At 44.3% G+C, this 95,794-nt stretch carries 87 protein-coding genes and 2 pseudogenes (1 of these 89 running past the window's edge); 34 read left to right on the top strand and 55 right to left on the bottom strand.

The window, feature by feature from the left end; genetic code table 11:
* Window positions 1-120: 120 nt before the first annotated feature.
* Window positions 121-2,463 carry an ATP-binding protein gene (locus FKN08_RS18060; protein WP_170892651.1) on the bottom strand — a complete coding sequence of 781 codons (2,343 nt, stop codon included), beginning with the start codon at window positions 2,461-2,463 and terminating at the stop codon, window positions 121-123.
* A gap of 284 nt (window positions 2,464-2,747) precedes the next feature.
* On the opposite strand from FKN08_RS18060, the gene FKN08_RS18055 reads away from it, so the two are divergent.
* Window positions 2,748-3,608 (top strand): WYL domain-containing protein, encoded by an 861-nt coding sequence (locus FKN08_RS18055; RefSeq protein ID WP_170892650.1) that lies wholly within the window; start codon window positions 2,748-2,750, stop codon window positions 3,606-3,608.
* 131 nt (window positions 3,609-3,739) lie between these two features.
* Here FKN08_RS18055 and FKN08_RS18050 read toward each other — a convergent pair whose 3' ends face one another.
* Window positions 3,740-4,927, bottom strand: a complete 1,188-nt coding sequence (locus FKN08_RS18050) for a phospholipase D family protein (protein ID WP_170892649.1) — start codon at window positions 4,925-4,927, stop codon at window positions 3,740-3,742.
* Window positions 4,928-5,528: 601 nt separating this feature from the next.
* On the bottom strand, window positions 5,529-5,930 hold the full coding sequence (locus tag FKN08_RS18045; protein ID WP_170892648.1) for a VOC family protein: 402 nt from the start codon (window positions 5,928-5,930) through the stop codon (window positions 5,529-5,531).
* Between the two features lie 241 nt (window positions 5,931-6,171).
* On the opposite strand from FKN08_RS18045, the gene FKN08_RS18040 reads away from it, so the two are divergent.
* Entirely contained in the window at window positions 6,172-6,633 is a 462-nt protein-coding gene (locus FKN08_RS18040; RefSeq protein ID WP_046876053.1) for a carboxymuconolactone decarboxylase family protein, read from the top strand.
* A 105-nt stretch (window positions 6,634-6,738) separates the two neighbouring features.
* Window positions 6,739-7,479, top strand: a complete 741-nt coding sequence (locus tag FKN08_RS18035; protein ID WP_170892647.1) for a helix-turn-helix domain-containing protein — start codon at window positions 6,739-6,741, stop codon at window positions 7,477-7,479.
* A gap of 119 nt (window positions 7,480-7,598) precedes the next feature.
* On the opposite strand, the gene FKN08_RS18030 is transcribed toward FKN08_RS18035, so the two are convergent.
* Together FKN08_RS18030 and FKN08_RS18025 are read right to left on the bottom strand one after the other, a co-directional pair.
* A complete protein-coding gene (locus FKN08_RS18030; protein WP_047008313.1) occupies window positions 7,599-8,093 on the bottom strand; it encodes a YcxB family protein in 495 nt (164 codons plus the stop codon).
* 240 nt (window positions 8,094-8,333) lie between these two features.
* Window positions 8,334-8,594: a DUF5062 family protein gene (locus FKN08_RS18025; RefSeq protein WP_005376453.1), complete on the bottom strand. Its 261-nt coding sequence runs from the start codon at window positions 8,592-8,594 to the stop codon at window positions 8,334-8,336.
* Window positions 8,595-8,789: 195 nt separating this feature from the next.
* Here FKN08_RS18025 and FKN08_RS18020 point away from each other — a divergent pair, with 195 nt between their 5' ends.
* The 3 genes from FKN08_RS18020 to FKN08_RS18010 all read left to right on the top strand — a co-directional run bounded on the left by FKN08_RS18020 (window position 8,790) and on the right by FKN08_RS18010 (window position 12,237).
* Window positions 8,790-9,404 (top strand): 3'-5' exonuclease, encoded by a 615-nt coding sequence (locus FKN08_RS18020; RefSeq protein WP_170892646.1) that lies wholly within the window; start codon window positions 8,790-8,792, stop codon window positions 9,402-9,404.
* Between the two features lie 175 nt (window positions 9,405-9,579).
* Window positions 9,580-11,340, top strand: a complete 1,761-nt coding sequence (locus FKN08_RS18015; protein ID WP_170892645.1) for an ABC transporter ATP-binding protein/permease — start codon at window positions 9,580-9,582, stop codon at window positions 11,338-11,340.
* A 504-nt stretch (window positions 11,341-11,844) separates the two neighbouring features.
* Window positions 11,845-12,237, top strand: coding sequence for a hypothetical protein (locus FKN08_RS18010; RefSeq protein ID WP_047008310.1), 393 nt, complete (start codon window positions 11,845-11,847; stop codon window positions 12,235-12,237).
* A gap of 41 nt (window positions 12,238-12,278) precedes the next feature.
* On the opposite strand, the gene FKN08_RS18005 is transcribed toward FKN08_RS18010, so the two are convergent.
* From FKN08_RS18005 to FKN08_RS17990, 4 genes are all read right to left on the bottom strand, one after another.
* On the bottom strand, window positions 12,279-13,283 hold the full coding sequence (locus tag FKN08_RS18005; protein ID WP_134645629.1) for a metal-dependent hydrolase: 1,005 nt from the start codon (window positions 13,281-13,283) through the stop codon (window positions 12,279-12,281).
* A gap of 333 nt (window positions 13,284-13,616) precedes the next feature.
* Window positions 13,617-14,075: a hypothetical protein gene (locus tag FKN08_RS18000; protein WP_005395188.1), complete on the bottom strand. Its 459-nt coding sequence runs from the start codon at window positions 14,073-14,075 to the stop codon at window positions 13,617-13,619.
* A gap of 94 nt (window positions 14,076-14,169) precedes the next feature.
* Window positions 14,170-15,198, bottom strand: coding sequence for a phospholipase A (locus FKN08_RS17995; RefSeq protein ID WP_006742284.1), 1,029 nt, complete (start codon window positions 15,196-15,198; stop codon window positions 14,170-14,172).
* 232 nt (window positions 15,199-15,430) lie between these two features.
* Window positions 15,431-15,934, bottom strand: coding sequence for a DUF2938 domain-containing protein (locus FKN08_RS17990; RefSeq protein ID WP_047008307.1), 504 nt, complete (start codon window positions 15,932-15,934; stop codon window positions 15,431-15,433).
* Window positions 15,935-16,018: 84 nt separating this feature from the next.
* On the opposite strand from FKN08_RS17990, the gene FKN08_RS17985 reads away from it, so the two are divergent.
* Window positions 16,019-16,426 carry a helix-turn-helix domain-containing protein gene (locus FKN08_RS17985; protein ID WP_170892644.1) on the top strand — a complete coding sequence of 136 codons (408 nt, stop codon included), beginning with the start codon at window positions 16,019-16,021 and terminating at the stop codon, window positions 16,424-16,426.
* Window positions 16,427-16,490: 64 nt separating this feature from the next.
* Here FKN08_RS17985 and def read toward each other — a convergent pair whose 3' ends face one another.
* From def to FKN08_RS17950, 7 genes and pseudogenes are all read right to left on the bottom strand, one after another.
* Window positions 16,491-16,997 carry a peptide deformylase gene (def, locus tag FKN08_RS17980; RefSeq protein ID WP_042520757.1) on the bottom strand — a complete coding sequence of 169 codons (507 nt, stop codon included), beginning with the start codon at window positions 16,995-16,997 and terminating at the stop codon, window positions 16,491-16,493.
* Between the two features lie 220 nt (window positions 16,998-17,217).
* Window positions 17,218-17,676: an ABZJ_00895 family protein gene (locus tag FKN08_RS17975; RefSeq protein ID WP_170892643.1), complete on the bottom strand. Its 459-nt coding sequence runs from the start codon at window positions 17,674-17,676 to the stop codon at window positions 17,218-17,220.
* Between the two features lie 31 nt (window positions 17,677-17,707).
* Window positions 17,708-18,037, bottom strand: a complete 330-nt coding sequence (locus tag FKN08_RS17970) for a YceK/YidQ family lipoprotein (protein WP_170892642.1) — start codon at window positions 18,035-18,037, stop codon at window positions 17,708-17,710.
* A 314-nt stretch (window positions 18,038-18,351) separates the two neighbouring features.
* Window positions 18,352-18,603, bottom strand: coding sequence for a DUF2999 family protein (locus tag FKN08_RS17965; RefSeq protein ID WP_005395194.1), 252 nt, complete (start codon window positions 18,601-18,603; stop codon window positions 18,352-18,354).
* Between the two features lie 100 nt (window positions 18,604-18,703).
* Window positions 18,704-20,149 carry an N-acylglucosamine 2-epimerase gene (locus FKN08_RS17960; protein ID WP_170892641.1) on the bottom strand — a complete coding sequence of 482 codons (1,446 nt, stop codon included), beginning with the start codon at window positions 20,147-20,149 and terminating at the stop codon, window positions 18,704-18,706.
* 113 nt (window positions 20,150-20,262) lie between these two features.
* Window positions 20,263-20,799 (bottom strand): annotated as a pseudogene (locus FKN08_RS17955) (AAA family ATPase).
* Between the two features lie 291 nt (window positions 20,800-21,090).
* Window positions 21,091-22,437: a magnesium transporter gene (locus FKN08_RS17950; RefSeq protein WP_170892640.1), complete on the bottom strand. Its 1,347-nt coding sequence runs from the start codon at window positions 22,435-22,437 to the stop codon at window positions 21,091-21,093.
* Window positions 22,438-22,649: 212 nt separating this feature from the next.
* Between FKN08_RS17950 and FKN08_RS17945 the strand changes: the two genes are divergently transcribed.
* Window positions 22,650-23,525 (top strand): universal stress protein, encoded by an 876-nt coding sequence (locus FKN08_RS17945; RefSeq protein ID WP_170892639.1) that lies wholly within the window; start codon window positions 22,650-22,652, stop codon window positions 23,523-23,525.
* 45 nt (window positions 23,526-23,570) lie between these two features.
* On the opposite strand, the gene FKN08_RS17940 is transcribed toward FKN08_RS17945, so the two are convergent.
* Window positions 23,571-23,960, bottom strand: a complete 390-nt coding sequence (locus FKN08_RS17940) for a MazG nucleotide pyrophosphohydrolase domain-containing protein (protein WP_046876041.1) — start codon at window positions 23,958-23,960, stop codon at window positions 23,571-23,573.
* Between the two features lie 26 nt (window positions 23,961-23,986).
* A complete protein-coding gene (locus tag FKN08_RS17935) occupies window positions 23,987-24,415 on the bottom strand; it encodes a PaaI family thioesterase (RefSeq protein WP_170892638.1) in 429 nt (142 codons plus the stop codon).
* A 211-nt stretch (window positions 24,416-24,626) separates the two neighbouring features.
* On the opposite strand from FKN08_RS17935, the gene gloA reads away from it, so the two are divergent.
* Window positions 24,627-25,013, top strand: a complete 387-nt coding sequence (gene gloA, locus FKN08_RS17930) for a lactoylglutathione lyase (RefSeq protein WP_145472886.1) — start codon at window positions 24,627-24,629, stop codon at window positions 25,011-25,013.
* Window positions 25,014-25,024: 11 nt separating this feature from the next.
* Window positions 25,025-26,125, top strand: a complete 1,101-nt coding sequence (locus FKN08_RS17925) for an alkene reductase (RefSeq protein ID WP_170892637.1) — start codon at window positions 25,025-25,027, stop codon at window positions 26,123-26,125.
* 119 nt (window positions 26,126-26,244) lie between these two features.
* Here the strand turns inward: FKN08_RS17925 and FKN08_RS17920 are convergent, their stop codons facing one another.
* Window positions 26,245-26,520, bottom strand: coding sequence for a nitrogenase-stabilizing/protective protein NifW (locus FKN08_RS17920; protein ID WP_170892636.1), 276 nt, complete (start codon window positions 26,518-26,520; stop codon window positions 26,245-26,247).
* Between the two features lie 241 nt (window positions 26,521-26,761).
* Here FKN08_RS17920 and FKN08_RS17915 point away from each other — a divergent pair, with 241 nt between their 5' ends.
* Window positions 26,762-28,612 (top strand): acyltransferase family protein, encoded by a 1,851-nt coding sequence (locus tag FKN08_RS17915; RefSeq protein WP_170892635.1) that lies wholly within the window; start codon window positions 26,762-26,764, stop codon window positions 28,610-28,612.
* A gap of 79 nt (window positions 28,613-28,691) precedes the next feature.
* Here FKN08_RS17915 and FKN08_RS17910 read toward each other — a convergent pair whose 3' ends face one another.
* From FKN08_RS17910 to FKN08_RS17895, 4 genes are all read right to left on the bottom strand, one after another.
* Window positions 28,692-29,162, bottom strand: a complete 471-nt coding sequence (locus FKN08_RS17910; protein WP_170892634.1) for an RES family NAD+ phosphorylase — start codon at window positions 29,160-29,162, stop codon at window positions 28,692-28,694.
* A 1-nt stretch (window position 29,163) separates the two neighbouring features.
* Window positions 29,164-29,616: an antitoxin Xre/MbcA/ParS toxin-binding domain-containing protein gene (locus FKN08_RS17905; protein WP_006742299.1), complete on the bottom strand. Its 453-nt coding sequence runs from the start codon at window positions 29,614-29,616 to the stop codon at window positions 29,164-29,166.
* Window positions 29,617-29,781: 165 nt separating this feature from the next.
* Complete coding sequence (gene katG, locus FKN08_RS17900; protein ID WP_170892633.1) at window positions 29,782-31,953, bottom strand: catalase/peroxidase HPI; 2,172 nt, start codon at window positions 31,951-31,953, stop codon at window positions 29,782-29,784.
* A gap of 185 nt (window positions 31,954-32,138) precedes the next feature.
* Complete coding sequence (locus FKN08_RS17895; protein WP_170892632.1) at window positions 32,139-33,680, bottom strand: glutamate synthase-related protein; 1,542 nt, start codon at window positions 33,678-33,680, stop codon at window positions 32,139-32,141.
* Between the two features lie 157 nt (window positions 33,681-33,837).
* Between FKN08_RS17895 and FKN08_RS17890 the strand changes: the two genes are divergently transcribed.
* Window positions 33,838-34,317, top strand: coding sequence for a YbaK/EbsC family protein (locus FKN08_RS17890; protein WP_006742302.1), 480 nt, complete (start codon window positions 33,838-33,840; stop codon window positions 34,315-34,317).
* Between the two features lie 76 nt (window positions 34,318-34,393).
* Here the strand turns inward: FKN08_RS17890 and FKN08_RS17885 are convergent, their stop codons facing one another.
* Both FKN08_RS17885 and FKN08_RS17880 read right to left on the bottom strand, forming a co-directional pair.
* Window positions 34,394-35,071 carry a response regulator gene (locus FKN08_RS17885; RefSeq protein WP_170892631.1) on the bottom strand — a complete coding sequence of 226 codons (678 nt, stop codon included), beginning with the start codon at window positions 35,069-35,071 and terminating at the stop codon, window positions 34,394-34,396.
* Window positions 35,068-36,642, bottom strand: coding sequence for a sensor histidine kinase (locus FKN08_RS17880; RefSeq protein WP_025630128.1), 1,575 nt, complete (start codon window positions 36,640-36,642; stop codon window positions 35,068-35,070). The genes FKN08_RS17885 and FKN08_RS17880 overlap by 4 nt, the downstream gene beginning before the upstream one ends.
* Before the next feature lie 273 nt (window positions 36,643-36,915).
* On the opposite strand from FKN08_RS17880, the gene FKN08_RS17875 reads away from it, so the two are divergent.
* Window positions 36,916-38,319 carry an anion permease gene (locus FKN08_RS17875; RefSeq protein WP_017447632.1) on the top strand — a complete coding sequence of 468 codons (1,404 nt, stop codon included), beginning with the start codon at window positions 36,916-36,918 and terminating at the stop codon, window positions 38,317-38,319.
* A 73-nt stretch (window positions 38,320-38,392) separates the two neighbouring features.
* Here FKN08_RS17875 and FKN08_RS17870 read toward each other — a convergent pair whose 3' ends face one another.
* From FKN08_RS17870 to FKN08_RS17860, 3 genes are all read right to left on the bottom strand, one after another.
* Window positions 38,393-39,805, bottom strand: coding sequence for a coniferyl aldehyde dehydrogenase (locus FKN08_RS17870; protein ID WP_170892630.1), 1,413 nt, complete (start codon window positions 39,803-39,805; stop codon window positions 38,393-38,395).
* Between the two features lie 125 nt (window positions 39,806-39,930).
* Window positions 39,931-40,503 carry a GNAT family protein gene (locus FKN08_RS17865; protein WP_170892653.1) on the bottom strand — a complete coding sequence of 191 codons (573 nt, stop codon included), beginning with the start codon at window positions 40,501-40,503 and terminating at the stop codon, window positions 39,931-39,933.
* Between the two features lie 114 nt (window positions 40,504-40,617).
* Entirely contained in the window at window positions 40,618-41,076 is a 459-nt protein-coding gene (locus FKN08_RS17860) for an NUDIX domain-containing protein (protein ID WP_170892629.1), read from the bottom strand.
* Between the two features lie 184 nt (window positions 41,077-41,260).
* Between FKN08_RS17860 and FKN08_RS17855 the strand changes: the two genes are divergently transcribed.
* Complete coding sequence (locus tag FKN08_RS17855; protein ID WP_005395238.1) at window positions 41,261-42,166, top strand: DMT family transporter; 906 nt, start codon at window positions 41,261-41,263, stop codon at window positions 42,164-42,166.
* An 82-nt stretch (window positions 42,167-42,248) separates the two neighbouring features.
* Here the strand turns inward: FKN08_RS17855 and FKN08_RS17850 are convergent, their stop codons facing one another.
* Both FKN08_RS17850 and FKN08_RS17845 read right to left on the bottom strand, forming a co-directional pair.
* Window positions 42,249-42,563 (bottom strand): multidrug efflux SMR transporter, encoded by a 315-nt coding sequence (locus FKN08_RS17850; protein WP_170892628.1) that lies wholly within the window; start codon window positions 42,561-42,563, stop codon window positions 42,249-42,251.
* 150 nt (window positions 42,564-42,713) lie between these two features.
* Window positions 42,714-44,819: a M4 family metallopeptidase gene (locus tag FKN08_RS17845; protein ID WP_170892627.1), complete on the bottom strand. Its 2,106-nt coding sequence runs from the start codon at window positions 44,817-44,819 to the stop codon at window positions 42,714-42,716.
* A 352-nt stretch (window positions 44,820-45,171) separates the two neighbouring features.
* Here FKN08_RS17845 and FKN08_RS17840 point away from each other — a divergent pair, with 352 nt between their 5' ends.
* The gene (locus FKN08_RS17840) at window positions 45,172-46,536 is read left to right on the top strand and encodes an endonuclease/exonuclease/phosphatase family protein (RefSeq protein ID WP_005395241.1); all 1,365 of its coding nucleotides are present in this window, start codon (window positions 45,172-45,174) and stop codon (window positions 46,534-46,536) included.
* Between the two features lie 292 nt (window positions 46,537-46,828).
* Here FKN08_RS17840 and FKN08_RS17835 read toward each other — a convergent pair whose 3' ends face one another.
* From FKN08_RS17835 to FKN08_RS17820, 4 genes are all read right to left on the bottom strand, one after another.
* Window positions 46,829-47,362 carry a DNA mismatch repair protein gene (locus tag FKN08_RS17835; protein WP_170892626.1) on the bottom strand — a complete coding sequence of 178 codons (534 nt, stop codon included), beginning with the start codon at window positions 47,360-47,362 and terminating at the stop codon, window positions 46,829-46,831.
* Window positions 47,356-47,742 carry an MAPEG family protein gene (locus tag FKN08_RS17830; protein ID WP_005395243.1) on the bottom strand — a complete coding sequence of 129 codons (387 nt, stop codon included), beginning with the start codon at window positions 47,740-47,742 and terminating at the stop codon, window positions 47,356-47,358. The genes FKN08_RS17835 and FKN08_RS17830 overlap by 7 nt, the downstream gene beginning before the upstream one ends.
* A gap of 197 nt (window positions 47,743-47,939) precedes the next feature.
* Window positions 47,940-48,845: an EamA family transporter RarD gene (gene rarD, locus FKN08_RS17825; protein WP_005395245.1), complete on the bottom strand. Its 906-nt coding sequence runs from the start codon at window positions 48,843-48,845 to the stop codon at window positions 47,940-47,942.
* A gap of 101 nt (window positions 48,846-48,946) precedes the next feature.
* On the bottom strand, window positions 48,947-49,669 hold the full coding sequence (locus FKN08_RS17820) for a sulfite exporter TauE/SafE family protein (RefSeq protein ID WP_170892625.1): 723 nt from the start codon (window positions 49,667-49,669) through the stop codon (window positions 48,947-48,949).
* Window positions 49,670-50,115: 446 nt separating this feature from the next.
* Here FKN08_RS17820 and FKN08_RS17815 point away from each other — a divergent pair, with 446 nt between their 5' ends.
* Entirely contained in the window at window positions 50,116-50,646 is a 531-nt protein-coding gene (locus FKN08_RS17815; protein ID WP_170892624.1) for a prepilin-type N-terminal cleavage/methylation domain-containing protein, read from the top strand.
* A gap of 48 nt (window positions 50,647-50,694) precedes the next feature.
* On the opposite strand, the gene FKN08_RS17810 is transcribed toward FKN08_RS17815, so the two are convergent.
* Window positions 50,695-51,675 carry a chemotaxis protein gene (locus tag FKN08_RS17810; RefSeq protein ID WP_161442905.1) on the bottom strand — a complete coding sequence of 327 codons (981 nt, stop codon included), beginning with the start codon at window positions 51,673-51,675 and terminating at the stop codon, window positions 50,695-50,697.
* A gap of 478 nt (window positions 51,676-52,153) precedes the next feature.
* Here FKN08_RS17810 and FKN08_RS17805 point away from each other — a divergent pair, with 478 nt between their 5' ends.
* The gene (locus FKN08_RS17805) at window positions 52,154-52,762 is read left to right on the top strand and encodes a response regulator transcription factor (protein ID WP_170892623.1); all 609 of its coding nucleotides are present in this window, start codon (window positions 52,154-52,156) and stop codon (window positions 52,760-52,762) included.
* Here FKN08_RS17805 and FKN08_RS17800 read toward each other — a convergent pair.
* From FKN08_RS17800 to FKN08_RS17790, 3 genes and pseudogenes are all read right to left on the bottom strand, one after another.
* The gene (locus tag FKN08_RS17800; protein WP_046876026.1) at window positions 52,759-53,646 is read right to left on the bottom strand and encodes a LysR family transcriptional regulator; all 888 of its coding nucleotides are present in this window, start codon (window positions 53,644-53,646) and stop codon (window positions 52,759-52,761) included. The genes FKN08_RS17805 and FKN08_RS17800 overlap by 4 nt on opposite strands.
* Window positions 53,647-53,782: 136 nt before the next feature.
* Window positions 53,783-54,487: pseudogene (locus tag FKN08_RS17795) on the bottom strand (GGDEF domain-containing protein); the annotation flags it as partial.
* Window positions 54,488-54,542: 55 nt separating this feature from the next.
* Window positions 54,543-55,463, bottom strand: coding sequence for an IS5 family transposase (locus FKN08_RS17790; protein ID WP_170892622.1), 921 nt, complete (start codon window positions 55,461-55,463; stop codon window positions 54,543-54,545).
* A gap of 253 nt (window positions 55,464-55,716) precedes the next feature.
* Between FKN08_RS17790 and ylqF the strand changes: the two genes are divergently transcribed.
* Window positions 55,717-56,661, top strand: a complete 945-nt coding sequence (gene ylqF, locus FKN08_RS17785) for a ribosome biogenesis GTPase YlqF (RefSeq protein WP_005376521.1) — start codon at window positions 55,717-55,719, stop codon at window positions 56,659-56,661.
* A gap of 339 nt (window positions 56,662-57,000) precedes the next feature.
* A complete protein-coding gene (cqsA, locus tag FKN08_RS17780; RefSeq protein ID WP_170892621.1) occupies window positions 57,001-58,182 on the top strand; it encodes an alpha-hydroxyketone-type quorum-sensing autoinducer synthase in 1,182 nt (393 codons plus the stop codon).
* Between the two features lie 104 nt (window positions 58,183-58,286).
* Here the strand turns inward: cqsA and FKN08_RS17775 are convergent, their stop codons facing one another.
* Entirely contained in the window at window positions 58,287-60,332 is a 2,046-nt protein-coding gene (locus FKN08_RS17775) for a hybrid sensor histidine kinase/response regulator (protein ID WP_074190596.1), read from the bottom strand.
* Window positions 60,333-60,699: 367 nt separating this feature from the next.
* On the opposite strand from FKN08_RS17775, the gene FKN08_RS17770 reads away from it, so the two are divergent.
* Entirely contained in the window at window positions 60,700-61,317 is a 618-nt protein-coding gene (locus FKN08_RS17770; RefSeq protein WP_170892620.1) for an HAD family phosphatase, read from the top strand.
* An 87-nt stretch (window positions 61,318-61,404) separates the two neighbouring features.
* Here FKN08_RS17770 and FKN08_RS17765 read toward each other — a convergent pair whose 3' ends face one another.
* Window positions 61,405-61,953, bottom strand: a complete 549-nt coding sequence (locus tag FKN08_RS17765; RefSeq protein WP_053808495.1) for a GNAT family N-acetyltransferase — start codon at window positions 61,951-61,953, stop codon at window positions 61,405-61,407.
* A 272-nt stretch (window positions 61,954-62,225) separates the two neighbouring features.
* On the opposite strand from FKN08_RS17765, the gene FKN08_RS17760 reads away from it, so the two are divergent.
* The 4 genes from FKN08_RS17760 to FKN08_RS17745 all read left to right on the top strand — a co-directional run bounded on the left by FKN08_RS17760 (window position 62,226) and on the right by FKN08_RS17745 (window position 67,779).
* On the top strand, window positions 62,226-63,350 hold the full coding sequence (locus tag FKN08_RS17760) for a fatty acid desaturase (RefSeq protein WP_005398197.1): 1,125 nt from the start codon (window positions 62,226-62,228) through the stop codon (window positions 63,348-63,350).
* A 355-nt stretch (window positions 63,351-63,705) separates the two neighbouring features.
* Window positions 63,706-65,073: an anaerobic C4-dicarboxylate transporter DcuC gene (dcuC, locus tag FKN08_RS17755; RefSeq protein WP_170892619.1), complete on the top strand. Its 1,368-nt coding sequence runs from the start codon at window positions 63,706-63,708 to the stop codon at window positions 65,071-65,073.
* Between the two features lie 226 nt (window positions 65,074-65,299).
* On the top strand, window positions 65,300-65,890 hold the full coding sequence (locus FKN08_RS17750; protein WP_170892618.1) for a LemA family protein: 591 nt from the start codon (window positions 65,300-65,302) through the stop codon (window positions 65,888-65,890).
* Window positions 65,890-67,779: a M48 family metallopeptidase gene (locus FKN08_RS17745; protein WP_170892617.1), complete on the top strand. Its 1,890-nt coding sequence runs from the start codon at window positions 65,890-65,892 to the stop codon at window positions 67,777-67,779. The genes FKN08_RS17750 and FKN08_RS17745 overlap by 1 nt, the downstream gene beginning before the upstream one ends.
* 68 nt (window positions 67,780-67,847) lie before the next feature.
* On the opposite strand, the gene FKN08_RS17740 is transcribed toward FKN08_RS17745, so the two are convergent.
* Complete coding sequence (locus tag FKN08_RS17740) at window positions 67,848-68,204, bottom strand: hypothetical protein (RefSeq protein ID WP_005398137.1); 357 nt, start codon at window positions 68,202-68,204, stop codon at window positions 67,848-67,850.
* Between the two features lie 576 nt (window positions 68,205-68,780).
* On the opposite strand from FKN08_RS17740, the gene FKN08_RS17735 reads away from it, so the two are divergent.
* The 4 genes from FKN08_RS17735 (at window position 68,781) to FKN08_RS17720 (ending at window position 72,857) form a co-directional block, all read left to right on the top strand.
* Window positions 68,781-70,013, top strand: coding sequence for an OFA family MFS transporter (locus FKN08_RS17735; protein WP_031780690.1), 1,233 nt, complete (start codon window positions 68,781-68,783; stop codon window positions 70,011-70,013).
* 67 nt (window positions 70,014-70,080) lie between these two features.
* Complete coding sequence (locus FKN08_RS17730; protein WP_170892616.1) at window positions 70,081-71,694, top strand: VRR-NUC domain-containing protein; 1,614 nt, start codon at window positions 70,081-70,083, stop codon at window positions 71,692-71,694.
* 164 nt (window positions 71,695-71,858) lie between these two features.
* Window positions 71,859-72,506, top strand: a complete 648-nt coding sequence (locus FKN08_RS17725) for an AcfA family outer membrane beta-barrel protein (protein WP_161443330.1) — start codon at window positions 71,859-71,861, stop codon at window positions 72,504-72,506.
* A 15-nt stretch (window positions 72,507-72,521) separates the two neighbouring features.
* The gene (locus FKN08_RS17720) at window positions 72,522-72,857 is read left to right on the top strand and encodes a NirD/YgiW/YdeI family stress tolerance protein (protein ID WP_170892615.1); all 336 of its coding nucleotides are present in this window, start codon (window positions 72,522-72,524) and stop codon (window positions 72,855-72,857) included.
* Window positions 72,858-72,934: 77 nt separating this feature from the next.
* On the opposite strand, the gene yegS is transcribed toward FKN08_RS17720, so the two are convergent.
* From yegS to FKN08_RS17665, 11 genes are all read right to left on the bottom strand, one after another.
* Entirely contained in the window at window positions 72,935-73,837 is a 903-nt protein-coding gene (yegS, locus tag FKN08_RS17715; RefSeq protein WP_006742800.1) for a lipid kinase YegS, read from the bottom strand.
* Window positions 73,838-73,845: 8 nt separating this feature from the next.
* Window positions 73,846-74,751: a LysR family transcriptional regulator gene (locus tag FKN08_RS17710; RefSeq protein ID WP_170892614.1), complete on the bottom strand. Its 906-nt coding sequence runs from the start codon at window positions 74,749-74,751 to the stop codon at window positions 73,846-73,848.
* 173 nt (window positions 74,752-74,924) lie between these two features.
* Entirely contained in the window at window positions 74,925-75,350 is a 426-nt protein-coding gene (locus FKN08_RS17705; RefSeq protein ID WP_170892613.1) for a bifunctional diaminohydroxyphosphoribosylaminopyrimidine deaminase/5-amino-6-(5-phosphoribosylamino)uracil reductase RibD, read from the bottom strand.
* A gap of 49 nt (window positions 75,351-75,399) precedes the next feature.
* Window positions 75,400-76,716 (bottom strand): BatD family protein, encoded by a 1,317-nt coding sequence (locus FKN08_RS17700; protein WP_170892612.1) that lies wholly within the window; start codon window positions 76,714-76,716, stop codon window positions 75,400-75,402.
* The gene (locus FKN08_RS17695; protein ID WP_170892611.1) at window positions 76,713-78,443 is read right to left on the bottom strand and encodes a VWA domain-containing protein; all 1,731 of its coding nucleotides are present in this window, start codon (window positions 78,441-78,443) and stop codon (window positions 76,713-76,715) included. The genes FKN08_RS17700 and FKN08_RS17695 overlap by 4 nt, the downstream gene beginning before the upstream one ends.
* On the bottom strand, window positions 78,436-79,506 hold the full coding sequence (locus tag FKN08_RS17690) for a VWA domain-containing protein (RefSeq protein ID WP_170892610.1): 1,071 nt from the start codon (window positions 79,504-79,506) through the stop codon (window positions 78,436-78,438). The genes FKN08_RS17695 and FKN08_RS17690 overlap by 8 nt, the downstream gene beginning before the upstream one ends.
* Entirely contained in the window at window positions 79,499-80,077 is a 579-nt protein-coding gene (locus FKN08_RS17685) for a DUF4381 domain-containing protein (RefSeq protein WP_170892609.1), read from the bottom strand. The genes FKN08_RS17690 and FKN08_RS17685 overlap by 8 nt, the downstream gene beginning before the upstream one ends.
* Window positions 80,078-81,040 carry a DUF58 domain-containing protein gene (locus tag FKN08_RS17680; protein WP_170892608.1) on the bottom strand — a complete coding sequence of 321 codons (963 nt, stop codon included), beginning with the start codon at window positions 81,038-81,040 and terminating at the stop codon, window positions 80,078-80,080.
* A gap of 12 nt (window positions 81,041-81,052) precedes the next feature.
* Complete coding sequence (locus FKN08_RS17675; RefSeq protein WP_170892607.1) at window positions 81,053-82,036, bottom strand: MoxR family ATPase; 984 nt, start codon at window positions 82,034-82,036, stop codon at window positions 81,053-81,055.
* Between the two features lie 85 nt (window positions 82,037-82,121).
* Complete coding sequence (locus FKN08_RS17670; RefSeq protein ID WP_170892606.1) at window positions 82,122-83,423, bottom strand: anaerobic sulfatase maturase; 1,302 nt, start codon at window positions 83,421-83,423, stop codon at window positions 82,122-82,124.
* Between the two features lie 104 nt (window positions 83,424-83,527).
* Window positions 83,528-85,054, bottom strand: a complete 1,527-nt coding sequence (locus tag FKN08_RS17665; protein ID WP_170892605.1) for an arylsulfatase — start codon at window positions 85,052-85,054, stop codon at window positions 83,528-83,530.
* Between the two features lie 140 nt (window positions 85,055-85,194).
* On the opposite strand from FKN08_RS17665, the gene FKN08_RS17660 reads away from it, so the two are divergent.
* Window positions 85,195-86,052, top strand: coding sequence for a LysR family transcriptional regulator (locus FKN08_RS17660; RefSeq protein ID WP_170892604.1), 858 nt, complete (start codon window positions 85,195-85,197; stop codon window positions 86,050-86,052).
* Between the two features lie 123 nt (window positions 86,053-86,175).
* Here FKN08_RS17660 and FKN08_RS17655 read toward each other — a convergent pair whose 3' ends face one another.
* The gene (locus FKN08_RS17655) at window positions 86,176-87,723 is read right to left on the bottom strand and encodes an arylsulfatase (RefSeq protein WP_046875994.1); all 1,548 of its coding nucleotides are present in this window, start codon (window positions 87,721-87,723) and stop codon (window positions 86,176-86,178) included.
* A 330-nt stretch (window positions 87,724-88,053) separates the two neighbouring features.
* Between FKN08_RS17655 and FKN08_RS17650 the strand changes: the two genes are divergently transcribed.
* The 3 genes from FKN08_RS17650 to FKN08_RS17640 all read left to right on the top strand — a co-directional run bounded on the left by FKN08_RS17650 (window position 88,054) and on the right by FKN08_RS17640 (window position 91,079).
* A complete protein-coding gene (locus FKN08_RS17650; protein WP_237310952.1) occupies window positions 88,054-88,425 on the top strand; it encodes a winged helix-turn-helix domain-containing protein in 372 nt (123 codons plus the stop codon).
* An 89-nt stretch (window positions 88,426-88,514) separates the two neighbouring features.
* Window positions 88,515-90,869, top strand: coding sequence for a fatty acid cis/trans isomerase (locus FKN08_RS17645; protein WP_170892603.1), 2,355 nt, complete (start codon window positions 88,515-88,517; stop codon window positions 90,867-90,869).
* 18 nt (window positions 90,870-90,887) lie between these two features.
* Window positions 90,888-91,079, top strand: coding sequence for a hypothetical protein (locus FKN08_RS17640; RefSeq protein ID WP_005376565.1), 192 nt, complete (start codon window positions 90,888-90,890; stop codon window positions 91,077-91,079).
* 49 nt (window positions 91,080-91,128) lie between these two features.
* Here FKN08_RS17640 and torS read toward each other — a convergent pair whose 3' ends face one another.
* On the bottom strand, window positions 91,129-94,092 hold the full coding sequence (gene torS, locus FKN08_RS17635; protein ID WP_170892602.1) for a TMAO reductase system sensor histidine kinase/response regulator TorS: 2,964 nt from the start codon (window positions 94,090-94,092) through the stop codon (window positions 91,129-91,131).
* Between the two features lie 43 nt (window positions 94,093-94,135).
* Between torS and torT the strand changes: the two genes are divergently transcribed.
* Together torT and FKN08_RS17625 are read left to right on the top strand one after the other, a co-directional pair.
* Window positions 94,136-95,185, top strand: coding sequence for a TMAO reductase system periplasmic protein TorT (torT, locus tag FKN08_RS17630; RefSeq protein WP_080955920.1), 1,050 nt, complete (start codon window positions 94,136-94,138; stop codon window positions 95,183-95,185).
* A 64-nt stretch (window positions 95,186-95,249) separates the two neighbouring features.
* The gene (locus FKN08_RS17625) at window positions 95,250-95,705 is read left to right on the top strand and encodes a methylglyoxal synthase (RefSeq protein ID WP_005376571.1); all 456 of its coding nucleotides are present in this window, start codon (window positions 95,250-95,252) and stop codon (window positions 95,703-95,705) included.
* 77 nt (window positions 95,706-95,782) lie between these two features.
* Here the strand turns inward: FKN08_RS17625 and helD are convergent, their stop codons facing one another.
* On the bottom strand, window positions 95,783-95,794 hold the end of the coding sequence (gene helD / locus FKN08_RS17620) for a DNA helicase IV (protein WP_047008263.1). The gene runs 2,058 nt beyond the window's last position; only the last 12 of its 2,070 coding nucleotides appear in the window; the start codon falls outside the window, past its right edge; it ends in the stop codon at window positions 95,783-95,785.

Genomic DNA, 95,794 nt, shown 5'->3' with positions numbered 1-95,794 from the left:
GCTGCTTCTAACTTAAATTCTGCGCTAAATAGTCGTCTTGTACGTTTTGTCATAGTGTCACCTGTTAACTTATGAGGTGATGATATCACCTCTAACTAAGTGACCAAATTCACTATGCCACTACACTACTCCTTTACTCATCAAGGCTTGGTTGAACGCTAACTTGTAGTCACTAACTCTGTCTGAAGTTATCTTTTCTTTATTTTTGATCAGCTCATCAATAGCACTTTTTTTCGCGTCCTCTTCTGACAAGCGATAATCGAAGTTAGCTTTCACCTGAACACGCTCTTGTTGATGGCGCTGTTCTTCGTTTTCAAGTTTTTCTTTCAGCTCAGACTTGATGGTAAAAAGTTCAGACTCTAGTACGCTTTTCTGTTTCTTAACTTCAGATGTACGACTTTCAGCATCACTTTCAAACTGGACTGTTTTTTGTTCTTTTAGGAGATTGAGCTTGCTCAGTTCTTCCTCAAAGACTTTTGTTCTTTGACTTTGAATTTTTATTTCTTTGTGAAGCTTATCTGTTTCTTGCTCATCACTTTTGGCCCTGCTCTTCGCTTTACCTTGCCGAACTTCTACTTCTGACTCCTTGATTTTTAGAGTCTTTAATCGCTCTGAAAGCTTCTCTTCACTCAGACAAAAATCAGGAAGTGCGATTGAATCAAGATCCAAATAAAGACCAAAAATCGACTCCGTAGCTTCTGGGTCGAAAAATGGTTTCAAGTTTTTCGCATTTAACAAACTAGGAGTGATTACTTTGCCTATATTGCCGCGCCAATCAGGCACTTTTTGATCTAGGTACTCGTTGAGCGATCCTTTTGCTGGCAATAATGCGCGACTAACAGAAACTATTTCATCTGAAATTTCTTTTAATTCGCTAGTACATGTGTGGTAAGTAGAAAGACTGTTCTCATGATTTTTCTCTGCCTGACGTAGTTGCTCATTCAAATGAATTACTGCATTGTGGGAAGCGTTAAGTTGTTCACGCTTACTCTCAAGATCACTTTCCAGACTACGTAATTCGCCTTTTTGTTCTGGTGTGAACTCTAAAGACTGCCCTTCTAGAATTGCAAGTCGGAATTGTTCTTGTCTTATCTTGTCAGACTGTTCATCGAACTCATTTTGCAACTTTTTCTTTTGAAGGTTGAGGTCACTCTGCATCGCCTCTAAACGGTCGTTTTTTTGCTCGAATATCTCTTCCTTAGTGTTAAGTATGTTATTGATCTCTTTTTGCTTACTGGAGCGGAAATTAGCACATTCGAGTTCCAATTTTTGTACCTGACTGTTAAACGTGCTTTCTTCGGTTTCTACATCTTCCAGTAAGTTGTCGTAATGTTTCCTTGCAGATTCTGCTTCCTTCAGCAAGTCACTCAAGCTATTGTAAAGCGTGATTTTTTCTAAAATATCATCCTCGTTCTCGTACTTGTCACGCTTATTGTAAATAGCATCAACTACTTTGGATTTCCTTTCAAACTCAGTCCGATGAATGCTTAACTCAGTATCAAGCTTTTGAAGTCTATCTTTCCTCTCACTGACTAGGGAGCCGTGCAACTCCTTCTGCGAACGAATTTTGTCAGACAACTGAGTGTCATTTAGTGCCAGTTGACGCAGATAAGAAGCGATTTGAGCTCGATAAGAGTTTAGTTGCTTAATGTACTCATCAAGGCTGTCTTTACTTGCAACTGCTTCATCGAACTTGCTCTTTTTAGTGTCTAGTTGAACAAACACATCTAGGCTATTTGCTAGGTTGATATACTCTTTCTTATATGGAACATCGTCCATCGATGTATTGTTTAAGAAACAGTCCACAATCATCGTCTTAAAACGACTCAACATTTTCTTATGGCGCATCATTGTCGCCGTCAAAATGTCGATATGATTCATGTTATGGCTCGCAGAACACAACGAGTACTCATGGGCGATTGCTACTAAGTTTTTACCCGCACTACGTCTTTGGGCCAAACGCTTTTTATTGTTTAGAATTACTGAACGGTAATCGACACTAGTTTCAATTTGCGAACTTACTGACATTAACTGAGACACAAGGTTTTTAAGCCATGTTCGAGTTTCACTTCCTTGCTTAATTAGCTCGTCGTACAAATGCTGAGAAAACAATTGTTCAGCGGTTCCTGTCAAAAACCTATAAGCGACACTGGAGCCATTTCGATACATTACAGAACACTTTCTCTCACCAAGCTTTTCATATTCGAACACGATGACAGATTTTGGGGTGGGCAAGTAGTAATCAACAAAGGAAACTTTATCCGCTTGTCTATCCACCAGCTTACTCGGATCCGCTCCATAGAACGCTGGAAGTAAGCTTAACAAAGTGGATTTACCAGCTCCGTTATCACCCGTATTGTTGCTATGCCCGATAGCCTTGACCTTAAATAGTTTCCCAGGGATAAATGAGTGGAAAAGTACGATCCCTAGTAGTTTAGAGCTTTTTGTTTCAGATTTATTCATTTCTTTCATCACAGTGCGGCAGAGATATTCTCAACCCCTCGGTTAGTGAATGATCTACAACAAACTTACTGACTCGGCTGCCACTAAGTAAGTCCATTATTTGTGCTTCCAACTTCCACCAGAGTTAAGAGGCTGCGTTTAATATAGAAATGCCTCAACACCCAAAAGAGCCAAGTGTGTCGCGTCTACTAGCGGTCAAAGAATCAACTAGTGTCATATTACACTGGAATCAAATGATTCGTTAGAGTAAATTAGTACAGTTCATTTTGATAAGGGTAATCATTGTGCGTTGTGTCGAATCTCCGCAAACCAAACGACTAAGGCTGATTGATTTCTATCTCTGCTTCTTTGGGAAAGTGAATCGCTCCGACCTTATTCAGCACGGTGATATTGCCGTTGCAACAGCAAGCCGCTCTTTTAATGCTTACAAAGAACGTTTTCCCAACAACACGGTTTTCAACGAAAGCCTGCGAGCATACATGAGGTCAGCATCGTTTAGCCCAGCTTTTGAGCATGACCCAGAAGCAGCTCTGAGGTTAATAGCATGGGGTCAGGAGCTTAACTCCATTCCAGTAACAACTTATGGTGTAAGCAGCTTTGCGACAGTGTTGGATTCACTATCTATTGATATCGTCTCTCAAGTCACAAGGTCGATTCTGAATAAACACTGTATTTCTGTCCTGTATAGTTCCTCAACTAGCACCGAGACTAGAACCCTGACGCCTCATTCTCTATTCAAAGGACTTGGGGCTTGGCACATCCGTGCTTGGGACAGCAAAAGACGTAAATTCCTGTGCTTTAGAGTCAGTCGAATTCTTAAGGCTCAGCAAACTGACAGCTCATACGACAAGACTATAAAGGACGATACTCTTTGGAACCGTGACGTTGTCCTAAGTGTTGCACCGCACTCTAAGCATGAAAATAGAAATGACCTAGCGATTGATCTAGGTATGGAGGGTCAATACGTGCGAAACATTACAACCAATGAAGCGTTAGCTGGTTACGTGCTCAATGACCTCCACGTAGACTGTACGCCTAATGTTTCGTTGCCGCCGCATGCCTTCAACTTACAGTTGATGAATAGACACGAGCTGGAGCATGTTGACTCTATTCGAGCTCTAGTACCTGGATTTATAGCCACATAGACTAGTTAGTTTGTGCAATAAAGAGTTTCTTGAAGCAGTTCTCAACGTAGTTATAGCTATTGGGGTTCACCCAATCCCATTATGGATACCGTTGAGAACTCACTTTGATTGAGAGCACTTACCTATTTACATTACTCTTCTTCATAAAAGATACAATCGAGCAATGCAACTCTACCTCTCCAAACTCGCTTTTCTAACTTTTTTATAGGTTTCTGGCTATCAAACCACACTGATTCGTGGATTCGGCTTATCAATTCATCCCAGTAGCGTTCATAGGTCATACCAGACACTTTAATACCAAAGTCAGCACACATTGCACGGTTGTTTTTGGAGTCAATGCAAACAAAGAAATCTGGACGTTTCATAGCAAGTAAACGGCTGGCAATACTGATGCCATCTCTACCATTCGGGAATGCTTTCTTAAATGTTTCAACATACTGATTGTATTGATATCTGCTAATTTCCCCACGAAGCGGGATATGCTCAAGAGCCTCTGAAATGTACTCATTGTTATTATTGATATTGCTGTGATAAACCCCTGCACCTTTCATGCTACCAAACCATCCCCAATGCTTATGAACATCATTGGGCAGCCCCGCGATTGTTTTACGAGCAGCCAGAGGCATAGATTTATAGTCATCGTATGTATTGAAATAACTTCTGATAGTTTCTAGAAGCTCCAATCGCGTCAAGATTGCGTGATTGACATCTTTCTGTACCTTTTTTAAGTAAGCAGGCCATTCCATTTTCATTACAACACTATTAAGTAACGGTTTAGATGCTTTCGTTTTTCCATAGCGATCCGCCAACTTATCTAGACGAGGCTTCTGTTTCTTATGATAAATTTTATATGTATTCACGTACTCTTCGTCAACAGACACCCCTGCTTCAAAGTACTTACTAAGTTGTGCTAAGAGTTCATCAAATGAAATATTGCCTTCGTCATCTTTGCAACTAACATGAACGTTGATCTCGTTGTTCGAGGTGAACGCTCCGTTAGTCATATTAGAGCTACCGATAATTGCTTCCCACTTGTGGCCAGTTCTGAACAGGTATACCTTGGGATGGAACACGCCACTGGCTTGAGTAACGAAGTGTACTTGCTTGCTACCTATAAACTCTTTCAAAACACGGGGATCAGTCTGGTAAAAATGTGTCCCAATTGTTGACGTACATATCTTAGCTTTGTTAGCTAAAAAGGTGTTGAATACTTTTGTCTCGGCCGATGCCCATGCTACCGCAATTGATACTTGTTCATGCTTACTAATCAAACTAATCAACGTCTTTTCAAGAGTTTTGTTATCACTAATAACCTTCATTTATTTCCCTACAATCAGCCATTTACAAAGTGATTATATCGTCAGCCAAGTCGAAACCATAACACTAACAGCATCATTGATACCAAATCTAGGAAATGACAAAGGTTGCATAGATTGAGAGCGTAATTGCAAAAACAGTGGAGCTAACGGCGGTTCGCAAAGTACGGTTCGGGTTTTACGAACTGAACAATCACTCTAAACGAGAGAATTCTATTGAAGCGAGAGTTTTCAACTTAGTTAACCAAACCTGATGGCTTCATTTGCCATTAAGCGGTGGAGTTTGCAACTTGGTTATTTTTGAGGAGTATTCCAGATCGTTGATTTAGATGGCAGGCAAGTTTCCATCTTAGTTATCTGTGATCAGGTAGCATCTAAATAGACAAAGGCGAACCGTTTGGTTCGCCTTTTTGTTTTTGGTGTGCCGCCCTAACACTTGTTGATACATCGAGAAGGAATGATGGCTAGTTATTGTTTGCGCAAAAGTGATTTAGAGATATTGTGACTTCTGAGAACCTTTGAATTAGAAAAATATCTCAGAACCTTAAAGGCTTGTTGGGAAACTCCTCATGAACGCTTTGTTATGCACATGCTATGTAGTTTCTCAGTTCAGTTGCAGTAAGTCCCATTTATTACCATAGAGATCTTGGAACACCACCACTGTTCCGTATTCTTCCACACGAGGCTCTTCATTAAATACAACACCATTTTTCTTCATCAACTCGTAGTCACGCCAAAAATCATTAGTTTTCAGGAACAGGAAAACACGACCACCTGTTTGATTTCCAACTGCTTGCGTTTGCTCCGGTGTACTCGCTTGAGCCAAAAGAAGGTTTGTACCATTGGAGTTTGGAGGGGAAATTTGAACCCAGCGCTTACCACCACCTAGGTTGGTATCCTCAACCAGGGTGAATTGAAGTTTTCGAGTATAAAACTCGATAGCATCGTCGTAATTTTCAACGACTAGAGCAATGTTTCCGATTTGCTGCTGAACAGTTTTGGACATGATGATTTCCGCTGTGTCAAAACGCTAATTGTACTCTATTTTGAGACTTTTCTAGAAAGCACGTAACGCCTTGCAAAAGTGTAAGGCACACAATACGAATGTTTACGCATAGCATCAAATAGACATCCTTTTTCGCTTTCTTCGTTCACTCCTTTATCTAACTTTATTGAGTGCATGTCGAAAATCTTCAATCTTTTGCTAAGAGCGTTTTTTATTATGTGAAAAACAGAGGAGAATGACCATGAAAAAACGACTCAACTATATTGAAGTAGCGCCAAAGGCAATAGAAATCCTATACGCTCAGGAAGCTTACTTCCATGAACAATTTAGCCAATCAGAAACCATGAACATGATCATATGGGAACTGGTAAAGTTACGCATATCGCAAATCAACCAATGTGCATTTTGTATCGACATGCATAGTAAAGATGCGCTTAAGTTAGGTGAAAAGCCAGAGCGCATATGGGGGCTTAGTGCGTGGAAAGATATGCCATTCTACAGCGATGCAGAACACGTTGCGCTAGGCTGGGCTGAATTACTAACTGCTGGCCTACCAGTAGATGATGATACCTATCAGCTGACCTTGAATACCTTCGGAGAAGAAGCTATGGTCAACCTAACAATTGCGATCAACGCGATCAATAGTTGGAACCGAATAGTTAAGGCATTTAAGCCAAAGGTTGGAGACTATAAACCTAGATAATTCTATCTGACAGTTTTTACTTATAAGTCACTGCTTATTCCTCAACTTAATATGATGAAAAGTACATGTGTATCACTTTCTCATTTTAAGTTGAGGTTAAATAGGATGATTTATTTGAACTTAGAATTTGATATTTTAAAACCTCAAAGGGCTTTAGCTGGCTATGTTCAAGCCATTTGGTCAGCATCCGTCAAACCTGATACGACGCAAACCGTACGTAAACAATTACTCAGTGATGCTGGTACAGGTGTGGTATTCATTTTACAAAATGAAGTACAAATGGATGGTGAACGGCAGGCGCCGGGGGTTGTCCTACTACCTGTGAGCATTCTTGCACATCAGGTCTGCCTACCGCCAGGCGCGGTGATGACTGGCGTACGCTTTCATCCTGCTGTTGGTTATCAACTATTTGGTAAACGCCTAGATCAGCTATTGCGGATTCAAGATGACCACCCTTTGGCTTCTTCTGCGCTAGCAACATTTGAGTCTCTGAAAACAGCGCGTTCGCCATATGCAAGGATTTCTGCGTTATATCGCTGGGTTCAAACACTGATTGAGGAATATGAACCACAGTACGTCCGCCACATCATTGACCAGCCTACAGGGACGCTCAGTCAGCGCCAGAGAGAGCGCAATTTTCAGAAATGGTTGGGGATTACTCCTAAACATTACCAACGTATTAAACGAGTGAAGCACACTTTAGAACTACTCCGAGCGCAACCCGATCTTACTTTATCGGAGTTGGCGCTGGAGCAAGGTTTTTCCGATCAAGCACACATGACTAGAGAGTGTAAGCAGATTGCGCGCATGACACCGAAGCAGTTTGTCCGAAAGAGAAATCTCTAAACCCTATTAGTTTTGTACATCAAACCCAGTTGATTCAGAATCAACCAAGCACTTGTTATGAAGTTCGATCATATATCACCTACTTTTCAGATCGCTCATTCCAGCTTGATGTGAATTTGTTAGCTCGCTTTTGATGCCGCGTGCTGTTCTACCATAAACGCGATCACTTCTTCGTTTAAGCAGGATTTGCTGATGTATTGGCGCTGTTTACCAAGATGAAGGATAAAGCCCAAATCAGTTTGTTCCAGTTGGTCGATTTCATTCCATGCGAGGCTGCGGTCAACTTTACCGCTTTTGTAGCGCACGCCATCTGCATTTACTTCAAACACTACTTTGCTGCCACGGCTTGAGCTGATGGTTTGACGCCACAGCCACCAAGTTCTTTTGAAGTAAACGCTACATGCTTCAATCACACTCAATACGATAAAGAACCAACCGACATAACCGTTTGGTAGCAGTTCAAACTCTAATAAAACCACACCAAAGATAAGAAACAGTATCCCTTTTAGGTACGCTTGTGGGAACTTAGTTGGCTGGCTAGTTTGATCATAACACTCAGCAAAGAAAGGTTTGTCGAGTATGTATTCTGTAGTGAATTCGAAATCTTTAGACATGTATGGTTACTTCAAGGCTTCTGTAAATGAGTAATCTTGGTTGCACTCTCGCAACGCCTGCATTGTAGCGCTTCTCGGGATTTATCTTTAGTCCTTTTGATTCTGTTTTGTAAATCAATGATACCGCCACGCAAAAAGACCTCGGTGCACTCGCCAAGATCAAACAAGGCGAACCATTTGGCTCGCCTTGTTAATTAATGGCCTGTGTTAAGTAATGACCTATGTGACTTCTTGAGTTTTCTACTTTAGAGGGTCGTTGTCTGGCAATGCACTGTGTATCCATACTGCCAGTCGGTGTTTGATGCTTGCGCCGTCTAGCTTACTTTCCGGTAGTGGCGTTATCTGTTTTGCATCGACCAAGAATAGGTAAATCGCTTTTACTCTCAGAGGTTGTGGTGACTGTGGAAGGTCAAAACCTTGTAGTTTCGCCATCTTCCCACCAATCTCTAGTGCCTTCTTGACCAGTTTGTCTTCATTGTGAAGCTTGGAGCTTTTTGACATTGATAAATCCTCTTCTTCGCTTCGGCTAAGAATACATGAAGTATCGCCAATAACGTATTATAAAACTCTCATATTGATTACGTAGCGTCGATTTTTTGGAATCTACATCGACAAAGATATACCATTGCGTTCGCCTTTCTTTTTCTGTCGCTTTCGATAATACTCTTGCGCAATATTACTCAGCTGGAAAATTTTATGCCTCAAGCAAACTCTGTGGTCGTACTCGACTTTGAAACCACAGGTCTCTCTCCTACTTTAGGTGATCGCGCAATAGAAATTGGTGCAGTAAAGTTAGTCGATGGCGAGGTTGTCGATAGTTTTCAGCAACTCATGAATCCCGGCTTCAGAGTGAGTTCTTTCATTGAGAACTACACCGGCATTACTAACAATATGTTGCGATCGGCACCAAGCTGCGAAGAGGTAATGGCGTCATTTAGTGAGTTCATTGCAGGCGAAAACCTTATCGCTCACAACGCGTCCTTCGATAAACGATTTTTAGATGCAGAGCTTGAACGAATCAACTGTAGTTATTCGGGTGAGTTTGCTTGCTCCTTACTGGTAGCAAGACGGCTCATTCAAGATGCCCCATCACACAAGCTAGGTGAACTTGTTCGCTATAAAAATATCGACAACGACGGTGTTTTCCACCGTGCACTAGCCGATGCGCAAATGACAGCCAAGCTTTGGCTCTTAATGGTCGAAGGGATAGAAAACTCAGGTATCGTTAAGCCAAGTTTTCAGTTGATGCAAACGGTTAGTAAAACAGCAAAAGGAAAAGTCGACCAGCTACTCGCCAAAAGCCGTGCTTAACACCCTCCCAACTAAAATCTGATTCTAGTCTCTTAGAAGTTTAAGCAAGTTTCGATATACACATACGATATTGAGCATCCCTGTGAACTTCCTACTCCGAAAACGGTAGTTCACTGGTCTCCCCTACAAAACTGGCTTACTATGCCAGGTACCTAAAACGCTTTGTGAGTCACTCATGAGCCGAAAAAATAACAAAAATCTCAGCATTCTTCTTAAACTCAACACCTTTATTGCACCTTATAAATGGCGGGTTGCGGCGGCTTTGGTTGCCCTTGTCGCGACGGCAAGTTTGACGTTATCCGTTGGCTATGGAGTACGTATTCTTATCGACCAAGGCTTTGCTCAGCAATCATTGCAAGAGCTTACCAATGCGATTCAGTTTATTGTCGGTGTCACATTGTGTATTGCCATTGGGACCTTCTTTCGCTTTTACCTTGTCTCTTCCGTAGGTGAGCGCGTCAGTGCGGATATTCGCCTTTCAGTGTTTAACCATGTGATTACGCTGCATCCGAGCTATTTTGAGACCAACAGTAGCGGCGATATTATGTCGCGCCTGACTACCGATACCACGTTGCTGCAAAGCATTATTGGTTCATCGTTCTCGATGGCGATGCGTAGCGCTTTGATGTGCTTTGGGGCCATCATAATGTTGTTTGCCACCAACGTTAAGCTCACGCTGATTGTGCTTGCTTCTGTGCCTTTGGTTTTGGTTCCGATTTTGTTTTATGGACGACGCGTGCGTGCGCTCTCTCGCCAAAGTCAAGACTCAATGGCCGATGTCGGCAGCTACGCAGGTGAAGCGATAGAACATATTAAAACCGTGCAAAGTTTTAGCTCAGAGCCGTACGAACGAGCGGCTTTCGCTGTCGAGGTGGAAAAAGCGTATGAAGTGGGCAGACAGAGAGTAAAACAACGCGCAATCCTGATATCAGGCGTTATTGTGATTGTGTTCAGCGCAATTGCAGGCATGCTTTGGGTTGGCGGCAGCGATGTAATTCACGGAAAGATGTCTGCGGGAGACCTAGCAGCGTTTGTGTTTTACGCCATTATGGTTGCCTCATCGACTGCAACCATTTCCGAAGTCATGGGTGAACTGCAAAGAGCCGCAGGTGCTACCGAGCGACTGATTGAGATTCTTCAAGTAGACAGCGATATTAAAGCGCCAAGCAACTATTTGCCTGTCCGTCCGGACATACCTGCTGAGGTTAACTTTAATTCGGTGAGTTTCAACTACCCTTCTCGCCCAAATCAACCAGCTATCAAAGAATTAAATCTAACTGCAGAACAAGGCAAAGTATTGGCGTTGGTTGGCCCTTCTGGTGCAGGTAAAACAACACTATTCGAATTGCTGCAACGCTTTTATGACCCACAACAGGGGCAAGTGTTGTTTGGTGGCGAAGATATTCGACAGTTCGACCCAAACGAGCTTCGACGTCAAATGGCGCTCGTACCACAACAGCCAGCGCTGTTTAGCCATGATGTGTTCCATAATATTCGCTACGGCAATCCTGAAGCAACGGATGAACAAGTTATCGAAGCCGCGAAAAAAGCCCATGCCCATGAGTTTATTGAGAAGCTTCCCGAAGGCTATCACAGCTTTTTAGGCGAGCGCGGCGTTAGGCTGTCGGGCGGACAAAAGCAGCGTATTGCGATAGCTCGCGCGATTCTAAAAGATCCAAAAATCTTACTGCTAGACGAAGCTACTAGCGCCCTTGATAGTGAAAGTGAACATCACATCCAGCAAGCACTTGAAGCTCTAATGAAAGGACGCACAACGCTGATCATTGCTCATCGTCTTTCGACCATCCAACATGCGGATAAAATTGCGGTGCTCGACAATGGTGAGTTAGTCGATGTTGGTAACCACCAATCATTAATGCAAAGCTGTGAGTTGTATCAGCGACTCGTGGCGTTACAATTTAAGCACTTAGAGTAACGCCTAGTTAAGCCCTCAAGAATAAGCAAAAACGGACCAAGTGATTTAATGCCAATAGCTTAACGATGTTTTTGTGTCATTCCAGCGAGCCTTGGCGAGACTAGGAATCTAATAGCAACGTGCTGAGGAGTGGTTAAAGAGACAATTTTGACCATAAAGAGCTAGGATAGAAGATCCTATATCGCGCACCTTCGCCGCTGTACAAGATAACGAAATACAAAAAGATGCCACTCGTAGTTAAACGAGCGGCATTAAACCAAGTGGTTCTCGTTTTAATACAGGAACTCAGGTAAGAATCCAGTAACCAGCGTACTCTCCCTTCAACTAGAAACACTCATCCCCAAGTACCATATAAAATCCAATCAACTTCATTTGTAACAAGTTAGGTTTCAAAAATAGGAAATTACCACTGTAAAAATTCACCGCGTTTTGTCTTGCTGCCTATGGTTACAATGTTCGTGAAATCAATGCCTTTAAACCAAGTTACAAGTAAGTGGCACCGAGATGAACAGTGAAGCGAAACAACTTTTTTATCATTTATGTCAGCAATACGATGCGCTTTCTCAAGAACTAGAGTCTCGCGCGTTTCCTGAGTTTTCCGAGACCATCACTCATCCGCTTGGACACTGCTTTGTCCGTTGCCCTGTTGGCAGTCAGCGCTTTTCCATTGTTGCAGTCAACTTTGCGCCCTCCGTTCGCGGGCAAGGTGTGCTTACTGCATTTATCGACTACATTAAAAGCCATCCATATCATTACCAAGGCGTTGAGGTCGCTATCATTGAAAACAAAAGCTTAGCAAAACGACTGTTGTCTCTTGGCTGGAAGTACAAGTCTCTGTTTGGCAAAGTTTTCTTCGCCAGCAAGCCTACCCTAGTGAAGGACTTTCAGTCAGCGTAATGGTTATTACGACACCGCATCGGTACCCAAAGTAAAAACCATCACTCAAAATCCGTAAGCATATTGAGAAAAGTTTGGCGGTCTTCCGTTGTACTACCTCGATGAGCAGTGTATTCGACGTGTTCATCCGCGCTGGCTTTTGGGGATAGATTGATGCCCCACAGCGCGTTAATTTGGTTTGGAACGATGGAGTAACGCACGTCAACAATTCGCATTTCGTTATTCGGGTCTTGCGCTACAAAACCATTTGAAAACCAACGGAAACGTTCGATGTCTTTCGCTTGCTGCGATTGCGGATCGAGCCATGGAAATTGAGTCTTCACATTGAGCTTTGGTGTGGATTCGCCTGGGTAGATTTTTATTGAACGCCCCACTCTTACCGCATCCACATAGTAGTTATCTTCCGTTTCATAAATCACTTTCCAGACCAAAAGATTCCCGAAGGTTGGTTTTGCTTTTAGCTGCAAAGCGCTGTGCTGTCTCTCTTGGACGATTTTCCACCCGGCCGCTTCTGCTCTATCTCGTTGAATAACCCCAAGAGTCAGATAAGCCAGAGACCATAGAAATGCGACACGCGCGTAGCTTCGATTTCGCTTCAGTGCGGCAAAGAAAAGCAGGATCAAAATCGGAAGTGAGAAAGCGGGATCGATAACAGAGATCGTATTCCAGGCATAGCGTGTGTTGCTTATCGGCCAAAAAAGCTGAGTCCCATAGCTGGTGCAAGCATCTAACAGCGCATGGGTGCTATAACCAAGGGCACAATAAAACCAACTCTGCCGGAAGCTTAGTCCTCGCTTTTTTGCTAACAACGGATACAACACTAAAGCACAGAGAAAGCTGCCAAAAGGGATAAACAACAATGAATGGGTAAAGTGTCGGTGATATTCCAAAAACAGCAATGGGTCAGTTGATGAACGGATAAGTACATCCAAATCCGGTGCCATCCCTGAAACCACGCCTAACACGCCAGCAGCCACAATGTGCCGCTTGTTACTTGCAGACTGTGGCAAAGCAGCGCCAAGTAAACCTTGCGTTAACGGGTCCATTATTTACGCCCGCAACGAAAATGTAGCCAAGATAGAAGGCATATACGCTTCAAAATAGGCTCAAATTTAAAAACCAGAACGTTCTCCGACATAAATTATCCGTATTTAAGTGGATTGGAAGACACACCTTAATGACGCATTAAAGTGTTCGAAAACAAACACTTTGATTTTAGTGTAAGAAGGAATCGCCCTATTCGCTAGTGAGAAGCGAACCTAAAGCGAGGCTTGTGGTGTACGTCAAAAGTACAAAACTGCGGATTTTACAGATGCAAAAATAAAACAAGGCGAACCGGATGGCTCGCCTTGTTTACTGAAGGATTAACGACAAAAACCTTAGTCTTGAGGGTTTTCTTTCGCGTTGATTTCAGCGTAAGTGTGCAGAAGTTCCGTCAATGTTTTTACCCAATCAAAAACATCCGAAGGTGTATTTTCGAGTAGCTTTTCCACTAGTGCACAGTGTGTTTCTAACGTGATCGCCTCTTCCAAATGGAATGAAATCGCATAGAAATGCCAAAGAACCAGTCGCGTCATTCGCTCGCTATTTTGCTTCGCATTGTCTGAGTCATCAAACGCTTGTTGAATTTCACTCAGTGCGATTGCTGTCATGCGTAACATGGCATCAAGACGTGCAGACAACATACGGTCTTCGCTATCCACTTCTTCTTGATCGAAAGTAAATAGCTCATTCATCACGTCTTCAGGCACCATTTTACTGATCATGCGAGCACTAAACTCTTCCAGTTCATGACGAGGCATGGTTACAAGACAATCGAAGGTGTAATCACGAAGCATAAAATCACTCTAGGTTGGAAATCAATTTCAGCCACGCATTCTAAATACTGAAATCTCAATTGCCAGCGTTTATTTCTAATGGGCTACCGAAAAACTACAGAACACCGTTGATCGCGATACCAACACCAATGCGCTGCTGATTATGATCATAGTCAATCAAGCTCTTACCATACCCCGTCGAGTACTGTGCGTATCCCTGAAGTTTGCCCCAGATCGGAAATGACACCCCTAATTCGGCAAAGCCTTTATGCGTTTGGAAGTTCTGGCGGCCTAAGAAGGTAAACTCATAACCATTCCATTTGTACGCACTCGATAGCTCAAAGTGCCCCATGTAATCTTCGATATCCGGGTTATCATCACCTTTAGGATCATTCGGAGATGTTTTTTCATCCTCAGGTATACGCCACCACGGTTGAAGAGAAACCGCAAAATTGTCTTTCGCAAAGGTTAAGTTGGCGTAAACACGATTCCAACTGCGCGATAACTCTTGTCTCTGCCCATTCGACTCATGCTCAATACCAAAACCTAACCAAGTCGAACCATCAAGTGGCTTCCAGTCTGTCGGAGTATAATAAAAAAGCTCAGGACGATAATTGGTTTCACGAAATGGACGCGATGCTGCTCCTGTATACACCTGCCAAAATGACTTGAGCGTCATACCAAAGAACAAACCATCCCCATCAAACAACAAATCGTCGTAGTTCATTGGCACTTTAAAACTAATTTGGAACTCCGCTTCTTCCTTACGCAGCTCATCCCCGTACTTAGTGTCCGCATAAGCACGCTTATTTACGCGATCACTGTAAGTGAACGGCAAGATGTAGTTAACACGATGCGCTACCAAACTAAATGGTTCAAAGGCGTTTTCTCGTTCTGACTCCAAACGCTTGTCGACCAAGCTTTCCTGAAGCTCCTCAGGTTCTTCAATTTCTGGATCTGCGGGCACTGTACTTGTTACTGCATCAAGCTCACACTGCGCGCGAATGCTCTTTATGGTTTCCTCACCTTTGCTTTGCTTGATTTTGTCTAGCAAACATAAATCATAAGCACTGGCTGTTTCTCCCATCGCAACTGGCGCTGCCAATAAGCTCAGTATTGATATCCCTGCCACTTTTGAAGCCATCTGAAACCCTTAATATTCTTTATATCAAACCAGATAATTTTAATTTTTCTTGGTAAACCGCTTGCCATTCTGGCGTTAAGGTAATGTTAAATGTTCGCCGACTTTACGTCTTGGATAAATACGACAGACCTCAAACATATCGGCCCACTATGAGCAACGCGCCAAAAACGTCCAAGAGTTGAGCATCATAAATAAAAACAAAAAAGACTCGTTTGCATGATGCTCATATTCCCTATGCAAAATACTGGCTCGCCACTTTGATTGCAAACCCGGCTATGAATAAACCCAAGCCGTAAGCCAAATGCGCCAATGTGCTAAGAAAACGGGCTTTCCAAGGTGTTGGGGTTTTACTGGCAGCAAAACCAAATCCTAGACAAGGTTGAATGACAAAAAATGGGAACACCAACGTGACCACACCAGTGGCTAAGCCGGGCACTAGACTAGGCTCTACCAACCAATGATGCCCAAAAGCAGCAATGTGAGCCAAAGCGAAAACAACACCAATGGCATAGTGCAAAAACCAACCGAGTGCTTTTTCTCCCGACATCGCGTCTGTTGCCATAATTGGCGCATGCATAAGCTTTCCTTTGGGCATATATAAAACCCAGCGCGCAACCAATGCATAGTTTAGTGAGGGAATACCAAACACTCTCCTTTGTAGCCAAGCCCATAAATCCATTATCAAAGTCGCACCAATCCCTATTAGCGCCGCTTGTAATCCTATTAAAAACAGCATTTTTCGCTCCTCAAGTTTTTGATTTGTTAAGGTCTTAGTTGCATGCTACAACTTAAAGCCAACTTGAAGTCAATGAGGAATAATATGGATATTGCAGAAGTGGTTAAAAAATCAGGATTGCCGACCTCAACGCTCAGATACTACGAACAGTTGGGGTTAATTCGCTCGATAGGAAGGAATGGATTGAGACGTCAATATACACCAGAGGTACTAAATAAACTCAACATCATTAGTTTGGGACGTATCGCTGGAATATCACTTAACGAAATGGCAGAAATGTTGAATCACTCAGAAGGTTCAAAGCCATACATTGATCGTGACTTACTGGCGAAAAAGGCGCTTGAAATTGATGAGCAAATAACACGTTTGAAAGCGGTGCGAGACAGCCTAAACCATGTTGCCACCTGCCCTCATGAGTCACATATGGACTGTTCTTCATTTCAGAGGCTTATGAAGGTCGTAAAGCGTTATGCCCCCAAAAAACCGAGATAAAGCACTCTACTTATTCTTGATTTAAAAGGAAGTAACTCGCGGTTGTGAGTTACTCCCTTTCATATTACTTAGCTTGCGATTTTACGTACTTCTTCACTTTTTTCATCGCCATTTTTTGCTTTAACGGTGAAAGGTAATCAATGAACAAGTTACCAGATAGGTGATCAATTTCGTGCTGCATCACAATCGCCAAGAACTCATCGCTCTCGATTGTAATCGGGTTGCCATCACGGTCTAGTGCAGAAACAACAACTGATGTGTAACGCTCTACATCGGCATAGTATTCGGGAACAGATAGGCACCCTTCTTGACCAAGCGCTTTGTTTTCTCCGCTCACAACTTCTGGGTTGACTAAGATTAAAGGATCATTGCGTTCGTCAGAGATATCGATGACAACAACCGCCTCTTTTCTGCCCACTTGGGTTGAAGCTAAACCGATGCCATTTCCCGTTGCATAAAGTGTTTCTAGCATATCGTCGATCAACGTTTGTATTGTCGATACGTCAGTGACTTTTTCTGCTTTTACTTTAAGCCTTGGGTCTGGAATGGAGAGAATTTCGAGGACTGCCATACTTACCTTTCGTTATCTGTAAATCGTAATTTCCGGCGAATTATACACACGTTTCGGCAGACATAAACATGTTGAGTTTTCGTGGAAAGACCGTTTCGTCTAAAACATTCGATTTTGCTTGAGACCAAAGAGGCAAAAAGAAAGAGAAAACAATAACGCCAGCACGATATGGCTGGCGTCTTTTTTACGTATCTATCTTTAAGCGTTCGTTATTTGTGAGTTACGCACTCTTTTGCGCTTTTAGCAAAACCTTAATCGCCATTTTTTCACCACTCTTGAAAATAAAGTACCCGAGACAAACGGTTATTAACGTTAATACAACGATAATAATACTGAACCAGCCTAGTTCCGCTATCAATTCAAATATAGAGATGCCCAAAAACATTAAGATGAGAGAAAACACCACTAAGCTCGATAAATTCCAAAGCAGCACTGAATACCATCTCGTTGTCGAAGGCATTATATTCCCTGTTTTATAGCCAAAATAATATCCTACACTCATCGCTGGTATTAACGTCCCAAGAAAGCCGACACCGTTCATTTCTATGCCAGAAATGTACTCAATAATAAATAGCAGTATGGCCAAACAAACTGATGCCAGACACAAAAGCGACGTTACAAAGAGCACCGAGGGAGCGTTGTTTTCTGTTGAGTAATTATTTTTCGATTCCACTTTCATTTCCTTCCATTTATTTCAATAAAATCAGACTTTAGATCATGCTGCCGCTTGGACAACCTAGAGAAACAACGCCGCCATAACTCGTTGTGGGTGTAGCTACCATGACTAAATCAACAGGAAGAAACACAACGTCCGTTGCTAACGACAAAGGAATGTAAATCAATGAAAGTGGATATAACGCGATGGAAGTAATATCAGATCTTAAATAGCAAGGTTGTCGTGCGACTGATAACGCTGTGCCTGAAAACGGCTTTCCGTATCCGCCACCAGCATGCGCATCTATAGACGAACACCCCACCATTAAAGATGCTGACACCACAAGAAATACAACTTGTAGCTTTTTAAATATATTTATTTTCATTTAACCCAGATTCCAACTAACTATTATTTTTTAAAACTAAACCCTCTCTCAAATTGTATATTCAATGAATTTACTCATATGGGCCTAGTGCAACCATGTTAATACGTTCTATGTATTAGAAACAATTCATTTATTTCCAATAGCACCCGTGAGTTCATGCGACGTGACTAGAATCGCACTTAATTTTTTATGCAAGCACCAAGTTAAGCTCAACCTATTCGCTTTCCCGTTGGAGTCGCGTACCTTTCATCTGATGTAAAAAAGCCGCCAGAACCATTTGGCTCTGGCGGATTTTGTTTTTATCGAAAACTCGATTACTGCTGTAGCTTAGCTTTGGCTTCTACTACTTTGGAGAAGTCTAGGCCCAGCTCTTCCACTGCTTCTTTAATCAGTACAGGGTTTTGCATTACCTGCGCCATTAACGCTTGAAGCTGATCTTGTGGCAGACCTAGTTGGCTGATAGTTGCCATTGCAGCCAGAGGGTTTTGAGTTAACGCCTGAAATAGCTCGTTGATTTGCTCGTCGCTAATATTGTTTTCTTTCAACATCGCAAGAATCGGGTTCATCAAATTACCTTTAAATACTATGTAAAACAGACTCGCAGTTTACCATTGGGTTTTGTTAGTTTGCACGCAGACTTTAACCACCACACCACCATCGACCAAGTTATGGTCGAATATTGGTGAACGTTGCGGTAGTGACTACATCACTTTGCGATGAAAGCGCTTTTATGTCCGCGTTAAAGTAATATGGATTAAGTGGTATTTTACTCTCGGCTGGTCGCGCGTAGTAAAGCTTGGCTGGCTGTTTTGCCATTTGTTGCGCGTACAAATATCCGACCAACGCATGTTCAAACTGGTGGTAACCATTTCCCCAATGGAACGCTTTGGTTGATTTAGGATTCAGACCAACACCTCCGTATTGATGATCCACCCACACGTCCATAAAGGTGGGTAACGTGTATTGCAACGTTTCTTTCATCGAACCATCGACAAGAGAAACCGTCATCGCCGCTTGATCGAGTTCTGCCCATTCCCAAGACGAGCTATAGTGTTTGTGCGGTCTTGATTGCCAAGCAGGAATGCTCTCTTGCGTCCATTGACTCTGCCATTCTAGCGAGAAGAGCGCTTTGACTTGCTCAAAGTTTTGCTGGTATTGCGCCTGTTTAAGCGTGTGTTTCATTCCTTTGAAACCAAACTCTGTCCAATTGGAATTCTCCAACAACTGACCAGTGAGATACGTCATCCAATACGCTTTGATGGTGTGTCCAAAATCATTGTGCTTCGCATCTGGCATCATTACCGCTTTGTGGTGTATCGCGCCATAAAAGCGCAGCTCTTTGTCGGAGTGGTAGTTATCCAGCATCACTTGCGTCAGCCACTCCAGATCTTGTTTCCACTTGGCTTGCGCGGCCTCTGGTAAAAGTGGCGCCGTTAACAACAGGTAGCCATTAATTTGGTCAAGTTGAGCGACTAACTCTTGCTGCTTCTCACTTTCTCCATCACCATCTTTCAAAACCCACACCAGACCGCGATCATCGCTTCGTCGGTATTGTTTAAATATAAACGCTTGTTGGTCGATAAGTGCTTCTTCAACCTTTGGATCTTGCGTCAAGTAGTAGTACATCGCCAAGCCCACCAAGGCGTAAGCTTGGTCTTGAGAAGTTCGCTGTTGCCACTCCATCCCCGGTTTTCCACTACGCGTAAAGCTCACGAAGCCACCGTTTTTCTCATCTCGTAGATGATCAATCAGGTAATAAGTCCCTTTCTTTGCCAGCTCTAATGCTTGTTTGTCACTCGTAAGATGAAAAAGCACGCCATAAGCGTAAGTTTGGCGCGATTTCATGCGTGTGTATTCGCGATCGAAGTGCGGGCTAATCCACCCTTTGTTTAATTCTTCACACGGCTTTTGTGGGTCGAGAATGACACCGTTATCACAACGAAATGTCGGAAAATTCCCCGCAGGTTGCCCATGCGCGCTTTCCATCATCCAATATGGGGCTAGGCCATTCGTCACATGGTTTAACCAATCATCCCCCGAAGGCAGCTCCACATCAGCAAAGCTGTTCATGCTCGTCGTTGCGAGCAATAAGGTAAGATATTTAAAAGACATAACACTCAATTAAGTTATTGAATTTTATCCAGTATAAATAACTCCCTTTACACATATTGTCGTCGTGGTCACAATCGCCTTACGCATTTGTTTGCATTATTCGTCTGTCTGCCTTATTCGATGACTGAGTCGAGAATAAACGCCACTCTGTCTTCGACTGACATTTTGGGCACTTCGATCAATTGATAACCAAACTTGCGGTATGCATCGACCATGTGTTGATACGTGGCGACCGCTTCAGAAAAATCCTGCTTTCGCTCTTCATCGTTGCTGAATATCGATGCCCAAGGTGGAAAAATGAACACTTGAGGATGATAACGAAGCGTCTGGCAATGCCTTATGAGCTCATGCTAGATTGGCAGTTGTTCCAACTTACTGTAGCCATATACGTCCACAATACTGCGATCAAAAAACACGTCCCCTTGGCGGACATTGAAAGCTCGGTAGTTGCTCACTTCTGCCTTCATCATTTCGTCTCGAAAGGCTTGTTTGTCATTCCAAGGTAATGCTGAACCGTGATTCGTAACCTGCCTTTGTATTACGTGACGACCTGTTTCTGGCGAGCAGATAAAGCCTTGTGTTTTTAGTTGTTCGATTACCGAGGTTTTTCCTGCACCGGGACCACCAGTGAATACGATGAGTTTATTCAAAATTGTTTCCTTATTTTTTTGTTTGAGTGAAGTGATGCGGGTACAGCCAAGATAATTGGCATGATCTGGCGTTTGAAATTGGCATTTGGCACGCCAGCGTTAAGCGAGATCGGCAGTGGAATGTTTTGGGATAGAAATGAGCAGTGAAAAAATATTGATGAAATGAAAGCTTAAACGGCGTGTTCAGCGTTTATGAAAAACGGAGGAATTTTGAGCGAACCAAGCTTGCCCAAAAAATTGGGTTGGAAAATGGAGAGATTGGTTCAGCGGGTTAGCGCGTCAATTGGCTTTCTATATCAAGAAAATGGCACCTAAGCCTAAGAATGCAAAGAAACCGACGACATCAGTAACGGTCGTCAATACTACCGAGCCAGCCACGGCGGGGTCAATGTTAAACTTCTTCAACGTGAATGGTATCAGCGTACCCGATGCCGCAGCCGCCAGACTATTGAGAAAAATTGCGCAGCAGATAATAAGCGCCAATGGCCAAGAGTCAAACACCATGTAGACGACACCCGCGATGACTAATCCCATGATCAAGCCATTAATGGTGGCGATTTTTAATTCCTTATTCACCAATAGCTTCAAGTTACTTTGGTGCAAATGGTTGAGTGCGATACCCCGAATGGCCACCGCTAAGGTTTGGCTACCTGCGATGCCGCCCATACTCGCCACAACGGGCATTAAGATCGCAAGCGCAACGACTTGCTCGACCACATTATCAAAAATACCAATGATGGCAGAGGCAACAAAGGCAGTCAGCAAATTAATCACCAACCAAAGTGCTCTTAGCCTTGTCGCCACAGTTAATGGTGTGAACAAATCTTCTTCGCTTCGTACGTTTTCTGCCACTACAGCTTGTAGGCTGAGTTCACGCAAGGTAATCGCGATGGTCGCCATCGACAAAACGCCCATAATTTTGCCACCAGCCATGATAGGAAACCAATGCGCGCCACCATCAATCGAGACCTGTTTACTGACGCTTTGAATCGTTTGGATATCTTCCAGAATTGGCGTGACTACGGTCAAATCTGTGAGTTTGGTATGGTTCTCATGCTGCAACAGGGTTTGAGGTTCTATCGTCCCAATAACGCCTCCGACATCACGCACGATGATCAATCGCACCGGGCTTTGTCCACGTTTTAACAACTCGGTTTTGATGCCTCCTACGCTGTTTTTAGGATTCGCGACCAAAAAATGCGGCTCGGCATATCTCCCCACTTTGTTATCTTCATACGACAGCGCTTGTTGAATGTGCGCGACCGACTCTTCACTTTGGTCGATAAGGTACTCATCCACAAACTCGGTCGGTAGAAAGTCTGCAAAGATGATCAGTTCCGAATCCGTGATGTACGCTAAGCGTTCATGTTGCAGCTCTTTGTTGAGTGATTGATGAATGTGCTTGGCGGTGTCGTATCGCAGCAAATTTAATACCGTCCAGTACTTCTCTGGCTGCACCGCTTCTATCACGCGTTTACGATAAGCAATGTTGACCGACTCCAAAATGTTCGCGATTTGCGCTTCCTGATAGTCTTTCAAAAAACTGAGGTCTTCGGTCGACTCTATCGCTTTAATGATCTCGGCAAGCAAATGAGGCACTTTGCGATTAATTTGTAATTGGCTGGAATCTATCATCATTGTCACCGATTTCCTTGGGCATCACGTTAATGTCAACACGATGTCTATTATCTAAAGGCATGAGATCCTGATGTTAAAATTCTAGGCAATGGCGCGCACAATTGCGGAATTTATATTTTGCTCGCAGAAACAGAACGTCTTTGCATAAGGGGATGGTATAAACTTTTAGTGTGCATTAGGCGCATTTGCCTCGTTTGATAATGGAGTAATCAATGGCACCAGTATTTTTTCTGACTCAGCAAGCCGCCTTACCAAGTCGTAAGGTGCTTCGTAAAGTGATTCAGTTTGCGACAGCGCTGGCTCAACCCATCGTGGTATTGGTGGAAGATCACCGCCGGAGTGAAGATCACGCATTCGCGCATTTCCTTAGTTTCAACTCTGACCATATAGAAAAGAGACAAGCTGAGTTTGAAGCTTGGACATCAAAATTCAAAGACTTCGTTATCGAACTTTGTGAAGAAGAGGAAGTTGAAACGCCAACACTCTCTTATGAGCATTTCAAAGGGAGTCATTGGATTGCTCAAGTCGCGAAACGGCTTGTCGACCACACAGATTTACTACTCGTGGGGCATTTTAACAAGCACGACATTCAAACCTTACTCACCGAGCTAGCAAATAACGATTGTGATTTATTACTATTAAGTGAGCGTTCATGGCCTTCTCACGCCAACATGCTTTGCGCGATAGATCCGCTTCATCGCGGAGATGCAAAGTCAGTCGTAGATAAAGCCATCGTATCGCGAGGCTCAAAGCTAGAAAAAACCTTGAGCGGAAAAATGACGTTAGTTTACTGCCGCTACGTTGCGCCTTATCTATCTCGCTATCGTGCAGAGATTTTGAGCAACCAAAAAGCAGGCATTACGGACTTTATTACTGCGCAAAAGTTAACACGAGTACCACTACTGCTGCCAGAAGGAAACCCTGAAACGGCGTTACCAAAAGCAGTTAAGCAATCACAAGCGGCAATTCTGATTATGGGCGCGTGTAAGCGAAGCATGTCATCCCAATTTTGGTCTGGCAGCACTGTAGACACGTTACTTGATCAACCGCCTTGTGACCTACTGTTGGTCAATAGCACGAAGGATTGATCAGACTTCCCCATTCCGCCGCATCTTAAATAATATCACGCGCAGTTATTGGCTCTTCATGGTCTCTAACTGCGCGGCTTCATGTTCTGCGTTCAAGGCTTGTTTCTGCTGCTGTTTTATCTCATCCCAACTGCGTCCCGACTCAATCGCAGATACACGCTGATCGTATTTGTTGCAGGCTCTTTCGAGTACTTTCTCAGGATCTATACCCTTTTCTCTTTCCAACGCTTTTAATACGTTAAGATAGTTCCACAACACATCGCCTAACTCGTCTTCCAAATGACAAAGGCGATCCTCACGAATCTCTTCGCGGACTTCATCAACTTCTTTGCCAATGGCCTCCAGATAAGTCTCTACGCCTTTAAACCAAGTGTTGGTTTGGTCATATTGAGATTTTCTCGTCGCAATTGCATACAGTTCATCAAATTTCTTCATTGCCTCTCCGTAGAACACGTTTTTATTTATGCCTTTTTAGGACGAATAAACTTCCCTTTTGCCGTCACTCTAGCTTCATTATTGACCAGTAATTGAGCCACCAGTTGATATATACCGCGGCGTTCACCTTCACAGTGTGCAGTAATCGTGACGTGCTCATCTAGCTCAATAGGTGCATGGTAGCGCACATCCAACTGCGCCGTAAGGGCTTGAATGTCTCTAAATAACAAACAGTGCGTCATTGCACCATCGAGCAGCGAGCTCGCAATGCCACCATGCAACAGGTCTGTGTAACCTTGATGACGAGGTAAAACATGAAACTCTCCGACAACAGAACCATCGGCTAGGCACTGGTAGTTCAAAGCCAAAGAGTTCGGATTCGCATCGATGGAAGAACAAACCGCACATTGATAATGAGATTCGTGAGTGTAATGAAAGTGGCTGTTTGTGGACATGATAAGTACTCGGCTTGTAAAAAGGAGTAATTAGCATATGCCAATTATTAAAAAGAAATGGCGAGTAATCTTTGTTTGCACGTTGTAGGGCCAACAACCTCATTGTCCATAACGTTAAATAATCATTTTTATAATTAACGATAATTTCCAGTTTATTTAGAGTAGCGATAAGGTTTGCACCGTGATTACGCAACGTTATGAAAGGCGACTTATGAAGTTTCTCCACACGATGATCCGTGTTGTTGACCTAGACAAATCTATCGAATTTTATACAAACGTTCTGGGAGTGAGCGTTTTGGAGCGTTTTGAAAACCAAGAATACCGTTACTCACTGGTGTTTGTTGGTAACCCTGATCAACCAGATGGCGCGACCATCGAGCTAACTTATAACTGGGATACCGACAGTTACGACTTAGGTAACGCATTCGGACACATGGCGTTTGGGTGTGAAGACATTTACGCAGCTTGCGAAAAAATCAAAGCGCTTGGTGGCAACGTCACTCGCGAACCCGGTCCAATGAAAGGTGGAGAAACGCACATCGCATTCATCAAAGATCCCGACGGCTACCCAATCGAACTGATTCAAACTGAACAATAACGAGGTTTCCTATGACAGACGCATTATTTCAACCGATTCAACTTGGCTCTCTCTCATTAAAAAACCGCATCGTTATGCCTCCGATGACGCGCTCTCGAGCCTCTCAACCGGGTAATGTTGCCAACGACATGATGGCGACCTACTACGCTCAACGAGCCGAAGCGGGATTAATCGTTGCTGAAGGCACGCAAATTTCACCAATGGGTCAAGGCTATGCGTGGACACCGGGTATTTATAGCTCAGAGCAAATTGCTGGCTGGAAAAAAGTAACTGATGCAGTGCATGAGAAAGGCGGCGTTATCTTCGCGCAATTATGGCACGTAGGTCGTGTGACTCATCCTGACAACATCGGCGGCGAGCAACCTATTTCTTCTTCTGCGCTTAAAGCAGAAAACGTGAAAGTATTTATCGACAATGGCACAGACGAACCTGGCTTTGTCGACGTGGTTGAGCCACGTGAAATGACCAAACAAGACATCAAGAATGTTATTGAAGAATACCGACAAGCCACATTAAACGCGATAGAAGCTGGGTTTGATGGTGTCGAACTTCACGCAGCAAATGGCTACTTGGTTAACCAGTTTATCGATTCTGAAGCGAACAACCGCACCGATGAATACGGCGGCTCAATTGAAAACCGTCTGCGTTTTCTTGGTGAAGTGGTCGAAGCAATGACGCAAGCCAGTGGCGCAGAGCGTGTTGGTGTTCGCCTTGCACCATTCACTTCGTTAAACGGCACCGTTGATAGCACACCTGTCGACACCTACACCGCTGCTGCTGCGCTGCTTGATAAACTCAATGTGGTTTATATTCACATTGCAGAAGTGGATTGGGACGACGCGCCAGACACTCCGCATGACTTTAAAGCCGCAGTTCGTGAGGCGTATAAAGGCACACTGATCTATGCCGGTCGTTACAACGCAGAAAAGGCGCAACACGCGATTGAAAGTGGCTTAGCCGACATGATCGGTTTTGGTCGTCCGTTTGTTGCAAACCCAGACTTACCAAGCCGCATCAAGCATGGCTATCCGCTGGCAGAACATGACCCTGCCACATTGTTCGGCGGCGATGAAAAAGGCTTAGTGGACTACCCTGCGTATCACTCGGGTTAATTCATCTGCGTAAAGCTGATTCGCAACTCGCGACAAGCCAGTAGCGAAACCAAAAGAACCTTGCTCTTCCCCCTGTGACGCCAAGATGCAGGGTTCTTTTTTAGGCAAGCCACCAAGGGTTAACGTCTTTGACAAGATGTACAACCTCGGCACGCAGAGCGCGTCGTTTTACTTAGTAAACTGCGTTGTACTTTACAGTAGGCATTTTTCAGTGCGCGGCGGCCTGAAAACCAATCATCCGGTTTAGTGAGGATTAAGTAGCCATTAAATCTCTTAACCAACTCGGTTCGGCTGTTTTCGATAAATCGGCTATCAAACTCGATTTCGAAGTAATCCAACGCTTCTTCGATACAAGTAAAGCTGGCAATTTTTTCCTGAATAGTATTCTCTGTCATCGTTTCTTTAGCGTTATCATTTTCAATGAAGTTTATGTGTCTCGCGCTTTACGTTCTTTGATTTAGCGCTTCTTAACATCACTCTTTCTGGGATTTCCATATTGAAATTCAATTTGGGAATTCGCTATTTCCCCCAGCCTTTTAATTTTGACAATCACCTTAAGAAACTGATTTAAAACAATATTATTTCTGGTTCATATTTTGCTCTACTTCGTTAAACGGAATGTTGGAGGGACACGATATGACTTATAGAGCGGAAGTAGACGGATTAAGGGCGATTGCTGTCACGTTGGTGATTTTGTTTCATTCAGGAGTTGAGCAATTCGCTGGTGGCTTTATTGGCGTTGACGTGTTTTTTGTTATCAGCGGCTATTTGATCACCACCATCGTGATTAACGATTTGGAAAACCAGAAGTTTAGCCTCGGTGATTTTTATGAGCGACGCATTCGCCGCATACTTCCCCTGCTACTGGTGGTGATTGCCGTTAGCTATTTGATGTCTTGGTGGCTATTTTTGCCACAAGCACACAAAGACGTTGGTCAGTTCGCAGTGTCTTCTATTCTTTCTTCATCCAACATTCTTCTGTATTTAAAAGGCCACAATTACTTCGGTTTAGAAGATCAAGCCAATCCGCTATTTCACACCTGGAGCTTGGGCGTTGAAGAACAATACTACATTGTCATTCCTTTGCTACTCATGCTACTCGCTCGTGGCAAAAACGCGTTTTACCTGACTTTTTTCATCGCGGTATTTGCGCTGAGTTTGATGACTATTGTCTATGCGAGCAACGATCCTGATTTCGCCTTCTACATGATCTTCTCTCGTGCTTGGGAACTGGCAACCGGTTCATTACTCGCATTAGTAATGAGAAAAGCTCAAGTTCGTTCCAACGATACGCTGGCAACCATTGGCATCGTTTTGATATTGGCCTCTGCACTTTTGTTTGAAAAATCGCAAGATGGCGCGGGTATCACTTTGCTGGTGCCGGTCATCGGTAGCGCGTTAGTGATTTTGTTTGCCTCTAAAGACAATGTCTGCGGTAAATTGCTGAGCCTCAAATGGGTCGTGTTCGTCGGCTTAATCAGCTACAGCTTGTACTTGTGGCATATTCCGCTATTTGTGTTTTACCGCTACATGCTGGACGCAACTCAAGACGTCAATATCCCGATTTACATTGCCGCTCTTTTTGTACTGTCTTACTTCACTTGGCGCTTTGTGGAAAAGCCGTTCCGCAGCCGAAAAGCCATGAGCATGCGCACTGTGTCTGCGGTTATTGTGTTGTTGACGCTGCCCTTGCTGATGTTCGGCGTTATTGGCCATCAAAATGGTGGTTTTCCAGAAAGAAGCGCGTTTTTCGAGGCCATGCGCGTTAACAACGGTTACGGTTTAGATTGCAACGGCAACACCGACGTTAACGATGTGTGCTCGTCTGCGCCGCAGCCCACCATCGCTGTGTTAGGTAATAGCCACAGCATGGTTTACGTAAAGCGTCTGTCCGAAGTAACACCAACTGGCGTGGTGCAACTTACTCAAGATTCCTGTGCGGTCGGTTATGTCGACATCATCAAAGATGCTGGCTCAATTTCTTGCCGACAGTTCTTCAAACAGGCAGTCGATACCATTTTGCGTACCCCTTCTATTCGTCGCGTCGTTATCTCTTCCAACTTCAATAAAGAGCTTTCACAAGCCGATTATGAGGCATCATTAACTGGATTGTTGAATGAACTGGAAGGGAAAGAAGTAGTCGTTTTCGGCCCAACGCCTTCTGCACCTTTTGCGGTAGGAGAATGCCTTTGGAAAGCGCGTTTGTTTGGCGAGACGGAAGAGTCGGCATGCGATTTTTCTCCCAAGCGACATCACCCTCAAAACGTGGCGAAGTTAGTGAACTACTTTGAGCAATTTGAGCACGTTGAGTTTGTCGACTTGACCGATGCCATTTGCAGAAATGGCGTATGTCGAATGAAAGTTGGTGCGAACAACGCGATGTATACGGATGACAGCCATTTATCTTACAAAGGTGCTGAGTTGGTGCTTGGGCACTACCACAATAGTGCAAATGAAGCGCAACAGTTCACTTACGACCGACAATAACCAAGAGAATAAACTTTTATGCTTCAGCGCTTATCTCAGGTAAGCGCTGAATATTTTAAAGCGGGAGAAAGCCGCGTGTTTATTTGAAAATACGTGGATCAAACGCGAAGTCGAGCTTTTCGGCTTTCTTAATGATGTCTTTCATTTTGGAATGATTTGGATTCACCACGTAGTTTTTATCACGAGGTGAAATCGTTGAAGGCACTTGCAGCGCGGCAAACTCAGGGTGAGGATCATTGAGAAACTGATCACCAATGTATTGCGTAGACTCGCTCGCCGGTATTGCTCGCCACGTCACTGGGAGATCTTCTTCATCTAAGGTGGCGATGAGGTATTCAGGCATTTCAATACGATATAAATCGTACAACTTGGTGATGGCAGGATCGTTGTTTACGTGAACAAACACTTCCAACGAGCAAAGGGATTCCGATTCAGAGAAGTAGAGGGCTTCGGTTCCTTTTGAATTCCATCGCCCTCCAAATAACTTTGCGCCAACGGGGCTAAATGGCGTGTCAGCAAATTTCTTTTGTGTGAGACGATAGAGCTTCATATTACGAGAATACCCCGTGCTCTAAACGGCCGATCAAATCTTTCACGATTTCAAAATCAACCGTAGTCGACACCATATCAAGTGGACGTTTTCCACCTAAGCCGTACACATTTTCTCTCATCCATTTTAACGCGCGTTCTTCGTCGTCAAACAACTCTGTTGCGAGTTTCAATAACATCGCTAATCGATAGATTGCATCACTCTCTTGAGTATTAAAACGCTCATCATTTTTAAGACGACGCTTAATTGTACTAACAGGAATCAGTGTCACATGTTGGAATTCACTTTGAGAAAGCTTTACTCGATCAACAATGTTCCGGTATACCTTGGGCTCAAAGCCTTTGTGAACCGCATCAATACGACCCGTTTCAGCATCTTCAATACCTAACATAAGCCAGAAATTGGCTTTATGAGATTGTTTCGGCTTAAAGCTTTTTAATGCTGCAGTTGCCATATCAAGCTCCTATGGTTCATATGGTCTAGTTATTATGGTTCAAATGAGCTCAACTTTCAATCAAAGTAAAAAGACAGGTAAAGAAAAAGGCGAGCTTTGCGCCCGCCTCTCTTACTTATTCATCAACTTTGTTTACGCATCTACCGATTTGCATCGTTTCACTTACTACAAGTCAAAACGGTCGGCGTTCATGACTTTCGTCCATGCAGCGATGAAGTCGTGGATGAATTTTTCCTGATTATCATCTTGCGCATACACTTCCGCGTACGAACGTAGAATCGAGTTTGAGCCAAAGACAAGATCCACACGGGTTGCCGTCCACTTCACAGCGTCGGTTTTACGATCACGGATTTCATATTGATTAGCACTCACTGGTTTCCACGTATATGCCATGTCAGTAAGGTTCACGAAGAAATCATTCGACAAAGTGCCTACTCGGTCAGTAAATACGCCCTCTTTTCCACCGCCGTAGTTACTGCCTAAAACGCGCATACCACCGATGAGTACCGTCATTTCTGGTGCTGTCAAACCCATAAGCTGCGATCGGTCGAGCAACAACTCTTCCGGCTTAACCGCGTAGTCTTTCTTCAACCAATTTCGGAAACCGTCAGCAACAGGCTCAAGAACTTCGAATGATTCAACATCCGTCATCTCTTGGGTGGCATCACCTCGGCCTGGCGCGAATGGTACGGAAACATCATGACCTGCGGCACGCGCAGCCAGTTCAATACCTACGTTACCAGCAAGCACGATAGCGTCCGCAACACTACAGCCCTCTTCTGCTGCTGTTTTTTCTAGCACAGCAAGAACACGACTTAGACGCTCTGGCTCGTTTCCTTGCCAATCTTTTTGCGGAGCCAAACGAATTCTCGCACCATTTGCGCCACCTCGGCGGTCAGAGCCACGGTAAGTACGCGCACTATCCCACGCCGTACTTACTAGCTCACTAATGGATAGGCCACTTGCTTCGATTTTTGTTTTCACTAAATCGACATCGTAGTCTGTCTTACCTACAGGCGTTGGGTCTTGCCAAATAAGATCTTCGCTTGGCACATCAGGTCCGAAATAACATGATTTTGGTCCTAGATCGCGGTGTGTCAACTTAAACCAGGCACGAGCAAAAACGTCATCAAAGTACGCTGGGTCATTTTGGAACTTTTCTGCAATCTTGCGATATTCAGGGTCCATTTTGAGCGCCATATCGGCGTCAGTCATGATTGGATTGTAGCGCTTAGAGCCGTCTTCAACATCGACAGGCTTGTCTTCTTCTTCAATGTCGATTGGCTCCCACTGCCATGCACCTGCTGGGCTCTTCTTCAGTTCCCAATCGTACTTAAATAGTAGGTGGAAGTATCCGTAGTCCCATTGTGTAGGGTGTGTCGTCCAAGCACCTTCAATGCCACTCGTTACCGTGTCACGGCCAATGCCACGTGTTTTGTGGTTAATCCAGCCAAGACCTTGTTCATGAACGTCTGCGGCTTCGGGCTCTGGACCTAGGTTTGCGGCATCACCATTACCATGACACTTACCGACCGTGTGACCACCCGCTGTGAGCGCGACAGTTTCTTCATCGTTCATTGCCATTCGCGCAAAGGTCATACGCATGTCATGTGCTGTTTTGAGGGGATCTGGGTTACCGTCCACCCCTTCTGGGTTGACGTAGATAAGCCCCATCATTACTGCGGCAAGTGGATTTTCTAAATCTCGCTCACCAGAGTAGCGGCTGTTATCAGCGTCACTTGTGGCTAACCATTCTTGCTCGGACCCCCAGTAAGTGTCTTTTTCTGGGTGCCAAATGTCTTCTCGCCCAAAGCCAAAACCAAAGGTCTTAAAGCCCATGGATTCATACGCCATGTTACCGGCAAGGACAATCAGATCGGCCCAACTTAATTTGTTGCCATATTTTTTCTTGATGGGCCATAAAAGGCGGCGAGCCTTATCGAGGTTTGCGTTATCTGGCCAAGAGTTGAGGGGAGCAAAACGCTGGTTGCCTGTCGCAGCGCCGCCACGTCCATCCGCGATACGATAACTACCCGCTGCGTGCCATGCCATTCGGATCATTAAACCGCCGTAATGTCCCCAGTCGGCAGGCCACCAGTCTTGGCTATCAGTCATTAAGTCTTTTAAGTCTTTTTTAAGTGCTTCGACATCTAGCTTTTTCAGTTCTTCTTTGTAATTAAAGTCCTGGCCAAATGGGTTGGTTTTGGAGTCGTGTTGATGCAGGATGTCTAAGTTTAAGGCATTCGGCCACCAATCCATCACCGACTTATCTGTAGATGTTTGCCCACCATGCATAACTGGACATTTACCTACCGAACCGCCGTTTGTGTTGCTCATATAATGCTCCTTCGTATCGTGGTTGTGGTAACCACTCTTTGTTATTCAATAAATCGAATATCCACCTCAAACAGCGTAGTTCATACACTGAATTTTTAGTTAACGCCAAGTCAAAATTTCCATATCTCGGCTAATAAATAATTGTTATCAAACATGTACCTATATGCAGAAAATATGGATAGAGATCAGTTTAAGTCCATACCTGAATACTTGATTCCAGACAGCCTCGCCATGTTGTGATCCCAAGTCGCTAAATCATGGCGACTAAATTCATTTAGAGCGTGGTGACCACATGCCCTTGCCATAACTTGCATGAGCTCGACCGAGGATTCGAAGAAATTTTTCAGTTGCTGAGATGATTTTTCGATATCGAGACGCTGCCTCAAATCGGCATTTTGCGTTGCGATCCCCGCAGGGCAATTATTGGTGTTACAAATCCGGGCCGCGACGCAACCGATCGATTGCATCGCACTGTTTGCTATCGCCACTCCGTCTGCCCCAAGTGCCAACGCTTTGACAAAATCCGTAGGAACTCGCAACCCACCAGTGATGATCAATGTGACGCGGTCACTTGCGCCTTTTTCATCTAAGTACTTACGCGCACGAGCTAACGCAGGAATGGTTGGCACGCTAATATGATCACGGAACATAGTTGGCGCCGCGCCCGTGCCACCACCGCGACCATCTAAGATGATGTAATCGGCACCCGCATCGAGCGCAAATTGTATGTCCTGCTCAATATGGTTGGCACTGAGTTTAAAGCCAATTGGAATGCCGCCAGTGATGCCACGGACTCTGTCAGCAAACTTTCTGAAATCGTGAGTAGTATGAAGATCTTTAAATGTTGGCGGTGAGATCGCTGGTTGTCCTTCGGGGAGACCTCTCACCTGAGAGATCTTACCCACATTTTTATTTGCAGGAAGATGACCACCCGTGCCTGTTTTGGCGCCCTGCCCACCTTTAAAATGAAAAGCCTGAACATTAAGAAGCTTAGATTCATCGTAGCCAAACTGAGCACTGGCAAGCTCATAGAAATACCGCGAATTTGCAGCTTGTTCTTCAGGTAACATCCCCCCTTCACCGGAGCAAATACCAGTCCCTGCCAACTCAGCACCTTTTGCTAGCGCAATTTTCGCCTCTTCCGAAAGTGCGCCAAAACTCATGTCCGATACCAATAAAGGGATAGCTAGTTTGAGCGGCTTACGTGCGTTTGGCCCCACAATCAACTCAGTTGATACGGGAACGTCTTCTAACAACGGTTGTGTCGCCATTTGCGCCACCATGATTTGTATAGCATCCCAATGTGGTAGCAAATGTCTAGGAACCCCCATTGCAGCCATCGGACCATGATGACCGAGTTTAGAGAGTCCTTCTCTCGCTAACTGGTGGATAAACTCTAGGGTTGGTTCTTCTTGAGTAGCGGACGCAGTCGGTTTGTCACTTTTCTCTCGTTTTTTCTCAGGGCCTTCTTTGCCGACTTGCTCAGCAGAAAAACGCTTATGTGTTCCATCACAAAATGGGGCATTAGAGGTGTGCTTGCACTGGCAGAGATACGCTTCTTCATCTTTTTCCGCAGTAAAGCTCATTGGCTTTAAGCCTGTTCCCGAATGCGACCCATCGCAATAAGGTTGATTTTTAGAACGTCCACATCGGCAAAAGTAATATTCTTGCCCTTCGGTTAGATTCACTTTAATCGGCTTATTATCGGCGATGATTGGCTTGCTCATGTTGCCCCCTGTTTATTATTGTTAACCACGCTTTCTCGCTGGCTTGCAATAAGCGTAGAACAGGAGCGGAAAGAGCGTCAGCGAAACCAGAGTAAAATACGCGATTGTCGCTTGCCTCACCTATACTCTTTATGGGTCTCATACACGTGGAGGCTATATGACGATTGCAACCCGATTAGATGAATATTTGACTGAGCATAACATTCACTTTCAAACCGTGAATCACAGCCACAGTCATAGCTCGCTACAAAGTGGTGTTGCCGCAGGTGTGCCTTTAATGAATATCGCAAAAGGCGTCATTCTTGAGGATCATGAAGGGCATCATATGATGGCGGTCTTACCTGCCAACAACAAAATCAGTTTGTCGAGATTAAACGATGAATTTAACGCTACTTTCCACTTGGTGAAAGAGCGTATGGTTTACCGACTCTTCACTGATTGTGAGCACGGCGCGATTCCACCGATTGGTAGTCCTTACCACATGTCGACCGTTTGTGATGAAAGATTAGCAAACTTGGAACATGTCTATCTTGAAGCCGGCGATCATGAAACTCTGATTAAGCTAGATAGAAAGGCATTTAAAGAGCTAATGAACGACTGCAAATACTTAAGATTCAGCAGTGAAGTTCTGCATTAAACTTCCCAAAATCTGTCGACATTTCGTGAAAAGGCTCTTTCAAAAAGAGCCTTTCTTTGTGCTTTATCTCAAATACTTAGCTTTCTGAGACTAACTTATTGCGATAAACCCGAGTCGGTCGCCCTACTTTCCCGTGTTCTAAAAAGGCCACCAACTCACCTTGTTCAATGGCTTTATCCAAATAACGACGAGCCGTGCTCTTACTGATGGTTAAGCTTTTCGACACACTCAATGCGGTGTGCTCAACATGCACGTGCGTAAACAGGTCCACTACCTGACGGAACATAAAAGGATCTAAGCCAGCCAAATCCGTTGGCGTGCCTTTTCCAAGATGGAACAAATCATCAAGCTGCGACTGTCGAAAACTCTCTTGGCTACGCATATGGTTTTTGACCTTTGCGAAACGGAGCAAGCTTTCGGTTAGTCTTGAGTAATCAACGGGCTTTACGAGGTAATCAAATGCGCCGAAACGATGAGCTTTTTGAACCGTAGATGCGTCATTGGCCGCCGTGACCAAAATGCATTCTGGTCTCTGGTCGCTCTCTAACCATTGATAAACCAGCTCGACACCTTGCCCGTCTGGCAAGTAGTTGTCGACGATGACCAAATCCGGCTTAGTATGCGTCACTAGCTGCTGGGCAATGTGAATACTGCCGGCAATACCGACGACTTGATATTGTTCCACTTGCTCGATGAAATGGTGATGAAGCTCTGCAATGTTGGGATCATCTTCCACTATGACTACTTTTATCATCCTAACTCCTTGGGAAAATAGATCGTAAACGCGGTTTCTTGCTCGTCACTGTCCAACTCCATATGCCCATTGCCTTGCTCAACGATGGAACGTACAAGGTACATGCCTACTCCATGATCGGCTTTGTTTTGCTTAGTGGTAAAGCCCAATTCGCACAACGCATCAAATTCACTCTCGATCAGCGGGCCATTGTTCGAAACCTGAATGGTGTACTCACAGGCCGATTCTGAAATACCGATGTGTACATGACCGTTCTCTTGTCCTTTCACCGCTTCCAAAGCGTTTTGAGCTAAATTGCCAATCAACCCACACAATTGTTCTTCTGACAAACGGCGAGACAGTGCGCTCAAATCACTTTGGCAGTCAATGCTCAGTGCCACACCCAGTTCGTTGGCTTTGCTCGCCTTTGCCAAAATCAAGGCTGACAAGGCCGGTCTGCTATTCAGCGCATGTAGCGAATCCAGTTGCGATTGACTGGCTTTCGCTTGCGACAAACAAACTGAAAGCGCTTTATCGTAAGCCCCCATTTGTAAGAGGCCCGAGATAGTCGAAAGTTTATTTTGATACTCGTGACGCGCAACGCGCATGTTCTCCATGTACTGCGTCACCTGACTGATTTTCTCCGAGAGTACGTGCATCTCATTTTGGTCACGCAAGCTAAACACTGCGCCATAAGGTTCACCTGTCGACGTACGAAGCGTAACTCGGTTCATCACCAAGTTTTTGCCATTCACGCGAATCAATCCATTAATGTAATCGTCACCTTTCAGCGAAAAACTTTCTGGGTTATCTATCCCATCGGTAAATACGTTGCCAAGCTCTTGATGATAGTTGAGCATAGCGCGAGCGGAATCATTAATAAGATACAAACTTCCCTCGGAGTTTATCGCGACCAATCCTTCATACGTCGCTTGCAACACGCCTTGATGCGTTTTTAATGCCTGTTTAAGCTGCCAAGGTTCTAACTCTTGCATTTGAGTTCGAACATAGCGAGAAAACTTCCAAGACAACCAAATACAAATAGCGACGGCAATGATTCCGAACGATATCAAAGGCAACAACCGTTCGCTTGTCCAGAGATCCAAAGTATCAATCAAATAGCCAACTTTGATCATACCAATCACATCGCCTTCATTGGAAAAAATGGGAGATATGTAACGAACCGATGGCCCTAAAGATCCCACGCCATAAGAAAGGTAGGACTCGCCGTTTTCCAGCGCTCTTTCAATGTCACCTCCCAATACAGGCAGACCAACGCGTTCAGCGACTGGATGTGCCAGCCGAATTCCTGCGCGATCACTCACGGTGATAAAGTCCGCATCACTCACCGCCTGAACCGCATTGATGATTTCTGACGTTTTGCTTGCGCTACCAGACCCAACAGCGGCAATAAGGCTGGACAATTGCGAGAGCTGCTGCGACTGAACTTGAGCACGCAGGCTGATTTGATGAGTGAGGATGTCGTCCAACTGATGAGCACTGTAACTCCACCAACTCAACATGCCCAATAGCATTACACCACTGAGCAATACAGCCAGTTGTTTAGTAAAAGAAAAGGAAGCAAACGGCACGACAGGATTCCAAGAAATGACTTGCCCTAAGCTTACCGCAATTCCTTATTCGACTTAGGGGCTCTCACCATGAATTTTGACGCGGATCTCAGTGGTAACTTTTATGACTTTTATTAATTTAATGCGTTTATTCTCAATTATTTTTCAAACAGATTTTGTCGTGACATGCAAATTGATAAAGAGCTCAAGTACGTCGTTGATGAAATTGATTTCTCTCAGTTTTTTGCCATTTCAAAACCCTATGATGAAGAAAAATAACTTGGAGATGGATGTATGAATAGTTCCCAAATGAAAATGCTCCTACTGGTCGCGATAGGCTGCATCTTATGGTTTATCCCAACCCCGGAAGGACTCACCGATCAAGCTTGGCAAATGATGGCGATTTTCGTCACCACCGTACTAAGCTTAATTCTCGCCCCACTTCCTCTTGGCGCGATGGCCTTGATGGGTTTGACGCTCGCGACACTGCTTGGCGTACTGCCAATCAAAACCGCACTTACTGGCTTCGCGCACCCAACGATTTGGATGATTGCAGCTGCGTTCTTTATCTCTCGCGGTTTTATTACCACCGGCTTTGGTCGACGCGTCGGATACTGGTTTATCTCTAAACTTGGTCACAACTCATTAGGCCTTGCTTACGGCTTAGTGTTGACTGATTTGCTGTTTGCACCTGCAACCCCAAGTACCACAGCGCGTTGTGGCGGTATTATTTCTCCGCTATTTCGCTCGGTTGCGAGTGCTTATGATTCCGACCCAGAAAAAGGCACTGAGAACCGAATCGGCGCATTTTTGGTGCAATGTATCTTCCAATGTAACGCGATTACATGTGCGATGTTCCTGACCTCAATGGCAGGTAACCCACTCGCCGCTAACTTCGCAAAAGAACAAGGCGTTGAAATCACATGGGCTGGCTGGGCAACCGCGGCGATCGTCCCTGGTTTGTTGTGTTTGTTCCTCATCCCACTCGTGATGTACATGGTGTTTCCACCAGAGCTCAAGAAGACGCCAGAAATGCGTGAAATTGCGCGTCAAAAGCTGGCTGAAATGGGTAAAATGACGCGTGACGAGCTGATGGTTTGTATCACTTTTATCGGTATGGTTTCACTTTGGGTATTGGGCCCAACATTAGGCATTCATGCAACGGTTACGGCTTTACTTGGGTTAGTTTTCTTGCTTCTCACTCACACCATCACATGGGACGCCGTTCTTGGCGAAAAAGAAGCTTGGCACACCATAACTTGGTTCGCTGTATTGGTAATGATGGCTGCACAACTTAACAAACTCGGATTCATCAGCTGGTTCAGCGAGTCTATGGCCGAGTCACTCTCCGGCTTTGGCTGGGTGACAACCATCGTCGTGCTTCTTTTGGTTTACTACTACAGCCACTATTTGATGGCGAGTGCAATGGCACACATCAGTGCGATGTACTCCGCGTTCTTGGCTATTGCGATCTCTGCTGGCGCGCCTCCAATGCTTGCTGCGATTGTTCTTGGTATTTTCAGCAACTTGTATATGTCGACCACGCATTACTCGTCTGGCCCAGCGCCAATCTTGTTTGGTGCAGGTTTCCACACTCTGCAAAACTGGTGGAAAATCGGGTTTATCTTCTCACTCATCGTCATTCCAATCTTTGTTTTTGTTGGCGGTGCGTGGTGGAAACTTCTCGGTCTTTGGTAATCCGCAATTTAGAACGCATAGAAACCAAAAAACCGCCCGTTTGGGCGGTTTTTTATCAATCAAATCATAATTATTATCGAACAAAGATCTTTTGGATCGCTTTTATCGCCATAGCCCTACGGCGCATTAATACGCTCGTTCTTGGCAACCATTTCGGTGTGTGAAGAATGGTTTTCGCATGGCTAAAAGTTCTGAATCCTTCCACTCCGTGATAATGACCAATGCCTGATTCACCAACGCCACCGAAAGGCGCATCTTCAGCGCCAACGTGTAATACCGTGTCGTTAATGCCGACGCCGCCACTGTGTGTGTTGCGTACAATATGTCTGATGGTCGATTTGTTGTCCGACATAACATACAGCGCAAGTGGTCGCTGGTGCTGATTAATGTAGTCAATCGCTTCATCTACCGCTTTGTAAGGCTTGATGGGTAGAAATGGCCCAAATATTTCCTCTTGCATGATGCGCATATCCGCTGACACGTTTGTGACCAAATGAGGATACAAAAGCCTTTCCTGTTGAGGTGACGCTTCAACAGTATGGATGCTTGCGCCCTGAGCTTTGGCATCCTCAAGTAGCGCAGTCAAACGATCATACTGTCGTCGATTGATAATATGGGTCAGCTTTTGATTCTTGTTGGATTTCAAATAGAGTTTTTCAAAACGTTTTAAGAACAGCGTGATGAACTCTTCGACGCGTTCTTGTGGTACAAACGCGTAATCAGGCGCGACACAAATCTGACCGGCATTGATGCATTTACCAAACAAAATCGCATCAACGGTTTTCTTCATGTCTGCATCTTCTGCAATGATCACCGGAGATTTTCCACCCAGTTCTAACGTCACTGGAGTCAGGTTTTCAGCCGCTGCTTTTGCCACAGCGCGACCAACATTTGTCGAGCCAGTAAACAAAAGATGATCGAATGGCAGTTGGCTGAATGATTGTGCAACGTCCGCTTCTCCTTCAAATACTTCGACATATTCAGACAACTCGCGACAAATATTGACGATGACTTTATTGGTTTTGGGCGTAAATTCGCTGAGCTTCATCATCACACGGTTACCTGCGGCCAAAGCAGTAACTAAAGGCGCAAGGCTCAAAATGACAGGAAAATTCCACGGCGAAATGATCCCGACCACGCCGAGTGGCTGATACTGAACAGTCACTTTCGACGGAGCAAGCAACAGACCGGATTCACGCTTACTTGGTTTGCACCACTTTTTTAGCTGCTTGATGGTGTAATTGATGTGCGAGACCGTCGGCAAAACGTCGGTCATGGCGGTATCAAATTCGGAACGATAGCCAAAATCCTCACTCAGCGCTTCCACCAATGCTTGTTTATTCGCTATCAGAGCTTGTTTTAGCAAGACAAGGCGCTGCTTACGCTCATCCAAACTAGGATAAGGTTCGGCGGCATACGCCGCTTTTAAGCGATCAAGGCTTTGTTGTAACAGGTTGTCCACTTCAACCTCTGCGATTGCGTTCATGATGCTTCTCCTAACCTAGTTTCAACCAATGACGCTCCAAATTAACACGAGCGCAACAATGTTACTATTGTAGCGCTCGCGAAATTAGAGTTCGAACTCTGATTAAAATATCAGTGGGTTTGGAGCTAAGTCAGACGCAACTCATAAATGCCGAGCCGTTGAGAGCGGTCAAGCGTCTCGAACTCGTGATCAATGTATTCTTTTAATGTAGCACCAGCACGCTCAGCAATATTGATGCTGGCAATGTTGTCTTCCATACAGTGGAATTGGATGAATTGCGCGTGCCCTTTCTGCTTCAAAAAAGGAATCAACACCGCGAGTACTTGGTCGATCACTCGGTGTCCTCGCCCATTGTTGGCAAGCCAATAGCCAATCTCAGTGACGCGTGTGTGCGAATCCACACCTTTAATGCCAATAACACCCGTAAACTGCCCATCAAAATAAATAGCGCACCAGTGGGCATCTAACGCTTTGCTGTTCACGCGCTGAGAGATGTAGTTCACCGCTTCTCTGCGGTTGGTCACAAAGTCCGTCCAAGGCAAATAGCCAGAGAGGCTGTTTCGATACGTGTTCACCACTTCCAGTAAAACGGTCGCGTGTTTGGTGGTAAGAGGCTCAATTGAGACCCTTTCTGAAACAGAAAAACTGGCCTGTATGCTATTTCCTTGATACGCCTTTTGGCACATGACCTCATCCATCCACATTATCCCTTTTTCAGTAAACACTACTCACAAATCCTACCGCCTCATTGCGTTGAGAACAAACTTCCATATTCGTTATGTCAAACGTGCTTAAAAGGATGGCTATCTCGTCTAGTCTGTTTGTTCAATTAACGTAAATGGCGTCAACGACTCCACATCCACGTAATGCCTCCACACATGTTCGTAAAGGTGGTGTTGATTTGCAAACGGGGCTAGTCGTTTTGCTTCTTCAAGCGTACACCAACAATACTCTGTGTGTTCTTCGTTAAGTACAACCGATTGGTTAGGTGGACAAAACATTACGAAGCATGGAATAACCATGATGCGGTTATTTTTTGCTTCGTAGAACTGTTCTAGAAAGTCTGCAGTATGTAACTCAACATCGTCAATTTGCGTCTCCTCTTTCAGTTCTCTGAGAATAGTTTGCCATCCGGTTTCACCGGCCTCTACCCCACCAGCAACATGGCACCAATAACCACCTTTAACACGTTTGAGCAACAGCATTCTATCGACGCCATCAATTTTAGAAATGACAACGCCAGAAGTATGCGTAGCTTGTACTGGGATCATGTATGCTCCTTAAATATCTAGATATTTCCTAGATGCGCTCCATGCGCGAATGAAAGATAGGGTTGCTTGAGAACCCATAGTCTACTGCTTATTCTCACTCTCGGCAGATGTGTTTGAATATCACGGATCATTTTGTGAGCTGAGTATGCTAAAGTGCGATCTGTCGCAACAAATGAGCAGTAAAATGTCTAATTCATTCAACACTCTGGTTCCCATTGGTGTGCGCTTTATGGTGCTCTCCGCATTCGGTTTCGCGCTAATGTCTGCCACAGTAAAGCATGTCAGTCTTCATGGTATTCCTGTATTTGAGATTGTTGCAGCGAGGGCACTCGTCTCACTTGTTATTAGCTATTTAGATGTTAAGCGAAAACGAATTTCTGTATGGGGCAATAATAAGCCATTACTGTTTGCGCGTGGCGCAGTGGGCACCATGGCATTGATGTGCGTATATTATTCGGTGACTACCTTACCTTTGGCAGAAGCGACCATATTCCAATACATTCACCCAGTATTTACTGCGCTCCTAGCCGTCTTTTTCTTGAAGGAACGCATTCAACCATCGACGTTCCTTTGTATTGCCTTGTGCTTACTCGGCATCTATATAATGGTAAGTCCAGAAACAGGACAAGAAGCAGAGCGCACTTTACCTATGTTTAGCGTAATGATTGCAATCTTGGGCGCATTTGGTAGCTCAATTGCTTATGTCATTGTTAGAAAACTTAGCCAAACTGAAGATAGTTCAGTGATCATTTTCTATTTCCCTCTGGTTGCTCTACCCGCTTCACTCTTACTGATTGGCGATGATTTTGTTATGCCCGACCTGTATCTGACTTTCATGTTGGTTTTGGTTGGTGTATTCACCCAAGTTGGGCAATTGGGATTAACCAAAGCAATGCAAACTCAGCAAGCGGGCAAAGCGTCTGCTTACTCGTATATTCAGATCGTATTTTCTGTGTTGTTAGGCATCATTTTCTTCGGCGAAATCCCGCTCATCTGGACGTACATCGGTGGTGCACTAATTGTAGCGGGCGCACTCATTAACGTATTTGGCCACCATTTGCGATTGCCATTCGTTAAGCGCAGCGCTTAACCCTTCAGCCCCAAAGCGAGACAACACTAAAACGTAAAAAGCCAGAGTCGACTCTGGCTTTCGTTTTATGTTTAACCTGACGTTAAGCGGATAATTTTAATCCAGCGATACCGGCAACAATAAGCAGTAAACTCAGCAATTTTATCAGCGTCGCGGGCTCGTTAAATATGTAGATACTGACGATTGCCGTTCCAATCGCTCCTATACCTACCCAAACGCCGTAAGCGATACCGAGTGGTAGCGTCCTTAATGCAATTCCAAGGAACCAAAAGCTCAACACCATAAACGTAACGGTAAAGCCAGATGCCGCCAATTTGGTAAAACCTTGTGAGTATTTTAGTCCGACAGCCCATGCCACTTCGCATAAGCCAGCAATGAAGAGAATTCCCCAAGCCATGTCATATTTCCCAACGAGATGGGGTCGTCCCCGAGAAAAGATAGAGCGGTGAGGTCGTCCTCACTTCTTTGTGACTCGCTATTATATACAGAAAATTGAACGTAAAAAAATAAGGCCCTGATATTTCAGGGCCTCTTTACATAAAAATCGCTAGGGCTTAGCGATGATGAATACGGTACCATCCGTCAACGTAAAGCTAACCTCACTGGTTTTCTTTCCGATACCGGATAAACTGCACTCGTTATCGTTATCACACGGCGTATTTGAAATAACATTCCACACGCCATTCATCAAGCCAGAACCAGTAATAATCGCCGTCCATGTTTTACCATTGTTGATTGATTGTGTAGTAACTTCATCAGATGGTGGTGGCGCTTCTTGTCCTACATAACTTGCTTCCACGTTCAAGTTACTGTAACTGCTATAAGCGTACACGCCAATGTGCCACGTTCCTTCATTCGGAGAAGTAATACTACATGCTTCATTACTGTTGCTACTGTATGAGCGACAATCGTAGCTGGTTAAACTTGGTTCACTTCCCAGCTTAACGTAAAGATCCGCATCGCCGTTTGCTCCCGATGTGGTAACAGTAAAGTCTGAACTGTTGGTAGGCACATCAATCATAAAACAATGCCACTCACCAGTAGATGAAGAGTCTATGTTGCTGGAAACACCATTGCTTAGGGCGATAGCCTCACACGTGCTAGATGGTGGCTCGACGACTCCGCCATCAACTGAAACACCGACCTGAGCAAAAGCGTCGGCGACATCATTCGCCGCCACGCTTAAGCTTTGGGCGGCCGCCAATACACCCGCAGCTGCAGAATCAAACGTTTCACTTGGCGTCCAGTAGTTCTGGTTAGCGTACGCAAAAACCTCGAACGCTTGTCGCGTTCCCCAATTGTACTCAACCGCCAATAGATAAAACGCTTTGTTAAACACACCACTTGAATAATGCACATCCATGCCACTCACATACTGAGACGCGTGATCAATTGAACGACCATCAAGGGGCGGATTATCCATATAGCGCAACGCCGCATTGGCAGCCTTTCTAATATCGTACCCAACTTTCCAATCGTTAGAACCACGTGAATAGAATTCAGCCGCCTCACCTGCCATATCTGAGAAAGCCTCATTGATTCCGCCAGATTGCTCTGAATAAATCAGATCAGAGTTTTGTTCTGTAAATCCATGGCTAACTTCGTGCGCTGAGACATCTAAACTCACTAAAGGATAGAAATAACTCGCACCGTCGCCAAAAGTCATACTCGAGCCATTCCAAAAGGCGTTTTCATAGCGTTTGCGGTAATGCACTCGCATTTGAAGCTGAAACGTTAAGGGAGCGGTATTTAGCCAATCTTTGTACATGTCGTATACCACTTTGCCAAAGTAATGCGCATCGTTTAACGGGCTGTACGCTCCATTAATTTCTTTAACACTATTGGTTGGACAAACGAACGTATGTGTATTGCCAGACGTCCTACCATTCAAGTTGATGGTTTTGACCACGCCAGGAATGTCCATCAAACACGTATCACCGGATTGCTGGGCTAATAGAGACTCAAAGTCCACACCATAATGATAACGACCAATTTTTTGGTTTCCTCCCGGACCATTCGCTTCTACGTGCGCTAACCCTTCATATTGCAGCAAAATGTTTCCTGTTTTAGCATCAACAAGAAAGGTGGGACGCGTAGGCTTACCACCATGCTCATTATCAGCAAAAAACTGGACAATATAAGCTAAGTGCGCCACGTCACTTTTATCGACATAAATACGCAAACCTTGGCGCTGATTATCTATTTGGTATCCGTTTTCACGGTACGGCTTTTGCGTTGAAGACATTACTTGAGAAAGCGACAATCTAGGCACCATATCATTGATATCTCGGGCAATATCCTTTACGAGAGTGCCGTTGATGTGCTTGATTTGGCCCTGTTTATCACGATGTACGACAATTTGCTTGCCCCAAATCGGGACGCCTTTAAACATCTGCTGATAACGACTATGCGTACCGCCGTTTTTACCTTTGTTGGTTTTCAGCTTTTGTACACGATTTCCATTTTGTAAACCTAACACACGATCTATATTTTGTGTGGCTGCAAGGTTGCGTTTTTCTAAAGCAACAACAAGACCATGGTTTTGCTCTAGCCGTTCGGACTGAGCGGCGGATAAAGATGTTGAAAAAAGAAGTGGTGAAGCAAGCATTGCCGTGACAAATAACCTGCTCTGGTAGTTTGATACTGAACCCATCGGTTAGCCCCCTATTTTGCATCAATAGCAAAGCCAAACTGACCAGTTCTTATTTGTTTGTTTCTCACCCGAAAGTGAAGTCAAACTTATCGTAATCATCCCGCTCATTGATTTTAGCACACACAATCATACAGCTTATGTTTTAGTGCCATTTCATCTATTAAAAGCGACACCGTTTTTTAACAATTTGCATATAACCTTTTGGTGTTGAAAGTGTTGCGTTTATTGCACAAATCACACAAAAACTAATTGAACATGTAAATATGAAAACGTTTGTGTGATTGATATCGCTTAAAACAATTACTGATGACTTTAATATTCAGCCGAATCAATTATAAGGTATGACGTACCCATGAAAACAATCAAAACCTCTATCGCTCTCCTTGTTGGCGCCGCTCTATTATCTGGATGTAATGACGACACTGAATACGTCAATGTTCAGCCTAAAGAAGTAAAAATAGCGACTTACAACCTCTCTTTTGACCGTGCAACTTTTGAAGCTTTAGTGAGTGAAATGCAAATTGAACCAGCGCAGCAAACTGTATTGGTTACTGCCTATTTAGACGGTTCTATCGCCGCTGAAGACAAAACCACTGCGGAAAAAGTCATTCAAATTCGGAACGTTGCTGCGATTATTCAGAAGAATCGTCCTGACGTTCTTATGATGGCGGAATACAACAACGACGGAACAGGCGAAAACAAAGCTGCCCTTGAAGGCTTCCAGAAGAACTACCTGTCTGTCGCGCAAAGCATCAATGGTGCAGGCGGTGAAGCGAACCTTGAACCTATCGAATATCCTTACGCGGAGTCTTACTCTACCAACACAGGTTTGCTAAGCGAGTTTGACCTCGACAACAATGGAACAGCAGGTCAAATGCCGGGCGATGCATGGGGCTTTGGCATGTACCACGGTCAATATGCCTTTGCCCTAATGTCTAAATACAAGATTGATACGGCAAATACGCGTACGTTCCAAGCGTTTAAATGGAAAGATATGGAAGGTGCGAAGATTCCAACCATTACTATCTGTGACGGCTCACAAAAGATTCCAGATGGCATGAAGTGTGGTGATGAGTGGTACTCTGCAGAAGAATGGGATCAAGTACGCCTATCTTCTAAAAACCACGTAGATGCACCAATTATCATTCCGACTCGCAATGGCGAGGAAGTTGTGCATCTACTGATGTCGCACCCTACTCCACCAGTATTCGACCCAGGTAAAAACAAAGCGCAAAACGCAGCCGAAGTAGAGTTCTGGCATCACTACATTCAAGGTAAAGACTATTTCTACGACGATGCAGGTAAGCAAGGTGGCTTAGCGAGCGGGGCTAAATTCGTAATGATGGGCGATCAAAACCTTGATCCAGTAGCCGGTGACGGTATTAGCTCTGTAATGCAAGAACTGCATAATGATCCATTGGTTAACCAAACCGTGATGAATGGCGAGCTTTATCCGACAAGCTTTGGTGCAGCCGAACACGCTGTTGACCGCAGCTCCACTCACCCATATCCGAATCGCATCACTTCGACGTTTGGCTTGGGTGTAGATTATGCCTTGCCTTCTGCAAACCTAAATGTGGTGGACTCTGGTGTATACTGGTCAGCTTCTTATGAAGAAGGTCGTAAGCTATTTAACGATGCGCGTATCGGCAAGTATGGTGATGGCAAAGATGTGTCTTCCGACCATCGCATGATCTGGATTAAAGCACAGTTCTAAACTGTGTCATTTAAATAAAAAAAAGCCAACCACAAGGATTCGTGATTGGCTGTATATATTTGTGAACAAAGTGGTTCACTAACAACGTCAGTTGGCTAGGTGACCCTCGGCTTAGAAAGGGTCACTCATACTAAAGCATGAGACGTGCCAACTTTGTAGTGCACAAAAACAGGTTGTTATTTAACCACTTTCATTAAAACTTCACCAATAGCCACTGTTTGCTCACGCAATGAATTGCAATTTGCAAATTATAATTAGCATTTCGCAATAAACCCTACCGTTAACTTTTGTTCTATGACTTCCTAGCCAAATCACGTGCGAGGATTAATGCGAGTCCGAATACTTGTAAGAAGAGCCCGATATTCTTGTACCAAGCGATCTTTTCATCTTGCTTTGCCATTACCTCATTGAGCTCTACATTCTCAATGTAATAGTCATCAATGCGATCTCTATACGAAGCTTGTGCTTGGTTTATCTTTGACATTAGCTGAGGGAGTTTATCTATTTGTATTTCATCCGATTCGTGATGAGTCCAAGAGGATAAGTGCCCTTCCAATATCTGTTCTATCTCCGAAGGTATCGCTGCGCTCTGACCTATGTGCAAGTGAAGCAGCAACGCCTCTCTTTTTCTTTCTAGAGTTTCAACGCTATTCCACGCGAGTTGGATGGAATACAAGTTTTCCGCCTTTTGCTCTGCGAGTTGCGAATACTGTTTGCCAAGCCTATCAAGGACCAAGCTAGTAAGAACGATCGCGCCAATATTCAGTACTAACCCAATCAGAACGAGTACCCATGGCGGCGGGATATAGCTACGAAGACTTACCATAACTTATCGTACGGAAGATAAATCATATTCAGCACAACCAGAGAAAGTATCACTAGAAATGTCACCTGCATGCCCCTAACACGCCTTTTTAAGTCCTCTTTCAATATACCTCGAGCATGGATAATTCGACCGATCACGAAAATAATGCCTGTGAGATGTATCCAGGTTGGGTAAGCACTATTGGATTCTAATAGTGCCATTAGAATCAGAGTAATGGGGATATATTCTGTCGCGTTACTCTGTGCACTACGAGCGATTTGGAGAGCCTCTACTCCTCCGTCAGCATAAGCAACCTGATTTAAGCGACGCTGCTTAATCACTTGAACGGCCAACCAAATAATCAGTATTGCAAGAATGCTAGCGTATAGAGCTGTGATCATATGTCGTCCTTTTTGATCCGGTTTTCATTATATAGCGTGTCACTTGGCTATAAATATAGCGGTATCCTAATGATAATGCGTCAATTAACCTCAAATTATGCTTATAAGAAAACGAGTAAGAGAATACTTTGTGGAACTAAAAACGCCCTCGAATAGAGGGCGTGAGAGTGAAATCGTGAATATTCAAGAATGGTGCACTATAAAGGATGATTGGCCAGCTTTTTACGCTTATGCCCTTTGACAATACTTTCAAAGATTGTAAATAACAGCCCCACCCAAATAAAGGCAAAGGTCACTGCTTTAACTTCATCAAACAGTTCACCGAAAAACATGACAGCCAAAACAAACTGCAAGCTTGGTTCAATGTATTGCATTAAACCAACTGTCGATAAGTTTGTTATACGTATCGCGATAGAATAAAAAATCAGTGGTAAAAGCGTGATCGGTGCGCTGCCAAAGTACAAAAGCAATGTTGTGATATCTACACCTGAAGCCAACTCACCCACTGTCCATTGTTTGTAAAACAAATACGCCACGGCAACTGGAGTCAATAACAGCGCCTCAACAAATAAGGTGGTGCTCCAGTCGTATGTTATCTTCTTCTTGTACAACCCATACAAAGCAAAGAACAACCCCATCGTTAGTGCGATAACAGGTAACTGGCCATAATGAATCACTTGATACATCACGCCAATTGTTGCTAGCACAATTGCGATGAGTTTGCCTTTTGAAAGCTTATCTCCAAGAATAAACACGCCTAGCGCCACTGACACTAACGGTCCAATAAAAAAGCCTAAGCTTGCATCAATGACTCGATGGTGAGTCAAAGCCCAAGTGAACGCACTCCATGAAATACACATCAAACTGCTCGCGACAAACGTGTACCACAAAGATTTTTTGTCACACCAGATTTCTTTCCAATTCGGTCCTCGACGGGTTATACCAAGCACAATTAAAAAACCGACCGGAACTGAGCCGATGATTCGCCATGCCAGCAACTCATCCATTGAAGCATTCGGTAAATAACGATAATAAATGGGTAGCAGCCCCCAAATTACAAAGGAGAATGCTGCCATAAAAGTGCCATAACGAGTGTTATTCATAAAACTATCGCTCATCTAAACGAATAAGTCAGCGCAAACAAATCGCGCTATGCATGATAAAAGGAACGCGATATCCCTGTGAATTTAAGATGCTGAGGGCATTATTGGTTCAACGCTTGTACTACTGCTGTAAACCCACTCACAAAACACAACATAAGTGCTCCAAACCGAATTTTTTCTTTTGGTAACGATTGGGTGGTTTTCATCGCGAGCCAATACCCAAGCGCTGCCGCAGGTAATAGCGGAATAGTAATCACCAAATGGTGTAATGTGAAGAAGCCAGCGGGAATTTGAACAACAAGCGAAATGATGGAACTGAAAACAAAAAATGTCGACAGGTTACCACGTAACTGGTTCGCTTCTTGATGTTGCAACAACAACGCCATCGGTGGGCCTCCAATCGCCGAACTGGTACCAAACAATCCAGAAAAGAATCCTGCTAATGTCATACGCGCTGGTGTGGGTTCAACCCGAAACGGTAAAACACTCACGACAACCGCGAATAACACCAAAAAACCAATCCAAAGTGTAAGAGCTTGAGTCGAGACAAAAAACAGTAGCAAGCCGCCCGCGACCGATCCGGGCACACGCCCAATCAATGCCATTTTTAAACCGCCGATTTCAACACTACTGCGGTGCTTCATCGCATTCATCAACGAAATAAATACCGCGACTAAACAGATTGGTGCAGGCACATACTCCGGCGCCCAAAGAATCAGTAAAGGTGCGGCAACAATTGCCAAGCCAAAGCCTATTGCGGTTTGTACATAAGAGCCAAGAAATATTAGCCCTATCGCAAGCAAGTTTATCGAATCGAATTCCATTTAGATTATTCTTATATTTGAAAGCCAAACACGAAACCAAAGCACATTCGCACGATGAATGCGTCGAGTGTGTTGTGATATGAATCTCGCGTAGCATTCATCAAAGTGAACAAAAAGACAATCCATTTGTGCGGTTTGCCGTCACTTCTTTTCGTCTTTCATTCAGCCGATGTACACGTATGCTTATATCTAGGCGAATTCATGCTCGACTGTTCATGCAGCATTTCTTCCACGGAATTAATGATTGCTCAAAAACGGCCGCATTAGATCTTTGACCCCTCCTCCCGCTCTATGTAGGCGTAGCCGACTCTCACTACGTCGGTATAGCACTTTATGACTCATCGCTTTATACTATTGATCATTTTGTCATTACCGTACTTATTTACACAACAACAAGTGTACGGTCAGTGTTACTTTTTCTACCTTTAACTTGCTGTGAAAATAATATGAGAAAACAAACTGGATTTACTCTAATAGAGTTAGTCGTAGTTATTGTCGTGCTCGGCATTCTTGCTGTCACTGCCGCACCACGCTTTTTAAACCTTCAAAGTGATGCGCGTGAAGCGCGTTTAGAAGGCATGAAGGGCGCAATTGCATCAGCGCTTGGTGTCGGTTATGGGAAAATGGCGATTGCAGGGTTGGAGAGCAAATCTTACGTTTCAAACTTCGTAGACAGTGCTTTAATGGCCGGTTTACCATTTGACGGTTGTAATATTGGTGGTTCAAAACGCTGTGTTTTCTTATATGGGTATCCTGATTCTGATAGCGAGTCGATGAAATTGCTTGTGCAAGGGCTGAACGAAGAAGGCTCAGATTGGAAAACATTTCATCACCCAGCGGGTTCAACAACACGAGAAATGGTCATTGCAGCAGTAGACGAAAAAAGAGCAAGCCTGACACAATGCGGGATTTTATATGGACCACCGCAGGCTCCAAACGAAAGTTACACCTTAAAAATTCTTCCATGCCCACAATAAAATAAGGCTGCCCATCGGCAGCCTTATTTTTAATCTTATCGGGTTTGTTTACGCAAAGTTAAATACGTATTTATCCATCATATTCACCATACGGCCAATCTCTGGCTTGGTAATCGTATCATTTGCGCCAAGAGACAGTGCTTTCGTTCGGTTATCCTCACTCATCAATGATGAGAACATAATGATCGGCATTTCATGAAACGCTTCAGTATCGCGTAGTCTCTTCACTAAGTGCATACCATCCATTCGAGGCATTTCTACGTCTGTAACCACCGCATCTAACAGCTCTTTAACTGGCAAGTTTTCTTCTTTCGCGACCTCGATTAAGCTCATTAATTTCTCATGAGCCTCACCACCGTCTTTACAAGTGATCACATTGTAACCTGAAGAAGCTAATGTATCTTGAATCAAAGAGCGAATAAATGCTGAGTCATCCACCACCATGATCGTTTTAGCATTACGCTTACCCACCATTCTCTGGTTTAGATCTACCGACTTATCCCCTTTCACATCGTATTTTTCCATACTCAGCTCTGGGTTAATATCCGCGATGATTTTTTCAAAGTCGAGAATCATGATCAGGTTGCCTTCTTTGCGGACAACTGCCACTACACAATCTTGTTCGCCCGCTTCCAAAAACTGACTTGGTGATTCCACATCATTCCAAGAGATACGATGAATACGTGAAATACTATCAATCAGAAAGCCATTGGTCATTTTGTTGAAATCAGTAACGATAACAAACTTACGCTCTAGGTCCTGGCGTGTTGGTACACCTAACCAACCAGCTAAATCAACTAAAGGCGTCAATACATCTCTGGACGAAAACACCCCGATCATGTGAGGTTGTGCGTTTGGATAATCGGTTGTCTCTGGTACGCGAATCACTTCTCGTACTTTCGCAACGTTGATGCCGTAATAACAAGTTTTTGTGCTGCCATCCGGCAATGTTTTTTCTAAATGAAACTCGATGATTTCAAGCTCATTGGTACCACTTTCTGTCAAAATGGTGCTGGTTACGTTACTCATAAAGCCAATTATCCAACCAAAATACGCATCAGAAAAAGTTTGATGCAAACGCCATGAGAAGCCATTCTCAGGCTAAAAATCCAAGCATCCTTTTTAGTCGTTACAACAAAGTTTGTAAACCACCAAAAGGACGGCCAACGCACATTTCCATATCAAACTGTGAAAAAATGTCTCATTTTTGAACAGGATAACATGAGTTAACTTAGTGCGACCTTACCTTCCCACTTTTAGCGGCCATTTCGATAAAAAGTTTAGGGTTAATATTGATGTTTTTCGTTGGCCTATCACTATTCCCACACATATGAAATCCCTCGTGTATTGGCGTATTCGACAGTATCTTATTCAATTGTGCTCAGTGAATTTCAATTATAGAAAATGTCATTTTCCTTTCCATCAGAAAGGTTTTTCCTACAATCCCTCTTAATACAATCATATTGCGTTGGGCGGTATGACAGTTCGGATAGTAGTGAGGCTCCATTTGAATAATGTTCTTATCATTGATGACCAACCACTTTACAGCGAAGCACTGACTTCTCTTGTTGAGAGCGTAATCAACACAGCCGAAGTCATTCAGTCGAAAGACAGCGCAGAAGTAATGGACTTAGTTCGAAATACAAAAATTGATTTTATTATTCTAGACGTTGTCCTTGGTGATCGAGATGGTATGCGTTTGGCGAAGAATATTTTAGCAACGGGCTATCAAGGTAAATTACTTTTCATTTCTTCACGCGACTATTCCAGCCTTTCTAAAGCGGCTTACGAGATGGGAGCTCATGGTTTCTTGAATAAAAACGAGACAAAAGAAGCGATTACTGACGCGATTGTGAGTGTCTCACGTGGGTACTCTATGTTTAAGTCTACTCACGCTCGTTCTAATGGTGATGTCACGCTATCCAATCGCGAAGCCATGGTGTTCCACTACTTAGCTCAGGGCTATTCAAATAAACGTATTTCAGAACAACTATCGCTCAGCGCTAAAACCATCAGCACTTACAAAACTCGTATTTTGAAAAAATACCATGCAAATTCATTGATTGAATTACTGCATACGATCCCAAGCGCTGAAAACATTCAATGCGATCGTTAGTTCTTCATATATTTTGCAATGGCATCGGTTAATATCTGGTGCATTGCGTCGTGACGATGGCTTTGCTTCATCTGAAGTACAACCTTTGGCCAGCCGTTGGGGTAATAAGATTCAGGAATACGAATAAAACGGTATCCTTCGATTGGCGCCTGATACTCCAGAAAAACCGTCGCCGCCTTTTTTTGTTTGAGCAGCTTTAGCACACTGCTCACGTTATCTAGCGCTGCAATTCGATTGATCACCATACCGTGATTCTCCATTGCTCGTTTTGCAAGCTGCTCTTTCTCTTTCCAACCGATAATTTCAAGCATAATAAATGGCAGTTTGGCAGCCTCTTCAAGAGTGGTGATCCCAAGCTCTTCCGGAACAACAACCACAGCAGGCGCGTAGCCAATAAATTTCTGATGGATAGATTTTGGCAATTCATCATTGAAGTAATGAAGCTGGGCATCCACTTTGCCTAAAAGGATTTCGTCCACCGTATATTCCGTGATGGTTGCGACAGTAATATGAGCTTTAGGAAACAGCGTCATTAAATCCATCGCCAACAAGTGTCCAAATGAGTACTGAGCCGTTTGGGGTAAACAGACCGTTATATCCTTACTGTATTTTTCTGGTTTGAATTCTGATCGAACTAAGCATGTTTCTAAGTTATCTAATGCATCTGCAATTTTGGGTAACTGACGCATCAGAAAGTTAGTGGGTTCTAAATGATGTGGGTGACGAATGAATAGTTCATCACCAAGTTGGATGCGTAAGCGAGCAAGATATTTACTGATCGACGCCTCACTCTTGCCCAAGGCTTTCGCTACGGGTTTAAGCTGACGATGCTTTTCTAACAGAACCAGTATTTTTAATAGGTTTAGATCAAGGTCTTTGTTCACGATACAGTACCAGTTGGGTCTTATGATAATCAGCAATCAAAGGAACATTATGCATTGCTCGACTAATATAAAAGACCAAGGGTACTGCTTGGTCAAATTTATCAAACAGTTATGTCATGGTTATGTATTGTTGTCCTCAAACACGCTGTTTTTTCATTTCATATAACTCTTCATCTGCTCTCACGATCACCTCTTGCAGCGTTTCATCCTCTTCGCGCACAGCAACACCAGTACTAACGCTGATCTCTATATCTAATGTATTTAAACGATTGTGTTTAACAACGCCACGGAGCTTTTTCGCTAACATGGAAGCTTTGCTCATGCTGCATCCGGGCAAAATTACAATAAACTCATCACCACCAGTCCTGACTAAGTAGTCACTGTTCCGAAAAACCTTTCTCATTGAGTCTACAATAATAACAATGACTTCATCGCCAACATGGTGTCCGTAACGATCATTAATCTTCTTGATACGATTTCCGTCAATCGCAATAATAGAGTATGGTTCAACCTCCATTCGATGTTTAAACCGCTCTTCTTTAAATACTCGCCGATTTAATAATCCGGTCAAGTCATCTTGCGTTACATCACTCAGAGCATTTTCTAATTGAATTTTGCTCTATTTAGATTCATTGGCTTTTCGATAATAGGCGAACGCTACGACAGAATAGATGACAAGAATAAAGCTGTAGTCCACCACTATTTTACTAAACGGATATTGGTAAATAACAAGATTATTATTGTCGGCAACATAGGATTGAGTGTAAGCAAAATGAGCTAAGGGGTAGCTCGGAAAGTAAATAATTATCTGCTTATTTCCGTTACTAATCTCTACGTCAACGGGGCTTTGTTGCGTAATTCGGACAGGAAACCAAACCGCCTGAATTGAGTGATTCCTATACAACATACTGAGTTTCAGGCATACCAAGCCCTGTAAGCTTGTTCAACGCTTTGATCATAGCGTAAGTCTCGCCAACCTGAGCGTTGTAACTTCTTAGGCTTAGTTTCCCACCTAACAACTGTTTTACCCGATACATTGCTGTCTCTGAGAGCGAGCGCTTATGATAACCATACCGCTTTTTCCACTTCTTGTTGGAGCCGTAGAGCTTCTGGCAGCCTACTGCTAAGTTGCGAGGATGTCCTCGTTCCCAGAAGGCAGCCCCTTCTCGTGGCGGAATGAGCGGAACAGCTCGCTTGATCCGTATGGCATCATGGCAATTCCTTGTGTCATAAGCACCATCGCCTGATATCTCAATGATTTTACGACGTGTCTGCTTAAGCAAGTTGGGAAGTACTTCGGCATCGGTTACGTTAGATAAGCTCAGCTCTGCTGCGACTATTTCGTGGGTGCTAGTATCTACTGCGATATGCAGCTTACGCCAAACCCTACGCTTCCCGTCAGTACCATGCTTCTTGACCTTCCATTCACCTTCGCCATAAACCTTGAGGCCAGTGGCATCAATGGCTAGGTGTTGTATCGCACCTCTGGTTTTAGTTTTAAATGAAACCTCAACTTCCTTAGCTCGACGGCTTATACAGGTGTAGTGGGGACAAACTAGCGGGATGTTAGCCAGCTTAAATACCGAGTCTAGAAATCCTTGCAGTGCTCTCAACGGCATAGAGAATATGCGTTTCACCATCAGTGCAGTAGTAATGGCTAAGTCGCTGAATTGGCGAGGTCTGCTGCGCTTGCCTTGTTTGTTTTGCTTCCACTCGGCTATCGCTTCCTCATCAATCCAAAAGGTCAGAGAACCACGGTTTATTAAGGCTTTGTTGTACTGCGTCCAGTTAGTTATTTTGTAACGAGGTTTAGGCATGAGGCTACGACGATTAATGGGTGTAGCCGATCAGATCGTAGCTTCTTGATTTAGTTCCATCGATTTAAGCAACAAAGCCTCATTCCGTGATAAACTAGCTCATTAACACGAAAAAAACGCTCAACTTTGCGGTACAGAGCCACAAAAGTAAGTACGGTTTTAACACACTCTGTCTAAAACTATGCTGCTCGAAGCTCAAATTACTACTCGTACGCCCGTTGGAGCAGTAAGAAAATTAAGGTATTAAATTCAAATGGTTAATAACTCAATCCAGTGGTTTCCTGGCCACATGCACAAAGCACGCAAAGAGATCGAAGAAGCAATCCCACAAGTGGATGTGATCATCGAAGTACTGGATGCTCGTATTCCTTTCAGTAGTGAAAACCCTTTGATTTCTCAAATCCGTGGTGACAAGCCGGTCGTTAAAGTCTTGAACAAGCGTGATTTGGCCGATCCTGAGTTAACTCAATTATGGATTGAGCACTTGGAGCAAGAGCAACACGTAAAAGCAATGGCAATCACGACGTCAGAACCGCAAGAAGTGCATCGAATCATGGAGCTTTGCCGTAAACTTGCCCCACACCGTGAAGAGATCGGTAAAAACATTCGTACCATGATCATGGGCATCCCAAACGTTGGGAAATCGACAATCATCAATACTCTAGCTGGTCGAACGATTGCGGTGACAGGTAACCAGCCAGCGGTAACACGTCGTCAACAGCGCATCAACCTGCAAAATGGCATCGTTTTATCCGATACACCAGGGATTCTGTGGCCAAAAGTGGAAAACCCACACAGTGGCTTCCGTTTAGCTGCTACTGGCGCTGTAAAAGATACTGCAATGGAATACGACGAGGTTGCGTTTTACACCATTGAGTACCTAGCAGCCCACTATGCGGACAAGCTTAAAGAACGTTACCAAATCGAAGAGCTTCCTGAATCAGATATCGAGATCATGGAAGAGATTGGTCGTCGCCGTGGCGCACTACGCGCAGGTGGACGTGTGGACTTGCACAAAGTATCAGAGATTTTGTTGCACGAACTTCGCCAAGGCACACTAGGCCAAATTACACTAGAGCGCCCAGAAATGATCACTCAAGAGCTGATTGAAGTCGAGATTGAAACCGCTCGTAAAGAAGAAGAAAAAGCGAAGCGTAAAGAAGAGCGCCGCAAGCGCTACCTACGTAATAAGCGATAAACTGATATTATTTTTTCCCAATCATATTTTAAGGCGCGATTTTCGCGCCTTTTTTGTTATCTAATGCGCCCATTTTTTCACTTTTCAAACTTTATATTCCTCATACAAAATCCAGACATGAAGCACGAAAAAATACCGCAAAATCGCCGTATAAACTTTAAGCACAAACTAGTTTAGACCCCGGGCCCCTATAGAGTTACAGCCACCATCCAACCCTCAAATGTCGAGTTTGCAAGGGTCTGCAAACTTATGCAACCTGGTTAGTGACACTCTCCCCAAAATCCGCAATATGAATAAGTGTCAGCGCTGGCGTTTTTCCATATGAAGAAGAGATTTATTATGAGTGAAACTATACAAAGCAAACCACTTCCTCCCTTTATTGAGGAACGCCTAGATTTTCATATTCAAGATCTAATTGAACCGAACGAGAACAAGAAACACCTTGTTCTTGGTAAACGTCCACCATGTAATGCCATTGTTATGCAAAGCAATGATTACCTTGCACTGTCTCATAACAAGGAGATTCAAAACGCGCATCGTGATGCGATTTCCCAGCACGATGACAACGTCGTGATGTCCGCGATTTTCTTACAAGATGATGAATCGAAACCTGCATTTGAAACGCAGCTAGCCAGTTTCGTTGGTATGCCTAGTTGTCTACTTTCTCAATCTGGTTGGGCTGCGAATGTCGGTTTATTGCAGACTATTTGTGCACCGAACATACCTGTGTATATCGACTTCTTTGCGCATATGTCTTTATGGGAAGGTGCACGTATCGCAGGAGCACAAATTCATCCGTTCATGCATAACAACACCAACCACTTACGAAAACAGGTTTCACGCCATGGTTCGGGAATTATTGTTGTGGATTCGGTTTACAGCACTATCGGAAACATTGCTCCTCTACGTGATATCTACGAAATAGCACAAGAGTTTGACTGCGGCTTAGTTGTGGATGAATCGCACTCGTTAGGTACGCACGGTCCGCAAGGCGCTGGGCTACTGCAAGAGCTGGATTTGACTCATATGGTGGATTTTGTAACCGTAAGTCTTGCAAAGACATTTGCTTATCGTGCTGGCGCAATTTTAGGTGCAGAAAAGCTGGCGAAGACGCTTCCATTTGTCGCGTATCCTGCCATTTTCAGCTCCACCGTGTTACCGCAAGAAATTATTCGGTTAGAAAAAACACTGGACGTCATAAAAAAAGCCGATGACAAGCGGGAGATTTTGTTTAAAAGAGCGAAGTCTCTAGCCGTTGGTTTAAAGCGTATTGGGTTTACTATTCGCAGTGAGTCGCAAATTATCGCGCTAGAATGTGGCAACGAAAGAAACACTGAGCGAGTTCGCGACTTTCTAGAAGAAAGGAATGTCTTTGGTGCAGTTTTCTGTCGCCCTGCAACAGGAAGAAACAAGAACATCATTCGTTTTTCTGTCAATGCGGACATGACTGCCGCCGAAGTCGATCACGTTCTTTCCGCCTGCCAAGAAGCGTTTGTTCATCCCGATCTAGAGTTTGTATAAGCTAGTGTGTAGGTAAAAATAAAGAGTTCAGCAGTTTTGCTGAGCTCTTTATTCGTATTCGTCGTTATGAGCAACTCGTCTCAAGATAACACAGTTTCGAGTGATTAAATCCAGTTTGCGATTTTGTCGAATAAGCGATTTTTATCCGCTGGTTTTACGATAAAGTCAGACATGCCAGAAGAGCCTATTTTGTCCAGCGTAACAGGTGAGCTATCCCCAGTATGCGCAATAATAGGTACCGACGCATAGTTTTTATCCGAGCTTCGAATTCGCCTTGAAGCTTCTACACCATCCATGATGGGCATCTCGATATCCATAAGAATGAGGTCAACGTTCTCTTGCTCTAATGTATCCAGTGCTTGCTGCCCGTCTTCTTTCTGAATCACTTCAAAGCCCTGCTTTTCGAGTAACATCGCGGTAAATTTTCGCAAAGATTCGTTATCATCCACGACCATAATTGTCCGCTTATTTGACGTATCCAAAGCCACTGAGGCCGTTGGTGTCGACACATAGCTTGAATCATACAAGAGACGGTCAATGGTTGGCTTAGTATTCAATAACCAGGCTTGAGTCTCGACCCAAATAGGCTCATATGCCGCTTTGCATGCTCTCTGTGTCGGGTGATGCTCAAAAAGATAAACGATACGAGCTTCCGTGAAGGACAAAAGAGATTCTAATCTATCTAATTGGTTTGCTCTTGCATCCAAGCTCTCAAGGTCGATAAAAATCAGGTCGAATTCGAACTCATACTCTTTCTTTTTGAGCACTTGATTAACATCTAAGATCGTTGATTCAAAACCCATAAAACGGCTAATGTCCGTCACTTTCGACACAAGAATATCTTGATTAGTCACCGTTAGGATGGTTTTGAGTTTGGTCAAATCGTTTTTAATTTCAGTCACGATATCAGATGTGATCGGCGGGAAAGTTAACGTGAACTGAGACCACTCACCTAGCTGAGACTGGCATTCAATGTTACCTCCAAAAGAGCGCATCACTTTTTTACAAAATGGCAAACCCAAACCATAGCTGCCTGACTTACCAGTTGTGTAAAAGTCCTGAAATATATTACGTAGGACATCAGGAGCAATGCCTGCACCATTATCAGTAACAACGATTTGGTTTGAGTGCTCCGTACTCGTCATGGAGACATGTATGTGGAAATCTTCAGATGTGCGGTGATGGAAGGCGTTCTTGAAAAGGTTATACATAACGTATTTAAGTAAGGTATCGCTACCAAGAAAATCAAACTCACTTCTCGCATCTAGGGATATAGCAAAACGATCCGTCGCACGCTTATAACTAAAGCTTTCAATCGCTTTTTCAACCACTGAGTGAGCAGAATGCTTTTGGAAACTGGATCGCGAGACACGGTTTTCGTCTATCGATGTCAGAAGTAAATCTATCGTCTCGTTGCCCGACTGGATGATGTTCATCGCATCCTCACTAACTTCGCGCAGCAGGGTGACATCCTCTCCGCTCATCAGATATTGGTCTTTCTCGGCTTCTTTTTTATTGGGTAAGACTGATTGGATAACATCGATTGACGTGCAAAGGCCACTTAAAGGGTTACGCATTTCATGCGCAATTCCGGCCCCGAATGACTTGGCCAACGACACTTTCGCTTCGTGCTCTACTTGGTTCCGAAAGTAGAATAAATTGCCAAATACATAAATAAAGAGAAAGATTGGCACATGCGTCCAGTCCATTGTTAAATCGAGATGAAACCCTTTCGCCACCCAAGCAAAGAACGTCGCTAAACCTATTCCGGCAAAAGTTTGAGCGAACATAACTCTTGTGACATGAACCAATAGAATGTGCAAGAAAATCGCGGACATAAAGGACATGACCCAAACATTGGACCAGTCATTCATCAGTAACATATAGAAAAAGAAAAACGGTAAGCAAATCGTTATCGTCACTTGGTAGTAAATATGGATATATTTTCGCCACGTTGACGACAGGCGATTTCTAAAAATGATGCCAAAGAACAATAGTGAACAAAACAATCTGAGCGGCAAGTTTTCATAAGCCTGCGGGAAAACAAAATCCCAAACAAAGTAGTACAGCGGAAAGCCAAGAAACCCCATCCAACCAACGAGAGTCAGGTTGGGTTCTGCATATTGATAAACCTTACGTATCGAGTCCATATTATCTATTTTGCCTACTCCGCCTGACGTCCCAATAGTGTGATTTGCATTCATTCTTATCGTTTTATTATTAAGTAATTATATATTACTTAACGCTTATAAGCAGCGCGAAATGGCGCAAATATTTCGCGACGCTTGTCTTTAATTTCAATCTTTTAAGATAGCGACACTTGATTTACAACCAAATAAATGAAGTTGCATATAGTTTAGTGTAATTTTGCGATAATCGCGTTGTATCCTCAGGGATGTTAATCTCATATACGTTCGAGATATTTAAACAGCGCCTTTGGCTCGAACTTCCAAAGATTTAACGACAGCACTCACTGTGGATGTAACGCGGTGATGAACAATTGGCTTGGGGTGTGTTATGGAACCTTTACAAATAAAAAACGTAATTTTTGATGTGGGAAATGTATTAGTACGCTGGTCTCCGGTAGAGATTGTTCGCTTAACATTTGGTCACTCAGTAGAAGCGGAAAAAATGGCCCAGTTGCTGTTTTCATCACAAATCTGGAGAGATTTAAACAAAGGAATCATTTCCGGAAAGGAAGCCAAACTGTGCTATCAACGTGAGCACAAAGTGACAGCGGAAGAAATGGACCGCTTTTTTTACTACGTAAAACATACACAAATATTACTTTACGGCAGTGTCGAACTGCTAAAAAGAGTAAAAAGTGCAGGATATCGCGTTTATGCGCTCACAGACAACGTTAACGAAATTGTTGAGCATCTTCGTGCTACCTATGAATTCTGGCCGCTGTTTGACGGTGCAATCATCTCTTCTGAAGTGCAGTTACTAAAGCCACAAGCTGAGATCTACCAAGCCCTACTTTCAACATATCAGCTTCAGGCCGAGGAAACGGTATTTCTTGATGATATGCCATACAACGTCGAAGGAGCCCGAACGGTAGGCATGGCTGCCATTCAATTTGAAAATGCTCAGCAATGCGAGTCAGAGCTAAAAGCCATGGGGCTTTGCTTTTGAGTCGCCCACTGAAACACAATACTTTAGGTACAGGCACAAAAAAGAGCAGCGTTGATGCTGCTCTTATTGTTAAGCTAAAACGTCAGACTAGGAGTAAATAACGTTTTCTTCTATCCCACTGACTAGTGACTGAGCATTCTTCCAACGGAATACCTTCTCCAATACTTCTGTTCCACCAGGCGCACGCCAAGTTCGCTCTTGACATTCTTGACCTCCAATATGGCGGTAGAATTCAATTGCAGAAATGTTTTGCGATACGACTTCTAGATAAAGACCAGTGTCTTTAAAGTACTGTTGCTGCCATTCTGCGACAGCAAGTAATAGCTGCTTGCCAATACCACGACCACGGTAGCTGTCATCAACATGCAGTGCGTCAATAAAGGTTCCACGCTCGAAATCATGGTTGCCAAACACACAAACGAAGCCGAGCAACAAACCACCCTCTTCCGCCAAGACAATGTGCTGGTTGAATGGTGGGTTGGTCAGACGGGTTTGCCAGATCAGTAGTTTGTCGTCAATCGCCTCTTTATCAAGATAGTTATCATTAAGAATGCCACGGTAATGACGCTTCCAACTATCCGCATGAAGATGCGCAATGCGCTCGTAGTCCTTATATTCCGCTAATCGTAAATCCATTACGTATTCCTATTTTCTTACATTTTTTACTTCTTTATAGAGTCTCGGCATATTCCACCTTTATAACACTTGTTTCTTGGCAGATTTTATACACCTTAAGCCAGAGCTCATTTTTTAATACTACTCATTATTCAATTAAAAGCAAAATATCCCATCAAGTTCCTTAATGTACATCCAAAGGAACAGTCACATTTGTCTAACTTTAATTTGACTTACACGTGTACGCTGATATTCTGGCGAACAGTTGTTAGCTCAAAGTTAGGAATACACCTGTGACTCAAAACAAACCACCCATTATCTGGTTGAATACATTGATATTTTCTTCCAGTTTTGTTCTGACTTTTATTGTAATGCCTTGGTATGCATATCATTTTGGACTGGGTTGGGAGCATCTAGTTTGGGGAGTGATGGCATTCAGTTTTACGAATCTTTCTATTACAGCAGGCTATCACCGACTCTGGAGCCACAAAACATACGAAGCTCATCCAATTTTACGTGCTATTTTTGCGATTGGAGGAGCATTTTCTTTGCAAAATAGTGCATTACACTGGTCTTCTGATCATCGTGTACACCACAAGCATGTCGACAATAACGACAAAGATCCTTACTCAGCGAAGCGTGGCTTTTGGTATTCTCATATTGGTTGGATGTTACGCGACTACAACAAATCGCAGGAAAACGAATACACCAACTGCCGCGATTTAAAGCGTGACAAAATCGTCATGTGGCAACATAAGTACTATGTTCCACTTGCTCTACTCACCAATATTGGCTTTCCGGTCGCTCTTGGTATTATCTACGGCGATATTTGGGGTATGTTATTAGTAGTTGGTGCCGCTCGACTCTTTATGAGCCACCACACGACCTTTTTCATTAACTCACTTGCGCATGTTTGGGGAAAACAGACTTTCACGGACAAAAACACCGCTCGCGACAACGGCGTGTTAGCCTTTTTTACATTTGGTGAGGGCTACCATAATTTCCATCATATCTTCGAGAATGACTATCGTAATGGTGTGTATTGGTGGCATTACGACCCAACCAAGTGGTTGATTAAGTCATGCTCTTGGCTAGGACTGACATCTAAATTACGCACAACGCCAACATTTAGAATAGAAAAAGCTCGCGCAACTCAACTCTTGAAGAAAGCAAAAGAAAAACTGGGAGCAAAACCGAATACGCAAACGATTCTTGATCAGTTACAACACGAGTTTGATGCGCTAGTTCATCACATGCAGGAATATTATGAGATGCGCAAGGAAGTACTCGGTGCAAAAACAGCCAGTGTGGTAAAAAAATACGAGTGCTCTGTGACAAAGATAAAGTATCAGCAAATCAAAGCGGAGTTCGAGCGGCAACAACGCAGTTGGAACCTAATGGTGCGCCGATACGCTTAACTTAACCCATCCTTACGATTTAGCTTCGCTTCGGCGAAGCTTTTTTGTTGCAAGGATTATTACCCTCTCCCAACTCACTGAGTTGTTTCTTTTTCTCATTTTGAATCAATTCCCTCACTAGTTATTCAAATTTCTGGTCATATTTTCCTTCCTGCAAACAGCTTCAAACCAGCACATAACACTTAGAAAACCAAATTCCAACAATACAATCTAACGAAATTAATTATTAAATTATTATTTGTCTCAGATCATGCAAGCCCCATATTTGTCTCGTGCCACAGTTAAGAATTCTGTAAATTCCTTGTCATAAACTGAAACAGTTTCTTTCTTTTTTTCATAACATTCGGAGATCCCTATGTTAGAGCTCTTAATTGGCTTAGTTGTTACCATTGCTGTGGGTTACTTTATCGTCAAAGGCTATAAAGCAGCGGGCGTGTTACTGACGGCTGGTATTGCTTTACTTCTTATGACTGGCGTATTGGGGCATGACGTGCTGCCCTCAAAAATCACCTCAACCGGTAACATGGTGACAGACGCGCTAGAATACGTGAAATACATGCTACAATACCGCGGCGGCGGCCTTGGTATGCAAATCATGTTGCTATGTGGCTTCGCTTCCTATATGACTCACATCGGCGCGAATAACGTTGTAGTGAAACAGTTCTCTAAACCGCTTTCTGTTATCAAGTCTCCTTATGTCCTTTTGGTAGCGGCTTACATTGTGGCGTGTTTGATGTCTCTTGCGGTAAGTTCTGCAACTGGCCTTGGCGTACTATTAATGGCGACATTGTTCCCAATGATGGTCGCGATGGGGATCTCTCGTCCAGCAGCGGTTGCAGTTTGTGCCTCTCCTGCGGCAATCATTCTTTCTCCAACCTCTGGTGATGTGGTGATCGCCGCCGAAAAATCTGGCTTGGCGCTTGATGTGTTTGCGGTACAAACAGTGTTGCCTGTTTCTATTTGCGCAATCATCGTGATGGCTGCCGCGGCTTTCCTCTGGAACAAATACTTAGATAAGAAAGAAAATACGCCAATGGAAAAAATTGACGTATCAGAGATCAAAGCCGATGCTCCAGCGTTTTATGCGGCACTGCCATTTCTACCTATCATCGGCGTGTTCCTATTCAACGGTCGTACCATTCCAGGACTTAGCCTAGACATTTACACTATTGTGGTCGGTTCGATTTTCCTTGGCGCTCTGATCCATTACGTTGTAAATAAGTTTGATGGTAAGAAATCACTGGAAGATTTAGATTCTTGTTACGCTGGCATGGCTGACGCGTTCAAAGGCGTTGTGATGCTTTTGGTTGCAGCGGGGGTTTTTGCGCAAGGTCTAATGTCTATCGGCGCTATCGATAACCTACTTCACCTTGCAGACAATGCAGGTGCAGGCGGTGTTGCTTTAATGCTTATCCTTACTGCATTGACAGTTGCAGCAGCGATTGCAACGGGGTCTGGTAACGCGCCTTTCTATGCATTTGTAGAGTTGGCACCATCTTTGGCTGCAAAAATGGGACTAAACCCAGCGTTCCTAATTATCCCGATGCTTCAAGCATCAAACCTAGGTCGTACTATCTCACCAGTGTCTGGCGTAATCGTTGCGACATCCGGTATGGCGGACATCAGCCCGTTTGAGGTTGTAAAACGTACATCTGTTCCGGTTCTTGCAGGTCTTATCACAGTTATTATTGGCACTATGGTACTTGTTCCAATGAGTGCCTAACGGCATCGCCAATATTGCTTATCGACAAGGCCCGGCTTCTAGCTGGGCCTATTTCTTTCATCTCTCCAGTGCCATTATTCTTTCTGTATTGCTTTGTAAATGCATTTTAATTGTTACTCAACTCGTGACATATTTCTCGGTTATTACATCGCTTCTTCAGAAGCATTTGCTTAATATCTCAACAGTTTATATAAGAACTGAATACATTAAGAAAATGGGATTTATTATGACTGCATTTATTGTCTTTATCGTTATTGTCCTGCTCATTGTGGTGTACGCCGTCAGTATCTACAACAAGCTCGTTACTCTACAAAACCGTTTCAAAAACAGCTTCGCTCAAATAGAAGTTCAATTAAAACGTCGATACGATTTGATTCCGAACTTAGTTAATACTGCAAAAGGCTATATGGAACACGAAAAAGAAACATTTGAACGTGTCATCCAAGCTCGTAATCAAGCAATTGCTGGCCTGAAAGCAGCCAGTGACGCGCCTGGTAGTGATGCGGCAATTAGCCAACTAAACCAAGCGGAAAGCATGCTGCAAAGTGCGTTGGGCAAACTTAATGTTGTAGTGGAAGCCTACCCTGAGCTTAAAGCAAATGAAACCATGAGTCAGCTTCAAGAAGAATTAACCAGCACTGAAAACAAAGTTGCGTTTGCTCGCCAAGCATTTAATGATGCGGTAACCAGCTACAACACATACAAACAAACGTTCCCGCCCGTGTTGTTTTCCAACGCATTCGGATTCCAAGATGGCAAACTGTTAGAGTTTTCTGACAGTGCTGAAATACAAGCTGCCCCGAAGGTTGAGTTCTAATGGATTTCTTTGACCATCAAGATACCGCGCGTCAACGCACTGGGCTTTTGGTGTTCCTGTTTTCCTTAGCAGTTGTCACCATCACTGGTTTGGTAAGCGTATTATCGATTGGTATCTATTACGGAGTAACAGGCGAACACTTTGATCAAGAAACCGCACTTACCTACGTCTTGTTGTGCTTTGCTGGCGTATTGCTGGTTGTTACGATAAGTTCAATGGTTCGCTTATCCGCCCTCACCTCCAATGGAGGCCGAGGGGTTGCTGAGAGCATAGGTGGCAAGCTGATTTCCTCAAACACCTTAGATGCAAAACATAGACAACTGCTCAACGTTGTGGAGGAGATGGCAATTGCATCTGGCATTCCGGTTCCTCCCGTCTATGTGATGCAGGAAGAGCGCGGTATCAATGCTTTCGCAGCAGGCATGAGCATTGATGATGCCGTCATCGGCGTCACACAAGGCGCACTGGATAGCTTCACGCGAGATGAACTACAAGGTGTCATTGCTCATGAATTCAGCCATATCTTAAACGGAGATATGCGTTTGAATACGCGTCTTATCGGCGTACTGTTTGGCATCACTTGCATTGCACATTTTGGACACTTGGTCTTAGATAACACTCATCATACGAGTCGCGTATCAAGAAGTTCTTCCGATTCCGATAAAGGCTTTGCGGTTATCATGCTGATTGCGATTATCTGTTTGGTTCTGGGCTGGATTGGCACCTTGTTTGGCTCGATGATCAAAGCCGCAATCTCTCGTCAACGTGAATTTCTCGCTGATGCCAGTGCCGTTCAATTTACTCGAAACGATCAAGGCATTGCTGGTGCACTCAAGAAAATTGGTAGCCATATGGCGGGTTCTTCATTGAATACAAAAGCAAGCGATGAGATGAGCCATATGATGTTTGGTCAAAGCAAACTCTCCGGCTTTTCTGGCCTATTTGCGACTCACCCTCCACTAGAAGAACGGATTCGCCGAATTGAACCTGGTTGGGATGGAAGTTTTTCTCAAAGTTCGCATCGTCCAACGACAAGCTTTGAGAATGATAACGTTAGTGGATTCACATCAGGGACATCGACACAACCGGAGAAACCAGCCACCGCAGAACTCAGCGAAGTAGGTCAACAACTACTTAACCAACTTCCTTCCGAACTTGTCGACATCGCTCGTGAACCGTACAGTGCGCGCTTTATTGCTTTTGCCTTGATATTTGATGGCAGTGAACTCCAGCGAGAGATGATAAAAAGTCATATCCCAAATGTGTCTCAAGCACAATTATTACCATGGCTGGATTATGATTTGCCTCTTCATCTACGCTTTCCATTACTCGAACTCTCCATCCCTGCCTTGAAATCGCTGAGTGAGGGTCAGAAAAACAGACTGTGCCAGGTGCTACGTGAACTCTCTCAAACTGATGATCACTACTCACTCGCAGAATGGTGTGTCATCAACTTATTGGAGAAGCAACTACTCGAATCGTATGGATGTACAAAACAGATCCAATCTTTAAAGCAATTAAAAGAGAGTGTGTTTTGGCTACTGCGCGAATTGGCTTGGGTTAGTCACTCTCAACCGGAAGACGCTCAACGTGCATTTAGCAGCGCCCTAACCTGTTTGGGCTTTAATGATGCAGAGTTACAACCCGCAAATAAGAACTGGGGCCTAAATCGCGCCGCTTTAGAGCTCCTACTGCAGCTCAAACCGAAAAGTCGTCGCTTGTTCGTAAAAGCGTGTCGATTAGCGATTGAATCGGATGGAAAGGTTACCGTTGCGGAAGGAGAACTCTATAGAGTAATCGCCTGCTTCTTAGAAGTTCCAGAGCCGCCACTAACCGTATCAGTAAATACAGGACAAACCCTACAGAGCCAAACACAACAAGCTAACTGACTTAGCTTTAAACAAAAACGCCAGCAAAAGTGCTGGCGTTTTTTCATTATGTGTTCTTATTTGACGATTTACGCTGACTTAAATCGATCAGGGATCTTAGTGATACTCTCTCGATAACTAAACCATAAGTAGGTCACGGCGAGAGAGAAGAATAAATACGAAAGTGCGAATACGATTGGAGATGTAATTAATTCAGCCGACATTCCCCACATCACACCAACAACCGTTATCGTCAACTTAGAAAGCATGCCGCAAATTAGTAAGAATAAAGCAAGCTGTGGAAAGCGCGAGCTACGGAATGCAAAGAAATAACAGCTCCCTACCGCTAGAGAAGCAATAGATAGACCCAACATAAATGAATGGATGTGGTCTGCAGATGCGACACCAGCAGATACCGAAGCCATGAGTAATAGGAACAGTTTCATAAGTCACCTCACAACAAGTCTAAAAAAGCATCCCTTCATAAATGAAATCTCATTTTTCGCTATATTCTGCTCCTATAATCTGCAATTACAAGTGACTTTTTGTTCACTTAATGCACAAAAAACCTAATCAGCTCTAGTTATTACAAAAGGTTAACAATTTAAATTTAAGAAACCCTTTACATCCAATACTTACGGCGATAAGACGATATTTCAGTCATTTTTGTTACAGGGAGTTAACACGGTAATATTTTGAAATTTTTTATATGAAATGTGAGCTGTGCACCCAACTGCGCACTGAATTCTCTGTTTTGACTAGTCCCTCGTTCCTAACAACAAAAATCATCACTTTTTGATAACACTCCAACCACATACAAAACCATGAATTCACATCCGCTTTTAATGTTTCAAATTATTTTATCAGTAACGGCAAAAAGAGATTCCAATCACATATTTATTGGTTATAATCCGCGCTCATTGCGTTAATCGTTGAAAAACGCAAACTAATTTTGAGAAAAAACATCTTTAAACCAACCCTCTTTGCGGCATTGCCAACAAGAGGAAAAACTGAGAATAAAAATGAGCAAGATTGATAAAGCTATGCGCATCCTGTTAGCAGGGTTCTGTATCAACCTTTGTCTTGGCATCCTGTATGCTTGGAGTGTATTCAACAAGGCACTGGTAACTGAATCAGGCTGGAGTGCTGCAGAAGCTTCTGCACCTTATGCAACTGCAACCATCACTTTCTCTATCTGTCTTCTTGTTGCAGGTATTCTTCAAGACCGCATGGGTCCGCGTATGATCCTTATCCTAGGTACTGTTCTTACAGGTCTAGGCATGATCGCATCTGGCTTTGTTGACACTCCACTCATGCTGAACATTACCTTCGGTGTGATCACAGGTGCAGGTATCGGTTTTGGCTACGCATGCCTATCACCTTCTGCAATGAAATGGTTCCACGCTTCGAAGAAAGGCATGGTTAACGGCATTATTGCGGCTGGTTTCGGTCTAGCGGCTATCTACCTAGCACCAGTAACATCATCATTGATCGACAGCATGGGCATTCAAACGAGCTTTATGGTTCTTGGTGTTGGTATCCTGGCAATTGCAGTTCCTCTTGCAGCAACCATCAATAACCCACCAGCAGACTACACACCTGCAGAGCCTAAAGTAAAAGAAGGTCAAGCACCTAAAGCGGTTAAAAAGTCAGATGACCTAACTTGGAAAGCAATGCTGAAGACGCCACAGTTCTACTCTCTATGGATCATGTACGCATTCGCAGCTTCTGTTGGTCTAATGATCATCGGTAACATCACGACCATCGCAAGCGTTCAAGCAAACTTACCAAACGCCGTTTACCTAGCGTCTATTCTTGCTGTATTTAACTCAGGCGGCCGTGTTGCTGCGGGTATGCTTGCAGATAAAATCGGCGGTGTTCGTACGCTTCTACTTGCGTTCGTCTTACAAGGTGTAAACATGGTGTTGTTCGCAACGTTCGACTCTGAGTTCACTCTGATCATTGGTACTGCGATCGCAGCGGTAGGTTACGGTACACTTCTAGCGGTATTCCCTACTCTAACGGCCGAGTTCTACGGTTTGAAAAACTACGGAACTAACTACGGCGTGCTTTACACTGCATGGGGTATCGGTGGTGCAATCGGCGCAGCAGTTGTTGGCTTCTCTATGACGAACGGCGAAGGCTACACCTTGGCTTACACTATTTCTTCAGCAATGATGGCAGTATGTATCGTACTTGCGTTCATCACTAAGCCACTGTCTGAAGCGAAGGTAGCGCAGCTAAAAAACGCATAATTGCGAATTGATTTGATAGCGAAAAGGCTTAACCTATGGGTTAAGCCTTTTTTGTTATCGGTCGTTTATGGAAAGCCCTATCGAACTTGCACCAGACTACTATCTAGAAAACTTCTTTAAGCTGACTCACCACGCAGTAACCTGGTACAGCGATTTACTGGCTGAGGAAGAACACGCTTGGCTTTGCTCGTTTGATTCCTTGAGCAAACACGCCCAGTGCCTGTTAGTGCGTTTATACAGCCGAAAAGGGTGTTGGTTTCGAAGTGATAAGCTGAGTTATCAAGAAATACCTTCAATCAATGAAGCACTGGCAGAATTGAGTCAACATGAGTTTGTGGCCCTTTCCCCCACACTCTCTCATCAAGAGTTAGCGTCTAACTTACTGACGAAACCGGAGATCTCTGCACTTTACCCAGAGCTACCGAAGTCATTAAAGAAAGATGCCCTTGTAGAGCGTTTAAGCAACACGGAATTTGATCGTTTTGAGCAGCTTGAGTTTACGATCATCAAACTCAATTCAGCTCACATGATCGACGTATTACTCACTCTGTTTTTCGCCAACACCCATCAAGACTTAAGTCAGTTTGTGCTTGATGACTTAGGTCTACATCAGTTCGAGCAATACCAATTGAGTAAAGTGCGCCGTTTCTTTGATTCACGTGAGCAAATAGACCGCTTAATTGAACTGAGCCAACTGAGCAACCTGTACTGGCAATTTGATCGAAAAGACAAAGCGAACCTCGACTTATTAATTGAGGCAATGCCTCAGCCTGTTAATCACCATTACGTAGATCGTAAACGTGAGCACATGTTGAATGACATAGCACGTGATTACGAACGGCTTAATGATCTAGAGACCGCCCTATCTCTATTTAGCCAAACTCAGCTCGCTCCGAGCCGAGAACGACGTGCACGTATCTATGACAAACTAAACCAAGATGATTTATTTAGTGACATTGTCACAGAGATACTGCAGTCGCCAATTGATGTGTCTGAGCTCGAAGTCGCACAAAAACTTGAGCAACGGTTGAAACGAAAACAAGGCGCGAAAGTACCAAGAGTAGCGAAGCCACTCTGCTCCGAATACCATATTGAACTGGATTTATCTCAACAACGAGTCGAGCTTGCCAGTAAAGCGTATTTTGAGTCCTTAGGCTGGAATGTGTTTTACGCTGAAAATGCGTTGCTCAACTCGCTATTGGGGCTAACATTCTGGGATGCGATTTTTGCTCCTATTGAAGGGGCATTCATTAACGCTTATCAACACCGTCCTTTAGATTTATATCACTCAGATTATGTTACCAAGCGCCAAGCTTTGATAGACACCGCTTTTGCCGAACTAGAAGCGGGCAACACCCAGACGTTATTGACAAAATACGATGAGAAGTTTGGCATTAGTAATCCATTTGTACATTGGAATTTAATAAGTAAAGAGCTACTCGAAACAGCGCTCAACACCATCCCAACCAATATGCTGATGGCGCTGTTCAAAATACAATTGAGCGACCTTAAGCTTTACCTTAATGGGATGCCGGATCTCATTGCTTTTAAAGAAAATGAGTTCGAATGGATTGAAGTGAAAGGCCCTGGCGATAAAATCCAGGATAACCAATGGCGTTGGATCAAAGAGTTTACTCGCCTTAATGTCCCGTTTGCGGTGTGTTACGTCGCAGCAACTTAACTTACTCTATATAAAGAGCTTGGTGTTTGTTCACTCAAACCGCCCCTCGTTATCTCCCCTTGCTCTTTTTTCTAAACATTTTTTCGTTTCTTCACGATCGCTTCACGCTTCTTCACACAAAATGCGCTTCTACTCACTAAGTTGATTTGAAGAGGCAAAATAAAATGAACAAAACACTTCTTGCGTTACTTGTTACCTGCTCAGTTTCGGTATCTGCGGCTCCTTATGTAGGTCTGGAATATGGACTAGGCACCACTGACCATGATTTGGAACCTCACTTTTCAACTGACAACGTAACACTCAACCCTGAGCTTGAAGACGGTATTTTCTCAGGTTTTGTCGGTTACGCGTTCAATGACAACTGGGCGCTAGAGTTGGGCTACAGCCAATTTGACCTTGATGATAATCGTTCAAAGAACCTTGGTATCAAACAAATTGATGGCAAAGATTACCATCATGAAATGGATTGGGATGCGTCAATCAAAGCCAAGCAAGTGTCGCTGTCTCCAGTGTTTAGTTATGCATTAAATGACAAATGGACAACAAAATTCAAAGCGGGTCTAACGTACACGCAATACGACACCAAAGTTTCGAAACATCAAGAATACGAGCTTGTCGCGAACGACGATGTGGAAATGAACAACACGCTTTTCCACAACACAGAGAAAAACAACGAGCTAGGCGCAATGTTCTCAGTGGGTGCGGAATACAGAATTTTCCCGCAGCTCACCATAGGTGCAAACGCAAAATATCAACTAGACCGATACGCGAACACTGCATCCTTTAACGTAGGCACAACTTACTACTTCTAATTTAAGGGGACGATAATGAAAAAAATGATTTTAGCATCCATGTTTGCCCTACTTTCAAGCTCAGCTTTCGCCGCGTTTAATGGTCCAGAAATAGGCGTAATTAATTCGGTGAAAGAGGCGCACAACGCAACCGACGACAGCGCAGTCATGTTAACCGGGCACATTGTTCAATCTCTTGGTAACGAGACTTACTTGTTCAAAGATGAGACTGGTGAAATCGAAGTGGAAATCGACAATGAAGATTGGATGGGGCTAGACGTTAGTCCAAACGATAAAGTGACGATTCGAGGCGAAGTTGACTCAGAGTGGACAACCACGCAGATTGACTTAGAGACCATTCAAAAGCTTTAATTCGCCTGACACCTCAACACAAACAACACAGCCACATATTGGAGGCTGTGTTGTTTATGACCCGTGAAACTACTCGTTTAGCTGACCAAGCAAGGACAATCTTGCGGCAAGACTAATCGTATACTCTTAGGCTGAACATCAAACCGTATTGTTCTCGAATGATATGGTTCGCCATCTAAATTGAGCGGAAGTGGGTTTGGAAAGTCTATCTCCAACCAGCTTGCTCTTGTGTGTTTTACAAACTCACCTTTCTCGCTAGGATTATTGATCTCTTCGATAACTTTTGGCAGCTCATGAGGCAAGAATGGACGCACCAATGTTAGATCCATCAAGCCATCATTAATCATCGCCTTCGACGCTAACTCTTGCCCACCTCCAGCTAAGCGACCATTGCAGAAAGCGCCAAGCAACATTTCTCCCTGATAAGCCCCGCCTTCAATTGTTATTGTTCCGTCATAAGGTTTAAAGCCGAGCGCTTTTACAACACCAGTTAGTGTATAAGCGCCGCCACCAAGAAAGTTTTTAAGTTCAACAGGCGTTTCTGCCGTAACTTCTGCGCCAAACCCAGCTGTTGCCACGTTAATAAAGTAGCGATCGTTAGCCTTGACACAATCGACCAAAGCAGACTGCCCTTCTACGGCGAGAGATAAAGACGCCTTGATAGAAGCTGGCACTTGAATCGCGGTGGCAAAATCATTTGCGGTACCAAGAGGGATAATGGCTAACTCAGGGCGTTTTTCTTCTTCAATTTGGATAATCGCAGAAGCCGCCTCATTGACGGTCCCATCGCCACCAGCGACAACAATACGTTCAATCCCTTCATCAACCGCTTCTTTCACCAAGCGCGGCATGTCTTGAGATTCCCAAGTCACTCGCACTTGCACATCGACGCCCTTGTCTCTCATTTTCATGATTGCATCTCTTAACTCTGGGTTCCCAGCTTTTTTGCCGTTAAGGATGGCACGTATTGTCTTCTTCATTGCACTTCCTATTGGTTGATGACTTTCCCTGCTTGTTTAATCTGTGATCGCAACCATTGATGGGCACTGTCGTTTGTCCGACTAGGATGCCATATTGTGCAGAGCTCATAGGTTTGTTCATCAAATGGCATAGATAAAGATTTAACATGATAGGTGTTGCTGAACAAGTTGATCATCGACTCGGGCATTAAACCAATATATTCACTACCGCAGATAACAGGTAGCATTTCCAACACGCCAGAAGCTCGATACTTTATCTTTCTTTTGTCCAAGTCGACAATATCATCGGCGTTTAACAAGCTCTTACGACTCTGCCACTGCGAAACCACCACATGTTCTTCTTCAAAAAATTGTTCAGCCGTAATCTCGCCCTTTAAGCGTGGGTGCTCCTCGCTACACACCACCACCAAGCGCTCAGTAAGCACAGTTTCAACTTTTAAAACCGTTCGTGCTCTTGGCGCGATATCAATGATCAAGTCGTAACGTTGCAAACGTAGATCGCTTTCATAATCTTCTGTAAAGAGTGGATGAACCTCTAAAGCAATATGTGGTGCCAACTCACGGATCTGTTTCATGACTTGAGGGAGCAACTCAAAACTTGCAACAGAGACACAAGCAATGGAAAACACTCGATTCGACACTTTAGGGTCAAATTCGCTAGAAGCCGCCAGAGTTGAAGTAAAGTTTTGCACCGAAGTAAGCAGCGCAGGGTAAATATCCATAGCAAAAGAGGTAGGTTCTACCCCCTTGGTACAGCGATGAAATAAAGGTTCGTCATAAATATCACGAAGGCGTGCCAACGCTTTGCTGACTGCGGGCTGCGTGATACTGAGACGTGCTGCCGCTTTAGATAAGTTCCCCTCTTCATAAATGGCAATAAAGATGGGGATGAGATTAAGATCGGTCGGTTTCATGCTATTAAATTTTTCGAAAATCACTTTTTCTATTTTAATCTAACAGCATGATAGTTAACGTAGCCAAGTACAAGAAATGGGCGGTACGACCTGTTTTAATGAGTTTTAACTCAATTTTGACGTACTCCACTCACCGCGTAAGTGAGTAGCTAACGTGCAAGCCAATACTTACATTAAGATTTGCCTAAATATGGGGTAAGAAACTCGCTGACTTCCTCGCCGCATAAACCAATTTCTACCTCAATACCGGCTTGTTTTAGAATCTCGATACCTCGACCACTGTTGCGCGGATCTGGATCCAACATGGCTACGACGACTTTGCCAATACCGGATTTTACTAATGTCACCGCGCAAGCTGGCGTGCGACCTACAAACGAACACGGTTCGAGCGTAACGTATGCCGTCACCGCTTCTAACGAGCCTTGATATGCATTCAGCGCTTCTACTTCCGCGTGGTTGCCACCAATAGCTTGAGTATGACCTTCTGAAACGATTTGATTGTCTTTCACTAACACGCAGCCAACCGGCGGGTTGGGTTGACATTCAGGAAGCGCATTTTTGGACAATTCCAATGCGCGGCGCATAAACTCTTGGCTCATTTGAACTCTATTCTCTAATAAAAACGAGGCGCTATATTAGCGCCCCATTTTATTCATTGCCATCTCTTCCAATGACTTTGTCCAGTTCTGGTAACGCTCGCGGTATACGGAATTTAAAGCGTTGTTGTTTGGTCTGGATCTTGCGCCACATCGACTTCATTAAATGAGCGCTATTTTCACCATTTTGCATTCGCGACGCACTTTTTTGCCACGATTCACTCGTATCGGCTTTGGTCATTTCCAGCTCTGCCGTATTTAAACGCAATTGTTTGTACAATACGGTCCTTGCTTCAGACCAACGTTTAGTCTTTAACAGACGGTGGAACGTCAACCATGCTGGTGTCGGTCTGTTGCGGTAGTAACGCTTAATGGCTACCAATGAAATAATCACAAAACCCAGCAATACAAGCGTGGATACAATCCATGCAAAGTACGTTTTGATGAAGGATTTCAACGTGTGCTTCGCGGCAAATGTTTTGCCCTCTAACACCACCGTTTCCACTTGCTGAGTCTTACTGTTCCACCAACGGAACTCATAATCTGGCAGGGTTAATTCACCACCTTGTTGAATCACGTACACGCTCTCTTCTGTGCGTGTTGACTGGTAATCACCACGTGTTTGCGTATCTGTAAGACGGTGCGGTTGAGGATACGCTTGGTAACGGGTTGTTGATTCTCCTTTCAACAAGTCTGGTAGCAACACAGATAGCGAATCTTGAGCTGAGATGGTGATTTTACGCGTGATTGCATCCCCAACTTTGAGTGACTCAGTGGAGGTTTCCCACTCTTGTTTTACGTCTACGTGCGTTGCAGAAAACCAAGGCGTGTCACCGCTTAACAATCCCGATGGCAAGGCGGTTTTGAACTTAATCGGCTGCGTGTAAAGTGTGCCTGACACCTTCTCGCCGTCTGGCGCCGACACCTGAACGCCCACTGCGACAGGTGGAATCACAAAATCACCAGATGCTTGCGGATACAAAGTCACTTCCCAGCGTTGACGCGACCAAGTTTGTCCGCCCTTGCGCTCCGTGAAGTTAGTGGCTAACTGATTACGCTGTTTGGCGATAACATTGGGCATTTCAATACTGCCAATTCGCGTCCCCCCCGTAAACCAGCGCGGCGTTGCCACTTCGATGGTTAAAATGACTTGCTCGTTGACACTAAAACTTGGCGTTTTACGCTTTTCTCCAGCCGTTGGTTGTTGACCAACCCACGCTTGCAACTCAACACCATGATTGCGTTGAAGAGCGTAAATATCCTGAGCGAAAACGTGACGACTTACGAACAGACTCAAACAAACCACTAACCATGCCACTATCCGTACAGGAAGAGCAAAAGAGTTAACGCGATGGACATTCATCATCATTGGGCAGCCTCCTCTGTATTGTGTTCCGTTGTCGTAGTTGAGCTACCCGTTGTTGGCGAGCGTAATTGAATTTGAAATTTAGCCCGTAAGAAATACTTCGGATCCGCTTCGACTCGCTTTAGCCACTTGTCGGCTAATTCTTGGCTACCTAAGATGTCGTCTGCGCTTAACGTCTCTTTAATCATCAACTCTGCTGACGTTTGTTCATCCGCCCCTTCTGCGGTTTGAGGGTTGTCGCCTAGCTCGGTTGACGCCTCTTGCTCTGTTCCGGCTTGGCTTTCACTCATCTGATTTATCTCATCGACGATGCCAGCAATCACTTTCAAGTTGTGCTCAACATCAGGTCTTAACGACTCGCTCAACGTTGGCTTGCTGGCTAGGGATTTTAACAAGTCACGAGCAGCCAAATATTCACGCTGGCGCGCCAATGCGCTCGCCGCATTGTAAAGACCGTAATCTCGAACCTCTTCGGACGGGTCGTTTTGCATTTCCAAAAACGCACTGTGCGCGAGCTCAAACTCGCTTGCGTAGTAGTACGCCGTGCCTTTGCGTAATGGATCGACAAAGTGTTTTGCAGCTTCTAAATACGCTTGTTGGTTGAACAAACGCTGTCCTTGTTGGTCTGGCGTCAGCCACAAATCCCACCACCATTGTGCCACCTTGTCGAAGGTCGTCACTTTTTGCACAACTTGTGGCTGCTCGGCTTTCACAGAAATGTTCTCCGCCATTGCACTGGTCGGCATCAACAGTGTACCGCTCACCATTGCAATCACGCACCACTGCACTAACCACCCTTTTCTAAACCACAGCATCATGATCAACGCGATTGGGAACAGCAGTTGATAACCCATGTCTTTCCAAGGCATTGAAGATTCGCCATTAAGCTGCATATTGCGCTCAACGTATCGATTCAGTTGTTCGATATCACTGTTATCGACCGTCACTTCCACCAATCGACCGTTGGTTTGGCTGGCCAGTTTTTGCAGAGAATCCAAATCCATCGGGTTGTTACTCACGATGTCTGTATTCCCCGCAGCAAGAATTAACAGTTGATAAGGTTTACCTTCAAAATACGCTTGGTATTGCTTAATCGTGGCCGGGTTCACGCCATCGCTCACCAACAAAACGGTGGAGCCTGGTTGACCTTGCAATTGTTGATCAATTAACGGCAAGGCTTTTTCAGCAAGCTTACCTTGCACGGGCATGATTTCTGGCGTAATGGCCGCCAAGAATGGGTCAAATACTTTGCTGTCTTGAGTCACAGGCATCGCCACATGAGCACTGCCCGCAAACACGACTAAACCCGTTTTTCCGCCTTTTCGCGCAACTAACAAATCGCGTATTTTCTGTTTGGAACGCTCAAGGCGGCTTGGTGGGAGATCTTTTTGCAGCATCGAGTCGCTGTTATCAAGCACCACAAGCAGAGAGGCTTTATCTTCACCAAAGGGAGAAGATTCACGTTGCCACGTTGGGCCTGCACAAATCACAATGGCGATTAGTACAATCAGCATCAAGAGCTTAAGCGGCAGTTGCTTGCGCCAACCTCGCTCGCCTATCGTCAAAGCATTGCGTAAATGTTCGGGCAGAATATCCTTCCAGCTTGGTTTGCTTTCTTCTCGCCAGCGCAACCACACCAAGAAAAACATGGGGATCAAAGCCATTAACCACAGCGGTCGGATAAAATGAAACTGCGTAAAGAATTGCGTCCAACTAAGAGAATCAAACATCGCTCTCTCCTAATGATGATCGTGTTGCAGCCCTTCTTTTGAGTGTCGCGACGCTGAACGCGAGTAAATGCATGATGACCACTAACGCCATCAAGTAATAGTGAAGGCTTTGTTTTGGGCGGTATGTGGTGCTTTCGTAAAGTTGAGGTTCCAGTTTGCCAATCTCGTCGTAGGCAGCCGACAGTTCATCACGGTTGAGAGCTTCAAACGCTTCACCGCCGGATTCTTTCGCAATGCGATGAATCGTGTCCATATCCAACGCGGTTTCACCTATCGTTTCCGGATCGCCCATCGCAATCACGTGCACTCGCACGCCTTTGGCTTTCGCCACTTTCGCCGCATCAATCGGTTCGACAAAGCTGCCCGTGTCGTTACCATCGGTTAATACAATCGCGACTTTTTCACGGTTTTGATCTTGTTCTAAAGCACCACGCGACTTATCGCTTTGCTCAAAAACTTTAATCGCTAAGCCAATTGCATCACCAAGATGGGTACTCTGCCCTGCCATCGCCACATCGGTTTGGTTAAGCAGTTCGAGCCACACTTTTTGGTCAGCGGTAAATGGCGTTTGCACAAAAGCGGCATCACCAAAAAGAACCAAGCCTAATCGGTCACCTTTACGAGACTGAACAAACTCCGTCAGCACTTCTTTTGCCGCATCAAGGCGAGAAATTTTTTCACCTGTACGAGAGGTGAAATCAGGCTCAGCCATGGAACCCGAAAGATCCACCACGACCATCACATCGCGCCCTAAACTCTCGCGAACTTGAGGCTCGCCTAACACGGTGGGTTTGGCTATCGCACACACCACCAAAAGCCATGAGAGAATTAACGTTGCTCGTTGCCACCAGCTTGGGGTTAACTGGCTTGCACCTTCTGATGGCGTCTCGCCAATCGCTTCCACCAACTGACTAAAAAACGGCACTTTGATCGCCATTTGCTTAGTGCGATATGCAGGCACCAAGTAGTACACCACCAATGGCAGCGGCAAAATCAGAAACCACATTGGGTGAGCAAATTCGAAACCAGACAAACCAGTTAGCGATGCAAGAAGATCATTCATGTTGACCTCCCTGATTTGCTTTGCGTTTCAATAATGGAGATTTCTTTGCCGCGCTTTTTTGAGCATCACAACGGTGTTCACTCACCCAGTTTTTCGCACGAGCAATAAGCGTTACTCGCTCTTCGTTGGTTAGTATAACGCTTGGGTCAACAATACTTTGTAGCCAGCGCTTTGAAAGCTCATCGTTAAAGACCACTTGCGAGTTTGCTTGAGAATCTCCGGTTTGCGGATATAGCGCATCGAGCTTGCGCAAAAAGGCGGTATCAAACAATTTCGCGTTACGGCTATCAAAATGAATCAACACAATTTTAAGCACAGAGAACAATGCTTTAGGCATGCCTTTGTCGCTCGGTTTGATTTGCGAAATCGTCAACAGAGCTTCTTGTCGGTAGCGGTTACACCACCACTGTTGAGCCAAGCGATACGCGACATACACCAATGCAACGAGCGCAAGCGCCGCTAAAATTTTCCAGCCAATAGTTTGCGGGTACCAACTCACGCTGGATGGTACGGCCACATCATGCAGCTCTCTGAGTATGTAGGTACTCGGAGGCGTAGGAAGACCACTCATTTAACGCCCTCCTACCAGTTTTTGAAATTGTTTAATGTGCTCGCCTGTCGTATCGAGTTCGATGTGCGGAAGGTGTTTCATCGCCATAAGTTGAGAGAGTGATTGACGCTGTAAGCTAGTTCGAGCCTCAAGCTTTGCGCTCGCGGCCTCTACCTTTGCTTGGCTGTCTAAATTGAGTTGATACTGCCCATCACCAACCACCCATTTCGATTTTGCCAAATCGTCTGGTAGCGCTTGTTCTAATGGGTCACTGACCATCACGGCGAGAACATCGTTGTGCTGTTGTAGCTGTTTAAGGTGGTCAAGATGGTGCTCCTCGCAGTCGCTCCAGTCGCTGATAAAAATCAAAGTGGATTGTTTGAGCTTCATGCGTTTAATGAGCTCAATCCATTGACTGAACGTCACTTTTTCGGAGTTGCGGGAGTCCACATTGAGCGATTGATTGGCTTTAGCGAGAAGCTTAAGTTGAGCCAGAAGATCGTTTTGCGAACGCTGTGCCTTGCTGTGAAACAACGCCTGCGGGGATGCGATGACAAAACCGACTCGGTCGCCATCTTTTAATACTCGCCACCCACACATCGCTGCGATCTCTGCCGCGACAACTGATTTCATTACTTGCGTCGAAGCAAAAAACATTGTGCTTCTCTGGTCGACACACACGATTACGTTGCGATCTTTTTCTTCTGTATAACTGCGTACGTGCGGCTTACCTGTACGCATCGTAACTTTCCAATCAAGGTTACGAATATCGTCACCCAATTGGTAATGGCGCAGCTCTTCGAAGTTCAATCCACGACCGCGAAACAACGAATTGTGTCGGCCAGAGAGTACGCTACCCGCCTTTAGGTGAGGAAGTAAACTGAATGATTCTGCTTGTGCTTGCAGACGTACTAAACGAGCGTAATCGCAGTACAAACGGGGATCCATCCCCTGTGATTTTGGCGCAAGAGTTGGCTTAGCCATAATGCCTCCCACTTACCCAATTTCTACACAATCTAGCAGCTCTTGTACGACTCGTTGGTGATCGACTCCGTCTGCTAGTGCATCGTAGGTCAAAGAAAAACGGTGGCCCAATACAGACGGAACCATGGCACGCACATCGTCAGGAGTAACGTGGTCACGTCCTTGCATCCACGCATACGCACGAGCGCATTTGTCTAGTGCGATGGAAGCACGAGGACTAGAGCCAATCTCAATCCATTTTGCTAAGTTTGAATCGGCATAACGCTCTGGCTTACGAGTCGCCATCACTAACGCGACGATGTAGTTTTCCACTAGATCTGACACAACAATATCAGGTAGTTGACGACGTGCTTCTAGCACCACGTCAGGTTCGATGTGTTTTGGCGTAATAATTTCGCTGCTGGTTTCCGCGCCCAATTCTTCACTGCGCACCAAACGAATGATGTTACGTTCGGCTTCATCTTCTGGGTAATCGACGGTAACCTTCATGATAAAACGGTCCATTTGTGCTTCTGGCAGCGGATACGTGCCCTCTTGTTCTACTGGGTTTTGCGTTGCAAGCACCATAAACAAGTCTGGCAATACGTGAGTTTTATCACCTACCGTGATTGTGCCTTCGGCCATGGCTTCAAGCAGTGCTGCTTGTACTTTGGCTGGCGCACGGTTGACCTCATCGGCAAGCACTATGCTGTTAAAAATTGGCCCTGGCTGAAAATGGAGTTGCGGCTTGCCATCCAATTCTTGATAAACCTCGGTTCCCTTCACGTCCGATGGCAAAAGGTCCGGCGTAAACTGGATTCGACCAAAACTGGTGTTTAACAAGTTGGCCAACGATTTTACAGAACGTGTTTTTGCCGTTCCCGGCAAACCTTCTAGAAGAATGTGCCCGTTCGTTAATAACCCGATGACTAAAGCTCGAACCACGTGGCTTTGTCCAATGACGCTTTTTTCTGTTTGTTCGATGAGTTCTTTTATCGCTTGTTGTGCATGGTTCATAGGGTACCTTTTCAGTGGTTTAAGCCGTCTTTTCAATAGTTAAGTATAAGAACAAATGAAATAACTTAAGGTTATATTCACTATGTTATCTTTGCGGTTCTTCAGATTGGAGAAGCTGTGCAAGACCAACCAACATCGGTAACGCGTAATCAAAGAACATTTTGATTCCCGAACACAGATAGTTTAGTCCAGCCTCGCCATTCGGCGTTTTGATCAGACGGTTTTTCGGACACTCGCCCCAGCAATAAGGCAAGTAGGCACACTGCTTACAATACGTCGGCAAAGATTCGCGCTTTGCCATGCCAAAGGTATATTGTCGTGTAGAGAAAGCCATGTCATTCAATGAGTGTTCATGAATATTGGCGAGTTTGTATTCTGGGTACACATAGTGGTCGCAACTGAACACGTCGCCATTGTGCTCAATCGCCAAGCCTTTGCCACAAAACTCAGCTGTCACGCAAAGCTGAGACGGTTTCCCCATTACTTGCGCTACCGCGGTTTCAAACAGGTTAACCAGTACACGGCCAAGATCGTTATTCACCCACTCTTCAAAGGTCGCCATTAAAAAGCGTCCCCAGTCTTCAGGATCGACCGTCCAATCCGTCACAACAGACATTGGATGACCCGGTTTCGCCAGATCACTGCCTTTGGTTGGGATCATCTGTTCGTTCCAAAACTGCGGTGCGGTTGTTTGGAAGTCGTTCGCTTCAACCACCGGTGCAAACTGAATGTATGTCACACCCAATTCTTGAGTTAAAAATCGATACACTTCGAGCGGGTATTTCGCATTGTGACGATTCACCGTCACCAACGCGTTGAATTTCACGCCATGCGCTTTGAGCTTATCTACCGCTTTCATCACCAGATCAAACGTCGGCTTACCGCTGCGGGTTTTGCGATATTTGTCGTGCAGCTCTCGTGGCCCATCAATCGACAAGCCAACTAGGAAGTTGTGCTCTTTTAAAAACGCGCACCACTCATCGTTTAGCAAAATGCCGTTGGTCTGAAGGTCGTTTTCAATGCGAACGCCTTTCGGCTGATGTTTCTTTTGCAGAGCTACGACATTGCGGAAGTAGTCCAACCCAAGCAGCGTTGGCTCCCCGCCCTGCCATGAGAAAACAATTTCTTCGCCATCCTGACTTTCGATGTAGCTTTTCACGAACGCTTCCAATGTTGCGTCGTCCATTTTTGGCTGCTTTTCTTGGTGCAGTAGATTTTCTTTATGCAGATAAAAGCAGTACTGACAATCAATATTGCATTTTGCTCCGCCTGGCTTTGCCATCACATGGAATCGACGGTCGTACGCACCCGGAACCGTTGCTTTAGACGCCGTTTTAAGAGGAACAATAGGCATAGTAGTAGAATGGCGAGGGGAAATCTTACTCATACGTTTCTCACTATTTAATATACCCAAATAACCTCGTAATCACATTCAGCGGAATTGAAGCTATTTGGGTATATAGCGCTCCGAAAAGCGCTATATAATCTTAATTACTTAGAAGACTTAGGTACGAACGAACCTGCTTCCATGCGAGGTGGGAACTCTTTAAACGTACCCATTACCTCTTTCACTTTCTCTACCGCTGGCATCATTAGGAATGAACGCTCGTACATCCAACGAGAGTACCCCATACCTTGGTCACCACGTTCGAATGGGTCGATACTCAAGTCGAAGATCAATGGAACACGAAGTTTAGTAAACGGCTTGCGCCATACATCCATACCCGTTTCATTCTCTTGAATCATAAAGTGGAACTTGTACTTTCCTTGGCGTAATGCCACAAGATCACCGTCATCGCTCCAGTAAACGAATTCGTTACGAGCAGATTTGTCTGACTTACCCGTTAGATATGGCAGTTGGTTGTAACCATCTAGGTGAACTTTATAGTCCATATCACCAACTTTCTTACCTTTTAGTAATTCATCTTTAACTTTGGTGTCACCCGCTGCAGCAACCAATGTCGGGAAGAAATCCTCTAATGACATCATGCCGTTGAACGTTTTACCTGCTTCGATGTTTCCAGGCCATTTAATCAACATCGGCACACGGAAACTGCCTTCCCAGCCAGTGTTTTTCTCAGAGCGGAATGGTGTCATCCCTGCATCAGGCCACAAATCAACCATAGGGCCGTTGTCAGTGGTGTAAACAATGATTGTATTGTCATCCACACCCAACTCTTTGATCTTGTTAAGTAGGTGACCAATTTGATCATCGTGCTGCTTCACGCCATCTGCATAAAAACCAGCGCCTGTTTTACCTTTATAATCATCAGGTACGTGCGTGAAGTTGTGCATGCGAGTGGTGTTAAACCAAGTAAAGAACGGCTTATCTGCTTTTACTTGTTTTTCTATGAAGGTTTCCGCAGCATCAAGGAATTCACCGTCAACATTTTCCATACGCTTACGCGTAAGTGGACCGGTATCTTCAATTTTACCGTCAGCGTAAGAGTGGATTACGCCACGAGGGCCAAATTTCTTCTTGAACTCTGGATCTTTAGGATAATCCACGTTCTCTGGCTCTTCTTCCGCGTTCAAGTGATATAGGTTGCCGAAAAACTCATCAAAACCGTGGTTGGTAGGAAGGTGTTCGTCTCGGTCGCCTAAATGGTTCTTACCAAATTGTCCGGTTGCATAACCCATTTGCTTAAGCACGGTTGCAATCGTTGGATCTTTTTCCGAGATACCTTGCGGAGCGCCTGGTAAGCCCACTTTTGATAGACCAGTACGTTTTGGCATTTGACCAGTAATGAATGCAGAACGGCCTGCTGTCGAACTTTGCTGTGCGTAGAAGTTAGTGAACTTCGCACCTTCTTTAGCAATGCTATCGATGTTCGGCGTGTTGTACGCCATCATGCCTTGGTTGTAGGTACTAAGGTTCCAGTAACCAACATCATCACCAAAGATGACAAGAATGTTGGGTTTGTCCGCTGCGTGTGCAACTGCAGATGCAGCGCCTAATGCTAACGTACATGCGTTAAGTACGAGTTTTTTACTGCTCGTTTTGGTCGCATTTTTCATATTATCTCCAAGAGTTCGCTAGTGCGTAAAAATGGTATTCGCTTTTCAATACCATTGTTGATATAAGATAAAGCACTAATTTCAGGCGATAAATGCAGTCAGAATTAGTTAACCTATAAATTAAATTTATGAGTAACGTTATGGACTTGAATTTGATCCAAACTTTTCTTGTTGTCGCGGAGTTCCAATCTTATACAAAAGCCGCGGAACAATTGGGGCTTACGCAACCTGCTGTGAGCGCTGCAATAAAGCGTTTAGAACAAGTGGTCGATAAGCAATTATTTGTCAAAAAAGGGCGAGGTATCGCACTAACATCTACCGCCTATCAGCTGCTACCGCAATTCCAGCAAGCGGTTAATATCATTGATAATGCGATATCCGATAAGAATCATTTTGAAGTGTGTTGTTCCGAAATTTTATTGCACATTATGGACCCGATAAAGAACACTATTTTTTATGAATCGCCACCCGAAAAGTTCTTATTATTTGAGCTTCTAAGACAACAAAAAGTCGATCTTGTAATTGATACTGTTATCACAAAAGATGCAGCGTTTATTATTGAAGATGCCTACGAAGAAGAGGCGGTGATTATCTGTCGTGAGAACCATCCCCGTGTTCAGGGCACGCTCACAAAAGAGCAATTTTATGAGGAAACTCACTGTTTATTTTCAGGGAAATGGAACAACATGTCGGGGTTCGAGCAGCTAGCAAAGGAAACAATTCAAGAAAGAAAAGTCGACTTGATCACATCTTCGCTAGCGGGCATGGCGCTGTATGTCGCCCAAAGAGATAGTTTAGGGATCGTTTCTCAATCTTTTGCAAACAAGTGGAGAAAAGCGCTCAAACTTCAAATTTTGTCCTGCCCTATTTCTATATGCGCTATCCCTTACAAGTTCGTCTACCATAAGCGAGAGGTAAACAACCCTGCTCATATTACGCTACGTGAAAAAATTAAAGCCAACTTAACGGCAGCCCACTACGAGCCTGTTTCCTTATAGTGCTTGTTGATTCGCATTTTCTTTGCCATTCGTTGCTCTGAAAGCTTTTATTAGACGGAAAAAAGAGGCTCATATGAGCCTCTTTTCTATATGGTTGCATCGTATTGCTTACGTAGCACTAGCCTACTTATTTGGGTTCTCTTTTAATTTCTCCATCACCTGATCGAGCGAGAAGCTTGCCGCTTTTTGCCTTGGTGGGAACTCTTTAAACGTTTCGAGGAATCGTCCTACGTAAGCTTGGGCAGGAACCAGCATATAAGCACGGTCTAGCATCCAATCATAGTAGGTGTTGGAAGTGATATCAGCCACTTCGTAAGGGTCCATACGTAAGTTGAAGATCTTAGGAACTCGAAGTGTAGTGAATGGTTCCGCCCAAATGCGCAGCGTACCTTTTGCTCGTTGCTCCATAAAAACCAGTTTCCACTTGTTATAACGAAGTGCGGTTAAGTCTCCATCATCCGAGAAGTAAAAAATCTCTTCACGCGGTGCTTTCTCTTCTTTGCCAGTTAAATATGGCAGGAAGTTGTAACCATCGAGATGCACTTTGAATTTCTTACCATTCGCACTATAGCCTTTGAGTAATTTCTCTTTGATACTGTCATCACCCGCGGCAGCAACGAAAGTTGGCATCCAGTCCATATGGTGCATGATATCATTCGAGACAGAGCCAGCTTTAATTTTACCCGGCCAACGTACCATCGCTGGGACTCGATATGCACCTTCCCAGTTGGTGTTTTTCTCTCCACGGAATGGCGTTGTACCTGCATCTGGCCATGAGTTCATGTGTGGACCATTATCGGTTGAATAAAAGACTATCGTGTTGTCTTTTATGCCCAAATCGTCCACTTTTTTCAGTAGTTGGCCGACATGATTATCATGCTCGACCATGCCATCTGCATACTCACTGATGCCTGTTTTTCCCGAATTCTCTTCTTTCACGTGGGTGCGGAAATGCATACGCGTTGCGTTCCACCAAACGAAGAAAGGTTTTTCAGCTTTGACGGCACGATCCATAAAATCGAGAGCCGCATCCAACGTCTCTTCATCCACGGTTTCCATACGCTTGCGAGTCAGAGGCCCGGTGTCCTCGATTTTGCCGTCAGCGTACGAGCGAATAACGCCTCGTGGACCAAACTTTTTACGAAACTCTGGATCTTTAGGGTAATCGACGTTTTCTGGTTCTTCCTCGGCGTTCAAGTGATAAAGGTTGCCAAAAAATTCATCGAAGCCGTGGTTAGTAGGCAGGTGTTCGTCTTTGTCGCCTAAATGATTTTTACCAAATTGACCCGTCATATAGCCCATCGGCTTCAACATTTCGGCAATGGTGGCATCTTCTTCCTTCAAGCCAAGATCTGCGCCAGGAAGCCCTACTTTACTTAAACCCGTTCTAAGGACGGTCTGGCCGGTGATAAAAGTAGAACGGCCCGCAGTACAAGATTGTTCACCGTAATAATCCGTGAACATCATGCCCTCTTTCGCGATGCTGTCTATGTTTGGTGTTTTGTATCCCATCAAGCCGAAGGTGTAAGCACTGAGATTGGACTGGCCAATATCATCACCCCAAATGACGAGAATGTTAGGTTTCTCTGCCGCGATACTGCTACTTGTCGCGCCAATTAAGGCGGCGGCAAGAATCGCTAATCGACGTTTTACGCCATATTTCGCTGTCATATAAACCTCTGTGTGTATTAGAAAAGAGCTTCCTGCAACAGAATGTATAGTCTAGAAATAGTGGATAAGCGAATCTTAGAAATAAGAACTTTAGATACATTAACAGCTGCTCTAGTCTCCAAAATAGCTGATTATTTGCTTTAGAAATTGTGGTAATACTTATTGATTTGACGATTTAAATTGGTGCTCTTTCCGTCGTAGAGTTATTTCTTCCATATCAGAATTTTGATATGACTCAGACATATTGCATTACAAATAAAATACAGCATTGATTTCACGCCAACATTAATGATAATAGTTTTTACTATCATTAATAATTAAAATGCCAATATGTTTGAGTCTACCCTTTCGTCTGCTCCTAAGACGGCAGCTTCCGATTACGGTCTCAATAATGAATATGAGCTCGTACTGGACAAGCACAGCCATACTGTGATGATAAATCGTCCGCCAGACAAAAAGTTAGTTCAGCTTACAAGCGTTCAATTCGAGCTGCTCCGTACTCTGACTCATTATCAAGATCAAGTACTTAGCAAACCTTTCCTTTATGAAACGGTACTGAAGCGCACGTTCTCAGAGCATGACCGCGCACTCGATATGCACATTAGTAGAATAAGAAAACGACTGGTTAGCGAAGGGATTAACGCGGATCGAATTCAGACCGTTCATCGACAAGGTTATGTATTTAAGCATGCGAAAAAGTAAAGAAATCGCGGCGAATTGCTCCAACTTTTGGTAATTGACCGCTTATTTTGCTTTAATTAATGCAAATTCTAATCACGTAAAATAACTCAATGAATTTGCGCTTAATTTTTATACTTTGCATTTCTACATTGTTTGCTGGCTGCGCAACCTATGCAGGCCTTAACTATGACCAACTGTTTGGTCCACAGCTCGTTCGTGAACGTACGGCGGACGTAGCTACACCTCAAGCAAACTTCTTCCAAAGCGAAGTCAAACCCATTATGGATAACCGCTGTGTCGTCTGTCATGCGTGCTACGATGCACCATGTCAGCTTAAGCTTTCTTCCGTTGAGGGTATTGACCGTGGCGCGAGCAAAGCACTGGTATATGAAGGAACAAGACTTACTGCCGCCGCGCCAACACGCTTATTCGAAGATGCAGAAACAACCCAAGAGTGGCGCGATGCGGGTTTTCATCCGGTACTTAACGAACGTGATCAGAGCATGGCGGCCAACATTGATGCAGGCCTCATTGCACGTTTGCTACAACAAAAAGAACGCCACCCGCTGCCTGATCAAGTCCAGTTAGAAGGTTTTGATTTTTCGATAGACCGAGAACAAACCTGTCCAACAATTGAAGAGTACGAACAGTACGAAAAAGATAACCCAACCTGGGGAATGCCTTTTGGTATGCCAAACCTATCAAACAGTGAATACCACACACTGATGACTTGGCTGGAAAACGGCGCGATAATGAACGTTCACCGACCAATTAGTGAACAAGAGCAAGCTCAAATCGACAAGTATGAAACTTTGCTCAATCGCGCTGATCTAAAAAATCAACTGATGGCTCGCTATATTTACGAGCATTTGTTTTTGTCTCACCTCTACTTTTCAGAGCTCACTGAAGATCCTCGATTCTTTACATTAGTTCGTTCTTCTACTCCACCGGGGCAACCAGTAAAACGTATTTCAACACGTCGCCCGTACGATGATCCCGGGGTTGAGCGCGTGTTTTATCGAATTATTCCAGAACAAGGGACGATTGTAGATAAAACACACATGCCGTTCGCGTTAAACAAGCAACGTATTGAAAACTGGAACACATGGTTTATCGATGCTGATTACACAGTTAATCAACTACCGAGTTATGAACCTGAAGTTGCTGCAAACCCGATGACATCATTTATCGATCTTCCGGTTAAATCACGCTTCAAGTTTATGTTGGACAATGCGCAAAACACGATCATGGCTTACATTAAAGGGCCTGTTTGTCGTGGCCAACTTGCACTGAATGTTATCAATGATCGCTTTTGGATATTCTTTCTAGATCCAGATAAAGCAGATATCCCTGAAGTAAATGAGTTTTACCGCTCTCAGTCTGATAACCTAAGACTGCCAGCAGAGCAGGAAAGCAACACGCTACCTGTTACCAACTGGGTTAAATACGCGCGTCAGCAAGCTCGCTACCTAGAAGCCAAGTCTGAATTTACCAATAACTGGTTTAAGGAAGGCGAAAACCTATCCACCGACGTAATTTGGGACGGTAATGGCACCAACCACAATGCGGCATTAACGATTTTCCGCCACTTTGACAGCGCATCTGTCGTACAAGGGTTAGTTGGCGAGCAGCCGAAAACGGTATGGATTCTTGACTACGCGTTGCTAGAACGCATCCACTATTTGCTCGTTGCTGGGTTTGATGTGTACGGCAACTTCGGCCACCAACTCATGACACGAATGTTCATGGACTTCTTGCGTCTGGAAGGCGAAAGTAACTTTATATCTTTGCTGCCAACCGACATGCGTCATGAACTGCAATCAAGCTGGTATAAAGATCAAAGTCCACAGTTAAGTGACTTTTTACAACGCAACGTGAAGCCATTTAACCAACCAACCAGCGTCGAGTACAAAACTGACGATCCAAAAACAGAGTTAGTCGAGTTGCTTAGAGAACGAGTTTCAGATGTTCTTCTTCCGCGCTACGAGGTTAAAGATACTGAGCTTTCTGCTCAAAGTGAAAAACAGCTCCAACGTATTGGCCAAGTTCGTGGAGAAGGCCTGAAAACCGTTCCGCAAATCACCATGCTTATGGTGAGAAGCCAGTCTGGAAAAGATGAGTTATTCACCCTACTTCACAATAATGCACACACGAATATTTCTAGCTTGTTTGATGAAGAAAGCAACCGCGACTTTGCTAACGATGATATGACCATCGTACGTGGCGTTGTGGGAAGCTACCCAGCGGCATTTTTCTCGATCAACGAAAATCAAGTAAAAGAATTTGTCGATCAATTTAGTGCCATCCAAAATGAATCCGATTACGTTAAGTTGTTGGATAATTTTGCGATTCGCAGAAGCTCAGAAAAATTCTGGCCGTTTAGCGATCGTCTGCACAATTGGTACCGTACAAAACAACCGATCGAATTTGGATTACTTGACTATAATCGTTTTGAGAATCGATGATGATTTAAGGGGGTTCTCATGGGTATCCGAGATAACATTGCCGCTCTTGAACAACAGATTTACGTTGCTTGTTCTGAGGGAGACTACGAAACGGTCAACATGCTTGAGCATCAACTCGAATACTTGCGTGGCAAAGTGGAGCATCCTTTTGATGACGACCCTTATGCCCTAGACACTCGATTCGAGTGGGAAGATGACATGACCGAATAGAAAAAACCTCCGGCTTGCCGGAGGTTTTTGTTTTTGGGATGCAATTGATTTACTTCGCCATCAACTCATCAAGAGCTTGAATTGATTCAGACACTTGAGACACCAATTGATCTTTAGTCGCCATGTAGGTATCTAAAGGTTGAGGCGCAGCTTCAATTTCTTGGCAAGAGTTCATTAATGCCGTAAGCCCTAAACTCCCTGCGCTGCCTTTTAGTTTGTGAGCAAGGTTCTTCACTTCTTTACTGTCATTACCACCAGCAGACGCTTGCAGCTTGCTTAGTACATCGGCACTGGTCGTTCTAAACAGATTAATGATGTGCAACATCTTCTCTCTGCCCAAGATTTTCATATCGGACTCAATCACGCTCGGGTTAATGATGACCACATCTGATTCCTCTGTTTTAGGGACTTGAACAACCTTTGATTGTATCGCTTGTTCTTGAGGCGAAGTTTGATCAAACGGGGTACAGTCGGCATTTTGTGGCAACAACAACGGTTTTCCATCCAGCGCATCCTGAATCAATGCCGCTAGAGCTTCTTTTGCCAATGGTTTAGGTAAATACCCGTCAAAACCTGCAGCTAAATAGCGCTCAACTTCTTCGGCAAAAACGTGCGCAGACACTGCGATCATAGGCGTAGCAGCAAGGGCTTTATTGGCTGGTTTGTTACATTCAATTTGTTTTAAACGTTGGATTAACTCGGTTCCATCACAGTCTGGCAAGTTGATGTCGACTAAAGCGATATCAAAATCCTGCGTGCTGATCAGTTGCTCTGCCTGTGAGCCGTTTTCTGCCATCACGACCTGGTGGCCCATGCTTTCTAAAAAGCCTTCCGCAACCACTCGGTTTACTTCATTGTCTTCTACCAACAAGACTTTCGCTTTCACTTTGCAGCGCGCGGTTGCCACTGCACCGGTTTCAACAGGCTCACTTTCCTCTAATGGAATGGAAAACCAGAATCGACTGCCATCTCCTTCTTCAGAATCGACTTCTAAAATACCGCCCATCGCTTCAATGATTCGTTTACTGATGGCAAGGCCAAGCCCCGTTCCTCCAGTTTGACTCATCCCACCTTCGGCTTGCGTGAAGGCATCAAACAACGTTCTCTGATCTTTTTTGGCAATACCTATCCCGGTATCTGATACTTCGAATAGGACTTGCGACTCATCCTCTGGGTTGAGGCTAACATAGATATCAATTTCACCTTCGTCAGTAAATTTAATCGCGTTTCCGACGAGGTTGTTCAGCACCTGACTGATTCTGGTGACATCCCCTTTCCAATAGCGACTTACATCACTTTCAATATGATAGGAAAACAACAGCTTCTTCTCTTGAGCTCGGCTGTTCATTAACTGGAAAGTGTCTTCAACCATTTGGTGTAAATCGAAGCCCATGTGGCGAATCTCTAAATGCCCTGCTTCAATCTTGGAGTAGTCCAGCACATCATTCAGAATCGCGAGCAACGTTTTACCACTGCGGTTGATGATTTCCGCATAACGCTTTTGAATAGGGTTGAGGCCGGAGTCAATCAACAGACGTGCTGTTCCGAGCACTCCATTCATCGGCGTTCTGATCTCATGGCTCATGGTCGCCAAGAATGCTGATTTAGCTCGACTCGCTTGCTCTGCTTGCTTACGAGCTTTCGCGTGATTCAAAACCTCTTCATTCAAACGGCGGTTCGCTTGTTTTAACTGTGAAGTGCGTTGCTCAACGAGCTCTTCCAAATGCTCTTTGTGCTCTTCGAGCTCTCGCTTGGCTTGAGCTTCTCCCTCTGCGACCACTTTTAGCGCTTGCGCTGTATTTCGAGCCGTGATGATAGCTTGCCCCATATGCGCTAGCTCGTCTTTGCCTTTTACCTCCAGCTCGACGGCTAAGTTACCCTGCGCCACAGAAAGCAGCGCGGCAGAGTACTCTGCCAATCGCTTAACCACAGAAAGGTATACAACACGCCATAAAATCAGCACCAACACAATCAAACCAACAATTGAAATCACCGTTAGAGACCACTGAGCGAATTTCAGCGTGCTCGTCAATTCATCCACAGCGACGGTTGTCGTTTTGTTTGAATCATCAACCAATTTGTTTACGGTACCATTCAGCTCCGAAAACAATTCCAGTGTCTTTTGCATCAGTTGTTGAGATTGTTCGTTATTCTCATACTGCTGCATCAAAATAGTGAACACGACCTGACGCTTACCGAGCTCTGTTAGTAGTTGGCTCATTTGTTTAGAGCGAGTGGGATCTTCTACGGCAAGCACACGGCGCTTCATGATTTTGAGATTACTTTCAAAATCACTTTGCACCTGCTGGATTCGCTCAATATTGGTTAATGTGCGAGCTTCTTCAATTTGATTCAGCATTTTAAAAGCCAATAAGTGCAGCTCATGCAATCGCTCTGTCAGATCTAGATCCACTTCCACCAGCGCATCTAGTGCCTGATAAACTTGCGTTTTTTTATTCGATTCTAATAAGTCATAGATATGTGTGACGTTAGCAACGGCAATGGTGCTCGTGTTCTGAACTTGCGTGCGAGTTAGCTGTTCCAACTCTTCACTCAGTAAGCGCATCTCTTCGACACGAGTATCAATCTCTTTTGCCAGCCACAGCTTTCTTTCAACCGAAACACCAAGTTCTGCCAAGTTGTCGATAACGTTCTGGACGTTATTCTCGAGATCTTCTAGCAATTGAGAATCAAACGACTCACTCCCCAGCTCTTTGATATGAGTAAGCAATGATTCGAGCTGTTCGAAAAGCACACGCCCAGACTCTTTTCTTTCCTGCTCGTTTCTTGCGTTTGATAACAGTTGTACAGACGAAATGATGCGAGTACTTAACTCAGAGACTTGCCTCGCTTCAATCATGGCGGGAATTGCAGAATCCACGACATTTCTTTCCGTCTTGGCAACTAAAGAAAATCCAGACACACCAATAAGTGCCGATAACATAACCAGCATTGCCATCGCAATGAAAGACAACAAGAGTTTACGACCGATGCTTGCGGTTGCTAGCAACATATTTTCATGACCTTAATGTTCGTGTTCAGCGACATATTACGTTATATTTTGCAGTGTTTACTTAATCTATGCCAACGAACTTCATTTCATGGTTAAAAATCAACACGCATTTCGCACAATTTTCAAACATTCTGCAGTCACATTAGCCCTTGTCGCTTCTTTACCAGTGGTTGCAGCAGAAAAAGTATGTGCCATTTACCCTCACCTAAAGGATTCATACTGGTTATCCGTAAACTATGGAATGGTGTCCGAAGCGAAAAAAGAAGGCGTCGAGCTGAGAGTCCTTGAAGCGGGTGGCTACCCAAACAAAACGCGTCAAGAGCAACAACTCGCACTGTGCAGCCAATGGGGAGCAGAGGCGATTGTCCTTGGGACAGTGGACCCACAAGCCTATGAACATTCGCTTAAGAATTGGGTCGGAAACATTCCTGTCTTTGCTACTGTGAACCAACTCGATCTGGATGAAGAGCAAAGTGAGCTGTTAAAAGGTACGGTCGGTGTTGACTGGCACTGGATGGGATACGAAGCGGGAAAATATCTGGCTGCTCGCCATCCAAAGGGATCAGGAAAAACAAACATTGCCTTACTTTTGGGGCCGCGTACTCGTGGAGGTACGAAGCCCGTGACTGCCGGATTTTATGAAGCGATCCAAGGAAGTGATATCAACATCGTTGACTCGTTTTGGGCAGACAACGACAAGGAGTTACAACGTAACCTGGTTCAACGTGTGATTGATATGGGAAATATAGATTATATTGTTGGCAGCGCGGTTGCGATTGAAGCCGCTATCAGTGAACTGCGTAGCGCAGGCAAAGCTGAGGAGATCGGTTTGGTTTCTGTGTACTTGAGTCATGGTGTTTACCGAGGCCTATTGCGTAACAAAGTGCTCTTCGCACCAACAGATAAAATGGTGCAGCAAGGCAGGCTTTCCGTCATGCAAGCAGCGCATTACTTAAGGGGTGAAGAGTATGACAAACATGCCTCACCAACCATCAAACCACTGACTCCCAAGACGCTTCATGACGATACGATCGAAGAATCGTTATCTCCGTCAGAATATAGGCCGACATTCCGCGTTAAGGCTGTTGATTGAAAGACAAAAAACGTGTTCTATTGAATAACAACAATTTTAAAATCATACAAACGGAAACATCTTGATGCAAAAAACCATTCGTACCATGCCAACCCACAAACATGTGGCTTTGGTTGCCCATGACAACTGCAAACCTGAGCTACTTCGCTGGGTAAAAGAAAACAAAGAAAAACTGCAGAGTCACTTTCTTTACGCGACGGGCACAACCGGGCACATGTTGAGCAAAGAAACTGGACTGGCGATTAAGAGCATGATCAGTGGCCCAATGGGCGGTGACCAACAACTTGGCGCGCTCATTTCAGAAGGCAAAATCGACGTGCTCGTTTTCTTCTGGGATCCGCTCAACGCCGTACCTCACGACCCAGACGTTAAAGCGCTTCTTCGTATTGCTAGCGTTTGGAATATTCCTGTGGCAACGAACCGAGCCACCGCTAAGTTCTTGTTTAACTCCCCTCTTCTTGAGCAAGAAGTGGATATTGAAGTACCGGATTACGAAGCGTATCTTGCTGAACGCATGTAAGCTTTGATGCCAACCGAATAACGTAAAGGCGATACTGAGTATCGCCTTTATTATTTCTAAAATTCAGAACTCTGCCTTCAACGCGAAGT

This window comes from Vibrio sp. 1-2 (7-a) (genome assembly GCF_013048515.1).
GTDB classification, from domain to species: Bacteria; Pseudomonadota; Gammaproteobacteria; order Enterobacterales; family Vibrionaceae; genus Vibrio; species Vibrio diabolicus.
The sequence above is the reverse complement of the archived record's forward strand: the minus strand, read 5'-3'. Positions and strand labels throughout refer to the sequence as shown.

What these genes read in the sequence shown, in the direction of transcription:
- FKN08_RS18025 (WP_005376453.1), bottom strand. Translation starts at nt 8,594, where the DNA reads ATGTCAAAAAGCTCCAAGCTTCACAATGAAGACAAACTGGTCAAGAAG.
- FKN08_RS17765 (WP_053808495.1), bottom strand. Translation starts at nt 61,953, where the DNA reads ATGGATTTACGATTAGCGGAATATAAGGACTACGAGCGCATTGCGCAT.
- FKN08_RS18060 (WP_170892651.1), bottom strand. Translation starts at nt 2,463, where the DNA reads ATGAATAAATCTGAAACAAAAAGCTCTAAACTACTAGGGATCGTACTT.
- FKN08_RS17625 (WP_005376571.1), top strand. Translation starts at nt 95,250, where the DNA reads ATGCAAAAAACCATTCGTACCATGCCAACCCACAAACATGTGGCTTTG.
- FKN08_RS17660 (WP_170892604.1), top strand. Translation starts at nt 85,195, where the DNA reads ATGGACTTGAATTTGATCCAAACTTTTCTTGTTGTCGCGGAGTTCCAA.
- torS (WP_170892602.1), bottom strand. Translation starts at nt 94,092, where the DNA reads ATGTTGCTAGCAACCGCAAGCATCGGTCGTAAACTCTTGTTGTCTTTC.
- FKN08_RS17670 (WP_170892606.1), bottom strand. Translation starts at nt 83,423, where the DNA reads ATGAGTAAGATTTCCCCTCGCCATTCTACTACTATGCCTATTGTTCCT.
- FKN08_RS17685 (WP_170892609.1), bottom strand. Translation starts at nt 80,077, where the DNA reads ATGAGTGGTCTTCCTACGCCTCCGAGTACCTACATACTCAGAGAGCTG.
- FKN08_RS17975 (WP_170892643.1), bottom strand. Translation starts at nt 17,676, where the DNA reads ATGAAAGTGGAATCGAAAAATAATTACTCAACAGAAAACAACGCTCCC.
- katG (WP_170892633.1), bottom strand. Translation starts at nt 31,953, where the DNA reads ATGAGCAACACAAACGGCGGTTCGGTAGGTAAATGTCCAGTTATGCAT.
- FKN08_RS17915 (WP_170892635.1), top strand. Translation starts at nt 26,762, where the DNA reads ATGACTTATAGAGCGGAAGTAGACGGATTAAGGGCGATTGCTGTCACG.
- FKN08_RS17970 (WP_170892642.1), bottom strand. Translation starts at nt 18,037, where the DNA reads ATGAAAATAAATATATTTAAAAAGCTACAAGTTGTATTTCTTGTGGTG.
- FKN08_RS17990 (WP_047008307.1), bottom strand. Translation starts at nt 15,934, where the DNA reads ATGCTGTTTTTAATAGGATTACAAGCGGCGCTAATAGGGATTGGTGCG.
- FKN08_RS18005 (WP_134645629.1), bottom strand. Translation starts at nt 13,283, where the DNA reads ATGGACCCGTTAACGCAAGGTTTACTTGGCGCTGCTTTGCCACAGTCT.
- FKN08_RS17960 (WP_170892641.1), bottom strand. Translation starts at nt 20,149, where the DNA reads ATGTCTTTTAAATATCTTACCTTATTGCTCGCAACGACGAGCATGAAC.
- FKN08_RS17840 (WP_005395241.1), top strand. Translation starts at nt 45,172, where the DNA reads ATGAAAACAATCAAAACCTCTATCGCTCTCCTTGTTGGCGCCGCTCTA.
- FKN08_RS17845 (WP_170892627.1), bottom strand. Translation starts at nt 44,819, where the DNA reads ATGGGTTCAGTATCAAACTACCAGAGCAGGTTATTTGTCACGGCAATG.
- FKN08_RS17705 (WP_170892613.1), bottom strand. Translation starts at nt 75,350, where the DNA reads ATGAGCCAAGAGTTTATGCGCCGCGCATTGGAATTGTCCAAAAATGCG.
- rarD (WP_005395245.1), bottom strand. Translation starts at nt 48,845, where the DNA reads ATGAATAACACTCGTTATGGCACTTTTATGGCAGCATTCTCCTTTGTA.
- FKN08_RS17730 (WP_170892616.1), top strand. Translation starts at nt 70,081, where the DNA reads ATGGAAAGCCCTATCGAACTTGCACCAGACTACTATCTAGAAAACTTC.
- FKN08_RS17735 (WP_031780690.1), top strand. Translation starts at nt 68,781, where the DNA reads ATGAGCAAGATTGATAAAGCTATGCGCATCCTGTTAGCAGGGTTCTGT.
- FKN08_RS17790 (WP_170892622.1), bottom strand. Translation starts at nt 55,463, where the DNA reads ATGCCTAAACCTCGTTACAAAATAACTAACTGGACGCAGTACAACAAA.
- FKN08_RS17650 (WP_237310952.1), top strand. Translation starts at nt 88,054, where the DNA reads ATGTTTGAGTCTACCCTTTCGTCTGCTCCTAAGACGGCAGCTTCCGAT.
- FKN08_RS17655 (WP_046875994.1), bottom strand. Translation starts at nt 87,723, where the DNA reads ATGACAGCGAAATATGGCGTAAAACGTCGATTAGCGATTCTTGCCGCC.
- FKN08_RS17770 (WP_170892620.1), top strand. Translation starts at nt 60,700, where the DNA reads ATGGAACCTTTACAAATAAAAAACGTAATTTTTGATGTGGGAAATGTA.
- FKN08_RS17905 (WP_006742299.1), bottom strand. Translation starts at nt 29,616, where the DNA reads ATGGCAACTGCAGCATTAAAAAGCTTTAAGCCGAAACAATCTCATAAA.
- FKN08_RS17910 (WP_170892634.1), bottom strand. Translation starts at nt 29,162, where the DNA reads ATGAAGCTCTATCGTCTCACACAAAAGAAATTTGCTGACACGCCATTT.
- FKN08_RS18045 (WP_170892648.1), bottom strand. Translation starts at nt 5,930, where the DNA reads ATGTCCAAAACTGTTCAGCAGCAAATCGGAAACATTGCTCTAGTCGTT.
- FKN08_RS17875 (WP_017447632.1), top strand. Translation starts at nt 36,916, where the DNA reads ATGAATAGTTCCCAAATGAAAATGCTCCTACTGGTCGCGATAGGCTGC.
- FKN08_RS17720 (WP_170892615.1), top strand. Translation starts at nt 72,522, where the DNA reads ATGAAAAAAATGATTTTAGCATCCATGTTTGCCCTACTTTCAAGCTCA.
- FKN08_RS17850 (WP_170892628.1), bottom strand. Translation starts at nt 42,563, where the DNA reads ATGGCTTGGGGAATTCTCTTCATTGCTGGCTTATGCGAAGTGGCATGG.
- yegS (WP_006742800.1), bottom strand. Translation starts at nt 73,837, where the DNA reads ATGAAGAAGACAATACGTGCCATCCTTAACGGCAAAAAAGCTGGGAAC.
- FKN08_RS17830 (WP_005395243.1), bottom strand. Translation starts at nt 47,742, where the DNA reads ATGATCACAGCTCTATACGCTAGCATTCTTGCAATACTGATTATTTGG.
- FKN08_RS18040 (WP_046876053.1), top strand. Translation starts at nt 6,172, where the DNA reads ATGAAAAAACGACTCAACTATATTGAAGTAGCGCCAAAGGCAATAGAA.
- FKN08_RS17665 (WP_170892605.1), bottom strand. Translation starts at nt 85,054, where the DNA reads ATGAAAAATGCGACCAAAACGAGCAGTAAAAAACTCGTACTTAACGCA.
- FKN08_RS18010 (WP_047008310.1), top strand. Translation starts at nt 11,845, where the DNA reads ATGAACAGTGAAGCGAAACAACTTTTTTATCATTTATGTCAGCAATAC.
- FKN08_RS17885 (WP_170892631.1), bottom strand. Translation starts at nt 35,071, where the DNA reads ATGATAAAAGTAGTCATAGTGGAAGATGATCCCAACATTGCAGAGCTT.
- gloA (WP_145472886.1), top strand. Translation starts at nt 24,627, where the DNA reads ATGAAGTTTCTCCACACGATGATCCGTGTTGTTGACCTAGACAAATCT.
- FKN08_RS17895 (WP_170892632.1), bottom strand. Translation starts at nt 33,680, where the DNA reads ATGAGCAAGCCAATCATCGCCGATAATAAGCCGATTAAAGTGAATCTA.
- FKN08_RS17745 (WP_170892617.1), top strand. Translation starts at nt 65,890, where the DNA reads ATGGATTTCTTTGACCATCAAGATACCGCGCGTCAACGCACTGGGCTT.
- FKN08_RS18050 (WP_170892649.1), bottom strand. Translation starts at nt 4,927, where the DNA reads ATGAAGGTTATTAGTGATAACAAAACTCTTGAAAAGACGTTGATTAGT.
- FKN08_RS17935 (WP_170892638.1), bottom strand. Translation starts at nt 24,415, where the DNA reads ATGTCCACAAACAGCCACTTTCATTACACTCACGAATCTCATTATCAA.
- FKN08_RS17995 (WP_006742284.1), bottom strand. Translation starts at nt 15,198, where the DNA reads ATGGCTTCAAAAGTGGCAGGGATATCAATACTGAGCTTATTGGCAGCG.
- FKN08_RS17710 (WP_170892614.1), bottom strand. Translation starts at nt 74,751, where the DNA reads ATGAAACCGACCGATCTTAATCTCATCCCCATCTTTATTGCCATTTAT.
- FKN08_RS17870 (WP_170892630.1), bottom strand. Translation starts at nt 39,805, where the DNA reads ATGAACGCAATCGCAGAGGTTGAAGTGGACAACCTGTTACAACAAAGC.
- FKN08_RS18035 (WP_170892647.1), top strand. Translation starts at nt 6,739, where the DNA reads ATGATTTATTTGAACTTAGAATTTGATATTTTAAAACCTCAAAGGGCT.
- FKN08_RS17775 (WP_074190596.1), bottom strand. Translation starts at nt 60,332, where the DNA reads ATGGACTCGATACGTAAGGTTTATCAATATGCAGAACCCAACCTGACT.
- FKN08_RS17810 (WP_161442905.1), bottom strand. Translation starts at nt 51,675, where the DNA reads ATGAGTAACGTAACCAGCACCATTTTGACAGAAAGTGGTACCAATGAG.
- FKN08_RS18015 (WP_170892645.1), top strand. Translation starts at nt 9,580, where the DNA reads ATGAGCCGAAAAAATAACAAAAATCTCAGCATTCTTCTTAAACTCAAC.
- FKN08_RS17920 (WP_170892636.1), bottom strand. Translation starts at nt 26,520, where the DNA reads ATGACAGAGAATACTATTCAGGAAAAAATTGCCAGCTTTACTTGTATC.
- ylqF (WP_005376521.1), top strand. Translation starts at nt 55,717, where the DNA reads ATGGTTAATAACTCAATCCAGTGGTTTCCTGGCCACATGCACAAAGCA.
- dcuC (WP_170892619.1), top strand. Translation starts at nt 63,706, where the DNA reads ATGTTAGAGCTCTTAATTGGCTTAGTTGTTACCATTGCTGTGGGTTAC.
- FKN08_RS17640 (WP_005376565.1), top strand. Translation starts at nt 90,888, where the DNA reads ATGGGTATCCGAGATAACATTGCCGCTCTTGAACAACAGATTTACGTT.
- FKN08_RS17855 (WP_005395238.1), top strand. Translation starts at nt 41,261, where the DNA reads ATGTCTAATTCATTCAACACTCTGGTTCCCATTGGTGTGCGCTTTATG.
- FKN08_RS18000 (WP_005395188.1), bottom strand. Translation starts at nt 14,075, where the DNA reads ATGCTTCGTGATTACACCTTCGATTGTCTTGTAACCATGCCTCGTCAT.
- FKN08_RS17965 (WP_005395194.1), bottom strand. Translation starts at nt 18,603, where the DNA reads ATGAACCCGATTCTTGCGATGTTGAAAGAAAACAATATTAGCGACGAG.
- FKN08_RS17835 (WP_170892626.1), bottom strand. Translation starts at nt 47,362, where the DNA reads ATGGTAAGTCTTCGTAGCTATATCCCGCCGCCATGGGTACTCGTTCTG.
- FKN08_RS17950 (WP_170892640.1), bottom strand. Translation starts at nt 22,437, where the DNA reads ATGATGATAGATTCCAGCCAATTACAAATTAATCGCAAAGTGCCTCAT.
- FKN08_RS17945 (WP_170892639.1), top strand. Translation starts at nt 22,650, where the DNA reads ATGGCACCAGTATTTTTTCTGACTCAGCAAGCCGCCTTACCAAGTCGT.
- FKN08_RS17675 (WP_170892607.1), bottom strand. Translation starts at nt 82,036, where the DNA reads ATGAACCATGCACAACAAGCGATAAAAGAACTCATCGAACAAACAGAA.
- FKN08_RS17985 (WP_170892644.1), top strand. Translation starts at nt 16,019, where the DNA reads ATGGATATTGCAGAAGTGGTTAAAAAATCAGGATTGCCGACCTCAACG.
- FKN08_RS18020 (WP_170892646.1), top strand. Translation starts at nt 8,790, where the DNA reads ATGCCTCAAGCAAACTCTGTGGTCGTACTCGACTTTGAAACCACAGGT.
- FKN08_RS17740 (WP_005398137.1), bottom strand. Translation starts at nt 68,204, where the DNA reads ATGAAACTGTTCCTATTACTCATGGCTTCGGTATCTGCTGGTGTCGCA.
- FKN08_RS17925 (WP_170892637.1), top strand. Translation starts at nt 25,025, where the DNA reads ATGACAGACGCATTATTTCAACCGATTCAACTTGGCTCTCTCTCATTA.
- def (WP_042520757.1), bottom strand. Translation starts at nt 16,997, where the DNA reads ATGGCAGTCCTCGAAATTCTCTCCATTCCAGACCCAAGGCTTAAAGTA.
- FKN08_RS17940 (WP_046876041.1), bottom strand. Translation starts at nt 23,960, where the DNA reads ATGAAGAAATTTGATGAACTGTATGCAATTGCGACGAGAAAATCTCAA.
- FKN08_RS17820 (WP_170892625.1), bottom strand. Translation starts at nt 49,669, where the DNA reads ATGGAATTCGATTCGATAAACTTGCTTGCGATAGGGCTAATATTTCTT.
- FKN08_RS17865 (WP_170892653.1), bottom strand. Translation starts at nt 40,503, where the DNA reads ATGGATGAGGTCATGTGCCAAAAGGCGTATCAAGGAAATAGCATACAG.
- FKN08_RS17690 (WP_170892610.1), bottom strand. Translation starts at nt 79,506, where the DNA reads ATGAATGATCTTCTTGCATCGCTAACTGGTTTGTCTGGTTTCGAATTT.
- FKN08_RS18030 (WP_047008313.1), bottom strand. Translation starts at nt 8,093, where the DNA reads ATGTCTAAAGATTTCGAATTCACTACAGAATACATACTCGACAAACCT.
- FKN08_RS17750 (WP_170892618.1), top strand. Translation starts at nt 65,300, where the DNA reads ATGACTGCATTTATTGTCTTTATCGTTATTGTCCTGCTCATTGTGGTG.
- FKN08_RS17680 (WP_170892608.1), bottom strand. Translation starts at nt 81,040, where the DNA reads ATGGCTAAGCCAACTCTTGCGCCAAAATCACAGGGGATGGATCCCCGT.
- FKN08_RS17890 (WP_006742302.1), top strand. Translation starts at nt 33,838, where the DNA reads ATGACGATTGCAACCCGATTAGATGAATATTTGACTGAGCATAACATT.
- FKN08_RS17815 (WP_170892624.1), top strand. Translation starts at nt 50,116, where the DNA reads ATGAGAAAACAAACTGGATTTACTCTAATAGAGTTAGTCGTAGTTATT.
- cqsA (WP_170892621.1), top strand. Translation starts at nt 57,001, where the DNA reads ATGAGTGAAACTATACAAAGCAAACCACTTCCTCCCTTTATTGAGGAA.
- FKN08_RS17860 (WP_170892629.1), bottom strand. Translation starts at nt 41,076, where the DNA reads ATGATCCCAGTACAAGCTACGCATACTTCTGGCGTTGTCATTTCTAAA.
- FKN08_RS17695 (WP_170892611.1), bottom strand. Translation starts at nt 78,443, where the DNA reads ATGTTTGATTCTCTTAGTTGGACGCAATTCTTTACGCAGTTTCATTTT.
- FKN08_RS17645 (WP_170892603.1), top strand. Translation starts at nt 88,515, where the DNA reads ATGAATTTGCGCTTAATTTTTATACTTTGCATTTCTACATTGTTTGCT.
- FKN08_RS17700 (WP_170892612.1), bottom strand. Translation starts at nt 76,716, where the DNA reads ATGATGATGAATGTCCATCGCGTTAACTCTTTTGCTCTTCCTGTACGG.
- FKN08_RS17725 (WP_161443330.1), top strand. Translation starts at nt 71,859, where the DNA reads ATGAACAAAACACTTCTTGCGTTACTTGTTACCTGCTCAGTTTCGGTA.